The sequence below is a fragment of the Levilactobacillus tujiorum genome, from assembly GCF_012641185.1.
Lineage (GTDB): Bacteria > Bacillota > Bacilli > Lactobacillales > Lactobacillaceae > Levilactobacillus > Levilactobacillus tujiorum.
On the sequence record NZ_JAAXLK010000012.1, the window covers coordinates 1 to 86463 of the forward strand.

The 86463-nt window shown below is 47.6% G+C and carries 89 protein-coding genes; 22 read left to right on the forward strand and 67 right to left on the reverse strand.

Annotated elements, in window-relative coordinates:
* From HF569_RS12335 to HF569_RS06995, 5 genes are all read right to left on the reverse strand, one after another.
* On the reverse strand, positions 1-361 hold a 361-nt coding region (locus HF569_RS12335), incomplete at its 3' end, for a hypothetical protein (protein ID WP_211089668.1).
* A gap of 667 nt (positions 362-1028) precedes the next feature.
* A complete protein-coding gene (gene glyS / locus HF569_RS06980; RefSeq protein ID WP_168901864.1) occupies positions 1029-3104 on the reverse strand; it encodes a glycine--tRNA ligase subunit beta in 2076 nt (691 codons plus the stop codon).
* Positions 3104-4033, reverse strand: coding sequence for a glycine--tRNA ligase subunit alpha (gene glyQ / locus HF569_RS06985; protein WP_168901865.1), 930 nt, complete (start codon positions 4031-4033; stop codon positions 3104-3106). The genes glyS and glyQ overlap by 1 nt, the downstream gene beginning before the upstream one ends.
* Positions 4034-4471: 438 nt before the next feature.
* Positions 4472-5629 (reverse strand): MFS transporter, encoded by a 1158-nt coding sequence (locus HF569_RS06990; protein WP_168901866.1) that lies wholly within the window; start codon positions 5627-5629, stop codon positions 4472-4474.
* 6 nt (positions 5630-5635) lie between these two features.
* On the reverse strand, positions 5636-6061 hold the full coding sequence (locus tag HF569_RS06995; RefSeq protein WP_168901867.1) for a MarR family winged helix-turn-helix transcriptional regulator: 426 nt from the start codon (positions 6059-6061) through the stop codon (positions 5636-5638).
* A 185-nt stretch (positions 6062-6246) separates the two neighbouring features.
* Here HF569_RS06995 and HF569_RS07000 point away from each other — a divergent pair, with 185 nt between their 5' ends.
* On the forward strand, positions 6247-6828 hold the full coding sequence (locus tag HF569_RS07000; RefSeq protein WP_168901868.1) for a helix-turn-helix transcriptional regulator: 582 nt from the start codon (positions 6247-6249) through the stop codon (positions 6826-6828).
* A 76-nt stretch (positions 6829-6904) separates the two neighbouring features.
* On the opposite strand, the gene recO is transcribed toward HF569_RS07000, so the two are convergent.
* The 8 genes from recO to HF569_RS07040 all read right to left on the reverse strand — a co-directional run bounded on the left by recO (position 6905) and on the right by HF569_RS07040 (position 12121).
* A complete protein-coding gene (gene recO, locus HF569_RS07005; RefSeq protein ID WP_168901869.1) occupies positions 6905-7720 on the reverse strand; it encodes a DNA repair protein RecO in 816 nt (271 codons plus the stop codon).
* 20 nt (positions 7721-7740) lie between these two features.
* Positions 7741-8646 carry a GTPase Era gene (gene era, locus HF569_RS07010; protein ID WP_168901870.1) on the reverse strand — a complete coding sequence of 302 codons (906 nt, stop codon included), beginning with the start codon at positions 8644-8646 and terminating at the stop codon, positions 7741-7743.
* 12 nt (positions 8647-8658) lie between these two features.
* Entirely contained in the window at positions 8659-9051 is a 393-nt protein-coding gene (locus tag HF569_RS07015) for a diacylglycerol kinase family protein (RefSeq protein ID WP_168901871.1), read from the reverse strand.
* The gene (gene ybeY / locus HF569_RS07020) at positions 9035-9523 is read right to left on the reverse strand and encodes an rRNA maturation RNase YbeY (protein WP_168849862.1); all 489 of its coding nucleotides are present in this window, start codon (positions 9521-9523) and stop codon (positions 9035-9037) included. The genes HF569_RS07015 and ybeY overlap by 17 nt, the downstream gene beginning before the upstream one ends.
* Positions 9523-10509, reverse strand: a complete 987-nt coding sequence (locus tag HF569_RS07025) for a PhoH family protein (protein ID WP_168849861.1) — start codon at positions 10507-10509, stop codon at positions 9523-9525. The genes ybeY and HF569_RS07025 overlap by 1 nt, the downstream gene beginning before the upstream one ends.
* A gap of 161 nt (positions 10510-10670) precedes the next feature.
* Positions 10671-11144: a GNAT family N-acetyltransferase gene (locus HF569_RS07030; RefSeq protein ID WP_168901872.1), complete on the reverse strand. Its 474-nt coding sequence runs from the start codon at positions 11142-11144 to the stop codon at positions 10671-10673.
* A gap of 122 nt (positions 11145-11266) precedes the next feature.
* On the reverse strand, positions 11267-11713 hold the full coding sequence (locus HF569_RS07035; RefSeq protein WP_168849859.1) for a GatB/YqeY domain-containing protein: 447 nt from the start codon (positions 11711-11713) through the stop codon (positions 11267-11269).
* Positions 11714-11755: 42 nt separating this feature from the next.
* Positions 11756-12121 carry a winged helix-turn-helix transcriptional regulator gene (locus tag HF569_RS07040; RefSeq protein ID WP_168901873.1) on the reverse strand — a complete coding sequence of 122 codons (366 nt, stop codon included), beginning with the start codon at positions 12119-12121 and terminating at the stop codon, positions 11756-11758.
* Between the two features lie 219 nt (positions 12122-12340).
* Here HF569_RS07040 and HF569_RS07045 point away from each other — a divergent pair, with 219 nt between their 5' ends.
* Positions 12341-13372, forward strand: a complete 1032-nt coding sequence (locus HF569_RS07045; RefSeq protein ID WP_232842593.1) for a zinc-binding alcohol dehydrogenase family protein — start codon at positions 12341-12343, stop codon at positions 13370-13372.
* A 138-nt stretch (positions 13373-13510) separates the two neighbouring features.
* On the opposite strand, the gene HF569_RS07050 is transcribed toward HF569_RS07045, so the two are convergent.
* Positions 13511-14605: an NAD(P)-dependent alcohol dehydrogenase gene (locus tag HF569_RS07050; RefSeq protein WP_168901874.1), complete on the reverse strand. Its 1095-nt coding sequence runs from the start codon at positions 14603-14605 to the stop codon at positions 13511-13513.
* 250 nt (positions 14606-14855) lie between these two features.
* On the reverse strand, positions 14856-15044 hold the full coding sequence (gene rpsU, locus HF569_RS07055; protein WP_011667518.1) for a 30S ribosomal protein S21: 189 nt from the start codon (positions 15042-15044) through the stop codon (positions 14856-14858).
* A 194-nt stretch (positions 15045-15238) separates the two neighbouring features.
* On the opposite strand from rpsU, the gene HF569_RS07060 reads away from it, so the two are divergent.
* Positions 15239-16066, forward strand: a complete 828-nt coding sequence (locus tag HF569_RS07060; RefSeq protein ID WP_168901875.1) for a pyruvate, water dikinase regulatory protein — start codon at positions 15239-15241, stop codon at positions 16064-16066.
* 89 nt (positions 16067-16155) lie between these two features.
* On the opposite strand, the gene HF569_RS07065 is transcribed toward HF569_RS07060, so the two are convergent.
* From HF569_RS07065 to hisS, 8 genes are all read right to left on the reverse strand, one after another.
* Entirely contained in the window at positions 16156-17085 is a 930-nt protein-coding gene (locus tag HF569_RS07065; RefSeq protein WP_168901876.1) for a deoxyribonuclease IV, read from the reverse strand.
* A gap of 2 nt (positions 17086-17087) precedes the next feature.
* Positions 17088-18308: a CDP-glycerol glycerophosphotransferase family protein gene (locus HF569_RS07070; RefSeq protein ID WP_168901877.1), complete on the reverse strand. Its 1221-nt coding sequence runs from the start codon at positions 18306-18308 to the stop codon at positions 17088-17090.
* Positions 18309-18327: 19 nt separating this feature from the next.
* Positions 18328-19137, reverse strand: coding sequence for an ABC transporter permease (locus HF569_RS07075; RefSeq protein ID WP_168849853.1), 810 nt, complete (start codon positions 19135-19137; stop codon positions 18328-18330).
* Between the two features lie 36 nt (positions 19138-19173).
* Positions 19174-20283, reverse strand: a complete 1110-nt coding sequence (locus HF569_RS07080) for a CDP-glycerol glycerophosphotransferase family protein (RefSeq protein ID WP_168901878.1) — start codon at positions 20281-20283, stop codon at positions 19174-19176.
* A 614-nt stretch (positions 20284-20897) separates the two neighbouring features.
* Entirely contained in the window at positions 20898-21773 is an 876-nt protein-coding gene (locus HF569_RS07085; RefSeq protein ID WP_168849851.1) for a YitT family protein, read from the reverse strand.
* 113 nt (positions 21774-21886) lie between these two features.
* Entirely contained in the window at positions 21887-22417 is a 531-nt protein-coding gene (gene msrA / locus HF569_RS07090; protein WP_168901879.1) for a peptide-methionine (S)-S-oxide reductase MsrA, read from the reverse strand.
* 159 nt (positions 22418-22576) lie between these two features.
* Entirely contained in the window at positions 22577-24367 is a 1791-nt protein-coding gene (gene aspS / locus HF569_RS07095; RefSeq protein ID WP_168901920.1) for an aspartate--tRNA ligase, read from the reverse strand.
* A 24-nt stretch (positions 24368-24391) separates the two neighbouring features.
* Positions 24392-25687 (reverse strand): histidine--tRNA ligase, encoded by a 1296-nt coding sequence (gene hisS / locus HF569_RS07100; RefSeq protein ID WP_168849060.1) that lies wholly within the window; start codon positions 25685-25687, stop codon positions 24392-24394.
* Positions 25688-26089: 402 nt separating this feature from the next.
* Here hisS and HF569_RS07105 point away from each other — a divergent pair, with 402 nt between their 5' ends.
* Positions 26090-26941 carry an N-acetylmuramoyl-L-alanine amidase gene (locus HF569_RS07105; RefSeq protein WP_168901880.1) on the forward strand — a complete coding sequence of 284 codons (852 nt, stop codon included), beginning with the start codon at positions 26090-26092 and terminating at the stop codon, positions 26939-26941.
* Positions 26942-26968: 27 nt separating this feature from the next.
* Positions 26969-27811 (forward strand): fructosamine kinase family protein, encoded by an 843-nt coding sequence (locus HF569_RS07110; RefSeq protein ID WP_168901881.1) that lies wholly within the window; start codon positions 26969-26971, stop codon positions 27809-27811.
* 86 nt (positions 27812-27897) lie between these two features.
* On the opposite strand, the gene HF569_RS07115 is transcribed toward HF569_RS07110, so the two are convergent.
* The 9 genes from HF569_RS07115 to HF569_RS07155 all read right to left on the reverse strand — a co-directional run bounded on the left by HF569_RS07115 (position 27898) and on the right by HF569_RS07155 (position 35742).
* On the reverse strand, positions 27898-28791 hold the full coding sequence (locus HF569_RS07115) for an IS3 family transposase (RefSeq protein ID WP_112234114.1): 894 nt from the start codon (positions 28789-28791) through the stop codon (positions 27898-27900).
* Positions 28788-29462, reverse strand: a complete 675-nt coding sequence (locus HF569_RS07120; protein ID WP_125547621.1) for a helix-turn-helix domain-containing protein — start codon at positions 29460-29462, stop codon at positions 28788-28790. The genes HF569_RS07115 and HF569_RS07120 overlap by 4 nt, the downstream gene beginning before the upstream one ends.
* A 306-nt stretch (positions 29463-29768) precedes the next feature.
* Positions 29769-30413: an HAD-IA family hydrolase gene (locus tag HF569_RS07125; protein WP_168901882.1), complete on the reverse strand. Its 645-nt coding sequence runs from the start codon at positions 30411-30413 to the stop codon at positions 29769-29771.
* A gap of 22 nt (positions 30414-30435) precedes the next feature.
* Positions 30436-30882 carry a D-aminoacyl-tRNA deacylase gene (dtd, locus tag HF569_RS07130; protein WP_168901883.1) on the reverse strand — a complete coding sequence of 149 codons (447 nt, stop codon included), beginning with the start codon at positions 30880-30882 and terminating at the stop codon, positions 30436-30438.
* 73 nt (positions 30883-30955) lie between these two features.
* A complete protein-coding gene (locus HF569_RS07135; RefSeq protein WP_168901884.1) occupies positions 30956-33187 on the reverse strand; it encodes a RelA/SpoT family protein in 2232 nt (743 codons plus the stop codon).
* 28 nt (positions 33188-33215) lie between these two features.
* Positions 33216-33551 carry a hypothetical protein gene (locus HF569_RS07140; RefSeq protein ID WP_168849054.1) on the reverse strand — a complete coding sequence of 112 codons (336 nt, stop codon included), beginning with the start codon at positions 33549-33551 and terminating at the stop codon, positions 33216-33218.
* Between the two features lie 67 nt (positions 33552-33618).
* The gene (locus tag HF569_RS07145; RefSeq protein ID WP_168901885.1) at positions 33619-34371 is read right to left on the reverse strand and encodes a 16S rRNA (uracil(1498)-N(3))-methyltransferase; all 753 of its coding nucleotides are present in this window, start codon (positions 34369-34371) and stop codon (positions 33619-33621) included.
* 3 nt (positions 34372-34374) lie between these two features.
* A complete protein-coding gene (gene prmA, locus HF569_RS07150; RefSeq protein WP_168901886.1) occupies positions 34375-35325 on the reverse strand; it encodes a 50S ribosomal protein L11 methyltransferase in 951 nt (316 codons plus the stop codon).
* A gap of 99 nt (positions 35326-35424) precedes the next feature.
* Positions 35425-35742, reverse strand: a complete 318-nt coding sequence (locus tag HF569_RS07155; RefSeq protein ID WP_211089669.1) for a hypothetical protein — start codon at positions 35740-35742, stop codon at positions 35425-35427.
* A 481-nt stretch (positions 35743-36223) separates the two neighbouring features.
* Between HF569_RS07155 and mscL the strand changes: the two genes are divergently transcribed.
* The 5 genes from mscL (at position 36224) to HF569_RS07180 (ending at position 39043) form a co-directional block, all read left to right on the forward strand.
* Positions 36224-36601, forward strand: a complete 378-nt coding sequence (gene mscL / locus HF569_RS07160) for a large-conductance mechanosensitive channel protein MscL (RefSeq protein WP_168901888.1) — start codon at positions 36224-36226, stop codon at positions 36599-36601.
* A 262-nt stretch (positions 36602-36863) separates the two neighbouring features.
* On the forward strand, positions 36864-37439 hold the full coding sequence (locus HF569_RS07165) for a sunset domain-containing protein (protein ID WP_168901863.1): 576 nt from the start codon (positions 36864-36866) through the stop codon (positions 37437-37439).
* Positions 37439-38296, forward strand: coding sequence for a DNA/RNA non-specific endonuclease (locus tag HF569_RS07170; protein ID WP_168901889.1), 858 nt, complete (start codon positions 37439-37441; stop codon positions 38294-38296). Before HF569_RS07165 ends, HF569_RS07170 begins: the two co-directional genes overlap by 1 nt.
* A gap of 148 nt (positions 38297-38444) precedes the next feature.
* On the forward strand, positions 38445-38807 hold the full coding sequence (locus HF569_RS07175; RefSeq protein WP_168849046.1) for a hypothetical protein: 363 nt from the start codon (positions 38445-38447) through the stop codon (positions 38805-38807).
* A gap of 23 nt (positions 38808-38830) precedes the next feature.
* Positions 38831-39043 (forward strand): hypothetical protein, encoded by a 213-nt coding sequence (locus HF569_RS07180; protein WP_168901890.1) that lies wholly within the window; start codon positions 38831-38833, stop codon positions 39041-39043.
* 43 nt (positions 39044-39086) lie between these two features.
* Here the strand turns inward: HF569_RS07180 and HF569_RS07185 are convergent, their stop codons facing one another.
* A complete protein-coding gene (locus HF569_RS07185) occupies positions 39087-39329 on the reverse strand; it encodes a hypothetical protein (protein WP_168901891.1) in 243 nt (80 codons plus the stop codon).
* A 350-nt stretch (positions 39330-39679) separates the two neighbouring features.
* Between HF569_RS07185 and HF569_RS07190 the strand changes: the two genes are divergently transcribed.
* The 3 genes from HF569_RS07190 to HF569_RS07200 all read left to right on the forward strand — a co-directional run bounded on the left by HF569_RS07190 (position 39680) and on the right by HF569_RS07200 (position 42394).
* The gene (locus HF569_RS07190) at positions 39680-40960 is read left to right on the forward strand and encodes a DUF805 domain-containing protein (protein WP_168901892.1); all 1281 of its coding nucleotides are present in this window, start codon (positions 39680-39682) and stop codon (positions 40958-40960) included.
* 119 nt (positions 40961-41079) lie between these two features.
* Positions 41080-41472 (forward strand): transporter, encoded by a 393-nt coding sequence (locus tag HF569_RS07195; RefSeq protein ID WP_168901893.1) that lies wholly within the window; start codon positions 41080-41082, stop codon positions 41470-41472.
* Between the two features lie 523 nt (positions 41473-41995).
* Positions 41996-42394, forward strand: a complete 399-nt coding sequence (locus tag HF569_RS07200; protein ID WP_168901894.1) for a zinc-ribbon domain-containing protein — start codon at positions 41996-41998, stop codon at positions 42392-42394.
* 674 nt (positions 42395-43068) lie between these two features.
* Here the strand turns inward: HF569_RS07200 and HF569_RS07205 are convergent.
* Positions 43069-43215: a hypothetical protein gene (locus HF569_RS07205; protein ID WP_168901895.1), complete on the reverse strand. Its 147-nt coding sequence runs from the start codon at positions 43213-43215 to the stop codon at positions 43069-43071.
* Between the two features lie 141 nt (positions 43216-43356).
* Between HF569_RS07205 and HF569_RS07210 the strand changes: the two genes are divergently transcribed.
* Complete coding sequence (locus HF569_RS07210; RefSeq protein WP_168901896.1) at positions 43357-44064, forward strand: hypothetical protein; 708 nt, start codon at positions 43357-43359, stop codon at positions 44062-44064.
* A gap of 14 nt (positions 44065-44078) precedes the next feature.
* Here the strand turns inward: HF569_RS07210 and HF569_RS07215 are convergent, their stop codons facing one another.
* Positions 44079-44324 carry a helix-turn-helix transcriptional regulator gene (locus tag HF569_RS07215; protein ID WP_168901897.1) on the reverse strand — a complete coding sequence of 82 codons (246 nt, stop codon included), beginning with the start codon at positions 44322-44324 and terminating at the stop codon, positions 44079-44081.
* A 174-nt stretch (positions 44325-44498) separates the two neighbouring features.
* Here HF569_RS07215 and HF569_RS07220 point away from each other — a divergent pair, with 174 nt between their 5' ends.
* The 6 genes from HF569_RS07220 to HF569_RS07245 all read left to right on the forward strand — a co-directional run bounded on the left by HF569_RS07220 (position 44499) and on the right by HF569_RS07245 (position 49074).
* Positions 44499-44867, forward strand: a complete 369-nt coding sequence (locus tag HF569_RS07220; RefSeq protein WP_168901898.1) for a helix-turn-helix domain-containing protein — start codon at positions 44499-44501, stop codon at positions 44865-44867.
* 10 nt (positions 44868-44877) lie between these two features.
* Positions 44878-45294 carry an ImmA/IrrE family metallo-endopeptidase gene (locus tag HF569_RS07225; protein WP_168901899.1) on the forward strand — a complete coding sequence of 139 codons (417 nt, stop codon included), beginning with the start codon at positions 44878-44880 and terminating at the stop codon, positions 45292-45294.
* Between the two features lie 31 nt (positions 45295-45325).
* Positions 45326-46558, forward strand: coding sequence for an SHOCT domain-containing protein (locus HF569_RS12690; RefSeq protein WP_408610791.1), 1233 nt, complete (start codon positions 45326-45328; stop codon positions 46556-46558).
* 23 nt (positions 46559-46581) lie between these two features.
* Entirely contained in the window at positions 46582-47151 is a 570-nt protein-coding gene (locus HF569_RS07235) for a hypothetical protein (protein WP_168901900.1), read from the forward strand.
* Between the two features lie 14 nt (positions 47152-47165).
* The gene (locus HF569_RS07240) at positions 47166-47846 is read left to right on the forward strand and encodes a hypothetical protein (protein WP_168901901.1); all 681 of its coding nucleotides are present in this window, start codon (positions 47166-47168) and stop codon (positions 47844-47846) included.
* A 91-nt stretch (positions 47847-47937) separates the two neighbouring features.
* Positions 47938-49074, forward strand: coding sequence for a tyrosine-type recombinase/integrase (locus tag HF569_RS07245; RefSeq protein ID WP_168901902.1), 1137 nt, complete (start codon positions 47938-47940; stop codon positions 49072-49074).
* 113 nt (positions 49075-49187) lie between these two features.
* On the opposite strand, the gene lepA is transcribed toward HF569_RS07245, so the two are convergent.
* From lepA to rpsB, 29 genes are all read right to left on the reverse strand, one after another.
* Entirely contained in the window at positions 49188-51020 is a 1833-nt protein-coding gene (lepA, locus tag HF569_RS07250) for a translation elongation factor 4 (RefSeq protein ID WP_168849038.1), read from the reverse strand.
* 141 nt (positions 51021-51161) lie between these two features.
* Positions 51162-52451: a D-alanyl-lipoteichoic acid biosynthesis protein DltD gene (gene dltD, locus HF569_RS07255; RefSeq protein ID WP_168901903.1), complete on the reverse strand. Its 1290-nt coding sequence runs from the start codon at positions 52449-52451 to the stop codon at positions 51162-51164.
* 3 nt (positions 52452-52454) lie between these two features.
* The gene (dltC, locus tag HF569_RS07260) at positions 52455-52688 is read right to left on the reverse strand and encodes a D-alanine--poly(phosphoribitol) ligase subunit DltC (RefSeq protein ID WP_168849036.1); all 234 of its coding nucleotides are present in this window, start codon (positions 52686-52688) and stop codon (positions 52455-52457) included.
* 37 nt (positions 52689-52725) lie between these two features.
* Positions 52726-53934, reverse strand: a complete 1209-nt coding sequence (dltB, locus tag HF569_RS07265) for a D-alanyl-lipoteichoic acid biosynthesis protein DltB (protein ID WP_168901904.1) — start codon at positions 53932-53934, stop codon at positions 52726-52728.
* Positions 53934-55463 (reverse strand): D-alanine--poly(phosphoribitol) ligase subunit DltA, encoded by a 1530-nt coding sequence (gene dltA / locus HF569_RS07270; protein WP_168849034.1) that lies wholly within the window; start codon positions 55461-55463, stop codon positions 53934-53936. Before dltA ends, dltB begins: the two co-directional genes overlap by 1 nt.
* A gap of 51 nt (positions 55464-55514) precedes the next feature.
* The gene (locus HF569_RS07275; protein WP_168849033.1) at positions 55515-55664 is read right to left on the reverse strand and encodes a teichoic acid D-Ala incorporation-associated protein DltX; all 150 of its coding nucleotides are present in this window, start codon (positions 55662-55664) and stop codon (positions 55515-55517) included.
* A 300-nt stretch (positions 55665-55964) separates the two neighbouring features.
* The gene (dnaJ, locus tag HF569_RS07280; RefSeq protein WP_168849032.1) at positions 55965-57113 is read right to left on the reverse strand and encodes a molecular chaperone DnaJ; all 1149 of its coding nucleotides are present in this window, start codon (positions 57111-57113) and stop codon (positions 55965-55967) included.
* Positions 57114-57239: 126 nt separating this feature from the next.
* Positions 57240-59114 carry a molecular chaperone DnaK gene (dnaK, locus tag HF569_RS07285; RefSeq protein WP_168849031.1) on the reverse strand — a complete coding sequence of 625 codons (1875 nt, stop codon included), beginning with the start codon at positions 59112-59114 and terminating at the stop codon, positions 57240-57242.
* A gap of 34 nt (positions 59115-59148) precedes the next feature.
* Positions 59149-59736 (reverse strand): nucleotide exchange factor GrpE, encoded by a 588-nt coding sequence (gene grpE / locus HF569_RS07290; protein WP_168849030.1) that lies wholly within the window; start codon positions 59734-59736, stop codon positions 59149-59151.
* Between the two features lie 20 nt (positions 59737-59756).
* Positions 59757-60794 carry a heat-inducible transcriptional repressor HrcA gene (gene hrcA / locus HF569_RS07295; protein WP_168901905.1) on the reverse strand — a complete coding sequence of 346 codons (1038 nt, stop codon included), beginning with the start codon at positions 60792-60794 and terminating at the stop codon, positions 59757-59759.
* Positions 60795-61037: 243 nt separating this feature from the next.
* Positions 61038-61988: a riboflavin biosynthesis protein RibF gene (ribF, locus tag HF569_RS07300; protein ID WP_168901906.1), complete on the reverse strand. Its 951-nt coding sequence runs from the start codon at positions 61986-61988 to the stop codon at positions 61038-61040.
* Positions 61989-62012: 24 nt separating this feature from the next.
* Positions 62013-62921 (reverse strand): tRNA pseudouridine(55) synthase TruB, encoded by a 909-nt coding sequence (gene truB, locus HF569_RS07305; protein ID WP_168901907.1) that lies wholly within the window; start codon positions 62919-62921, stop codon positions 62013-62015.
* 133 nt (positions 62922-63054) lie between these two features.
* A complete protein-coding gene (gene rbfA, locus HF569_RS07310) occupies positions 63055-63405 on the reverse strand; it encodes a 30S ribosome-binding factor RbfA (protein WP_168849026.1) in 351 nt (116 codons plus the stop codon).
* A gap of 18 nt (positions 63406-63423) precedes the next feature.
* Entirely contained in the window at positions 63424-65838 is a 2415-nt protein-coding gene (gene infB / locus HF569_RS07315) for a translation initiation factor IF-2 (protein ID WP_168901908.1), read from the reverse strand.
* A gap of 47 nt (positions 65839-65885) precedes the next feature.
* Positions 65886-66191 (reverse strand): L7Ae/L30e/S12e/Gadd45 family ribosomal protein, encoded by a 306-nt coding sequence (locus tag HF569_RS07320; protein ID WP_168901909.1) that lies wholly within the window; start codon positions 66189-66191, stop codon positions 65886-65888.
* Positions 66184-66480 (reverse strand): RNase P modulator RnpM, encoded by a 297-nt coding sequence (gene rnpM / locus HF569_RS07325; RefSeq protein ID WP_168901910.1) that lies wholly within the window; start codon positions 66478-66480, stop codon positions 66184-66186. Before rnpM ends, HF569_RS07320 begins: the two co-directional genes overlap by 8 nt.
* 27 nt (positions 66481-66507) lie before the next feature.
* On the reverse strand, positions 66508-67758 hold the full coding sequence (gene nusA, locus HF569_RS07330; RefSeq protein ID WP_168901911.1) for a transcription termination factor NusA: 1251 nt from the start codon (positions 67756-67758) through the stop codon (positions 66508-66510).
* Positions 67759-67781: 23 nt separating this feature from the next.
* Entirely contained in the window at positions 67782-68255 is a 474-nt protein-coding gene (gene rimP / locus HF569_RS07335; RefSeq protein WP_168849021.1) for a ribosome maturation factor RimP, read from the reverse strand.
* A gap of 127 nt (positions 68256-68382) precedes the next feature.
* The gene (locus HF569_RS07340) at positions 68383-68658 is read right to left on the reverse strand and encodes a hypothetical protein (RefSeq protein ID WP_168849020.1); all 276 of its coding nucleotides are present in this window, start codon (positions 68656-68658) and stop codon (positions 68383-68385) included.
* A 337-nt stretch (positions 68659-68995) separates the two neighbouring features.
* Entirely contained in the window at positions 68996-73339 is a 4344-nt protein-coding gene (locus HF569_RS07345) for a PolC-type DNA polymerase III (protein WP_168901912.1), read from the reverse strand.
* Positions 73340-73414: 75 nt separating this feature from the next.
* A complete protein-coding gene (locus tag HF569_RS07350) occupies positions 73415-75127 on the reverse strand; it encodes a proline--tRNA ligase (RefSeq protein WP_168849018.1) in 1713 nt (570 codons plus the stop codon).
* A gap of 36 nt (positions 75128-75163) precedes the next feature.
* On the reverse strand, positions 75164-76441 hold the full coding sequence (rseP, locus tag HF569_RS07355) for an RIP metalloprotease RseP (protein WP_168901913.1): 1278 nt from the start codon (positions 76439-76441) through the stop codon (positions 75164-75166).
* 99 nt (positions 76442-76540) lie between these two features.
* The gene (locus HF569_RS07360) at positions 76541-77329 is read right to left on the reverse strand and encodes a phosphatidate cytidylyltransferase (protein WP_168901914.1); all 789 of its coding nucleotides are present in this window, start codon (positions 77327-77329) and stop codon (positions 76541-76543) included.
* Positions 77330-77350: 21 nt separating this feature from the next.
* Complete coding sequence (locus HF569_RS07365; RefSeq protein WP_168901915.1) at positions 77351-78142, reverse strand: isoprenyl transferase; 792 nt, start codon at positions 78140-78142, stop codon at positions 77351-77353.
* Between the two features lie 186 nt (positions 78143-78328).
* A complete protein-coding gene (locus HF569_RS07370; protein WP_168849014.1) occupies positions 78329-78751 on the reverse strand; it encodes a hypothetical protein in 423 nt (140 codons plus the stop codon).
* A gap of 26 nt (positions 78752-78777) precedes the next feature.
* A complete protein-coding gene (gene frr / locus HF569_RS07375; protein ID WP_168849013.1) occupies positions 78778-79335 on the reverse strand; it encodes a ribosome recycling factor in 558 nt (185 codons plus the stop codon).
* Positions 79336-79337: 2 nt separating this feature from the next.
* On the reverse strand, positions 79338-80060 hold the full coding sequence (pyrH, locus tag HF569_RS07380; protein WP_168849012.1) for a UMP kinase: 723 nt from the start codon (positions 80058-80060) through the stop codon (positions 79338-79340).
* A 145-nt stretch (positions 80061-80205) separates the two neighbouring features.
* Positions 80206-81090: a translation elongation factor Ts gene (gene tsf / locus HF569_RS07385; RefSeq protein WP_168849011.1), complete on the reverse strand. Its 885-nt coding sequence runs from the start codon at positions 81088-81090 to the stop codon at positions 80206-80208.
* Between the two features lie 144 nt (positions 81091-81234).
* The gene (gene rpsB / locus HF569_RS07390) at positions 81235-82038 is read right to left on the reverse strand and encodes a 30S ribosomal protein S2 (protein ID WP_168849010.1); all 804 of its coding nucleotides are present in this window, start codon (positions 82036-82038) and stop codon (positions 81235-81237) included.
* Positions 82039-82380: 342 nt separating this feature from the next.
* Here rpsB and HF569_RS07395 point away from each other — a divergent pair, with 342 nt between their 5' ends.
* On the forward strand, positions 82381-83103 hold the full coding sequence (locus tag HF569_RS07395; protein WP_168849009.1) for an HAD family hydrolase: 723 nt from the start codon (positions 82381-82383) through the stop codon (positions 83101-83103).
* Between the two features lie 60 nt (positions 83104-83163).
* On the opposite strand, the gene HF569_RS07400 is transcribed toward HF569_RS07395, so the two are convergent.
* From HF569_RS07400 to HF569_RS07410, 3 genes are all read right to left on the reverse strand, one after another.
* The gene (locus HF569_RS07400) at positions 83164-84159 is read right to left on the reverse strand and encodes a D-2-hydroxyacid dehydrogenase (protein ID WP_168901916.1); all 996 of its coding nucleotides are present in this window, start codon (positions 84157-84159) and stop codon (positions 83164-83166) included.
* Positions 84160-84249: 90 nt separating this feature from the next.
* The gene (locus HF569_RS07405; protein WP_168901917.1) at positions 84250-84525 is read right to left on the reverse strand and encodes a GIY-YIG nuclease family protein; all 276 of its coding nucleotides are present in this window, start codon (positions 84523-84525) and stop codon (positions 84250-84252) included.
* Entirely contained in the window at positions 84512-85267 is a 756-nt protein-coding gene (locus HF569_RS07410; RefSeq protein WP_168901918.1) for a tRNA1(Val) (adenine(37)-N6)-methyltransferase, read from the reverse strand. The genes HF569_RS07405 and HF569_RS07410 overlap by 14 nt, the downstream gene beginning before the upstream one ends.
* Before the next feature lie 101 nt (positions 85268-85368).
* Here HF569_RS07410 and HF569_RS07415 point away from each other — a divergent pair, with 101 nt between their 5' ends.
* Positions 85369-86007: a lysophospholipid acyltransferase family protein gene (locus HF569_RS07415; protein WP_168849005.1), complete on the forward strand. Its 639-nt coding sequence runs from the start codon at positions 85369-85371 to the stop codon at positions 86005-86007.
* The last annotated feature ends 456 nt before the right edge of the window (positions 86008-86463 follow it).

The following is an 86463-nucleotide window of genomic DNA, read 5'->3' on the forward strand; positions in this document are numbered from 1 at the left end:
GAGCTGAGGCTCTTTTTCTGCACTTAAAAGGTGAAAACGTAAAATTCCCATCAAGCACTTGAATCATGTGTTTGATGGGGATTTTGGAGTTTCTGGTGAATAATTCAGGTAGAAAGATAAAGTTTAAATCACGCATAAAGGCCGCTGTCCCCGACCAACTGATAGTCTTAAAAAGACTGGTTCCCACCGTCAGCATCACTGCCAATCCCGTAAAAATAACCAGTTCTTCGAGTGACCGCACCGGCTGGATCGTCCACCATGTGATCGACTCCAGCTGACACCACCAACTTATTCCCAAGAAGACCCAGCTCACCAACCGGTAACTGGCTAACGTGGATCCCGCAAAATTTGGCAATAACATCCACACCACCCACCTTCACCGCTATGATGGCAGGTGAACCAACGTTACGCTACCGTTTTGCTCCGGTATACGCAAACCTACTATCGAACTCAGTATTCTCCGTACTCATCGTCCGTTTGCCCATAACTGAAGGTCGAAAGTTCTAAAATACTGGTTATCCCCAATCTAACAGCGACCAGAAAATTAGGCAACAAGGCAGTCTCTTCGCCTTACCGGTCAGCAGATATGGGCTGGATCGGTGCGAACACAACTTGAAGCCTCGAAAGTGCCGAGTCTACAAGCTTGGTTTTCTACTAAGCCAGTGAGCAGTTCACTCACCGACTAAGTAGAACGACGCGCCTGAGCCCATATCTGCTGACCTCACGGCTTACATAACACCCTTGGGCGACTAAGATAACGACTGTCACATCCGCTATCAACTGAAGTGAAAAAATTATCAAGTCATCATGTTTCCCAACTGCTTTCCTGATAAAACACAACCGAGCCGGATAGCCGCTTCTCAGGCCACAGGCGTTCCACAGCAGGCGGAATCTCTGGCAGTCGGAGCGCGACCAACTTAACGGCGCAAACTTTTACCAATACAGAAATAAGATAGGTACTCTATCTTTCAACCTTCAGCCCATAAAAAAACCAGCCCCAATCCGGAGCTGGTTCTCATTACCCTAATTTATTTAACAATTAATTGATCCAAATCGCCTAAGCCTAAGGCCAAGTTGGCTAACTTGCTCAGCTCGGTCAACCGATTATTCCGGACAGCATCGTCTTTTGCCATAACCATCGTTGCCTCAAAGTAAGCAGCGATCGTCGGTTGGATATCAGCCAACGCCGCGTAAAGGTCATTCAAGCCCTTGTCAGCGGCCGCAGCGACTTCGGTAACCCCTTGTTCTAAGGCACCTTCACTGTCGTTTTCGAACAATTTAGCATCAACCGTGGCATCCGCCAATTCAGCTGGCGCCTTTTGAGCTAATCGAATCACCCGCGTCAAGGATTCAATCACTGCCTTGAAGTTGGCATCATCTGCATGGCTAGCCAAAATGTCAGCAGCCGTGAAGATCCGCAAGACATCACTGCTACTCCCGTTCGTCACGGCGTCAATGATATCGTGACGTTGCTTAGCGGAACGCAAGATCTTCCGAATCCGGTCCTTAACGAAGTCCACTACGGCTTGAATCTGACTCGCTTGGTCCAGATCAGGTGCCACTTCAGCAGCCGTTTCAGCAGCGATAAAATCTTGTGCCAATTCAGCGACCGGTAAGGCCCAGTTCTGATCCTTCGCAATCCGTACAATCCCCGTTGCTTGACGTCGCAGAGCGTAAGGGTCATTGGACCCACTTGGAATCATCCCAGCAGCAAAGAAGGTCAAAATGCTATCGAACTTGTCAGCTAAGGCCAAGACAGCCCCAGGAACGGACTCTGGCAGTGCGCCATCCGCTGAGATTGGTTCGTAGTGTTCGCGAATCGCTTGGGCAACGGCAGGATCTTCGCCAGCTAACAGGGCGTATTTCTCACCCATGACCCCTTGGAGTTCGGCAAATTCACCGACCATGCCAGTAACGAGATCGAACTTGTAAATTTCACTAGCCCGCAACGTAGCCTTAGTTTGGGCATCATTTAAGTTCAGATGCTTAGCCAAGACGGACACAATGGCCTTAACCCGGTCCATCTTTTCAGCCATGGTACTAATCTTGTCGTGGAAACTAACCGTCTTCAAACGATCAACGTAATCGGCAATCGTCTTCTTCTGGTCTTCCGTGTAGAAGAACATCGCATCTTCTAGCCGTGCCGCCAGCACTTTTTCGTTACCAGCAACCACGTTTTGTAAGTCATGGTCCGTTCCGTTTCGTACGGAGATGAAGACTGGCAACAACTTACCGGCAGCGTCACGCGCGTAGAAGAACCGTTGGTGATCACGCATTGACGTGATGAGCACTTCATCTGGAATCGTCAGGTATTTCTCGTCAAAGCTACCGGCAAAGGCAGTTGGCCATTCAACCAAGTTATTGACTTCTTCCAGCAAGCCGGCATCAATATCGACCGTCCAGTCGTTGTCCGTAGCCAATTTATTGATTTGCTTCTTAATCAGCGCCTTACGCTTGTCAGCGTCAGCGATGACGAATTGGCTGGTCAAGCTTTCTTCATAGTCCGCAGCCGTTGCCAGGTCAATTTCTTTTCCTAAGAAACGGTGACCACGGGTGCTCCGCCCTGTCGTCACGTCGAGAATGGTGAATGGAATGACTTGGTCATCCAGCAAAGCCACCATCCAGCGAATTGGCCGAATATATTGGAAATGGTGGGTGCTCCACTTCATCATGGTTGGGAACGTCATGGCCATGACAATGTCACGCAACCCTGCCAAGACAGTAGCGACCGGTTCACCGGCAATGAACTTGTCCACGTAGACGTATTCAGTCCCCTTAATTTCCTTAAACGTAATGTCATCTGGCGTTAAGCCTTGGCCCCGGGTAAAGCCGATAGCGGCCTTCGTCCAGTTACCATCAGCGTCCTGGGCGATCTTCTTAGCGGGTCCCTTAACGGATTCACTGATATCGTCTTGCTTGTCGGCCAAGCCCGTGATTTGTACCGCTAACCGCCGCGGCGTTGAGAATGGCTTAATGTCGTCGTAAGCCACACGTTGTTCCTTTAAATAATCAGCTGTCCGCTTGACCAACTGCTTAATGGCTGGTGTCACAACGTGAGCGGGCATTTCTTCTAGTCCAATTTCCAGTAAAAATGTGTGTGCCATTATTTTTTGGCCTCCTCATCGTCTGCTAGTAATTTTGCACGTAGGTCTTCATCCTTAATCAATGGGAAACCACGTTTCTTCCGTTCAGCAACGAAGGCCCGTGCCACGGCGCGTGCCATGTTCCGAATCCGTGAAAGATAACCGGCCCGTTCCGTAACGGAAACTGCGCCACGAGCATCTAACAGGTTGAAGGTGTGGCTACACTTCAAAATGTAGTCGTAGGCTGGGTGAACCAAGCCATTAGCAATCTGTTTCTTAGCTTCAGCTTCGTATTCATCGAAGTGCCGCAGTAACATGTCTTGATCGCTTTCTTCAAAACTGTACTTGGAGTGTTCGTATTCTGGTTCTTTGAAGATGTCACCATACTTCACACCATCAGCCCATTCCAGGTCAAAGACGGAGTTCACGTCTTGAACGTAAGAAGCTAACCGTTCCAAACCGTACGTTACTTCGGAGGTCACGGGATCAACTTCCATCCCCCCAACGACTTGGAAGTAAGTGAATTGGGTGATTTCCATCCCGTCCAACCAGACTTCCCAACCCACACCGGCACAACCCATGGATGGGTTCTCCCAGTTATCTTCAACGAAGCGGATATCGTGTTCCAAAGGATCGATACCCAACTCACGCAAACTGTTCAAGTAAAGCTCTTGAATGTTATCGGGTGAAGGCTTCATGATGACTTGGAATTGGTGATGTTGGTATAACCGGTTAGGGTTTTCCCCGTAACGACCATCGGCTGGTCGCCGGGAAGGTTCAACATAAGCGGCGTTCCAAGGTTCTGGACCAATTGCCCGTAAGAACGTGTAGGGACTCATGGTACCGGCCCCTTTTTCAGTATCGTAAGCTTGCATCAGCATGCAACCTTGTGCAGACCAATACTGTTGTAACTTTAAAATGATTGCTTGCATGGACAGTTTTTCTGTCATGGGTGCAGTTCCTCCTTGTGTGGTTGCCAGTCGACAAACTTCAGCTGGTTGACCGATTAAACAAATAAGCGCGCAAAAAATCCCTACGAGAATTCACCGAGGCAAATTCACGTAGGGACGAATTTTAATTTCGCGGTTCCACCCTACTTCTAGTCAATGACTAGCAGCTTACTTGGAAACGACTCCGAATGTGCCAACTCACACCGCCTTGGATTCGGCTTCCACTATCCCGAACTCGCTAAACCAACGCCGGTATGACTCTCATTCATCATAATCGACTTATTTAACTGTGTTTTATCATAGCCGTCTGGAGCGGGGATGTCAATGTGTTTCGCAGAAATGAGCAGCGAAGTCTCCGCCTAATACGTTCGGCCGACTGCGATTGCTCCAAACTGCCGACTGGATTACTCACGTGTATCCCATAAATCACACTTAACCCTAGGCTAGCTCTCGTCGACTCAGCCAGTACACAACCACCAGTAGCGGCAATGTCACTGCCATCACTGGATAGAGCCAGGCCCACGGCAGATAGGTCGTAATAGCCCCTGCTAGTATAGGGCCAAGCGCCATCCCCAGATCAATTCCAATGTAAAATGTACTGTTAGCCAGGCCTCGGTCGGACTCGGCCACTAACGTGAGAGACTTGGCCTGGCAAATGGAAAACATCAGCCCATAGCCCGCAGCGAATCCCACTGCGCCCACTGCCAGCATCAGCCAGTTCGTCATTTCCGTTAAGCCAATAATCCCAATCAGATTACATCCCAGGCAGATCCAAAAGAATTTTTTAAAGGGTGTCCGATCAAACGCATCCCGTAGCAGGATGCGCATAGCCAGCAAAACCAGCGCATAGACCGGAAAGAAAGCACCCACCGGAATATCAAAGCCCCGGTGTTTCACATAGCTTACAATATAGGTCTGCGTCGCAAAATACGGTAGCGAAAAGAGCAAGAGAATAACGGCAACTGGGACTACCTTAGGCTGGATCAGCCGTAGTTTAGGCTGTTGCACCTTATTCTGCCGATAATCCGCCTGAGGAACACCACGATTGCCTACAAATTGGATAATTACCAGTAACAGTAGTACACAGAACGTCGCAACCCAGAAGACACTACGGTAGCCGAAATGGTGAAAAAGATAGACACTCACCGCGGGTCCTATCGCCATCCCCAAGGCATTCGCTGTCCCGTAAATCCCCATACCGGTACCAATCCGATTTGCTGGTAAGAGACTGACCATCCAAGTTGACATGCAGACCGTGCACAACGTATAGCCGACCCCATTCACGATTCGCCACAGCATAATCAAGGGTACTGACGTCGTCACGCCGTAGCCAACGCAGGCGATCAGAATTAAGATCCCCCCGGCAAAACTTAACCGATATTTGGAAATACGATCTGTTAGATTTCCGGCCAACGGTCGCAGGACCATTGACGTCAGGTTCATCATCCCAGCGACGCCCCCGGCCACAACGCTACTTGCACCAATATTACTCGAGAATCCGGCAATAATCGGATTGACCAACATAGGACTCATGAGGAAGAAAAAACCTGCTGCTAAAATTAATTTCACATCTTTCGTATACAATTGAACCTTCACACAACTTCAATCCCTTTCTAGATTTTTATCAACTCGTTTGAGCATGGCAAGCAATTGCTGCTGCTCTGCCATTGTAAATCCCCCAAACAGAACCTGCCCGGTCGTTTTTAAGTGGGCATCCATCTGCTGACGCTTCGCAACACCAGCTGCGGTAAAGCACACTAGCTTGGCACGACCATCATTGGGATTGGCATCCAACCGCAATAACTTTCGCTCAACCAATCGCTTAACAATGAGCCGCGCCGTTTGATGGGTAATCTGCTGATGGCTTTTAAAGTCCGTAATCGTGCTGTGCGGATAATCAGCAAAGAAACGCAACGCATCTGCTTGTTCGCTAGTCAATCCGATCTGACCGACGAATAAGTTTCGCTTGTGCCGGATTTGTCGGCCTAAAATCACAAGTTTACGAGACAGCAATTGATTGTCGTTCATGAAATCACCTCTGCATTAACTATACAGCTAGCTGTATAATTTGGGAAGAGCCGGCTTAATCTTTTTTAGATCAGTCAGCATTTTCCCCACTTAAATCTCTTCATTACCACTATGCCAAAGACTTTTGACAGACAAAGTGCCAGAACAATGAGACAATTAAGTCATCACAGAAAGGAAACTTTCCAATGGCATCCCTAAACTTGCAGCACACCCTGGTTGCCTATCGTCAGCAGCAACATCTAACTCAGACTGACTTGGCCGAAGCGCTCTATACGTCCCGGCAAACCATTTCCAATTGGGAAACGGGCAAGACTTACCCAGACATTCAGAGCTTGGTCCGCTTGGCCAATCTGTATCACGTATCCGTCAACGACCTGGTCCAAGCCGATTTATCTGCCGTACAAAATCAAACCGCTCAATACCATCTCAAGCCGCTCACCTTAGCCGCGATTGGCTGTTTGGTTGCCGTTTACGGACTCTTCGTCAGTCTCCGCTGGTTACCTATGGTTCCGATCGCCATGGCCATTGCCGCGCTCACCACTATTGGTCTAGCCTTGATGGGCTATCTCATCCATCTCAGCCAAAAGCTTCAACTGAAGACGTTTCACCAAATCAAAGCCTACTTGCACCATCAGCCCGCACCAACTAGCCCGCAGTCGCACATGCGTCAAACCTTAACCCTCGTACTAAGCGGCCTCGTTGGGTTGCTCATCGGCGGTGGCATAACCTGGTGGATTGCAAAAGCGGTGTTACACTGGTCACTCTAAATTAGTCCACCGTATGTTAAAACGACACGCCCACAAGAATCACGGGTGTGTCGTTTTAAGCATTGTATGGGCTGTTTTAATTTTTGTCCGACGAGTCATTCGGTGCATTACTCGATGGCATCGTCATCCGCGCCGACCAGGACTGCATCTGATCCAAGAACCGCTTGCTCTTAGGATGCACCCCAATCTGACTATCATAGATTTCATCCATCAACTGCCGCAGCGCATGTTCCGTCTGGGGCTTCACATTAATCGTATGAAGCTTATCCAGATCGAGCACTGAGAACTGCCGCAGATAATAAATGGTGCGCTGACCCAAGTGTAAGCGCCGCGGGTCCATCTGCCAATGCTGCTGGCACAGGAGCCCCCCGTAGCTTTCCGAGTAGTCAAACGGTAAGTCATTTCTACCACAGACGGCACAGCCCTGGAGTTGGGGCGCTACCCCGAAGGCTGGCATCAACTGAATTTCCATGATGTTGGTCACGATTGACGCATTGACCCCATCGTCAATCAAGGTTAGCGCCCGTTGCACTCGATGATACCAATCCGGTAACGGTTGGCTGTCTGGAAACGCCGAATCCACCAGACTCATGATATACGTGGCATAGGCGTTCTTGAAAATGTCTGCGCTAATATTCTGAAATTGGCTGGTTTCACGCGCCGTTCGAATATACGATAGGCCGTCGTCGGCGATATCGCCCACGTAGCTTCCCACCGTAAATGGTAAAATATCGGCAACCATCCTGAAGCCTTTTTTCTTAGCCCCCCGGACCAGAAACATCTTTTTTCCGAACTCTTGCGTCAAAAATTTGATTAAGAAGTCCCGTTCCGCGTAATCGTGGCGAAATAACAGGATGCCGTGAAAGTCCGTCACATTACGTGCCACAGTCATCCCTACTTTCTTGATTCAGTCTAAAGATCGTCCTTCCGATAGCCGTAGCTCTTCAACAGCGTTGACTTGTCCCGCCAATTTGGCTGAACCTTGACCCATAATTGCAAATAAACCTTACTGCCTAGCAAGTGTTCAATATCGCGCCGAGCCATGGTCCCGATCTTCTTGAGCATGCTACCGCCCTTACCAATCATAATGCCCTTTTGAGTGGGCCGTTCGACGATGATCGTGGCCTCAATATGCACGTGGTCCTCGTCCTTTTGTTTCATACTCTCGATTTCAACCGCCACAGAATGCGGAACTTCTTCACGCGTTAACATGAAGATCTTTTCTCGAATTAATTCACTGACCACAAACCGTTCGGGGTGATCGGTTACCTGGTCTTCGGGATAGTACTGTGGCCCGTTAGGCATCTCGTCAACCAAGTCAGAGAGAAAATCGTCAACGTTATTTCCCTCTAACGCAGAGATTGGGTAGACGGCCTTCCAAGGCAACGCCGTCTTATACTGATCCATCACAGACAGTAGATCATCCGGGTGAATCTGATCAATCTTGTTGATTAACAGGTAGACCGGCGCCGTAATCCCCTTTAAGCGGTCAATAATAAAGTTATCACCGGCACCGCGCTTTTCAGCTGCGTTAATCATGAAGAGCACAGCATCGACCTCGTTAAGCGCCGACATCGCTGACTGTACCATGTAATCGCCCAGCTTACTCTTCGGCTTGTGGACCCCCGGAGTGTCGATAAAGACGATTTGTGCTTCATCCGTCGTATAGATCCCTTGAATCTTATTCCGCGTCGTTTGCGCGGTATCCGACATGATCGCAATCTTTTGGCCAATTACCCGGTTTAAAAATGTTGATTTTCCTACATTAGGACGGCCAACAATCGCCACAAAACCTGATTTATAATTTGGATTATCCATATTTTCCTCCACTTAGAACCACCGACTTAGGGCTGGCAACATGACTAAGGCGGCGACAATCACCGCAAAAGTTGCGGCCAGCAGCACGCCACCGGCAGCCACATCCTTAGCTCGTTTAGCTAAATCATGATAGGTCGTGCCCACCACCAGGTCAACCACGGCCTCCACGATGGTATTCAGTGTCTCCGCAATCAGCACCAAGAAGATGGCTAAGACTAGCCAGAGCCATTCGTTGAGGCTTAAGCGCAGAATGATCCCCATAATCACTGCCAGCGTGCCTAAAGCCAGGTGTTTTCTAAAATTTCGTTCGTAGTGAAACAAAGCGCGCAGGCCATCCCACGCATGACCCAACGACTGTATAAACGCCCGGTTTTTACCGGTCTGTTTTTTACCGTTTGAGGCCATAAGCGTCTAAAATATCCGCCTGCAGCTTGAACATGACTTTCTCATCCTCAGGCTTCATGTGATCATAGCCGTTCAAGTGAAGGAACCCGTGGACCACGAGAAAACCTAATTCCCGTTCGTAGGAATGGCCCAAGTATTCCGCCTGTTCTTCGACCTTATCCATGGATACAAAAATATCGCCAATGTTTTCCGGAATCTCTGCGGCCATTTCGTCATCCATTACCAACGGAAAATCGTCATCAGCGTCCTCATCATCTTCAATCGCAAAACTGATGACATCGGTTGCCCGGTCAACCCCACGATATTGTTTATTAATTTGATGGATATCTTCATTATTCATCAACGTGACGGACATTTCCGTGTTCTCAGCGAGTTTTAAATACTTGCCCGCATACTCCAGAACGTCCTTAATCATATCCACGTGCTTAGCTGGCACACCGTCTTTGGTTTTGTCGTAAATCTCTAGATCCATTATTTATTAGCTCCATTTGGTTTAGTATCGTTGGCTTCATAGGCATTAATGATGCTGGCCACGACTGGGTGCCGGACCACATCATCGGCATTAAAGGTCACAAAATTAATGTGACTCACGTTTTGCAAGATGTGTTGGGCTTGAATCAGCCCTGATTTGGCATTGTGCGGTAAGTCAATTTGCGAAATGTCTCCGTTCACAATCATCTTAGAACCAAAGCCCAGTCGCGTTAGGAACATCTTCATTTGCATATTGGTCGTATTTTGCGCTTCATCCAAGATAACAAAGGCAGATTCAAGGGTCCGACCACGCATGTAAGCCAGTGGCGCAATCTCAATGACCCCACGATCCATCAAGCGAGTCGTGTGCTCTGCGCCTAAGATGGCATACAGCGCATCATAGATCGGCCGCAGGTATGGATCAACCTTTTCCTTCAGATCCCCTGGCAGAAAGCCCAGACTTTCGCCGGCTTCCACGGCAGGACGCGTAATGATCAGTTTTTCCACGTCGCCACGCTTCAACGCTGCCACGGCCATGACCACGGCTAGAAAAGTCTTCCCGGTACCGGCTGGACCGATACCAAAGGTAATATCATTGTGTTTGATTGCATCAATATATTGGCGCTGGCCAAAATTCTTGACCCGAATGGCCCGGCCCTTGGCATCCTTGATCAGCGTTTCATTGTAGAAATCCTTAAAGTACGTTAGGGTTCCCTTCCCGGCCATCTTCATAGCGCTAATCACGTCAGCACTGTTGAGCTTAATGCCCTTAGCCAACAAGTCACTCAAGTTTCTTAAGATAGCCAGCGTTTGGTCAACCGCATCCGCGGCACCGGAGACTTTGATTGAATTGCCAAAGGGCTTGATGGTCACCTGCAAGCCCTCTTCAAGGATGGTGACAAACTGATCTTGGGCCCCCAGTAGTGCGACCTCATCTTCGGGTCGTGCCAAGATATATTCTTTTTCAATCGTTGTGTTTTCAGTCAAATACGGTGGCTCCTTTATTTTTAATTAGTGTCTGATAGTCAAATTTTAGCATATTGCCGGGGATTGTAAAAGGATTCGACGCGAAAAGCCCATAGGAGCTAATGACAAGTGAAATAACAGAGAATTTATAGTCTCAAGCTTTCCAAATTTTCAATACTGCCTCAATACTTTGGAATTTCAACTTTACGTTCCAACACGAGTCGATCACGCAGCCTCAAACCATTTTCAAAGATCTCCTCTGAATAAGCCTGCGTAAAGTAGTCCGGTTCCACCGCCACGATTCGATACCCACACTGCTGATAAAGGCGCAATTGAATCAGGCTGGTCGACCCAGTTGCCACGCGCAGCGTCCGATAACCGTGTTCCATCGCCCATTGTCGAGCAAACTCTAACAGCACCTTAGCAAACCCCTGGCGCTGGCGACTGGCCGTTACCGCCAAATTCGCAATTTCCAACGTTTGCTGAGCTCGCGGGAGAAGGACCAAGACGCCTACCAGCCCTTGTTCATCCTGTGCGGCAAACGCCGTCGACAATGGCAAGTAATGATCAATTAGTCGCTGACTGGGATCGGCCGTTAGCAACAAGGCATTCTGCTCGGGCGTTGGTTGACTTATTTTTTGATAGACAAGCGTCATTCCAATTCCCTCCATTCGTTAAAAAATTGGTGCGTATCAACTGCCCACTAGTATCCGTTTCAACTAGTCACACTCAGCGATGAAAAAGAGTCTGAGACTTCTATCTCAGACTCTTCCTTAGATTACTTATTTAATTGGGCCTTAACGGTCTTGTTGACGATGGCACCATCGGCCTTGCCCTTAACTTGAGGCATGACAACGCCCATGACCTTACCAAAGTCACCCATACCACTAGCAGACACCTTAGCGATGCTGTCAGCGACGATCTTGGCAATTTCATCTTCGCTCATTTGCTTAGGCGCATACTTTTCAACGATAGCGATCTCAGCTTTTACGCCTTCGACCAAGTCGTCCCGGTTACCCTTAGCAAATTCTTCCATGGATTCTTTCCGCTGCTTTAATTCGCGGGAAACTACCGTTAATTCTTCATCCGGCGTTAAATCATGGCCTTGCTTGACCTTTTCATTCGTCAATGAAGCCTTCATCATCCGAATCACATTCAAGGATAATTTGTCGTGCGCCTTCATAGCCGTCTTTAAATCAGTGTTGAGTTGGGTTTCTAAACTCATTCTTTCTCCTCCTAAAAATCATAATTACTTATTAGTTTACACCTATTTAGGGAGAACGTCAGTCGAAGTTGCTTTAACTTGTCCTAAATTGTACCGTTGTCCCCACTGTTCCATGGCCGAAATGACTGGCCACAGGGAGCGGCCGAATGCCGTCAGTCGGTATTCAGTCTTCGGCGGAACCTGTGCGTAAATTTTCTTTTCCAACAGGCCATCTGCCACCAACTCTCGCAACTGGCGGGCCAACATTCTGGCAGAGATAGTGGGCATCCAACGCTCAAAGTCACTGTAACGGCCCACCTGTTCCTGAAATAATCGGTACAAAATCACACTCTTCCACTTGCCTGCTACGAATTGTAACGTACTTTCTACTGGGCACCCCGCGGCACAATCGTAAGCCTGTCGTTCCATTGTCTCCATCCCCCTTACATCAACGGTCTCAGTCTACGCTGACCCGCACCAAAAATCGACTATCTTGATTTCTGATTTCTATTTGCATCCACCAACTGCCACAATTTCTCAGCTCGCTCACAAAAGTGTTAGTAACTCCCTAAAAGTTCAGGATTGTTTTTCTCGTGACGATAGATTAGGCTATCAGTAACCTCAGCATTTCAGAAGGGAAGTTTTATGATGTCAGATATGCGGGCTATTGGGTTCACCCAGCACTTACCCATTGAAAATGAAAAGAGTTTCTTTGAATTTTTGGAACCTAAACCGACACCCACCGGTCACGACATTCTAGTCAAGGTTCAGGCAACCTCCGTTAATCCAGTTGATACTGGCGTTCGTCGCCAAACTTCAGGCACATTGCCTTCACCCAAAGTCATTGGCTGGGACGCTTATGGCACCGTGACGGCCGTCGGCGATGCGGTAACCCTCTTCCAACCAGGTGATCGTGTCTTTTACGCCGGCTCTTTCAAGCGCCCCGGAACGGACAGCGAGTACCACCTCGTGGACGAACGCATCATGGGGCACGCGCCGACTCAGCTTAGTCCGGCCGAAATTGCTGCCATGCCGCTCACCTCGCTGACTGCGTGGGAAGCCCTCTTTGAACAACTAGCGATTGCCAGCAATGACCCTGCCAACAACTCAGGCAAAACGATCCTCATTATCAATGGCGCCGGTGGTGTAGGCTCAGTCGCTACCCAGCTGGCACATCTGGCTGGTTTAACCGTCATTGCCACCGCCTCTCGACCGGAGACCATCGCCTGGACTAAGGCGCACGGCGCAGATATGGTCGCTAACCACCGGAAGAACTTGATTGATGAAGTCCACGCACTGGGCTATGCAACAGTTGATTACATTTTAGAATTGAGCAACCTCAATCAACATTGGCAGGAAATTGTCGCACTCATCAAACCCAGCGGCCACATCGCGTCGATTACCGGCAGCGATCAACCACTAGACTTACGCGCCCTCAAGCAGAAACGGGCTACCTTCGCCTGGGAGTGGATGTACACTAAATCATTCTACGAAACGGCTGACATGATCAGTCAACATATTATTCTGGAACAAATTCGACAACTGTTAGACAATGGTCAACTTCAATCTACACTGACTCAGACGTTTACGCCCATTAACGCCGCCAACCTTCGCGCGGCCCACGCCTTGGTCGAATCCAATCGCATGATTGGCAAGGTCGTCTTAACCAACGAAGATTAACTACTAACTAACGCAATAGCCGCTCCCAACAATCTGCTTGCACTAGCAATAGGATCGTTGGAAACGGCTATTTTATTTCGCCAAACTGGTAAAAAACATACAAATATCTACTTGGTTTAAAAAGCAACTATCAAGTATTTAGTCAAAGACAATAATCGGCTTGATCACTTTACCACTTGCGGAATCGGCAAAAGCTTGATTGATGTCTTCAAACTTATAGAATCTAGTGAGCTTATCGAATGGGAACAACCCCTTTTGATAATACTTAACGATTTTAGGAATGAAGATTTGTGGAATTGCATCGCCTTCGATAACACCGGCAATGGTCTTACTTTCGGCCATAATATCGTCATTTACGTTAAATGTGACGTCACCAGCAATTCCGACCACTGCATCAATACCTCGTGGCTTAATAGCGTTGACTGACTGCTTAATACATTGTGCCGCGCCTGTCGTTTCCAACGCGAAGTCCGCTCCATTACCAGTAATACGTTTAATTTCAGCAACGACATCAACACCCGGTTTACTTTCAATTACATCAGTTGCGCCTAATTCACGAGCCATATCCAATCGGTATGGATTAGGCCGGTTCACAACAATGATGTGTTCCATATTCATTAACCTAGCCGCCATAACACCAGATAAGCCGACCGCTCCAGCACCAAAAATAACAATTGAATCGCCAAACTTAGGCTTGAAATACTGTAAGACAGTCCCCGCACCAGTTTGAACACCACAGCCTAGAGGTCCGAGCAGCTTAAGGTCAGCGCCCTCGTCAACTTTAACAACACCACGCTCAGAAACCACTGAATAAGTGCTGAATGAAGATTGACCGAAGAAGTTTGATACTTCCTCGCCATCTTGCGTGATAGCGGCGGAACCATCTTTTCGACGCCCACCAAAATTAATTTGATTCAACTTATCACATTCTGCTGGATGCCCAGACAGGCAGCTTTCGCATACACCACATGAGTTAAACGACAAAACCACATGGTCTCCAGGCTCAACGGTTGATACGGACGATCCCACTTCTTGTACAATCCCAGAACCTTCGTGTCCAAGTACCACCGGATATCCTGCCATACCTGCATCGCGACCAACGGCATCAGTGTGGCAAACACCACTAGCTACCATCTTTACAAGAACCTCATCACTTTCTAAATCCGCTAGTTGTGCTTTTTCAATTGTCAATGGTTCACCTGATTTACGTGCCATTGCTACCGTAATATCCATTAAATGTCCCTCCATAGTTTGATCATTATGTAACAAATAGACTCATTCTATACTAGAATCTACAAATTTCAAAGACAATCAATAGAAATTCAAACAATATTCACAAATAGCTGACCGATAAAAGTACCCTCTTTACCTTCCTGTCGCCAAATTGAATACCAATAGTACGATTACTTATTTTCTAAATTTGCCATACAAAAAACCGCCAACCATAAGGTCAGCGGTTTTTTAGTTAAATTGCAAAAAGAGCTTAGAAACGCTTCTTCTTAGCTTTACGCTTACGCGCAGCTTCTGATTTTAACTTTTTCTTCACACTTGGTTTTTCGTAAAATTCACGCTTACGGTATTCTTGTAAAGTACCGCTACGGGAAACCGTACGTTTGAAGCGCCGAAGAGCGTCGTCAAAAGACTCGTTTTTGCGAACGACTGTCTTTGCCATATAAAATTCCCTCCCTCCGAGCACAAGTAATAACGCCGGTTAGCTTTTTACCACCGGCGTAACGGTTCTTAACTATTATACATAATCATCTAAACCGCGTCAATAACGCAAGTAAATAAAATTTGAACCGTTTTATCGTCGGGGGTAAACTAGGAGTAATCATTAAGAAAAATACGTCCGAGGAGTTGTCCGCTATGCCGCAAATTACCATCTTTATTATTTCCGATTCTTCCGGAGAAACGGCGCTAACCGTGGCTCAAACGGCTGTGTCACAATTTCCCACCGTGCAAGCTAGCTATCAACGGTTCCCGTTTATTCAAACCGATTCCATTCTCGATGGCATTCTCAATTTGGCCAAAAAGCAACGAGCGATGATCTTCCACACCCTGGTGAACGCCAAACTCAGTCAAAAAGTCCGGGAGTTTGCCACGGCCAATCAACTTCAGCAGTTCGATTGTATTCAACCGGCTATGCGCGTCATGCAAGATGCCACTGGCCTCACGCCAGAGGGAGTGCCTGGCCTCGTGCACAACTTGAATGATACCTATTTCGATCGGATTGCCGCCATGGAGTTCGCCGTCACCTATGATGATGGTAAGGACCCCACTGGTCTTCTCAAGGCTGACATCGTCATTCTAGGGGTCTCACGGACCTCAAAAACACCGCTGTCGCTCTTCTTGGCCAATCGTAACCTACGCGTAGCCAACCTGCCGCTAGGGCCGACGACGCAGCTACCAGACGAGTTATGGCAAGTTGATCCTAAACGCATCTTTGGTCTCACCAACAAGCCTGAAGCGTTGCGCAAAATCCGCCAAGAGCGAATGATTTCCTATGGCCTACCTGCTGACAGCGCCTATTCTGACACCAAAAAGATCAGCGAGGAACTCGACTACGCCCAGAAAATCTACAAGAAGATTGGCTGCCTCGTCATCGACGTTTCCAACAAGTCCATCGAAGAAACGGCCACCTTAATCATGGAAAGTGTGGATTACGACTTGATTCCCCACACGCTAACGGATTAAATACCACCGTTTTTCATTGACCGACTTAAAAATCCCAATTTCTGGTGAATAACTCACTAGAAATTGGGATTTTTGATTACCTACTACCACTATCGTTTCAGGTAGGCATCGACTGGATTACCCGCTAAAACATCAGCCTCTAAGTCTGGATTGAACTGTTGTGCCTTTAACATGACGACTTCATAGCCATGCGGATTGACGCCATGCTTACGATCGGGACCAATCACGGGGGTCTCCATGATCTTCGGCACGGCCGTCAATTGAGGATGATGGGCCACGCCATTCAACACGTCAAAGCCCAACGTCCCCAGGCCAATATTGGTGTGGCGATCTTTGTGGCTCCCCTGAGGATTCTTAGAATCATTCAAGTGAATAACCTTAAGCTTATCCACCCCGATGACGTGATCAAACTCATTGAGTACCCCGTCAAAATCCGTCGCGATGGCATAACCGGCATCGCTGGTATGGCAAGTATCAAAACAGACCGACAGCCGATCGTTTGCTGCCGTCGCGTCCATAATCGCTGCGAGTTCTTCAAAAGTTCGACCAACTTCGGTGCCCTTCCCCGCCATCGTCTCTAGCGCAATCTGGACCGGTTCATCAGCCGCCGCCAAGATTTCATCCAGTCCTTTGGCAATCTGGGCAATGGCGGCATCTGCACCGGCACCCACGTGCGCGCCGGGATGCAAAACAATCTGAGTTGCCCCAAGCGCCGCCGCTCGTTTAACCTCATTAGTCAAGAATTCCACCGCAAAGGCGTAATTCTGCGGCTTAGTGGTATTCCCTAAATTAACCACGTATGGCGCATGAATGACCACGGCTCGTTGATCGTGATCCGCCATGAATTGCCGGCCGGCTGGAATATTCAATTCGTCGATCGGCTTGCGGCGCGTGTTCTGCGGTGCGCCGGTATAGATCATGAAGACATTCTCACCGTACTGTGCGGCCTCTCTCGCTGACCCCAGCAGCATATCCTTTCCCTTCATACTGACATGCGATCCGATTAAAAACTCAGCCATCATCACTCATCCTTTCCACTGATTATAAGCTTAGCCACTTTTTGACTAGCCGTTCCGTCTTCCCAAGCACAGAATTTCTGATAGAACGCAGCCTGTTGCTTCTGATAAGCTGGAAAACTGCCCTGGCGTTGCCATTCGTCCAGCTGCTGATAAAAGGCCATCGCCGTGGTGACCAGGGGCCCCGGAATTTCTTTTTGATAATCGAAATAGAAGCCGCGCAGTTGGTCGCGGTAGTGGGCCAGATCATAGGCAAAGAACAACTGAGGGCGTTTCAAATTCGCAAAATCAAACATCACGGAGGAATAATCCGTGATCAACAAATCCGTAATAAGATACAGCGCCGCAATGTCAGTATCAGCGAGCACCGTGACACGGTCTTCATAACCGCGGATATCCACGGCATCCTTGACCAAGTAGTGCGGCCGGATAATCAAATGCGTCCCCGCCGGAACGTGCTGGAAGAACTCACCCAAGTCAAAGGGCAAGTCGAACCGATACACACCAGGTCGTACCGCCATATCATCCCGCCAAGTCGGCGCATAGGTTACAACGGGGCCCGTCACCTTCCCCAAGAACTTCTGGCGGAGCGCAGCCACCTGGTCCGGTTGGTTATCCGTGTAGAGCACGTCATTCCTGGGATAGCCGATCGTTAAGAAATGGCCTCGGTAGCCAAACGCCCGCTTGAAAATGTCGCGAGAATATTGATTCGGCGCGATTAGGTAGTCCCAACGCGCCGACGCTGTTACAAACTGCTGGTGATAATCCGCCGTGCTGGTCCCGGGAATCGCGACGTGTTGGATATCCGCTCCCAATTTTTTCAAGGGCGTCCCGTGCCACGTCTGAATAGTCCGCGTCCGTCGATTGGCACGCCACCAGTTTGGCAATCGCGAATTCAACACCCAATACTGCGCGCGGGCCATTAACCACACCCACTTCGGCGTAAATCGCTTAATTAATCGGATCTCCGGATATTGGCTTTTCAAGGTCGCGTATTCTCGTGGCTTAACACTGAAGTAAGCCGTCTCACGATAACGTGGATCAGCTGCCACCAACGCTCGGTAAATCGCTGCCGGGTTATCATTAACATCCTTGCCATTAAAACTTTCAAACATCACTAGTCGCTTCTTAATAGGTAAACAAATAAGCCCATCGTTCAATACGATGAGCCCATAGCGAGCAACTAGCTTCAATGACTGCGTGATTTTTCGTAAACCGTTCGCCATCTGAAGTTGCTCCTTTCAATTAAATTAAATCAACAAAACGTGAGCGGAACTTGTAGTGTAAGTGTGATCCCACGAGTAGTAAGAAGAACACAAACAACCAGAATTCCAGCGTCAGTAGTGGCTTATCCCAGAACCAGCCGGTCCCCAAGAAGGATTCTCGGAAGCCCGCCACAATGTAGTAGTACGGGTTGAGTTCCAGTAAATGAATGAATGGTGTTGGGAACGACGGGGTCACAAAGTTGAACAGGACACCGGATACGTAGAATAACATCCGCATCACGGACTGTAACAAGATGTGGTAGTCCCGTACCAGCACACTGATACAAGAGTTAAAGATTCCCAGCGCCACCAATAAACAGATCATGGCAAAGAAGTAGTAGATCCATTGGAACCAGGCCACCTTAGGATAAACCCCATTCAGCAGACCAATAAAAATGGTAAAGACCATCATCGTCCAAAAAGAGCTTAAGTTGCTGACAATCTTAATCGTAGGTAACGCTGATACCGGGAATTTCATCTTGGCAACCATGTTGACCCGTTGGTAGATACTCTTCGACCCATCCAAGGTTGCCCGGTTCATAAAGAACCATGGGGAGATCCCGATAACCATCCAAGGCAGATAACCGACGCCGCTAATGGGTTGACCGTGTTTTAACCCCACACCGAAGACTAACCAGTAAATCCCAATTTGAATTAAGGGATATAAGTACTCCCACATTAAACCTAAGTAATGACTTTGATAACTTGCTTGATCCTCGTAGCGTGAAATCCGAAAAATGATTCCAATACTCGAGACCTGTTCTTTGAATAAGGTCATGACCTCTTTCAAGGCACTGCACTCCTTTAAATTGTAATCGCTGGTGCTCTAAAGCAACGCAGCATAACGGTCAACGACCCGCTGTGTGGCCGCACCATCATTGGCGGTATTCCACCGTTGGTTAAACTGAGTTAAATCAGTTGGCGCATCAGCCTTAATGGCCGCTGCTAATTGATCGGTCGACTGAATAATCGGTCCCGGCAACCAGTCTGTTAAATCCGGTTGAACGCCCGGATCACGCTGATATTCTTCCCAATCAAACAGGAAGAACAGTAGGCTGTGCGCATTCGGCACCAGACTGTAATCAAACGCTACCGATGAATAGTCTGTAACCACCGTTTCCGCTACATTCAACAAATCCGTCGTGCTAAGGTTCTCAACCACCACGACTTGTCGCCCCAAACGCGCTTGTAACTTCCGCGCACTGGCAGCCAAGGCTGGATGCACCTTAACAACGACCTTAGCATCGGGATCGGCAGTCAGTGCGGCAGCTAGTCCAGCCGGTGGCGTAAACGTCACGCCCTCACGATAAGTTGGCGCATACAGGATCACCCGATGACCGACGAGTTCTGGCGCTGCCTCAGCTACCGCCGCACGTGACACTCGCTGCCATTTGGGATCAGCATAACGATCTGAACGGGGATAGCCTAAGACCTGCATACGCGCCATCGGTACCCGATAACTGCGCGCAAACACCCGGCCCATAGCAACCGATCCAACCACGAATTCATCAAAGTGTTCATATACCGCCTGAAACCGTCGCTGGTCACTGGCCGAACGTTTCGCAGTTGTCGGATCATCCCAGCCGAAGCGTTTAATCGCCCCAGCCGCATGCCACACTTGAACAATCCGCATATGTTGGGGATGATACAATCCGCCCAGAAAGGCATAATAATTATCACAGAAGAGTACGCGGGCGCGCATAATCTGCGGAATTCCCTTAAACACAAATTGAAGATTATCCCGAAACGGTCGCACATCAATCCCGGACCGCGCCAAACGCTGCGCCGCCCTTTCTTGTTGTGGTCGGTAAAACACGACTAACGGTCGATCACCCGGTGATGCCTGAGCTAACGCCTGAATGAACGCTAAGTTATCGCCAAAGCTCATCAGGTAAATAAACTGTCGCTGTCGACGCCCACCAAACATGCGAGACATTAGTCGAATTAACCATAAATAAATATCTTTCACGCTATCACCAATATCGCTTATTTTCGCTGTCCATAACACCGAGAATTATACCACATCTCCGCAGAGAACCTAGGGAAATTTATAAAGCTTTAAGAAACCCGGTACATTTTCGGGTCAATGCTGAAAACGAAAGCGTTTTATTAATTCCGATTGTTTATATCAAGATGAAGTACCCTGGCCCAATATTAAGAAGTCACATCGTTAAATTGGCATACCTCAACGCTGAGTGTCTCACTGCAACTAAAGTTAGAAAGCATGATACTTAGGCGGCTCAACCTAAGTGATAACCAGCCATGACAGTCATTGTCTCTGTCGCCTAAGAACACTGTGTTAGCCGTGAGTGAGTCAAATTTGAGCTCAGTGGCATTTACCAAGTGATTTTCTTGGTAAATGGCGACTTTAAGACGCGTTCTTTCGGCTTAAAGCGAGGCTAGAGACCGCCCTTTGGCTCTAGCCGTCCTTCCCATAACGTTCCAGCTCAAAGTTTGACGACCGGTAAGGAAAAAAGAACCATCACGTTGCCTAACGATGATTTATCACAATAAAATACAGCGACGAGGCCAACCCCATCGCTGCATTTCTTACCATTTTGGCTCATAGAAGTGTCCCAACACTTTGATCGTATCTGAGATGCTCACAAAAGCATGGGGATCGGACTCCTCCATCGCAACTTCTAATTCGTCCATTTCATATCGGGTAATCACCGTAAATAAGATGGTCTTCTCATCGTGGCGGTAAGCCCCCTCTGCGCCGTGGACAATCGTGATACCACGCCGCATATGATTCTGAATACTGTCAATCACCGTCTTAGGCCGATCCGTAATCACCATCACCTGCATCCTCTGTTGACGGGTAAAGGTCATATCAATCACCTTAGCATTGACAAACAACCCTAACGCAGAGTACAGCGCGTATGGCCAGCCGTAAACAAACCCGGCACTCAACACAATCAGACTATTAAACGCGATATTAATGGTTCCCATGCTGCGACCCGTCTTCCGCCGTAACACAATTCCGATGATATCCAAACCACCCGTTGAGATCCCATTTTTAAGTGCAAAACCGGTCCCAAAACCGTTGACCGCACCACCAAAGATGGCACAAATGATAGGGTCACTGGTCAAATGGACGGGTTGAATCACCCGAATCATGACTGACGCGAACAGAACACAGATAAACGTAAAAACGGTAAATGACTTGCCAATTTGTTTCCAGGCCAAGATAAACATTGGAATGTTAATCAAGAATAAACCCAAGGCCGTCGAAATGTGAAAGGTTCCTAGTCCCGCCGTCAAACTATTGACTAACTGAGCTAACCCCGTCACACCAGAAGAATAAATATGCCCCGGTGTCCAGAAAAAGTTCACCGCAATCGACACTAACACGCCGTAGAAGAATGCCACGGAGAATTTTGCCGTATAGGTATGCCGTTTTAACAACTGCTGCACATCATCCATGATTTAAATACCAACCTCGCTTACTTTCTTTTGCCGTACTTCATACTATGCTCGGCTTAGTATAGCATTTATCCCCGGTTACGACCACGGCAACGCGTATCTTTTAGCGACTTCTAATGATTCTGCCAATGCTGCGCAACGAAGGCCGCTCGACCGCCCGCTTCCTCTTGGGCAAAACGTTCGGCATGTTTCTGATAGAACTGTTGGTGCCGGTCTTCAGCAACAAAGAAAGGCTGAACCAGTTGGATCTGCGTCACAATGGGCTTGTCAAACTGTTCACGCGCCTGTAACGCTGCCTTGGAGGCCTGAGCGACAGCCGCTTGTTCCGCACTATTAACGAAAATAACCGGTCGATAGTTCGACCCACGATCCTGAAACTGACCGCTAGCATCCGTTGGATCGGTTTGTTGCCAGTATAACGTAACTAACTGATCATACGAGACAACGCTGGGATCATACCAAATTTTGACAGCCTCCGTATGCCCCGTTGTCTGGCTCTTAACCTGTTCGTAGGTGGGATTGGTCACTGTGCCACCCGTGTAACCTGACAGAACCTTGACGATGCCAGGAAATGTATCAAATGGCCGGACCATACACCAAAAACAACCGCCAGCAAAAGTGGCTGTCTCAATCTTTTTACTCATTATAATCACTCCATTTTCTAATGATTCCATTAAACGGCTTTTCTAGGACGACGTCAAGGGTTACTTACTTTTAGTTAATATGTACTCTTGGGGCTACCATCCAGTGAGTATGCAGAAAAGGCCTGAGACGCTTGTCCCAGACCTCTTCTTTAGATCAGACTAGTTCTGATCCGTTTCTTCTTTTTTCGCAATCAACAGGTCCAAATCAAGCAATTGCTTGTCCGCAACCGTCGATGGTGCTTCGGTCATTGGTTCCGTGGCCTTCGAGTTCTTAGGGAAGGCAATCACGTCACGAATGTTGTCGCGTTTAGCCAGCAACCGGGCGAAACGATCCAACCCGATAGCCAGACCACCATGAGGCGGGAACCCGTAATCTAAGGCTTTCAGTAGGAAGCCAAATTGCTTTTCGGCCCGTTCTGGTGTGAAGCCGAGCGCTTTCAACATCTTCATTTGTAACTCGCGGGTGTGAATCCGGATAGATCCCCCACCAAGTTCCAAACCGTTTAAGATGATATCGTAGCTTTGCGCGTAAGCCTTGTGTGGGTCTTCGCCGTCGTTCAGATAGTGAGCATCCCCTTCAGCAGGCATCGTGAATGGGTGGTGCGCTGGTACCCAGCGTTCGAGGTCGACATCATAGTCAAACAGTGGCCAGTTCACAATCCATAAGAAGGCCCACTTGTTTTCGTCGATCATGTCTTGTTCCTTGGCAATCGCAACCCGCAGGTAACCTAACGTTTGGGCAACGACCCGCTTAGAGTCGGCAGCAAATAACAATAGGTCGCCACTCTTAGCACCGGTCTTCTCGGTAATTTGAGCGAACCAGTCGCCTTCCTTAAAGAACTTCGCAATTGGACCGCTGAAGCCATCATCGGTGACCTTCATCCACGCCAAGCCCTTGGCACCGAAGCGTTCGATGTATTGGCCGTACTTGTCAATATCCTTACGGCTGTACTTGTCAGCACCACCAGGCACGGCAATCGCCTTAACCTGACCGCCGTTAGCCACTGCACCGGAGAATACCTTGAAATCAGTGTTGGCCATGATATCAGATAAGTCCTTCAATTCCATCCCGAAACGAACGTCCGGTTGGTCGGTCCCAAAGCGGGCCATGGAGTCATCCCAGTCCATCCGTTCGAATGGTAGCTTAACGTCAACATTTAAGGTATCCTTCATGACCTTAGCAATTAAGCCTTCGGTCAAATCTTGGATTTCTTCAGCCGTTAAGAAGGACGTTTCCAAGTCAATCTGGGTAAATTCAGGTTGACGGTCCCCACGCAAGTCTTCGTCACGGAAACAACGGGCGATTTGGTAGTACCGGTCAAAGCCTGATCCCATCAACAATTGCTTAAACAATTGTGGAGATTGTGGCAGCGCGTAGAAGTGACCAGGGTAGATCCGTGATGGCACCAGGTAGTCCCGGGCCCCTTCTGGTGTTGACTTAGTCAAATCTGGCGTTTCAATATCAATAAAGCCATTCTTGTCAAAGTAACTGTGAACGGATTGGACGATCCGGTTACGCAACAGCAGTGACTTCTGCATTTCTGGCCGGCGTAAGTCTAAGTAACGGTATTGCAGCCGTAAATCATCGGAAGCGTTAACGCCGTCCTTGATTTCGAATGGTAATTCCTTAGACTTGTTCAGCAAGTTGATCCCAGTTACTCGGACTTCAACTTTACCCGTCCGCATATCAGGGTTCACTTCTTTAGGTGCCCGAGCGACAACCTTTCCTTGAACCTCAATGACGTATTCACTCCGCAATTGATCGGCAACGGCCAAGGCATCTTCACCATATTCTTCACTGAAGACCAATTGAACGATGCCTTCACGGTCACGCAGATCGATAAAGATCAAACTACCGAGGTCCCGGCGCTTTTGCACCCAACCTTTTAAGACAACGGTCTGGTCGAGGTATTGTTCATCGACTAAGCCGGCATATGTGGTCCGTTTCAAATTCTTTTCCATGCTTATCCCCTCTTATTTTGCTGCGAACTTAGTGTTCACAACGTTTTGGAAATCTTGGTAAACGTCAGCCAATGGTACGCTGACTTCTTCACCAGTTTCCATGGATTTTAAGTTAGCCGTTTGATTAGCCAACTCTTGGTCACCAATAGTTAATGTGTACTTCGCTGCCAACCGGTTAGCCGTCTTAAATTGGGCTTTGGGCTTTCGAGCCAAGTAATCACGATCAGCGGTCAAGCCAGCCTGACGAATGGCTTGAACCAACTTGAGTGTTTCTACTGACGTATCATCGCCAATCCCCACGACGTAAACGTCCAAGGGATGGTCATTAGGAATGGCCACTTTTTCTGCTTGCATCAGCAAGATCAAGCGTTCAACCCCCAGGCCAAAGCCAACTCCTGGCATTTCTGGGCCACCCAGTTCTTCGACCAGGCCGTTGTACCGGCCACCGGCTAGGACAGTAGTGTACCCTTCACCCAAGGCTGGCGAGTCCGCCATAATTTCAAAGATAGTGTGGTTGTAGTAATCCAATCCCCGCACCATGGTTGAATCAACGTCATAAGCAATGCCTAAAGCGTCTAAGCTCGCCTTAACCTTATCGAAGTGAGCTGTCGCAGCTGGTGTCAGGAAGTCCAGAATTGAAGGTGCATCAGCCACGATCTCTTGATCATGCTTATCCTTGCTATCCAGTACCCGCAGTGGATTCTTGTGCAATCGCACCTTAGAGTCATCACTCAATTCGTCAAAGTGCGGCTCCAAGAAATCAATCAGTGCTTGCCGGTAAGCATCCCGGCTTTCCTTGTCACCCAAGGTGTTCAAGGCTAGCCGTAAGTGTTTTAAGCCGAGCTTACTCAGCAAGTTCATCCCTAAGGCAATGACTTCAACATCTAATTCTGGTGCGTCACTCCCAAAAGCTTCCACCCCGATTTGGTGGAATTGCCGTTGCCGGCCGGATTGGGGACGTTCATACCGGAACATTGGCCCCATGTAATAGACCTTGTAAGGTTTGGTCGTCTCTGGACCATAAAGCTTATTTTCAACAAAGGCCCGAACAACCCCGGCCGTCCCTTCAGGGCGCAGGGATAAGTGACGATCCCCCTTATCCTTGAAGTCGTACATTTCCTTCGTCACGATATCGGAGGTATCTCCGGAAGTTCGTGAGAAGACTTCGAAGTTTTCAAACATTGGCGTCCGAATTTCTTCAAAGCGATAATTAGCAAACAACTGGCGCGCGGTGGCTTCGACAAATTGCCAAGTCTGTGAATCGCCTGGTAAAATATCCGCCGTTCCCTTTGGTCGTTGATAACGCATGAGCATTCTCCCTTTCTACGCCTGCAATGAACGACAAACTCAGGTCGTCTAACCTGAAAAGTGCCGCAGAGCATAAAAAACGCCCCTGTCAATTGACAAGGGCGCAGGTATGCACGGTACCACCTTTTTAAAGTTCTCTGCAGGATAACGTTGCAAACGAATGACGCCAAGCGCCATTAGCCTCAAAAGTGTCTTCAGGGTCACACCGTTAACCGCTCCCAGCAACACGGTCTCTCTTAAAACGGGCTTTCCCATACTATTCTCTCTCATTGGCAATCTATTTTATTCTTCCTAAGCTTACTGAAACTGCTATGAAAAGTCAAGGCAGCACTGACGAAATTTAAAGGTACTGAAAACCATTCGTGGTATAATTGAACCTAATTTGACGAAGGAGAACTCAGCATGCATTTTAAACCACGTAACTGGCCGGGAATAGTGACCGCGCTAGTGATCCTCTTGGTTGCCGGGGGGCTACTCTTTAGTTTCACCCGCAACAATTCCGTGATCGCCACCGTTAGCAATCTCAATCTACGTGACGGTCCTGGTTTAACCTACAAGGTAACGCACAAAGTTAAACAGAATAGTCGCTTAACCATTCTCAGCGAAAAGGATAACTGGTACCACGTCCGCGACAGTCAGAATCATTTTGGCTGGGTCGCAAGCTGGTTGGTTGATCATCCGGGGCATCTGAAAAAAGTGACCAATCTGTCTGAAGCCACTATTGTCCTTGACCCAGGCCACGGTGGCAGTGATTCCGGTGCCCTATCTATCGACCAGAATCACGATGAAAAGACCTATACGCTGGCCCTAGCCAATCAAGTTGCTAAGCAATTACGAGCCCGTGGCGCTCACGTGATCATGACCCGCGACCGCGACAAGACGGTAAGCTTAGCCGATCGACCGGCCCTAGCCAACACCAATCAAGCTAGCGCATTCATCAGTTTTCACTTTGACTCTTCTCCCACTAATAACCTCGCCTCGGGGACCACGACTTATTATTACCACCGGGAAACGTCTTACAAGCTGGCCGAGGCGATCAACGCTGAAACCAACGACTTGCCGCTCACCAATCGTGGCATCAAGTATGGCAACTTCGAGGTTATCCGGGATAACAGTCGACCAGCATTACTGTTAGAAATGGGTTATATTAATACTAAACGGGACTTCAAATACATCAGTAGTTCCCAGTACCAAAAGCAAGTTGCCGCTAGAGTGGTTAAAGGATTAAGCACTTACTTTAGTACCCAATCGTAATTAGTTCTACAGAAAGAAGATCTTGATATGCAACTCACATCGGCATGGTTAAACCAATTGCCGTTACCAGCAATTACCGCCGTCCAACCCGTTTCGGGTGGCGACATCAACGAAGCGTTTCGCTTGGAAACCGCAGAGGGCCCGTATTTTCTCCTCGTGCAACCCGGCCAACCCGCTAGTTTTTACACCCATGAGGTCGCCGGCTTACGCGCATTAGGACAAGCCGTTAACGTCCCTAATGTTATTGCTACTGGCGAGATTGAACACGACGCCTATCTGGTGCTCGAATTCTTAGAAATTGGTCACGGCAGTCAATACGAATTGGGACAAGCCGTTGCCCGGGTTCATCACGTGACCGCCAAACAATTTGGCTTTGATCAAAGTAATCTCGTTGCTAAGCTTCCCAAGAATAATACTTGGCAGACCGACTGGACGACTTTCTATCTCCAGCAACGACTCGATCCGCTAGTCGAACGGGCGCAACAGCACGGCCTTTGGAATACTCATCGGCAAACCGACTATACGCGGGTCCGCCAAGCAATCGTGACGGAAAATCAGGGCCGTCAGATTCAGCCGTCCTTGCTTCACGGTGATCTCTGGGCTGGCAACTACTTGTTCACTCAGGATGGGACGCCAACCCTAATTGATCCAGATGTCCTGTACGGCGATCGTGAATTTGATCTGGCTATGACCACCATTTTCGGTGGTTTCTCCGCCGACTTCTATCGTGGCTATCAAGATGCTTATCCGTTAGAGCAAGGGTACACCAACCGGTTGCCCCACTATCAACTCTATTATCTACTGGCGCACCTCAACCTCTTTGGCGAAACCTATGGCGAAGCGGTGGACCAAACATTAGCCCGCGGGTAAACCTACATCATCTACGAAAAAAGGAGTAAGTCTTGCACTAGGCCCTGTCAAGTTGACAAATGAAATAATATAAAGTTTTTGGTCACTTAGATGGCTTCATTCCAGTATTCATCCGGGGTGAGGCCATTTCTTTGTGCTGAGCGATTGTCATGATTAAAATATTCGATTCCTGATTCAACGAGCGTTATTAACTCTTGATAGGTCTTTGCTCGCGGATGACGCGCCATCCAGCGAAGTTTAAATTCATTCCACCAGCGCTCCATCGGGGCGTTATCATATGGTGTTCCTGGACGCGACATACTGCGGGTGATCTCAAATTGATTGATGAAATGATTGAACGCTCTTGAGGTATACGCCGAACCACGATCGGTGTGAATAAGTGATGGGACCTTACCAACTGCAGTAAAGGCACGCTGAAAAACCTGGATCTCAGCGGCACTCGTTTCTGTGGCGCTGAGATTGTATGCCAAGAGTCGGCGACCATATAAATCCAAGACACCACTTAAGCGGACTTTGTACTCACCACTAAGCCCATAAGTTAGTTCAGTTGAATCAGATAACCAAACTTTATTGGGCGCTGTCACTTGAAAGTTTTGCTTTAAAACATTGTCGAGTAAATATTGTTCAGCTTGTTTGGCCCGTTTATGCTTCTTTGGCCGTACTTGACAGCGAATATCAAGTTCACGCATGACCCGGCGAACTTGCTTCAAAGTTACCGGAAAATCAATTAGTTTATCCGCTTGTAAGTTAGTCAGAAGATTTCCAGCACCGATACCTTGGTGGTGAAAATCAAACCAATATTGGGTGCGTGTTTTGAGTTGTTTATTGTGCTTTTCCCATGTTGTTTCCTGTCGTCTAAGCCCTTTATGATAAGCTTGTCGGCTGACGCCGATAACGGTTAAAAGTTTCGTTACGGCACCATGATTACCTTGGCTGACTACCTTGATAGCGTGGTAAGCCAGCCGATGTGGTTTGTTCACCCCCTGCGCTGAAGTTCCTGAAATTTTTTTATGAAGGCCTCGTAGAGTTCCTTATCTGCCAGTTGTGCTTTTAGTTCTCGGATCTGGAGATTAGCCTTATCTAGTTCGGTTAATTCATGATTGGCTTTTCGATGCCCACGGTTATCTACGAGCGCTTCATAGCCGCCACTTTTAGTCTTGATCACCCAAGTACGGACCTGTTGGTAGGAGACTTGAAAGTGATCCGCGGCTTCGGTATACGAGTGTTTAGCTTTAGTCACATATTCAACGATCCTGATGCGTTCTTCAAAAGTTGTTTGCCGACTCATGGTAGGGACCCGCTTTCTAGACGGTCTGGCCGTCAAGGTTTTATCCCTATTATACCTGGAAACCCAGTTGTCGAGTTGTGTTGATGAACGTAAACCAAATTTTGTGGCTAAATCCAGCAGTGACCCTTCACCGGCCAAAAAAGCCTGAACAGCTTTAAGTTTCAATTCGTTGGAATAATGATTATTTGTGTGCGCTTCCGTGAGCCCTGCCAACCCATCACGTTCAAGGCGCGACTGCCAACGCATGAGCGTTTCTCGATGGATACCATGTTGTCTGGTAAAAGTCCCAATTGATAAACCTGATTGCTTGAATTTAGCTAACAGCGCCAACTTTTCCTGAAGCGTGTGTCTAGCTCTAGGCATACAAAAATCCCCCTATGATTAGTCAGATGAATTATAGTATTTCATCTGACAACCATAAAGGGATTATCGCATCTGATGATTATTGTCAGACTTACTCCTTTTTTGACGTCATGCATTTAGTTGTGTTATACATAAAGGGCTATTTCAGGTTATTGCTACACACAATATCGGTATTTCATGACACAATCTATTTCATTTTAAACTTTAGTTTTTCTGTCATATCCTACTACTAAACGGCTCAAAAGCAAAGAAATCGGCCACTATTACTTGTGTCATACAAACACCACAGCATCAGGCGTTAAGACGCTAATCCTCCCACAACCAGTCTTGCAAATCCGCTAACTGAGTCACCCGAATTTCCGGTTGGCTTTCATCGACAATCAAATGCTCGGGATCAAACAACGCTCCCGCCATCCCGGCACGATGACCTGCCGCGACATCTAGGTTTCGATCGCCAATCATGATCGCCGTCGACTTATCAACGTTATAACGCTGACACAGTGACAACAAGCTAGTCGGATCAGGCTTGCGCGGAAAATCATCATCCTTCGTCACGTAGCCAGCGAAGAAGTTGTCCAATTGCAGTGCCTGCAAGCGCTCCAGGGCCCGATGATCCCGATGGGTTAATAAAAAGTTACGTCCCCCCGCTGCCGTTACGGCTGACAGGAGCTCCGCCGCACCAGCAAAAGCGACTGTTTTCTCTAATAGTGGCGCTGCTAACTGGTTATATATTTTAGACAATCGATCCCGATCAATTTGATACTCAGCTGTATAGCGTTGGTAGGCTCGTCCTAAGCTGTGTTGTCGCATGGTCCGGTAAATATCTTCACTGTCAATTTCAAAGTCATTGACGCCGCAAGCGACGAGTGCCTCGCCGAACGCCTTAACCATCCCCGGATAAGTATTGACCAAGGTTCCGTCAAAGTCCCAAAAGAGTTGCTGATAACGCATGGTTACCCTCCTAATCACTCACTTATTTATGATCTGTATCAAACCAGATTGTCACTGGCCCATCGTTGACTAAGGCCACCTGCATGTCTGCCCCAAAAATCCCCGTTGCCACGGAAATACCCGCGGCCGCCAATTTGGTATTGAATTCTTCGTACAATTGCTTAGCGTGGGTCGGTTCCCCCGCAGCCGTAAAACTCGGGCGGTTGCCCTTTTTGGTACTTGCATATAATGTGAACTGTGAGACGGATAGGATACTTCCCTGGACATCTGCTAGACTCAAATTCATTTTTCCTGCATCATCTTCAAACACGCGTAATTTACTAATCTTATGGACCAGGTAATCCACTTCTTCACTAGTATCACTGTCTTGGGCCCCCACCAGTAAGCAGAATCCCTGCTTGATTGCGCCGTGAACTTGCCCGTCAATGGTGACAGATGCTTCGCTAACTTTCTGTAATAATACCCGCACGAACGGTCATCCCTTTCTTTTTATCACTTTTGTCACACAAAAAGGGCAGCTATGATGACTGCCCCTGTGGTTGTTAATGAAACGCACGCTTGACAACGTAAACATCCGGAATATTTTTAATGCTATCAATAATCCGTTGCAACTCCACTTGATTGCGCGTCCCCAGGCTCACCGAAATAATCGCCATCCGGTTATGATCAACCTTGCCATTAATCGAGGTCAAAAACTTCGTATTGTTGTTGATGGTCCGCAAAACATCGTTTAGCATCCCATTACGATTGTAGCCTTGCACCTCAATATCCGCATTGTAATTGGTCTTGTCACCGGCCATGTTCCCCCAACGAACGGCAACAATCCGCTCACCGTTCTCCTCGGCATGCTTAACGTTAGGACAATCTCGACGATGAACGGACACACCACGACCCTTGGTGATATAACCAACGATATCGTCGCCAGGGACCGGTGAACAACAGTGGCTCAACCGAATCAACAGGTTGTCAACGCCTTCGATGACCACGCCATCAGATTCTTTACCCTTCCGATCGCGCTTGTCACCGTCATTATCGTTCTTGATCGTTTGATGTTCTTCGAGAAGTTCGCGTTCCTCTTGCCGCTGACGCTCATCTTCTTCTGCCTTCCGCACGCCTTCAGTCAGACGGTTAGCAACACCACGCGGCTGGATATCACCAAACCCAATGGCTGCCAGAAGGTCATCCGCGTGTTGATAATGCATCTTCGCTGTCACGCGTTCCAGGTTTTCCTTATTCATCAACGCCTTAGGGTCATACCCGAGCTCACGAATTGAGCGCTCCACGGTGTCTTGTCCCGCCACAATATTTTGTTCGCGATCCGTTTGCCGGAAGAACTGCTTAATTTTATTACGCGCACGCCGGGTAGAGACTAATTTCAACCAATCACGACTCGGACCAGCTGAACTGGACGAGGTCCGAATATCAACAATATCTCCGTTCTTAATCTCATAGTTCAACGGTACGATCTTGCCATTAATGGTCGCCCCGGTCGTGTGGTGACCAACCTCAGTATGAATGGCGTAGGCCATATCCAACGGGCCAGCTCCCTTAGGCAACTCTAGGACATCCCCCTTGGGCGTGAATGCATAGACGTGATCGCCGAAAAGCTCACCCTTGACGCTATCCATAAAGTCGGAAGCATCGTCGGTATCTTCTTGCAACTCGATAATGTGCTTGAAGATGTTGAGCTTATCGCCGGTATTGGTCTCTTGAACCTTATCCTTGACCCCTTCTTTGTAAGCCCAGTGCGCTGCCACCCCATATTCAGCGACCGCGTGCATTTCCTTGGTCCGAATCTGGACTTCTAGGGGACGCCCCTCAGGCCCGATAACCGTGGTGTGCAGGGACTGGTACATATTTGCCTTAGGCATCGCGATGTAGTCCTTGAACCGCCCGGGCATCGGCTTCCATTGTGAGTGAATTGCCCCCAGTACGGCATAGCAATCCTTAATCGTATCGACGATCACTCGAATGGCCAGCAAATCGTAAATTTGGCTAAATTGCTTATGCTGATCCTTCATCTTCCGGTAAACAGAATAAATGTGCTTCGGCCGTCCGTAAATTTCCGGATCAAGCTTCAAATCCTTGATGGATGCCTGAATGACTTTAATGGCACCCGCAATGTACTGTTCCCGTTGATCGCGTCGTGAGTTCATGAGGTGAACAATTCGGTAGTACTGTTGAGGATTCAAGTAACGCAGCGAGATATCTTCTAGCTCCCATTTAATGGTGCTAATCCCTAAGCGATCAGCTAATGGCGCATAGATTTCCAGCGTTTCATTGGCAATCCGCCGCTGTTTATCCGGCCGCAAATGCTGTAACGTCCGCATATTGTGCAACCGATCGGCCAGCTTCACAATCATGACCCGGATGTCCTTAGACATGGCGAGCAGCAACTTCCGGTGATTTTCCGCCAACTGTTCTCGATTAGACTTATACTTAATCTTCCCCAGCTTGGTGACGCCATCTACGATCAACGCCACATCGTCGCCAAAGAGCTCGCGCACGTCACTTAGAGAAACGCCAGTATCTTCCACAATATCATGTAGAAATCCAGCAGACACCGTTTCTGGATCCATGTTTAGATCCGCCAGAATTCCCGCCACTTGGATGGGATGCATGATGTAGGGTTCGCCAGACTGACGATGCTGGTCCTTGTGGGCAACCGTTGCAAAATGGCAGGCTTTGATCACCATTTCAACGTGTTGCGCATTCATATATTTACCGACTCTGGCAATTACCTCTTCAGCCGTCCAGACACGTTCTTTGGTCATATTGGACGCCACCACCCTTAAATATAGATTATGATTCGCTTATCTTTTTGGTTTGTGTGAGACCATACCCCAGATAGGCCAGACACAGATAAACCACAGCAAAGTACCACGTATACTGGGGCAAAAACAGGTAGGCACCTACGAGATAGCACAGTGGCCAAATGACCAGCCACCATCCCGGTTGTGTCCGTTGATAAATCATCCGGCCGGTAGCCACCGCTATCCCGCCATTAATTAAAACTAGGAAAAGACCGAAGCGCCAGACCGGCCCGATGCTGATCCAGGCAAGCACTGCCGGAACGATCAGCCCCATCACCAGACCTAGTCCCCAATATCGCCAACCCATTCTTTCCAAAAATGCCATTCAATGTTCACCTAACTCTCATATAATTGGAACTATTTTAGCATGTTTTCACGGAGATTTCATCAAATCATCTCGGTTGCTGGAGCTCCAGCACCATTGAAATGGCTGACAGCAGGTATAACGGGGCCGTTTCGGTCCGTAAAATCCGGGGACCCAATCCCACTAACGTCGTCGCTTGTGTCTGCGCCAATGCCACTTCATCCGGACTAATGCCGCCTTCTGGACCGAAGATGGTCAGGAGACTCTGGCCTGCCGTCAAAGCCTGTAATTGTTGATTTAAGGCACTCTGTTCGCCTTGCTTGGCCGATTCCTCATAAGCCATTAGACGCACGTCAACCGGCTCTTTAAGGACTGCTGCTAAGTTGGGCGCGTACTGGACAACCGGCCGCCGTAATCGGTGTGATTGTTCAGCTGCCCCGTCAGCAATTTTGGTTAGGCGTTTCAGCTTCTTATCCACTTTATTTCCTTGCCATTTAGCCACGGACCAATCACCACTGAAGAAGATAATGCGATCAACCCCCAACTCAGTGGCCTTTTGCGTGATCCATTCTGCCTTTTCTTGCTTAGGCAGTCCGCAGGCAATCGTGACGTGCACTGGCAATTCAACCTTCGGCGTCGGCACAGCAGCTAACGTGACGGTTGCTTGCTCAGCCGTTAGCCGCTCCAAGGTACCGTGAAAGAGGTGTGCCTGTTGATCAACAAACTCCGCGGTCGCCCCCACTTCAGCCCGTAAGACCGTCACCCAATGATGATAGATTGTCGCTGAAAGTTCCACCTGGTCTCCACTTTGATGGGCCTCATCTAGAAAATAGCGTTGCATGGCTTACTCATCCTCCGTCGGTTTGTGCGCAATGACACCGCGCCAATCCTTCATCTGTAGAATGTTATCAATGATGAAGCCTTGCTTTTCTTGCGCAGCAACGACTTCATCCAATTTGTCCGCAATGATGCCTGACGTGAGGAAGTAGCCTCCCGCCGTCAGATTCTCCCAAGCCTGAGGAACCAGTGGCAGAATAATCTCGGCCAAAATATTGGCAACCACGAGGTTAACGGGGTGATGAATTCCCTTGAGCAAATCGTTGGGCTTGGCGATCACGTCTTCAGCCACCGGATTGAGATCCAAATTAGTCTTGGCGGAACGAACCGCCACGTCGTCTAGATCGAAAGCCGTGATGTCCTTGACTCCCATGTATTTAGCCGCAATGCTCAACACGCCTGAACCAGTACCGACGTCGTACATGGATTCGCCGCCACGGACGACCATTTCCAGTGCGGTCATGGACAATCGCGTGGTAGGATGCGTCCCCGTACCAAAAGCCATTCCGGGATCTAAGCGAATGACGTTTTCACCCGGTTGGACCGGTTGATAGTTCTCCCAGCTCGGCGTCACGGTCAAGTAACGCGTCACCCGTACTGGATGGTAATACTTCTGCCAAGCAGTTGCCCAGTTCTTATCGTCGACCGCTTTAGTCGTCACCGTCCCCGGTGTTGGATCGAGGCCAAACCGACTGAGCTCAGCAACGCGCTGCTTGATCGTTGGCAAGATTTCGGGAACAAAGACGGTTTCCGGGTAATAGGCGGTGATCAGCGCACCGCTCGTCCGGTGAGGGATCGTGTCCAAGTCCACAATTTCACCGAACTTACCCGCCTTTAAATTCGCATAGTCTGCAGCGTCGTCGATCTTGACGCCACTCGCACCTGCTTCTTGTAAAATGTTGCTGACCGCTTCAACGGCTTCATTCGTGGTTAAGATGCTCACTTCGGTCCATTCCATAACTCGTTTCCTCCTTTGATTATGTAAAAAAGAGCTGGAGACAACAATCTTGTCACCAGCTCACCGCTAAACATTTAAGAAATTGACGAAGACGGCCGCCTAGACCTTCTCGGTTTTGGACGGGTGGTCAGCGTTTTTTTGCTTTCGCTGGGCAAGACGTGTTTCGAGATAATCCAACATGTCCGCCTCATTTTGGAATACGCGGGGATGCTTCTGTTTATGCAGGCGCAAATCAATCTCGTTAATTCGCTGACGCCCGGTCCACGTATGCCCATAACGAATGATTACCCGGTTATTGAGCGAATCTTTCCCGAATTTAAAGACGTAGACGCTCTCTGGCGCCATCAACGGCCGAATGTACGACTTTTCATAACGATAGTTGTGCTGCCGTAAAAACTCCTTGGTTCGACTCAGCATGGTAATCACCTCCTATACAATGACAATCTACTCGGTTCTCAAACATTTTAAGGCCACTTCGGTTGTCTAACCCCCATTAAAATGTATCAATAATTGATAATAGTTGATTTTACACCCGATTGCAAGTAAAAAGTCTATGGCCCACAACTTTTGTGATCCTTGACTTCCAACTTGTCATCACGACTTTGTAAACACTTTCATTATACTGGATTTAGCCGCAATTTAAAAGGATAAATGCTCTTAAAACCAATGAAATGGGCATTTTGCTTTTGAGTCGTTGAAATTTAGCCGGTTAAACGGTGCTAACTGTCCATTCTCTCCAGCACTTACAACCGTAAAGCGACGCTATGGGTAACACAATGACTGAATCCGTTTCCAATAAAAAGCCGTCCAGCCTGCGTTTTGGTTGCATTTTAGAAATAAATCATTAAGAATAGAAACATAAACGAAACGGCTAAGTGCCGTGAGGGAGGAATTTATCGTGATTAAGGAATTTAAGGCATTTATCGCCCGTGGCAATGTGATGGACTTGGCCGTTGGGGTCATTGTTGGGGCTGCTTTTACCGCCATCGTTAATTCATTGGTGGAAAATCTGATCAACCCGCTACTGGGAATTTTTATCGGCAGCATTGACTTTTCCGATCTGGTGCTAACCGTTGGCAGTGCTCATTTCCGGTATGGCGCCTTTATTAATTCTGTCATCAACTTTCTAATCATCGCGTTCGTGGTCTTCCTGCTCATCAAGCTACTCAACAAGCTTGTTCCCAAGCCCGTCGAAGAAAAGACCGAGCCGAAACCCACCGCTGAAGAGAAATACTTACAGGAAATCGTAGAGATTCTAAAGAAAGACGACAAGTAACGAGCTTGCCAACCTGATTGGGACCGGAGGAAAATTCTTCTGGTCTCTTTTTTTCGCCATCAAGGCATTCACTTGCCATAATTGGTTGACGAGAGTACTCGTAATTTCGGCGAAAGCTGCGTCAATTTTAACCAAATCCTATATTTATTCTTGAAATCCCCCCACCAGCTCCATAAAATTAAAGAACACAGGGATCACGCTGACTAGTGATAGCTAAAGCAGCAATCTCCTACGTTCAAATAGATAAAGGAGCGACTATTTTATGATATTATTTATTTGGCTACTAGCCTGTGCCGGCGGTGGCTACTGGGCCTATACCCATCACCGCAAATGGTTGGTTGGGTTGAGTGCCCTCCTCTTTGTTTTCGGTGGAATTGGTGCACTCGGCAGCCAGCAACCTGCTAGTAAGACCAAAACGGTCAAAGTCGGCACGCAACGGTTGGCGAAAGCACAGAGTGAGTCTCGCCAATTGGCAGCATCTTCTAGCAGACAGGATAAAGCATTCGCCGCAGTGACGAGTCAGATCGACGAATCAACCTCCGCCAGCGAATCTAGGGCTGACAGTGCCAGTACGGCCGCGGCCAGCTCACAAGCGGCAGCTAAATCAGCCGCCAAAGCTACTTCCCGGCAAGCGTCTTCTGCGACTCGAACCAGCCGTGCCAGTCACAAGCAAGGCAACCTGGATACCGATAAAGCCCAACAAATCATTGGAAATCGTAACTCCAAGATTTATCACGTTCCCGGTCAAGCTGGCTACCATATGAATAGCAGCAATGCCGTGTATTTTCAGACTGAAGCCCAGGCGAAAGCCGCGGGTTATAGAAAGGCGCTCCGCTGATGAAAAAACTACTAACACTGACGATTAGTTTACTAGCAATCTTAGGCATTGGTCTAAGTGGCTGCGGTCACCAAAAGTCCGCTGCCCAATCAGAAAAGACGTCAATCGTCTACGATCACACACCGCAGAAACAAGCTAGTCGATTAGAGAAGAAAAACGCGTCCGAAAAAGTCCGGCTAGACCGCCGTCAGGCTAAGTTGAATCGCCAACAGACCAGCTTTAAAGCTGCTCAAAAAAAATCATCGGCGGCGCAGCCCTCATCTTCCACCGCGGCATCGACTGTCAATTTAGCCAATCTAACTTATAGCGGGCAACCAGAAATCACCGTTAATCAAAACAAGCCGGGATTCAGCCAGGCACAGTTGTCGACTAAACGTGGTGCTTGGGCAACCTACGATGACCTCGACCAGTTAAATCGGGTCACTGGCGCCTCTGCTCTACTGAACCAATCGCTCATGCCCACTGCTCAGCGGGAACCCCTCACGGTTGATCCGACAGGCTGGCATAACAAGCGGACCCACCACGGTTGGCTGTACAACCGTAGCCACCTCATTGGTTACCAATTCACCGGTCAGAATAACAATACGAAGAATCTCATGACTGGGACACGTACGCTAAATAGTCCCAACATGCTCCATCACGAAATGGATGTCGCTACATATCTAAAAGCCAGCAAATCCCACTACGTCCGGTACGCCGTCACCCCTATTTTTAAGGGCAATGAATTGGTGGCTCGGGGCGTTCAGATGCGCGCCCAATCAATTGGCTCTAACGCGGTGCGTTTCAATGTCTACATTTTTAATGTTGAACCCGGCTATACCATTGATTACAGCACCGGGTACAGTCACGCAAGTTAACACCAATTCTACCGGACTTTATTCGCAAGTTTGCTTACCTTTCGCAGATAAAATGCTATACTATTTGAGAGATACGATATCGTAAAGAAAACGGTTGATCGCCGACAATCGTTACCTAAAATTTAGGAATCGTTAAGAGGATGAGCATATGAGAAATGAGAAGTTGGAATTTACCAAAACTGATTGGCAACGCGCGCAAACTGCTGTTTTCAATGAGTACGACCGGTTTGTTAAGCAATTACACATCGAAGGCGTTGACTACACAATTCTGCAAGCTCGGCGCATCGTCATCTATCAGGATCTGATTGAAGAATGGAAACACAACTTGCCAACCCTAATGACGGATTTAGAAGATAATTCACAAGCCCTCACCATTTTCGCAGACTTGGCGCAAGATGGGCAGAGCCACTTGCTCGCCCGCTGCGCTAAGAAGATGGAGGCTTGGCCCGACTACATCCCGTCACAGCTTACCATCTGGCTCGAATTGGCCGAGGATGCCGAACGAGAATAGGGTTGAAAAGGAGAGTCTCAGAAATGGACAGATTAATTAACACGATCTTAGCTAAAGTTGCTCAGCTCCCCGCCAAGCGAACGCTAATGTACGACGTGGAAGGCTTTACCGAAGATGAAGTCACTGACTTACAGGAAAAATTGGCGCAAGATGACACCTTGCACGTTGAAGTCACCGGGACAAAGCACCACCCAGTATTGGAGATTCATCCCCAATCATCTTCTCTACCTAAATAAGATTAAACATAAAATGACAATGCCCACTCGGCATTGTCATTTTTTATACCCGTTGACCAAAGTCTAAGAGCCCCAACCGGTTGTACTTAGTCAAACGTTGTTCAACTTCCGTCACTGACAGTTGAATACCGCCCGTAGGAATCACACAGTCATTGGTCCAAGACCATTGGGTAATCTGATCGAGTAAGCGAATATCGGCGTCATCTAAGTCATCAATAACCACAGCTAGGCGATCAATAAAGGCGGTTGCTCCCCCGTGAAACGTAAATGCCAATCCCTTTGCCATCAAAAACACCCCTTTCGTGCGCTGTCGTTACCCGTAGAATACCATTATTAGCGTTAATCATGTCCACATTTGATTGGTCAGGATACGTTAGTTTAGGAACAAATCCTTCTGCTTTCTGATAACTATTCATTCACTGTCAAAACAAATGCCCCGACTAGTGGATAATGCTCACAATATTCTGGTTATTTATGCAACTTCCCCTTTTAATTATTAAACCATCGTAGTATTCTTATTATTGTCGTGTTTTTGACTGACATTAGCCCTTGTTTTGCCGTTTTACATACATATGATGCTACTCGTCCAAATTCTGAAGACGTCAAAAAGCTGACTACATATCTGGAGGATTTTATATGACTGACAAGCCTCAAAACATGTACTGTATTCATTGTGGAAAGGAGATTCCCGCCAATGTTCAGTTCTGCCCTTACTGCGGTGCGAATCAAGCTGGCGTTCAGGCAGATGATCCTACCACCCCGGCCTCAACTACGGTCACCCCTGAGCAACAGCCACAACCTGAACGACCACAAAAGGTTAATATGTTAACTGCCTTTCAGCAAGGACTAGTTGACATGTTCACGATTGGCAAACGAACTAGTCGTGCTGGCTTCTGGTGGCTGTACCTGGACATTTTTCTGATTGGACTCGTCCTCGAGTTCTTACTCTCACCATTACTGAAGCAACTGGCTTTCAGCGGTGACTTTGTCTGGGTTTTCCTCTTGTTCCTGCTGTCAATCCCATACGCCATGACTACGGTTGGGTTATTTACCGCAGAAATCCGCCGGCTACATGATACGAATCGTTCTGGCCATTTTCTCTGGCTGCTATTGATCCCGCTCGTTGGTCCTATTATCGTCATTGTTCTGTTAGCCCAGAAAGCCAACCCGGCTGGTCAACGTTTCGACAAAGTCAGCCAACCTAAGTCCTGGATCAAACAATGGTGGACTTGGGCCATCCTTGCGCTGGTTGCGGTGGCAACAACCGCCCTCTTTAATTTCTCAGCACCGTTTATGGATCCTAATACTTTAGCTCAGTATGGAACGAACGACACTACCACTCAGACTAAAGATGACAGCAATGCACAGGCCGAAGATACAGATACGACGGACGACGATGATACCGATGACGACACTGCTGATGAGAGCTCAGATACAGACACCATTGATCTGGGCGATGACTCCATTGACATTGCTGACAAGCAGAATTACACCACGACTTTCTCAGAAACGTGGTCGGAATCAACGTTTGCCATCAACAAAGTGACGGTTTACAAAACGGATGGTGAGTATACTCAAGGTAGCGGCCATAATGAGTCCTCATTTAACGGTATCGTTAAAGTTCACATGAACATTGATGCTGGTCGAGACATCAACGCCTACCCAACGCAAGCGACCTTGAGTACTAACGACGGTCAACAGGTCGATGCCGATCTGTCTGACAGTGATGATTTTGACGGTGAATTGGACTCCGGCACTCAATCCGATGGTAATATCTATTTCCTACTACCCAAGCTAAAAGATGTTAGCGATCTGTCCAGCATCCGTCTCAAATGGTCAGCGGATTACGATACCGACGACTATGACGATGATGATGCTTATAAAGACTTTGATGTGACGGTGCAATTGAACCAGTAACTGCATCCTTAGTTTTCGTCTGGTGACTCTCCGCGGTTCGATTCCGCGGGGAAACATTGATAATCGTCCACTACCCGATGACGTAAAAAGCTGAGTACATATTTGAGGAGGAGTTTGAAATGACTCGATTAAAAATTAACACCTGGACCGGCATCTTGGATATCGTCAATTGCGTTTTATTCGCGCTCTCTTGGTTTGTCATCTTCGGTGCAGCATTCAGTGACGCCAGCAATGGTGGTAGCTCAACCGATTCAGCAGCAACGTTCTTCTACGCAATGGCTTGGATTGGCGTCGTCCTAAATATTATTGCGCTAGTTCAATCTCGCAAACACAACATCTCACTGGTGGGTTCAGTATTAGGCATCATCGGAAGTGCCCTCTTTGGCTTTACTGCGGCATTAGCTTTCCCAGCAATGGTTGTGCTTATCGTTGCAGCAGTCTTCATCATGTTACAACACCCAAGTAAGAATTACGCTCCACAAAACGATGATTCACAGTCACGAACGAACTAATATTAGGATTAGCATAAATGGTATCCTCACGATGCAAATTGTAAGGATACCATTTTATTTTGCTGGAAAACGACGTGATGAATGGCCAACCCGCTCTATTCCCGAAAACATCTCAATCAATATTTTTCAATTTCCAGTCTCATCACTCTTTTCAATAATTTTTTCAATTTGTCAGCTTGCATTGAAATCCACGCCGCTCATACTTATACTAAATACTGAGGCCTATGTATCCCTAACTGATTGACACAAAGTGACTACGTATCTGGGACGTAGAAAGTGTGAACCATTACATTCCCGTTAGTGTCACGTCATTAGCCGGTCTATCTACTGCTCCAGTCTAATAACCTATCAAATATATTAACCCATATGGGATAATTATTTCTTACTACAACTATCATAAAGTAACGCGTAATTCCTTCCGGTATAGCTACTATCATTATTTTTAGTGTGATTTTTAACCAAATTTTTCGTCCACGCCCGATGACGGTAAAAGCTGAGTACATATTTATGGGGAGAATTGATTATGGAAAATGGAAACGACAGTCACACAAAGTTTTGTCAAAAATGTGGTAAGAAAATCCTTGCGGACGCTACCTTCTGTCCATACTGTGGTGCAGCCCAGGGAACAGTGAACAATCAAGCTACCGCATCTACTACCACTGAACAGGCTCAGCCACAGAGCCAGGCTCCAGTTCAACCGCAAGCCCAGAAACGCTCGGTTGGCGCATTCGTAACCTGGGGCTGGATCACCACCGTTATCGGCCTATTTATTCCAATTGTTGCCATTGCTGGTATCGTGTTGGGTAGCTTGACCGTTACCAGAAAACATACCGGTGCTGGTGTCACGCTCATCGTCTTTGCCTGCATTGCGCTTTATCTTGGTTTGACTGGATTCGGTCAAGGATTTTTCAGCGCTCTATAGAATATAAACATAAACTGCTTAATGTTCTAATGAAAGTTGCTCTAGAATAACAATTATTTAGCACAAGAATAGTGTGCCATACCAGGAATCATCCCCTGATATGGCGCACTATTCTTTCTACAGCTTGTCATAGAAAAAGGTCTCATTCGAATAATCGAACTTAACTTTCGTTTATTTGCTCAAATTAGATTTAGTACCACGCAATCGTGTACTGTTCAGGAAATTTATCAGCTTTTCCCATGTTAAGTAGCGTTCTTCTAACGTGTTGCCGAAAACCTTTGGGATAGTCATTATTTGGACTTACCCCCTAACTTATCGCGTTTGTTGCTATTACGAATGGTCTGAAGTGTATCTTGATGGGACACCTCCTCAAGCTGTCCAATAAATAGCAATATCATACTTGCAAATCTCACCATCGAATCGGTGTAATCTTCGGCCGTCTTCTTCTGATCACGATTCCACTTTTCATAGGGAACATCCCTCATGAAGTGCTTAGCCTTGTGACGTAAATCGATAACAATCTCTCATTAACGTCTGATTGCTGAATCAAGCTCACACCTGATATTCCTTGAAGTCTTCGTTGAATCCATCTTGTAGCCCCCTTCTGTTTTGGATCATGAATCACATGTCGCCCTGTTTCATAATGAAGCTGAGGTTCCGATAAACGCTGTGGACTAAGCCTCACCGATAGTAATTCGGGTAAAGGCATCGTCAGCTAACTGTTCCAATAGCCAATCATTGCCCGCAACGAGTGCTTCGATGAAACTAACCGTGTGGCGCGATGTTCCAGCCACCATTTCGATCTTTTGTTCACGTGTCATAAGCTCACCTCCCTATCTAAAGAATCCTGCTGCTAATCATGCTAGAAATAAGAAACTAACTAGGCCAAACATCAGATCGCCTCCTCATATGTTTTGTCTTATGCGATAATTAGACTAATCATCAACAAGGGAGCGTTCATCATGAACACATTTATTTCTCAAAACCTAATTTCTCTAATTTCTTTGTCCGTTGCAATAATCGCCTTCATCACTACTATCTGGCTTAACCATATTGCGATTCATCCCACATTTCGTTGGATAAAATCCGAGAATGACGACTCAGTAAAGCTGATCATTTCAATTACTAATCTTTCGCCCCGAACAACCCTTATTACAAATGTCGTCTTGAGATCTGGTAAAAGCGTCATTTCCGATAACGGATACGACTTTGATCAAGCCGAAACAGCTAAAAATAAGCGAGAAGCAAAAGAAAGGCGTCAAAATCATTTAAATAGACTCAAGGAACTAGAAAGCAGGCATCAGAATCATCGTAAAAGTTCAAAAATCCAAGTACCAGACCTGCTTAACCTTACTGAAGATAATGATATCTGGGCAGAAAATACTCGTTATCAAGAGGAACAAATGTCTCATTTCTTAGCTCCAAAAAAGCTTATGCAAATTCACAACGAACACAGCTCCGATAACTTCGACGTCCCAACCGCACTGTTTGGCAACAGTACTGTTAGTTTTTCTTATTGGCTATCTCCATCAGAAATACCAGATAAAGTATCAATTACCTTCAGCCGAGCCCTGCCGCTGATGCACAAGACTAAATCATTTCAACCCCCTCGTGTACCGAACAAGCAAGATCAACGTAACGACATTAAGAAACAAGGCAACGATTTGTAATGCTGTGGCAACCATCAGCTCACCTCCTCAGGTGTACTCGTAATGTGTACCTTGTCGTCAAAAAAATAAGTCCACTTAACGCGTCCATTTTTGTCCAGAGTGTTCATTCTCCTGGACATTTCCTTGGCACGCATAACGCTTGGCGTGCGATGTCCTTGCTCATAAGATGCTATTGTAGTTTCTGGAATATCAATTCTTTCGGCCATTTGCTGCTGAGTCAAGTTGTTTAATATCCGCCATTCTTTCATCCAAGTTCGCATCGTCTCACCTCCAATTCAAGTAGTACAATTCGCGTACTAACTACAGTTACTAATATAATACAAATCGCGTACCTAGCCAATACAAATAAACTCTTTTTGCGTATTTTTTCTTTTTTTATTTAAAATACACATTCCGCGTAGTAACCTTATACATATATATAGGAGGATTTGCTAATGTTTCCAGAACGTCTCAAAGAATTGAGAAAACAAGAACCTGGACTAACTCAAGAAAAACTGGCTAGCCAGCTTGGCATGGCCAAAACGACACTTGCTTCTTACGAACAGGGAAAACGCCAACCCGATCTTAAAACATTAACCAAAATTGCTGATCGTTTCTCTGTAACTGCAGATTACCTATTAGGTAAGGACCAAACTCCTGCTTGGGTAACTAAAGAAGATACGAAAGATTTAAAAGAGTTTCTCGAGTCCAACGAGGGTTCAATGACATTTGGCGGTGTCGACTTGACGCCTGAGCAAGACGCTCAGGTACGGGTAGCGATGGCGACTATCTTCTGGAACGAAAAGAAAAAGGAAAAGAAGTAGGTGTTGTTGAATGAAAATAAGTAATGTCGTGAAGACAGTGACTAATCGCTACAAAACCGCCAATCCCTTCGTCATCGCTGAGAAGTTGAATATACAAGTTGAATGGTGTTATTTCGACAAGCTACCACTTGGAAAAACAATTTATTTCGGAAAACGTCCCATTATCATGCTCAATGAAGACATCAAACATAAGCCCTATCAGTATTTTGTGATGGGCCATGAACTAGGACATGTGATTCTGCAAGAAGGTCTTGTTGGGTACTACGTAAGCAGTGCTCATGGACACTCACAACTTGAGACGCAGGCTGATGAGTTCTCAGTAGCACTAATGGGAGCGCTTTATATCGAAGATAACGACTGTTTGCCGGATTCATATGAGGACTTGGCTAAACGGTATGGTCTCCCCTACGACAACGTAAAATACTAATGAAGTTTAATATGGAAGAAGTGACATCTTTATGGGTTCTGACTCACTTAAGCTAATTGGCGCGTCAATTTTCGCACTAATCGGCTTCAATTTACCAGACAAATACGCACTTTGGACACTTGGAATTGGAGCTATCTTGGTTATATGGTTTGCGTTCGGTAAATACTCCGCAAGTGGTCAACCAAACGCTGAAAAAGACAATATCGACACGGCTGACAGCAATAACGCTGAGGATCTTGAAAAATTAAAAAAAGTCGATTTGAATTCATGGGCTGTACAGCCTTCCGGATATTTACCTAAGAATAATGAGTTTGAGTTTTCTAGGACTGACAATATTCAATGGATTGAACCGGTGACTCGCACTAAAAACGTCTTATATGGTGGCGTGACAAGTCGAGTTCGCTTGATGAAAGGCGTATATTGGCGAATGGGGTCAGTTAAACCACTACGTCAAACTACTACTGAATTAAAAGTTAAGCATATTGGAACCTTAATATTCACCAATAAGCGAATGCTGCTCCTTCAAGATAGCGGAAGTGTCTCTCAAGTAATGTATGGTTCAATCGCAAATATAGTCCCCTATACAGATGGTATCGGTGTGATGAAATCTAGAGGTAAGGATGTATATCTTACCAGCGATACTTTTGAAGGAGAAAAGGCTGCAATTGTTCTTACAAGACTTATAACTGGCGACTTAGACTCTCCAACACTTACCAACAATAGTCATTACCAAAGCGATAAAATGCCTCTCAAAGAGCTCCTTCAAAAAATGGGAAAAGATCCTCAGATGTCAACACGACTGGATACCGTCAACAATTTTTTCGACTTACATCCCCACAGCGAATATGGTGATCTAAGCTTAGAGACTCTTTGGAAATCCTATCAAGACAATCCTGGCAAGACGCGAGTTGATGCCGGTGAATTTTTAAATAATATTGTTTCCGTAGCACAAACAGTTGAAGAATCTACTTACGATGAGGGATACTCCATTCGCGGATTCATCGGTACAAACGACTTTGAAACTTTATTTGCGCAAATACGACATGGTGTCGTTGAGTACTATCTTCTAGATGATCCTAAATTTTTAGAATCGTTCAACCTCGACGAATCTCCAGAGTATGACACTAAGGAGGAACGTGATACCACAGCTTCAGGTAGCACATCCGTTACTGATGAAATTCGAAAATTCAAAGGTCTTCTTGATGATGGGATCATCACTCAAGAAGAGTTTGACGCTAAAAAGAAACAGTTGCTTGGAATATAGCATAAATACATAAGGAGATAATCATGAAAAGGCTTGTAACTTTAACATTGACTTTACTTGCGACCGTATCACTAGCAGCATGCTCAAGCTCTGCATCCAGTAGTGGAAATTCTACTAGCTCTTCTGAATCATCATCAGCTTCGTCAAGCTCAAAAGAAGCTGATCAAGGAACGCAGACTCCATCTGAGAAAGCTATTGATTCCGCATTGGATAAAGCAAAAAGTATTAGTAAATCTGACATGATTGAACAAGTAGAAAACGATGCAAACGTACGATTTTCAGATATTACTGAATCTTCTAATCGTGATAAATATACTGGTAAAGCTAAAACATTTTCCGGAAAAGTATTTGACTCAGATGAAACAACTGATTCAAGTACACATGTTTACTACGTCGAAGATAACGCCAATTCCGACCACGTTTTCGTAGTAGAAACCAACAAGTCAGGTATTCGTAAGGATGATATGCTCATGGTGGATGGTATTGTTGCCGGTAAATTCACTTATAGTACAAATGATAACTCAAGAATAGATGCTGTCATGATCATCTCTGAAAAACAATTTGTTCAAAATAGTGGTGACGCCGAAGAATAGGAGGTTGAAATTCTATGCCACAGAAACGTTCTTCAGGCCCAGATAAAAATTGGTACCGCCGATTCTATTGGATGATGGGAATTGGATTTGCCGTCTTTATTGTGGGATTGATAGGTGCTATGTTGGTTTACAATGGAATTCAAAAATCAGCACATGAAAATAATCATACAAAAGCCGTACTTATATCGTCTTCTAGCGATTCAAATTCGAGTGAAAATTCAAGCTCTGCGAATTCCGACGATGACACTTCATCCCATATTCAAGAAATTAAGAAATTATCTTCAGTTGATAGGGTAACTGATAGAAAAAGTATGATAGTTGTAACTATGAGTTCTGGATCGGGAGACAATAACTTCATCCCTCAGGCGATGAAAGTCATCAAGCAATACAATCGAATGAGTTTGCAGAAAAAGGATCTTGTTCTCTACGCAAAAGATGACTACGTTAACTCAGATGGAGATATTGATAATGAGACCTCTCGTTTAGTCGTTTTTAATAGATCTGAAAAGACCGACCAAGTAAGTGGAGATCCTAATTCCTTTTATAATTCAGCTAAAGAGTATTTCATAAATCCTTCTGACTATGCAAGATTTGCAAAGCATGACAAGTCATTCAAGCAAAACGTGAAAAATTGGAGATACCCATCAGACGGAATACTAGTAAGCCATTTTTCAAAACAAATGGCTAATATTTAGGCCCTCAACTGGGCTTTTATTTAGCAAGTCAAAAGAACATACGTTCATATATGAATCAAGTGCTAGCAACACATTTTAAGGAGGAATTTTTATGGCAGATGGATCATTGAGAAAACGTGGAGATAAGTGGTACTACTCTTTCGAAGCTGGGCATGTAGATGGCAAAAGACGGCGTATCGAACGTTGCGGTGGCGACACAAAAGCAGAAGCTGCAGCCGCCATGCGCGAATTCAAAAATGGTGGTGTCAAGGTTAACCTCAACAGCATGAGTGTCCATGATTACTTTATGTATTGGTACCAAAACTATGTTCAAAAAAACCTTAAGTTGAACACCCAAAGAAATTATTTAAATGTCATCAATAAATATATTGATCCCGTTCTGGGAAGGTATTTGCTAAAAACTATTGGCCCAGCGGCACTTCAAAAAATGATGAATGATTTGGGAGAATCAGAACTGTCAAAGCATAGTGTTGAAATTATTATGACTGTCGTTCGTAAGGGATTCAAAATGGCTGTTTTCCCCTATCAGCTCATCAAAGAGAACCCCGCCAGCTATATCGAAATGCCAAAGTACGACCAGCAGGTTGAAAAAACACGCGAAGATCTGAAAATAACTACTATGGATCAATATCAACAAATCTTGGATATGACACCCTTTTCTAACCCATTCAATGTCCCCTTGCAAATTGCATTTGGCACTGGCATGCGACGTGGTGAGGTTTGTGGCCTCGAATGGAACGCAGTCGACCTTGAGGCACATACCATAGATATTCATCAGACTATGTTGCAACTTGATAAGAAGTGGATCATATCAACTCCCAAGACCCAAGCAAGCTATCGAAATATTTTAATTGGGCAGTCACTAGTGGACTTGCTTAAGCGGAAACGAAAAGACCAGATGGAGCAAAAAATGCGATATGGAAAATACTACTACGATTCAAATTTTGTATGTACAAAAGAAAATGGTCAACCGGTCACCCCGTACTCTATTAAATACCACGCTGACAAAGTTCAAAAGGATCTCGGCTTCCTATTTAATTTCCACTCTTTACGCCACACTCACGCTACCATGCTGCTAGAAAACGGAGCTAATATCAAAGAAATACAAGCCCGTCTTGGACACTCACGAATTGCAACCACTATGGACACGTACTCACACGTTACTCGAAAAATGAAGACTGAAACAGTCGATATATTCGAAAAAATGATGCACAATCAGAATGACTGATAGTGCATCATTTGCAAGATTTTTATAGTTTTGTCGACACGCGGGAAATTCCGTCGGCAAATGGTAGGCAAATGGGCGTCAACCGCAAAGGCAGTTGCTACAAACCCGCGCCATTACTTCGTTTCATCCTCATCAGTCTTCAAAACGGCCATGAACGCTTCCTGCGGGATATCCACTTTCCCAACAGCCTTCATCCGTTTCTTACCGACTTTTTGTTTCTCCAGTAACTTCATCCGTCGAGTTCGGTCACCACCGTAGAGCTTAGCAGTCACATCTTTCCGGTAAGCCTTGATCGTCGTTCTCGCGATAATCTTGGCGCCAATCGCTGCTTGCACGGGAATTTCGAAGTTTTGACGAGGGATTATTCCCTTCAGGCGTGACGCAATCTCCCGGCCCCGTTGTGCGGCAAACGTTCGGTGCGCAATGAAGCTCAGTGCATCGACCTTATCACCGTTCAGCAGAATATCAATCTTAACCAAATCAGCTTCCTGATAGCCGCTCCGCTCATAATCCAATGAGGCATATCCCCGCGTACTGGACTTCAACTTATCGAAGAAGTCGAAGATAATTTCAGACAATGGCATGTTATAGATAATATTAACGCGATAATCATCCAAGTATTCCATCGTCAGAAATTGCCCCCGCCGATGCTGGCACAGGTCCATGACGGCCCCCACGTAATCGTTAGGCGCCATAATCGTCGCCTTGACGATTGGTTCTTCGATGCGTTTGATTGCTGACGCTTCCGGCATTTCCGCCGGGTTCTCCACCGTCTTCATCGTACCATCCGTCAAATACGCATGGTAGGTAACCGATGGTGCCGTCGTAATCAAATCCAAATTGAATTCACGTTCCAGCCGCTCCTGGATGACGTCCATGTGGAGCATCCCCAAGAACCCACACCGGAACCCAAAGCCCAACGCCTGTGAAGCTTCAGGTTCAAACTCCAACGCAGCATCGTTTAGTTTCAGCTTTTCCAAGGCTTCGCGCAAATCGTTTAACTTGGCATTGTCCGTTGGGTACAGCCCAGCGTAGACCATCGGGTTCATTTCCCGGTACCCTGGCAGCGCCTCTTCAGCCGGCATGTCAGCGTTCGTGACCGTATCACCGACTCGCGTGTCCGCGATATCCTTGATGCTGGCCGTAATGTAGCCAACGTCACCCGCAATCAGGTAGTCCCGTGAAATCGGCTTAGGTGAGTTCACACCCACTTCGGTGACCTCATACTCACTTCCACTGTTCATCAGCAGAATCTTATCTCCGGGTTGAACGGTTCCCTCGAATAGCCGCACACTCATCACGACCCCGCGATAATCATCGTAAACGGAATCAAAGACCAATGCCTTGAGGGGCGCATCCAACTTACCGGTTGGTGCCGGTACCTTGTGTACGATTTGTTCCAGAAGTTCCGGAATACCGACGCCTTGCTTGGCACTGGCTAGCACCGCATCAGAGGCATCCAAGCCAATCACATCTTCGATTTCGCCCTTAACCTTCTCTGGATCGGCAGCGGGCAAATCAATCTTATTGACGACTGGAACGATCTCCAAGTCATCGTCCAAGGCCAAGTAAACGTTCGCCAAGGTCTGTGCTTCAACCCCTTGCGCCGCATCGACGACCAAGACCGCACCCTCACACGCCGCCAGACTCCGTGAGACCTCATAGGAGAAGTCCACGTGCCCCGGCGTATCAATCAGGTGGAACTCATAGTCATGACCGTCTTGGGCGTGATACGTCAACTCAACGGCATTCAATTTAATCGTAATTCCGCGTTCGCGTTCAAGATCCATGCTATCCAACACCTGATCTTGCATATCACGCTTGGAGATGGTATCCGTCAGCTCCAAGATACGGTCCGCAATCGTTGATTTTCCGTGGTCAATATGTGCCACAATGGAAAAGTTGCGAATATATTTTTGATGATTCTTTAATTTCTCAAGATCCATGTTGATTTCCTACTTTCTTAAACACCATGTCCAGACAATTATACCAACCATCTGCGGTAAGCACAAACCAAAAGGAAGCTAGCCGGGCGAAATCGCCATTAACCACAAAAGGCCCGGGCAAACTGCCCAGACCTTAACTGATTACTTCGTTTCGTTTTCGTACTGCGTGAGTTGCGCTGGCCCCAATTGCTGCCATTGCTTATCGTAGAACTTGTCATTGATCTTGTAGTGCGGTTGGGCCTGCTTCTTAGTTAAGAATGGGTCTACCCGCTGATCAATGGCTAACCAACCACGCCAGCCGGGATGAATCGTATCCGTCATAAAGTACGGAACGTTCCCCTTATCCGACAGGTCAATAATGTTATTGAACCCTTGTGACTGTAGCTGATAGTGGATCTTTTGATCGAACTGCTTCAGCATCGTTTCGGATAAGCCGGTATATCGTTGCCAACGTTGATTGATAGGTGGAATGATAAAGATAACATTCGTATTCAACCGAGCAAATTGATCCAGAACCAGCTGGAAGTCACTGTATTCAGGTGACTTCAGGTAAGACAAGTTCTTCTGGAACCCTTTCAGGCTACCAGTCTTAATCTCCTGCTTCAGTCCCTGATTGTAGAACTTATCGCTGATATGGAATCGATTATTGCCCGTTGCTTGCTTCCCTAACTGACCACCGAGTTGATCCAGCGCCGAATAGGAGTAATGAGTGGGTAACTTCTTGGCTTGCCGGTTCACTCGACTCAAGTTTTGCGATGGTAAGTTAATGCCGGAGAAGAATTGATCTTCTTGCGTCAACATGTTTTTCCGCGTTTGCAGATAGAACCGTTGATACCCCGTCAGTGACTTACCAGCCGCCACCCGCTGTAATGCAGCGTAGATAAAATGGTCGGATTGTGCGGCAGGCATTTGCAGAAGCCGCTTGGCTGCATACTGATCAATCGCATCATGACGGTAATGAGTCAACCATTCCGCCGTCTGTAATTGTGAATAGTAGAAGCCAAAGGCATCCTTACGCGTTCCGTTCTTCACGAACCATTGCGGAGAAATGAAGAAGACCGCTTTTTTGTTACGCAATTCACCTTGAATATTTTGCATCACGAAGAATTGCGTTAACGATTGGGTCCCCCGGGCACCTAAGAGAAACGGCCGGTAGTCACGGTGATACTTTTGTGCCAATACAGATGGATGCATTGGATCAATCCGTGACCACTCTGACGAGCCAAAGAATGGTACGTACCCATCACTGAGCGCCGCTTCCTTAATATGCTTACCGCGTAAAACATTGGGTGACAGCGATACTGCCGCCTGCCGCTCCCGGGTGGCACTAATGTGCTTAAACCCGAAGGTGACCGGCGAAGCGAGCACCGCAAAAACCAGAATAGCTGCGAGAATTAACGGACCAAAAATCCGTAGTAATCGCTTTGCCATTGGCTAAGCCAGACTTTCAACTTTCGCAATAATCTTGTTGGGCGTGTCCCACTCTGACCGCTCAAATTCGGAAACTGGTACGTTAACCCCTAATTCACTTTGCAGTGAAAGCAATAATTGTACAGAAGCCATGGAATCCATGATGCCGCTGTCGAACAAGTTGTCGTCCATTGCCCCACTAACGTCACTACCAGTTAAATCGTTTAAAATGTCTAATACAGTTGCTTTGATATCCATTTTTATTTCCCCCTCGATGAAATAAATCCTCTAAATTTTATTGAAACCAAACTTTATCCAAAATCCCTGAGAAGATTAAGAAACTAAAGCAAACCAAGTTAGCGGTTAAGAAAATCGCAAAGATTTGCGTAAAGTGATTGTGTGGCACACTCTGACGGTGCTTCTTCTTGTACCGCAACCACATGTCATTCACCATCAATGCGACCCCATGGAATAGCCCGTAGGTAATATAATACCACGTTACCCCGTGCCAGAAACCCATGACCAGCATATTAATGATATAAGTGACATTCGCGGTCGTTGTTGGCTTCTTAAAGATCTTATGCTTCATGAACCAGAATACCAAGCGCATGTAGATGAAATCTCTAAACCAGAACGACAACGTAATGTGCCAACGATTCCAGAAGTCCTTGATGTTCGGTGACCGCCAAGGCTGCTTGAAGTTCATCGGTGTTTCAATCCCCATGATATATGAGGTCCCCACCGCGAACAAACTGTAACCGGCAAAGTCAAAGAACAGATCAGCACTGTAAGCGTACATATAGCCAATCAATGGCCAAGACAGATCCAAGAACCCGCCCCTAGAGTGCATCGCCATCAATTGTAACTTGGGCATGAGAATCGTCCCAAAGTAGTACGCGAGAATGAACTTGTACAGGAACCCGACAAACAAGTAGCGAATTCCCTTTTGCAACATCCCCAGATACTTTTCCCGATCCGGTACCGACCGATAATCTGCTTCAAACCGCCGATAACGATCAATTGGCCCGGAAGAGATGGTTGGGAAGAACAACATGAACTGCAAGAACGTCATGAGGTTGTAGTTCTTTAATGTGCCATCCCGTGTTTCCATAATCGTCTGAACGGCTCTAAAGGTCAAATAACTAATCCCTAAGAAACCGATCAGTGACGCCTGACCATTTTCAACCGCGGGTGTCACCTTAACGATTGTCAATGGCGCAATGGCGAGAATCACCATCAGGTAAAAGAACGGTCCCGAATTATGATTCTTCCGATAAACGGCATACCCCCAGGTCAAGACTACCTCGTACAAAATGTAAATTATCAAGGCCACCCCTTGAGTCCACTTGGACCCACCAAAGGTTAAGACCAGAAAGAAGATTGAAATTAACGTTTCGTAGAGCCGTGACCGTTTGCCGTACAGAAGACCAATCATCAGTGGCAATAACGCCACTCCCAACAAGGCGAAATACGTTGGGTTGCCGTACGGTTCAAATGTCAACATTATTGATTGACCTCAGCAATGATTGATTTGATATCGACCTTGCCGTTGGGGGTCATCGGTAGGCTGTCCTTGTACACGAAGCGCTGTGGAATCATGTATTCCATCATATCGCCACCTTGTAAATTATCCTTGATCGCCTTCGTAAGGTCTAATTCACTGGCAAAGTCATGTTCACTCGGTACTACCCAAGCGATCAGTTGGCTCACCTTGTGGTTACGGTCATACCGTGGTACGGCCACGCCAACTTGAATGTGGTCTTCTTGTGACAGGTAATGATTGACTTCTTCCAATTCAATCCGGTACCCGTGGAGCTTAATTTGAAAATCAGTGCGACCACGGTACATGATCAAGCCGTTTGCTAATTGCACACCCAAGTCCCCAGAGCGGTAAACCGTCTGACCATCAACCGTGATGAACGCCTTAGCCGTCTTATCAGGGTTGTTCAGGTAGCCCTTCGACATCGACGGACCACTGATGAGGATTTCTCCTTCAGTTCCCGCAGGTACTGGGTTTAATTGATCATCCACTACGCTAATCGCTGTATCCGCCTTAACGTAGCCGATGGGTAGCCGTGGGTAATCGGCTAAAATTTCTGTCGTAATTTCAACTTGCGTCACCGCAACCGTGGTCTCAGTTGGCCCATACGTGTTGAATATCCGCGCAGCTGGGAACCGATCGTGCAAGGCTTGTGCCGTGGCGTGCGTCAACTCTTCACCACAGAACAAGAACCGACTGAGTCGTGGATAGTGGGCCGCATCAAAAGTGGGCTCCAACAAGCAAATGTCCATAAAGGATGGGGTTGAGACCCATACGTCCAGATCCATATCCGGTAAAGTCTCAAAGAGTTGCTTGAAATTATCCGTGACCGTTTTAGGCAAGGCCACCAGGGTCCCACCACTTGCTAAGGTTGGTGCCCAGTCCATCACGGACAGGTCAAACGAGTATGGTGCCTGTGATAATGCCCGTGGCTGAGCAGGTAGCGCAAAGTCGTCGCTCAGCATCCAATTGACATAGCTCAATAGATTCTTGTGTGAAATTTGAACGCCCTTAGGTTTCCCCGTGGTTCCGGACGTAAAGATAATATAGTAATTGTCATCACCGCTGACGGCATGGTCAACTTGGTAGTCAACTGCCGGACCATCAAAGATCGTCCGTAAATTTTCTGCCGTCAAGACTGGTGTCTCTGCTAACGTGGTTGGCAGCGCACTAACCGCAATTGCTGCGGCCGGCTGTGCGATTTCATTAATTGTGGTAATCCGTTCAAGTGGCGAATGCGTGTCGATTGGCACATAAGCGTGGCCGCTCTTCACAACGCCCAGAAAGGTCGCCATCATATCAAAGGTCTGACCGCCGTAAACTAAAATGGGCGCATGTGCTGGTAATTGCATCGCATCCAAGTGGGCGGCCAAAGCGTCAGAGCGTTGTTTTAATTCACCATACGTATTCGTACGTCCAAGATCATCGTACGCGATGCGGTCAGGCTCACTCGTCGCAAACTGATCAATCGCAGTGATCATATTTTCTATCATTCCATATCCCCCCCAGAAGAATTTCTGGTTATTAGCTAGTTGTCCCCAGACCTAAAACTCGTTGTAAATAAACGTCGAGTTATTCAAACCGCTATAACCATACAAATAAACCAAAACCATCAAAATTACAAAGTAAAATGCCGTCCAACCGACAAATGCCACTACTGGTTGATGCCAGAGTGCCAACCACTTTGCTCTCATGAATTTCACCCCCAAGTTTTGCTGGTTGATTCGTCCCCCAAAACCAGCTTCCGATCGCAGCCACTAAGCGTGTTATATTTTCGACGAATCCACGCTTAGTGGTGAGGAGTTCCGCAGTCAAACTGCGCTCCCTGTAAGTTGAGAGTATCATTGCTAAAACCGGATTGCAATCAACCTTACTCAACCTTAACGTTTTCTTTTTCTTTCATAATGTCTATTATAGATTTTTTCATAAAACAAGGCTGCTGAAACCTTCAGCAGCCTTGATAGATTAGCTATTTGAGGACTTCGCCCCACAAGCTAATTTTCATTGAATTTATCACGCATTTTGTTAAATAAGTTACCTTTGCCAGAACCCGTAACAGTCTCACCACTGGCTTTAGCAAAGTCACGTAAGGCATCCCGTTGGCCCTTATTCAAGCTCTTCGGCGTCAACACTTTAACCGTGACGTGTTCGTCACCGTTGCCGTTGCCCCGGAGCCGTGGCGCACCTTTGCCCCGTAAGCGGAACGTGGTACCACCCTGCGTTCCAGCCGGTACCTTCAGCTTGACATCTCCGTGGACCGTCTTAACCGTCACATCATCGCCCAATGCTGCTTGAACGAAGGAGATGGGTTGATCAAAGTAGATTTCCGTACCATCACGTCGGAAGTCCTTGCTAGGGGTAACTTGGAAAATAATGAAGAGATCCCCGTAGCCGCCGCCATTACGGCCGGCTTCACCTTGACCCTGTAACCGCATCTGTTGACCGTCATCGACCCCAGCAGGAATCTTGACTTCAACTTCATGTTGTTCTTCTTCATGACCAGAACCACCACAGGTTGGGCACTTTTCCTTAATCTCTTGCCCAGTCCCATGACATACTGGACACGGTTGTTGACTCCGCATCCGGCCCAGCGGCGTGTTGGTCTCGGTTGTAACGTAGCCTGACCCACCACATTGATGACAAGTAACTGGTGAAGTACCTGGCTTAGCACCGTTTCCACCACAGGTATGACACTGTGCTTCACGCGTGTACTTAATCTTGGTCTTCTTACCAAAGATCGCTTCTTCAAATTTCAACGTCATTTGATACTGAAGATCACGGCCAGGTCGAGGGGCGTTAGGATTACGTTGTGCGCCACCGCCGCCAAAGAATTGGTTGAAGATGTCGTCGAAACCGCCGCCACCGCCAAAACCACCGAAGCCGCCACCGGCGTTTCCGCCGCCAAAGCCACCAAAGCCTTGTGGACCATCGGCTGATCCGTACTGGTCGTAGTTTGACCGTTTATCCGGATCGCCTAAGACATCGTAGGCATCCTGAACTTCCTTAAACTTGTCTGCCGCGTCGGGCGCCTTGTTTAAGTCCGGATGATACTTCTTAGACAGTTTCCGGTAGGCCTTCTTAATTTCTTCTTGGCTGGCATCCTTTGAGACACCTAATACACCATATAAGTCCGATTGCGCCATCGTTTTCCTCCCAATCCGTTCCGAAATTTTTCGCTACTAGTAAGAATAGCATACTCGAAACAAAAAGCCAAAGCCCCACGGACTCTGACTTTTTGCCCTTACTACTTACGACGAGACATGAGACGCTTACTTCTTGTCCTTGTCGTCATCGTCATGGACTTCATGGAAGTCACCGTCAACGGTGTCGCCGTCCTTGCCATCAGTCTTGGCACCATCAGCACCCGCTGCGCCGGCTGCACCATCAGCGCCGCCTTGAGCTTGTTGTGCTTGTTGGTACAACTTGACAGACAAGTCTTGGATAATCTTCGTCAAATCATCCTTCTTGGTCTTCATGTCATCCAAATTGTTGGCTTCTTGAGCCTTCTTTAAGGCGTCACGAGCATCTTCAGCCTTCTTGATTTCATCGTCAGAAACCTTACCCTTAACGTCTTTCAACGTCTTATCGGTCTGGAAGAGTAATTGGTCGACTTCGTTCTTCGTGTCAACTTCTTCCTTACGCTTCTTGTCGGCAGCTTCGTTTTCCTTAGCTTCCTTCATCATCTTGTCGATTTCTTCATCGGACAAGCCACCGGAACTCTTGATGGTAATCTTTTGTTCCTTGTTCGTTCCCATATCCTTAGCAGAAACGTTAACAATCCCGTTCTTGTCGATATCGAAAGTAACTTGAATTTGAGGAACCCCACGAGGTGCGGCAGGAATGTCAGCAAGTTGGAAGTTACCCAACGTCTTGTTGTCAGCAGCCATTGGCCGTTCACCTTGTAAGACGTGGATATCAACTGCTGGTTGGTTATCAGCGGCCGTTGAGAAGACTTGTGACTTGCTGGTAGGAATCGTCGTGTTCCGGTCGATTAACTTCGTGAAGACACCACCCATGGTTTCGATACCCAAGGATAATGGCGTAACATCAAGTAAAACAACGTCCTTCACATCACCGGTGATAACCCCACCTTGGACAGCGGCACCTAAAGCAACGGCTTCATCAGGGTTGATGGAGTGGTTAGATTCCTTACCCGTCCACTTTTCAACGGCTTCTTGAACGGCTGGAATCCGCGTTGACCCACCGTTTAAGATGACAACATCAATGTCGCCAGCCTTCAAGTCAGCATCCTTCAAAGCATTTTCAACTGGGATCCGCGTCTTTTCAACTAAGTCCGCCGTTAATTCATTGAACTTAGCACGACTCAATGACTTTTCCAAGTGCAATGGGCCGTTTTCACCAGCGGAAATAAATGGCAAGCTAATTTGAGCTTCCGTCACACCGGAGAGATCCTTCTTGGCCTTTTCAGCAGCATCCTTCAACCGTTGCAATGCCATCTTGTCCTTGGACAAGTCCACACCGTTTTCTTGCTTGAAGTCGGCGATTAACCAGTCCATGATCTTCTTATCAAAGTCATCCCCACCTAAGTGAGTATCACCATTAGTTGATAAGACATCAAAGACACCGTCACCTAAGTCTAAGACGGAAACATCAAAGGTCCCACCACCAAGGTCGTAAACCATGATCTTTTCATCTTTGTCTTGCTTGTCCAAACCATAAGCTAAGGCAGCCGCCGTTGGTTCGTTGATGATCCGTTCAACGTTTAAACCGGCAATCTTACCAGCATCTTTAGTGGCTTGCCGCTGGGCATCGTTGAAGTAAGCAGGTACCGTGATAACCGCCTTTTCAACCGTATCACCAATATAATCTTCAGCGAATGACTTCAAGTGTTGTAAGATCATTGCGGAGATTTGTTGTGGCGTGTAGTCCTTGCCATCAACCGTCACCTTGTAGCCCGCTTCACCCATGTGACTCTTGATAGATGAAATGGTGTTAGGGTTGGTAATGGCTTGCCGCTTGGCAACTTCACCAACTTGAGTTTCGCCATCTTTAAACGCAACAACTGATGGCGTCGTCCGAGCGCCTTCTTTGTTCGCGATAATCTTCGGGGTACTACCTTCAAGAACGGCAACGGCTGAGTTGGTCGTCCCTAAGTCAATTCCGATAATTTTGTTACTTGCCATCAAAAATTCCCTCTTTATTAGTTTTTTGTTTGTTTTATTGTGCAACGACAACCATTGCTGGTCGTAAGACCCGGTCCTTCAATTGGTACCCTTTTTGTAGAACCTTGACCACCGTTTCAGCGGCTTGGTCCTTTTCTGCAGGTACGGATTGAACAGCCTGATGCAACGTCGGATCGAAAGTCTTCCCAATCGCTTCGATCTCAGTCACGTGGTTACGCTTCAAAGCGTCTTCCAAATGATCATAGGTCATTTGAACACCCTTCTTCAGCTGTTTCCCCGTTTCGTCCGTTGCTTCTACCGCTAGCGCACGCTCCAAGTTATCAATGACAGGGAGCACATCCTTGGCCAGTTGCTGACCGTCGTACTTAATCAAAGTTGCCTGTTCCTTTTGGAAACGCGCCTGCATGTTTTGAACCTCGGCTTCAGCCCGCAGGTACTTGTCTTCAAAGTCGCTGGCCTTATGCTTAAGTTCATCGACCTCAGCAGCCGTCGCAACCTTTTTCGCAAATTTCGGTTTCTTGGGTGCTGCTTCTTTCGCCGATTCAGCCTTGGAATCTGGCTTAGTAGTGGCGGCCTTTGCCGCAGTTTGGTCATCGGTGGATGCTTGTTGCTTGTCAGCCACGATAAAAAACCTCCCTTTCTTTACTCGTCATAAAACCGATAATAATCTAATAGTTTTTTCGCGAGCTCTTCACGAAACGCCCCAACGATTCCCAACATTCGAGAATATGGCATTCGCGTGGGTCCTAGAATGGCGATCATCCCTTGACCGTGTTGGTCAACGTCATAGGTCGCCGTAATTAAACTGAAATTCCGCAAGGCGTCATTGGTCATTTCATTACCAATTCGGACTGAAATCTTATCACTCGGTTGCCCTAAAACACTGGCAATATCATCGGTCTTATCGATCAATGAATATAGTGACTTTAATGAATCGACGTCACTATCCTGCGAAAAGTTCAGTAGGTTGAGTCGCCCACCAACGTAGAACCGCTCCTGAGCGGCCCGCGTCAACACGTCACCAAAGATATCCAAGAATCCTTGGGGACTCTGAAGATAGTTGGCAATTTGAACAGGAATATCAGCTTGTAATTTCTTCAAGACTTCCGGTAAAGTCAATCCCACCAGTTGATCATTGATCAAGCGGACAACCGCTTCAAGTTGCTCACCATCAACGTCACCGGCAACATCAAACGTCTGATTCTCAACGTCGCCACTGTCCGTCACGAGAATGGCCATAATTTGACGCTTGCCCAAGGGAACCAAGCGGAACCCACTGAGCCGGCTATCCTTTAATTCTGGCTTTAACGTGAACGCTGTGTAGCTCGTCAAGTTAGACAAGATCGTCGCCGATTGTGAGATGATCTCATCAATCTTATGAAAATCACCGCCCAAGGAGGATTGAATCACATCAATATCGTTGGGCCGCAATGGATCTGGCTTGACCAAATGATCAACATAATACCGGTAGCCCTCGACCGAAGGAATTCGGCCAGAAGAGGAATGCGTCTTTTTAATCAACCCTTGTTCCTCCAGAGCTGCCATCTCGTTGCGAATTGTCGCTGAGCTTACGTGGATGGGTAACTGCTTGGCTAATGCCTTAGACCCCACCGGAACACCGGTGTTGGTGAAGTCACGGACAACGGCTCGCAGAATCATCATTTGTCTTTCTGAAAGCATCACAATCACCCCTTTTTTAGCACTCAAACTAATCAAGTGCTAAGACACATATATAATGTAGCAAAACCGGGTTTTGAAGTCAAGAAATCTGGTAGAAAAATTAGCAATCTCCACAATTAAGTGCTAATTTTGGCAATTTAGCCCTATGCCATGGCTATTCGCTAAATAAGACCACTAAAAAAGTCGAGGTCTAGGCCTCGACTCTTCTTCCGCTTAGGGTAGCTGACATCATTCGTCAACGATTTAATCGGCAGCCACTTGTGAGAAGTAGTCCCGCGTCGCCACCTCGTCTTTTTGCAGCTGCGTGATTAAGTCCTCTGCGGAGGTAAACTTAACTTGTCCTCGCAAGCGATGATGCCACTCAACCTCAACGTTTTCACCATACAGGTTGCCTTGATAGTCCAAGAGGTTCATCTCAACCGTGATCGGTCGGTTATCGCCGAACGTATCGTTACGTCCGACTGAAATCATCCCCGGATACCAGATCGCGCCGACCTTGAGCCGGGCCGTGTAGACACCGATTCCTGGAATCCATTCATTTTCTGGCGTTAACACATTCGCCGTGGGAAACCCAATCGTCCGTCCCCGGGCTTCCCCGTGGACAACGACACCCGTCGACCGATAGAGGTAACCCAATAGATTGTTCGCGTCATCAATCGCGCCATCTCTCATGGCTTGACGAATCCGGGTCGAGCTAATCTTCTCACGATCACTGGCCTCTTTAGCTACTGTCTCAACCTCAAAACGTCCCTGCGCATAGGCGGGCAAGCGGGTCATCGTCGCCACGTCTTTTTTGCCATAGGTGTGATCAAATCCAGCCACGGCCACCACTGTGTGAAATGCCACTAAGTAATGGTCCACGAACTCCTGTGGCGTTTGCGCCGAAAAGTCGCCTGTATAGCTGACCAAGAAAACTCGGTCCACACCTAAGCGATCCAGCTGTTGAAGCTTACGTTCGGGCGTACTCAGATACTTCCGATCGTCACCCGTGAGTGGACGATAGACCAATGCTGGACGATGATCGTAGGTCAACACCGCCAGTTTCACGTGCTTGGCCGTCGCGATAGCCTTGGCCCGTTTAATCACTGCTTGATGCCCGCGATGAACCCCGTCAAAGAATCCCATCGCCAATACGACTGGATCATCGGGAATCTGGCGCGGATCAAGGGGGTGATGTATTCGAATAACTTCCATGACAAGCCGCCTCTTTCTTAAATCTTAATTTACCGCAAACATTTTCAGCGGCTTATACTGTTTTTCCTCAGGTAGGTACTGGTACAAACACTTAGTCTGCCCCTGATAGGTCAACGCCACCGTGGGCGCGGTACTTCCTACCTGGTCTTCATCTAGAAAGACCCCGTTTTTGACTAATCCCCAGAGACGATCCGACAAGGCAACGTGGGGATAGTCCTGCAGTGCATAGTCAATCGGCCGTAAAATCGCTGACAGGTCATCAGCGGCCATCGCTGCTTCCACCTGGGCGAGGGTCACCGCTTGGTCTAACTCAAAGCCACCACTCTTCAGCCGTGTCAACGATGCCATGACCGCGGGAACCCCCAGCTGACGTCCCAGATCCACCGCGAGCGTCCGGACGTAAGTGCCCTTAGAACAGGCAATCTCAAACGCAATGGTCTGCGTCCCCTGTTTCTCGTCAAAGTGGCCGGCCTCAACCAAATTAAACGCCGTCACTGTAATTGTCCGGGTAGGTCGTGTCACCGTTTCTCCCGCACGGGCATACTCATAGAGCTTGCGGCCGTTCACCTTTACGGCTGAATACATGGGGGGCGTTTGTTGAATTGTCCCCGTTAAAGTGGCCGCCGCGGCGACCAATTGTTCCCGGGTAAACGGTGTTGCCAGGGGCTGCCGTGTGATCACGTCGCCGTCCAAGTCCTCCGTAGTCGTCGCTAGCCCTAGTGTGACCGTGCCCTTATAAACCTTACCTGAGGCCATGAGGTAAGGAACCACCTTCGTCGCACTCCCCACACAGATCGGCAACACACCATCCACACTGGGATCGAGTGTCCCGCTATGACCAATCTTTTTGGTATGCAGAATGTGGCGTAACTTGGCAACGCAGTCAAAACTCGTCAGACCACGTTCCTTATAAAGCGGAATAATCCCATCCATCTCGCATCCTCCGTTCTTGTATACCGAAACTTTAATCTTCATTTAACGCGCTAGACCACGATGACGCGTGCTCAGCACATAAAAAGGCGTTGATCCACTTGGACCAACGCCTCTATCTCAAGCACCGCGAGCCTTACTCTTGGTGGTGGAGATCATTTAGCAGTTCATCGATCCGGCTACCATAGCGAACAGATTGATCTTGTTCAAAGGTCAGCTCTGGCGTCTTATAGATGCTCAAGCGTGATCCTAATTCAGATCGAATCAGTCCCGTAGCTTTCTTCAGGCCTTGCTGTGTCTTCTCCACAGATGAGGCCTTATCCGATAAAATACTATAGTAAATCGTTGCCTGCTGCAAGTCACCTGTGACTTCCACGCCGGTAACGGTGACGCCCTCGACCCGCGGATCGCGGACACGTTTTAGGAGAATATCCGTAACTTCCCGTTGGATTTCTTGCTCCAACCGGCCAACTCGATATTGTGCCATGACGTTTGCCTCCGATTTTTATTTAACGGGAACTTCCTTCATCACGTAGGCTTCAATTACATCGTCTACCTTGATGTCGTTATAGTTCTCGATAGTTAATCCTAATTCATAACCCATCTTAACTTGCTTGACGTCGTCCTTGAAACGCTTCAGACTACCCAGCTTACCTTCGTAAATGACCACGCCATCACGAATTAACCGGACGTCAGCATCAGCCGTAATGTAGCCTTCAGTGACCATCCCACCAACAATCGTGCCGACCTTGGAAGCATGGAAGATATCCTTAACTTCAACTTGACCCGTCACTTGTTCTTCGTAGGTTGGTTCCAGCATCCCCTTCATCGCCGTCTCGATTTCATCGATGGCGTTGTAGATGACGTTGTGCAAACGAATATCAACCTTGTCGCTATCCGCTTGAGCCCGTGCTTGTGGCGTAGGCCGAACGTTGAACCCAATGATGATGGCATCGGAAGCTTCCGCTAAGGTGACATCACTTTCATTGATGGCCCCCACAGCAGAGTGAATGATGTTGACCCGAACGCCGGAGACATCAATCTTCTTCAAGCTACCCGCTAAGGCTTCAACAGACCCTTGAACATCGGCCTTGATAATGACGTCAACTTCCTTCATTTCGCCTTCCTTAAGCGAATCGAAGAGGTTATCCAACGTCACGTGACTCGTGTTCTTCCGTTCTTGAACTAAGGCTTCCTTTGCCCGTTCTTCACCGGCAGCCCGCGCCGTCTTTTCATCATCAAAGACCACGAACCGATCCCCAGCTTCTGGAACATCGTTTAACCCAGTGATTTCAACTGGCGTAGATGGCTTAGCATCCTTGATCCGACGCCCACGTTCGTTGGTCATCGTCCGGACCTTACCAAAGGTATTGCCGACAACGATGGGATCACCCACGTGCAAGGTTCCTTGTTGAACCAGCAGCGTTGCCACGGAACCGCGACCTTGATCCAGCCGAGCTTCGATAACAGAACCGACCCCATTTTGTTCTGGGTTGGCCTTCAATTCCAGCACTTCTGCTTGTAACAAGATCATGTCGAGCAATTCATCGATGTTCTTGCCAAACTTCGCTGAGATTTCAACGAAGATGGTGTCGCCACCCCAGTCTTCAGGAATCAATTCGTATTCCGTCAATTGTTCCATCACGTGGTTCGGGTTAGCCCCTGGCTTATCAATCTTGTTAACCGCCACGATGATTGGCGTGCCGGCAGCCTTAGCATGGTGAATGGCTTCAATGGTCTGTGGCATCACACCATCATCCGCAGCGACCACTAAGACCGTAATGTCGGTGATTTCAGCCCCACGTGCCCGCATTTCAGTAAAGGCAGCGTGCCCTGGCGTATCCAAGAAAGTAATGGACTTGTCGTTGTAGTGAACTTGGTAGGCACCGATAGCCTGCGTAATTCCCCCGGCTTCACCCTCAGTAATGTGTGAGTGACGCAGGTGGTCCAACAACGTCGTCTTTCCGTGGTCAACGTGACCCATGATGGTAACCACTGGTGCCCGGGTTTCCAAATGGTCCTTGTTTTCCATTTCAGCGTCGAAGAACTTGTCCAAGTCAGTTACATCGACTTGCACCTTTTCTTGTGCTTGAATGCCATAGTCATCCGCTAAGATTTCAATGGTATCTTTGTCCAAGGATTGGTTTTGGTTAACCATCACACCGAGCATAAAGAGTTTCTTCACGATTTCAGCTGAAGAACGGTGTAAGATCTTAGCTAAATCTTGGGCATTCATGCCATCCGTATAGACTAAGACTTCAGGTAAAGCCTTGTTCTTCCGTTCTGGCGCGCCCTTGTGTTGATTAGTGTCTTTAATCCGTTGATTCTTCTTGTAACGATTATTATTGTTATTACGGCGGCGATTGTTGCGGTTGTTCCGGTTATTCCGGCCCCCACGACTGTTGCCATTGCTACCACGCCGGCCGTTACTATTATTTGTATTATTATTCAAGCTTCCACCAAATCTGCCGGTTCCGGAATGATGTTGCTCAGTGTGCTGCTTCCCGGACTGGCCATTATTATTTTTATTGTTGGTACTGGTACTACGCTGTTGACTACGGCTACCACTATGATTAGCGTGGTTGGCCGCCTGCTGGTTGCCATTCTGACCACTTTGTCCATGATTAGCTGGCCGACTACTATTTCCCTGAGAACTAGGCTTGTGACTAGTCTTAGGGTGATCGTTCTTTTGACCTGCCGGCCGCGCCGCTTCTACGGCTGGTCGCTTGGCGGGTTGACTCTTGTTTGGTTTCCCCGCTGGTCGCTTGCTAAATGCTTCGCGGAGCTGACGTTCTTCGTTCTCGCCGAGCGTTGACATGTGGTTTTTCACCGGAAAGCCCTTTTCTTCGGCTTTCGCAATGATCTGTTTACTGGAGACATTAATTTCTTTGGCGAGTTCATAAATTCGCTTTTTCCCCATATCTTCACACTCCTTTGTATTCTGCCGATCACGAGAACGTCAGGTGGCTACTTAGCAAGTAATTGTTGTAACTTCCGGACAAATCCCGGATCGGTAATTGCGATGACCGTGCGCGCCGACCCAATGGCCGTGCTCAACTGGTCCTTCGTAAAATCTTCATTTAACTGAACGTTATAGCTCGTCGTCTTGTCGCGAAATTGTTTCTGACTGGTCTGTCCCGCATCACATGCAAGAAAAACCATCTTGGCAGAACCATCTCTAACCGCCGCCATAACGAAGGATTCGCCGGTAACCAGTTTGCCTGCTCGCCGGACTAATCCCAAAAGTTGTAAAACACGCGCCGAATTAGTCATTGTTGAATAATTCCCGTCGTGCTTGTTGATGATCTACATACGCAATGAGATCATCATAGAAGGCATCTTCAATCTTAACGCCAAAGACGTGATCAAAGGTCCGTTCCTTCTTGGCCCGCTTGGCGATGTCCACATCCAAAGAGATGTAGGCACCACGTCCCGATTTCTTACCGGTTGGGTCAACACTAACTTCTTGGTCCTGGTTACGAACAACCCGAACCAATTGCTTCTTAGGTGCCATTTCCCCAGTCACAATATCCTTGCGCATGGGGATCTTCCGTTGTTTCATGGGACCAATCCCTCCTTTAGATGTGGCCTATTCAGCCGTTGAATCGTCAGCCGTCGTGTCCGCTGCTGAATCAGTATCTGCTACTTCAGCCGTCGTTGATTCGTCATCAGCTGGTACATCATTAGTTGATGCATCGTCAGCGGGTGTGTCATCACTAACTGCTGATGCATCGACATCATCAGTAGGCGCATCGTCAGCAGACGTTGGTTGGTCAGCGGCAGCCTGATCAGCTTCCATTATAGCAGATGCTTCGGATTCTGATTTAATATCAATCTTATAACCCGTCAACTTAGCGGCTAAACGGGCATTTTGGCCCCGTTTACCAATGGCTAAGGATAACTGATAGTCGGGGACGATGACTTGGCAAGCCCGTTCGTTGTTTGGATCAAAGATGACGTCCAATACTTCTGCAGGATTCAAAGCATTCGCGATGAACTTAGCTTCGTCATCCGTCCATTCGACGATATCCATGTTTTCACCGCCGAGTTCATTCACAATCGTTTGTACCCGTTGACCACGTGGCCCAACACTGGTCCCAACTGGATCAATGTCTGGGTTGTTTGAACGAACCGCAACCTTAGCCCGATCGCCGGCCTCACGAGCAATGGCCATGATTTCGACTGTACCATCGAAAATTTCTGGCACTTCTTGTTCAAACAGGCGTTTCAGCAGGTCAGCATGAGTCCGGCTAACGAACACTTGGGGACCCTTCGTCGCATTTTCAACGCGCGTCACGTAAACCTTAATTTTATCATGAATCCGGTAAGTTTCGTTAGGCATTTGATCTTGACGGCCCATGACCGCTTCAACCTTGCCTAGACTAACGTAAACGAAGCGTGAGTCTTGGCGTTCAACCTCACCCGTGATGATTTCATTTTCATACTGGCTGTATTGATCGTAAATGATGTTGCGTTCTGCTTCACGGACCCGTTGCAAAATGACTTGCTTAGCCGTCTGTGCCGCAATCCGCCCAAAGTTCTTAGGGGTAACTTCAAACTTGATATCGTCCCCAATTTCATAACCCTTACTAATTGCCAGGGCATCATCCAGGCTAACTTCCAACCGTGAATCGTAGACTTGATCCACGACCTTCTTCACAGCAAAGACGTGAATGTCACCCTTCTTCTGATCAAACTGAACTTCAACGTTTTGTGCTTGATCATAATTTCGCTTGTAAGCAGAAACCAGCGCTGCTTCCAACGCCTCAATGACGATTGACTTCTTGATGCCCTTCTCCGTCTCCAGGACGTCAAGCGCACCTAATAATTCTTTACTCATGTTATGTTTCGCTCCTTATTTAGTTAGAACTTGATTGCTAACCGGGCCTGGGCAATCGCATCACGCGGAATCGTCAGCGTTTTAATGCGTCCCTTCAAATTAACCGTCAAGTCCAGAGAATCGTCACGTAACTCTTCTAACGTGCCCTCATAGACTTTGCTCTGACCAATCTTTTGGTACAAAGAGACGTGGATGTAATCGCCCACGGCTCGTTCAAAATCTTCGGGCTTCTTCAGTGGTCGCTCTGCACCCGGTGAAGAAACCTCAAGAAAGTAGGCTTGGGGAATGGGATCTGGATCAAGTGAATCGAGCTTTTCCGACAACTCATCACTCACCATCGCACATTCTTCAATATTGATGCCCCCGGGCTTATCAATGTAGACCCGTAGGTACCAGCTCTTACCCTCCTTGACAAATTCAACGTCAACTAATTCAAACTGATGATGCGCCACAATTGGCTGGGCCAGGGCCGTCACGTTCTCGACGACTGTACTCAAAGAATTCCGCCTCCTACATTTTTCCATTAAAAAGAGTGAGCAGAAACTGCTCACTCATTTAAAAAACGAGTTTAACTACAAGACTCACTTTACTACATTTCACGCGGGATTGCAACCATCGTGCCGCCTACTGCTCGCAAGTAAACAGTAGTAAAATAAATCCCGCAATCGTAATGAATTCAAAAACCAATAAGTTTAACCGATTCAGTGCCATTTCCTTCAAGCTAATTGCCTTAATCACGGTCAGGATGAACGCAATCAGGAAATAGCCAATGACGACTGCCAAGAATGGCACCGCCGCGACAGTTGATACCAAGCCAAACAACACATAACCTAAACCAATCAAGCAATAGCCTGCCAGAAACAACCAACCGTCTGGTAATCGTGCAAACCGCTGTAGCATGGTGAACACCCGCTTTCGTTGTCGTTTAGTCCGCTTAATAATGGTTCTTCGATTCCTCACCACTATTGTACCATAATTTCATCTTTTTGTAAGCGCTTTCTAGATGATTAATCCTGTAAAGAACGGGTTTCTTGCTTAACCGTGTTTCAGCCTTGACACCATCGTAAAAGGGACCACCGCAGCGAAGAGCTATCGCAACGGTGGTCCTTATTTATTACAAGTCATTAAATTGTTTCCGGGCTTCCAATCGAGCAGGAGGACCGCTTCTCCGGCCGCAGACGTTCACCACATCCGACGGAATCCCCGACAGCTGGAGTGCAGCCAAATTAACTCACTGCTACATCATATCATCAAACAAACTCAGTTGATTTTCGTCCGGTAGCCCATCAAGGACACCGTTCTCAGTCATAAAGTCAATCAAGGTCTTCGAGACTTTCCCTCGCTTAGCCAGATCCTCTTTCGAGATGAATGGCCGGTCATTTCGGGCCGCCACAATCTGTTTGGCCACGTTCAACCCCAGTCCAGGAGCCGCTTTAAATGGCGCAATCAACGTATTGCCGTCGATAATCCATTCGGCTGCATCGGACTTCTCCAGGTCAATCATCTTAAATTCAAAGCCACGTTCCAGCATTTCATTGGCTAGTTCCAGCACCGTCAAGAGATTCTTTTCCTTGGTGGATGCATCCATCCCCTTGTCATTGATCTCTTTCATCGCTGCTTTAACCGCCGTCTTCCCCTGTGACATGGCAACGACATCAAAGTCATCTGCCCGTACTGAGAAGTAGGCTGCGTAGTAAATGATTGGGAAGTAAACCTTAAAGTAAGCCACCCGCAAAGCCATCAACACGTAGGCCGCGGCATGGGCCCGCGGGAACATGTACTTAATCTTCAAGCAAGAATCAATGTACCAATCTGGGCAATCAGTTGCCTTCATCTTTTCCTGCCACTCGTCAGGAATCCCCCGACCTTTCCGCACGTGTTCCATCACTTGGAAGGACGTTTCGGAGTCTAACCCAAAGTTAATCAAGTCGGTCATGATGTTATCCCGACAACCGATAACGTTGGCAATCGTCGCGGTTCCCGCTTTGATCAGCTCTTCGGCGTTCCCCAACCACACGTCGGTTCCGTGAGACAATCCAGAAATCTGAAGTAATTGCGAATAATTCTTCGGATGCGTTTCCTCTAACATTCCCCGCACAAACCGGGTCCCAAATTCAGGGACCCCCAGCGTCCCCGTTTTCGACTGAATCTGTTCCGGCGTGACGCCTAAGGAATCAGTTCCAGAGAACAAGGCCATCACACCCGGATCATCCATCGGAATCGTCTGGGGATCAACCCCCGACAAATCTTGTAGCGTCCGGATCATGGTCGGATCATCATGACCCAAAATATCAATTTTCAAAATATTATCGTGAATCGAATGGAAATCGAAGTGGGTCGTTTGCCAGGCGGCATTCTGGTCATCGGCCGGATACTGAATCGGCGTAAAGTCGTAAATATCCATGTAGTCCGGCACAACAATAATCCCGGCCGGATGTTGTCCAGTCGTCCGTTTAACCCCGGTGGCACCCTTAGCTAACCGGTCGATCTCCGCACCCCTAAACGTCTGCTCTGTGTCCCGCTCATAGGCCTTCACGTACCCGTAAGCCGTCTTGTCGGCCACGGTGCCAATCGTTCCGGCCCGGTAGACATTCTTCTCGCCGAACAAGACCTTCGTGTAGTTGTGGGCGATAGGCTGGTAGTCACCAGAGAAGTTCAAATCAATATCGGGCACCTTATTCCCCTTGAATCCCAAGAAGGTTTCGAACGGAATGTTATGCCCGTCACCGATCATTAACGTCCCACACTTCGGGCAATTCTTTTCTGGCAAATCATAGCCAGAACTATACTCCCCTTTAGTGTAGAAGTGAGAATACTGACAATTAGGGCAGCGATAATGCGGTGGCAATGGATTCACTTCAGTAATTCCGGTGAATGTCGCCACCACACTAGATCCAACCGATCCCCGTGACCCAACCAGGTACCCGTCCTTATTGGACTTGGCTACCAGTCGTTGCGCAATCAAATAAATCACGGAGAACCCGTTACCGATGATTGATTTCAACTCACGATCAACCCGGTGTTGCACTAACTCAGGTAGCGGATCACCGTACCACGCATGCGCCGTATCCATGGTTCGTTGCCGAATTTCATCTTCAGCGCCTTCCATCCGTGGCGTGTACAGCTTATCCTTCAGGGGATGAACTTCTTCAATTTCATCCGCAATCTTTTGCGTGTTGGTGACCACAATTTCCTTGGCGGTATCTTCACCCAGGTAAGCAAAGTCGGCGAGCATCTCATCTGTCGTCATGAAATGCGCATCCGGCAATTCTTGCCGATTCAATGGGTTGGCGCCACCTTGGGAATGGATCAAGATCTTGCGGTAGATATAGTCCTCTGGGTTCAAGTAATGTACATCCCCCGTAGCCACTACGGGTTTATTCAAGTCATGGCCCAATTGCACCATATTCCCCACGATTTCTTCCAAGTTAGACTCATCGGCAATCAGTCCCGAATCAATCAATGGCTGATAGGCCGCTTTAGGCTGAACTTCCAAATAATCGTAATACTTCGCTTTGGCAGCCGCCTCAACCTGACCCTTTTGCATCATCGCCGTGAAGACTTCACCCGATGAACAGGCTGATCCAACGATAATGCCTTCGCGGTAATGATCCAACACGCTGCGTGGCACCCGCGGCACCCGGTAGAAGTAATCCACGTTAGACGCCGACACGAGTTTGAACATATTTTTCAATCCTGCTTGCGTCTGGGCTAACAGAATGGCATGACTCGGCCGCGCGTGTTTGTAGGCATCATTATCCGTCATGTGATCATTGAGTTGATCGTGATACTGGATATCATAACGGTCTTCGGCGTCTTTCAGGAATAGATAATTCAAATGTCCCGTAGACTCCGCATCGTAAACCGCCCTGTGATGGTGCTCCAGGCTCACGTGGAACCGTTTAGCCAGGGTATTCAACCGATAGCTCTTCAGCGTTGGGTACAGGAAACGGGCCAACGTTAAGGTATCAATGATGGGATTGCTGATCTCTGACATCCCGTGGCGTTTGTACCCCGTATTCATGAAACCCACGTCGAAGGTGACGTTATGCCCAACGATAATGGCATCGCCGCAGAATTCGCGGAAAAGCTTAAAGACTTCTTCTTCCGACTTAGAGCCGGCCACCATATCGTCCGTAATACTCGTCAAGTTGGTGGTCTGTTCAGACAGTGGAAACCCAGGGTCGATAAACTCTTCAAACTGATCAATCACATTCTTGTGTTCCATCTTAACGGCCGAAAGTTCGATCACTTTGTCATAAATTGCCGACAGACCGGTGGTTTCCACGTCAAAGACTACATACGTGGCGCCATCTAACGGCACGTGCGCGCTGTTGTAGCCAATCGGGACCCCATCGTCCACCAGGTTGGCTTCAACCCCGTAAAGCATCTTGACGCCGGCCTTGGCCCCTGCATTGAAGGCCGCTGGGAACCCCTGCACGTCAGCGTGATCCGTAATCGCCAACGCGGGCATCCCCCATTTTTTAGCCTGACTGACGTAATCGCCAATTGGATTAGTCGCGTCCATCTGACTCATCGTCGTATGCAAGTGCAATTCGACCCGCTTTTCATCCGCGGGCGCCTTGTCTTGGCGACTCGCATGCTTCACTTCATTGATGTCGTAGGCATTCAGGGCCAGGTCCCGCATGAAGCTGTCTTCTTGGACACTCCCACGTACCTTCACCCAGCTACCTTCATCCACGCCGGCAAACTGTGCTTCGTCCTCAGCACCGCGGGAGAACTTCTTAACCACGATTGACGAGGTATAGTCCGTGATCTTTAAGGTCAATAACTGGCGACCCGAGCGGAGTTTTCGAACTTCCTTATCAAAGATATAGCCTTCGACAATGACGGATCGTTCCTCTTGAGTAATATCGACCATCCGCATCGCCGGTTGATCACCCTTGATGGTCTTACCAATCTGCGTAGGGCCACTGGCTGGTTGAACGTCACCGTTACTCTGGCTGGCGCGCTTTTGATTGGCCTTCTCAATTGCCGCAGCTGCCTGTTGGGCCAGTTGCGCATCCGTCTTCTCCTGCCGCGCCTTAAATTCATCGATCTTGGCCTGCGATTTGGATTCATCGACCATCACGTGAATGTTGAATTTCGGGAAACCGGCCTGACGGTAGCTGGCCTCAATCGGACCGAGTGCTTGATTTGCCAAGAAATTCTTCACGACTTCATTCTGCGCATACAACAGCACGCGACCGTCTGGATCTAACTGTGGCACCTGTGATTGGCAAAGTTCTTGCACCAGATTACTGGTCAACCCACTGTTCTTCACGATCCATTCCCAGTAATCGCCTAAAAGCCGATCCGTTAGTTCAGGCTGTTCCACCTCGATAGAAGCCCCGACCGTTGCAATCTCCCGAAAGGCAATTTGCAAATGATTGTGGAATTCAACAAACGCCGTAAACGGCAAGATGCTCGGTAATTTTAAATAGAAATGCCAACGCCGCGACTGTTCATGAACCGTCAAACGATCAATGGTGGCCGTTTGAAAATACGGTTGGTTCGCCGCACCGGACAAATCTAGTTGTTGTAATAGTTTTTCAAATAATGCATGGCGATCTTCGTCCACAAGCGAGCTCCTTTCAACTTGTAATCTTCAGTACCAGACTAAAAAGACCAGCCGCTAGCTGGTCTTTTCGGTAAGCTAGTCGATGTCTTTAAAGAGAATTTCCACAGTACTTGCGACTTCATCCTTAATAACTTCGACCGTTTCACCAGTCTTTCTGATCTTAATCTCAACGATGCCTTCGCCGGCCTTTTTACCAATCGTAATCCGGACAGGAATCCCCATCAAGTCAGAGTCAGCGAACTTAACGCCGGGACGTTCCTTACGGTCATCGGTTAAGACGCGATAGCCCTTCGCCGTCAATTGTTCTTCCAATTCATCGGTTAGGTTAGCTTGATCTTCCTTCTTTAGGTTGACGGGAACCAGGTGAATATCAAATGGTGCAATATTCCGTGGCCAAACGAGACCGTTCTCATCAGCCTGTTGTTCGGCAATGGCGGACAGTAACCGGCTCACACCGATCCCATAAGACCCCATCACAACTGGCTTCTGTCGACCGCCTTCATCCAGCACGGTTGCCCCTAAAGCATCGGAGTAACGCGTACCCAGCTTGAAGATGTGCCCAATTTCAATTCCCTTAGTAAACTTCAGCACACCAGCGCCATCGGGAGAAAGGTCACCCGGTTGGACTTCACGGAAGTCACCGTAGTCGTCAACCCGGAAGTCGCGACCCGCATTAGCATTAATATAGTGATGACCGTCTTCATCGGCACCAACGGCAACGTTAACCATATCGCCAACGTACTGGTCTGCCAAGATCTTGACATCTTCACCAACGCCTACGGGACCAAGGGAACCAAAGTTAGCCCCCAAGAATTCCTTGGCTTGGTCTGGGGTCGCTGGATCTAAGAAGTCTGCGTTCAAGTAATTCTTTAATTTGGTTTCATTAACTTCGTGGTCGCCACGAACCAATACCATGACGGGTTGATCCTTGTCCGCCACGTATAACATACTCTTAACCAAGGCTGACGGCTTAACATCCAAGAACTTGGCCAATTCATCAATGGTCTTCGCGCCTGGCGTTGCAATCTTCTTCAACTCTTCTGGTTGGGCATGTGACTTCTTGCTAATGAATAGGCTCCGAGCCATTTCCAAGTTAGCTGCATAGTCGGAAGAATCTGAATAAACAATCGTATCCTCACCGACTGGCGCAATGGCAGAGAATTCCTTGGAATCCTTACCGCCCATCGCACCACCATCACCGACAATGGCCCGGTAATTCAAGCCAACCCGGTCGAAGATGTTTTCGTAAGCCTGTTCCATTTGATCATAAATTCGATCCAAGTCTTCATCGTTGATGGTAAAGGAGTACCCATCTTCCATGATAAATTCTCGTCCCCGCAACAACCCATAGCGTGGCCGATCTTCATCCCGATACTTAGGTTGGATTTGATACATCACCAGTGGTAGCCGCTTATACGACTTGATCGCATCACGCACCAGCATCGTAAACGTTTCTTCGTGGGTTGGGCCCAAGATGAAATCACTATCATGCCGATTCTTCAGCTTAAACAGGTTCGGACCATAAGTTTCGTAACGGCCAGACTCCTGCCACAACGAAGCAGGTAGAATGGCTGGCATCAACGTCTCAACGGCATCGATTTTAGCCATTTCTTCCCGAATGATCTTTTCAATATTTTCTAAGACCCGGTAAGCCAGTGGTAAGTATGCGTACACCCCGGCTGTGACCTGGCGAATATAACCTGCCCGTAACATCATACGGTGGCTCAATGCCTCCGCATCATTAGGTACTTCCTTAAGCGTCGGAATGAGTAATTTCGATTGTTTCATAGTCAAATATTCCCTTCTCGTTACGTCCCTATTTTACTAGTGAATAAAGTAGCGTTCGATGTCGTTCCAAGTCACCAAGAGCATCAAGATCACTAAGAAACCAACACCAACCAGTGTAATCCCCGCCTCCACGTTTTCAGAAAGGGGCTTACGCCGAATCGCCTCAATAAAGTTCAATAATATTTTACCACCATCTAAGGCTGGAATTGGCAGTAAATTGACAATTGCCAAGTTAATCGAGAGAAATGCCAAGAAATTCAGCACACCGATTAGCCCAAATTGGGTAGCTTGCGAAGTCGTGGCAAAGATTGCCACTGGTCCTCCGAGATCGTTCAGGCTAAAGTGACCAGATACCATGGTCCACAACGCACCAAACAAGGCTTTCGTCATCGTCCAAGTCTGAGTAAAACCAGATAACAGGATCGGCCCTACACGCTTATCTTGTGCCTGCGTAATCCCAATCATGCCGACCGTCTTTCCATTCGACTTTTCACCCTTAGGCGTCAAGGTTAAAGTCTTCTTGACCCCGTCTCGTTGGATGACAACTTTGGTAGCCTTATTGGCTCGCGGCTGAATGGCCGTACTCAAAGCCGTCCAATCCTTTGTCTGACGGCCTTCAACGGAAAGAATCTTATCATTGGTCTGAATGCCCGCCTTCTTGGCAACTGACACCGGTGAGCTGGCCACTTGAACCTGATTGGTCCCCATGGCAACACCACCTTGTACAAATGACATCAGCATAAACGTCACAATGGCCAGAATAATGTTATTCATTGGCCCAGCGAAGTTCGTCATCAAGCGCCGCCCCAAAGAAGCTGATTGAAATTGGACATCTTTAGGGGCAATCTGCAGTTCCGTCCCATCGGTCTCAATCACCGTCGCATTGTGCGCAACGGGATAGCGTTTAACGGCTGATTCATCCCCGTTTTCATAGCCTTCAATCCAGAGTTCATTCTCTAAATCGGTGCCCGTGACTTCTACTGGAATCCCGTTAAACAAGGTTGATTTTTTGCTCGCATTAATGCGTTCAACCTGACCATTTTCACCCAAATACAGACTAACTGGGGTGCCCGGCTTCAATTCATCTTCATCATCTTCGGCACCGGCCATCCGCACGTAGCCACCGACTGGTAATAGCCGAACGGTATACGTCGTGCCGTCTTTCCCACGCCGATAAAACAACTTGGGACCCATGCCAATGGAAAATTCGCGAACCAAAATGCCCCCACGTTTGGCAAAATAAAAATGACCAAACTCGTGAACAATGACCAGAATCCCAAAGACGATGATAAAGGTAATAATCGTTGTAATCACAGCTGTCGTCCCTTCTACTGTTCGTATTAAGTCCTCGTTTTTTGACTGCTGTCTAGCATACCCTAACCACTATGGCCGGTGCAAGCGAACAGCAAAAAGTTAAATTAAGCCAAACAAATGAATGACTGGTAGAACTAATAGTAAACTATCGAACCGGTCTAAGATCCCGCCATGACCCGGGAGAATCTTACCAGAATCCTTCACGCCGTAGTAGCGTTTAAGGGCGGATTCAACCAGATCACCGAATTGACCCACGATCGAAAAGATCAGCGTGAGCACAATCATGACGACTAGACTGTAATGACCAATTGGGAAGAAATACCAGAAGACACTCCCGACGATCGTGGCAACTAACGACCCACCAATCGAGCCTTCCCACGTCTTATTCGGACTGATATGTGGTGCCAGCTTGTGCTTACCTAGCTTGCGCCCAATCATATATGCGCCTGAATCCGTCGTCCATACGATAAATAGCGCGTATAGCAGCGCCACGAGGCTGACGGCCCGCGCAGCAATAAAGAAGTGAAACCCAATCCCAATGTACAGCATGCTCAGGGTAATCACCCCAGCATCGTCAAAGGAGAAACGATTCTTGGAGACCACTGTCCGTAGTAATAAGAGCAAAATAAACAGGTAGACCACGTACCAAGGGTCTAAGAAATGTGGCAGATCGGCCCACCACCCGGCTGGTGCAATCACCAGCAAGATACCGATGCCAGAAATAATGGCTTCCGGACTAACCAATAACTTTTTGCGCATAATGAGGACTTCGGACAAGGCCACTAATCCCAAGGCAAAAGCTGCAATATCAACCCAAATGCCACCTGCAATAATAATAGGAATGAAAATAATTAAGGCGATAACCGCCGTAATAACGCGTTGCTTCATTTTACAAACTCCTCAGTTTCATTATTTTTGTTCAGCTGCAGGATTCAGGCCGCCGAAGCGTCGATGCCGCTGCTGATACGTATAAATTGCCTGTTCTAGCGTTGTCTGATCGAAATCAGGCCAGTGTTCTTGCATAAAGACAAATTCGCTATACGCCACCTGCCAGAGCATGAAATTCGACAGTCGTTCTTCGCCACTCGTTCGAATTAACAAATCCGGATCCGCCAACGTCGCCAAGTCACCAGTCATCAACTGTTGGCCAATCAACTCTTCCGTAATGTCAGAAGACGCTAGTTGTCCGGTCCGCACCTGCTCCGCTAACTGCTGTGTCGCCGTCACCAGCTCGGCGCGCCCACCGTAATTCAAGGCGAAGTTCAAGACCATCCCCGTACATTCAGCGGTGGCTGCAATGGCATCTTGCACCGCCTTTTGAGTGGCGGCGGGCAGTTGATCCGTGTAGCCCATGACTTTCACCCGAATATTATTTTTCACCAAATCCGGAACAAAGGTTCCAAAGAAGTCCACCGGCAGCTTCATCAAATAATTGACTTCTGTGGATGGTCGTTTCCAATTTTCTGTCGAAAAAGCATACAGTGTCAACACCTTAACGCCCAGATGACTGGCCGCCTTGGCTACCGTTTTAACTGTATTCATTCCCTGCTTATGCCCAGCAATCCGTGGCAAATGACGTTGTTGTGCCCAGCGACCATTACCATCCATGATAATTGCAACGTGCGCGGGAATGTTTTGTTCATCTAATTGGCGCTCCATGACTTCGCCTGTGGCTCGATCTTTACTTAAAAATGAAAACAATGCGCACCTCCGTTGATTCTTTGTCTACCTCTATCTACTTCATGCGGCTGGTCACCGTTCCGCACCGGCGCTTAGTTCTAACCAGCCCAGTCTTTTTAACTCTACAACCTCTCATCATAACAAAAAAAGGACCGGGAAACTATCCCGGCCCCCAAATTGAGCAAATTCTTTAGCTTTTGACCGGTATTACTCGATTAACCGCCATTCGCCGCGCTTTGCATCCACTAACGTCCCAAAGTAACTCAACAGGTTGTTAGCATCATCAGCACTGACTTGGCCTAAGAGGTTGAGGCCTTCGCCAGTTGGCAGTGGATCGGAAAGGTCGGTAATTTCGTTACCGTTCTCAATGGTTGCTTTGGAGAATGCCACGATCCAGTCGTCACCAATTAATTGCGTGACCACGAAGAATAAATTGAAATCATCACTGACGAAAGCAGGTTGCGCGTATACGCCATCTTGGATTTGTTCCAATTCAGCCCCATTGTAGTTTAAAACAGAGATGTTTTCTGCATTTACTGGGTTATTCAGACGAAAAACCATCTTCCCGAATTCTTCAGTACCCGGGGTGATTTCAATGTTATCTTGGTTGTTTTGGTTATCTTCTGCCATGTTTAAGCGCTCCTTACTCTTGTGGGTTAGTCCGTTAAGACTTCTTTTTCCTTGTCTGCCGCAATGGCATCTACACCTTTGATGGCCTTATCCGTGACCTTTTGAACTTGGTCTTCCAGATTGTGTAAGTCATCATCGGTGTAGTCACCGTTCTTGTGGCCCTTCTTAACGTTGTCCATCGCGTCACGACGAACGTTACGAATGGCCACCTTGCCTTGTTCAGCAGTGGCTTTAACCTGCTTGGCAATTTCCTTACGCCGTTCTTCAGTCAATTGTGGGATCACCAACCGAATGGCCGTCCCGTCATTAGCTGGCGTAATTCCAACATCAGATTCCAAGATGCCCTTTTCGATATCTTCGAGGGCTGACTTGTCATAAGGCGTTACCATCAATACCCGTGGTTCTGGAATGGTAATTGAAGCCACTTGGTTCAATGGCGTCTGGGCACCGTAATATTCTACCATCACACGATTTAAAATACTTGCATTGGCCCGGCCGGCACGAATTGTTCCCAATTCACGCTTCAAGGCGTCTTCGGCTTTTTTCATCCGACTCTGTGCATCCGTAATAATTTGATCTGCCATATCTATTTTCCCCTAACTGTGGTCCCGATATTCTCGCCTTCAACCACCTTACGAATGTTGCCACTCTTGTTGAGGTTGAATACGACAAACGGGATATCATTATCCATTGAAAGTGAACTAGCCGTAGTATCCATGACGTGTAGGCCTTTATTGATAATGTCCAACTGCGTCAGCTGATCGAACTTGACAGCGTCAGGATCCTTGTTAGGATCAGCGGAGTAAATTCCGTCGACCCCATTCTTAGCCATCAAGATCGCATCCGCATTGATTTCCGCCGCCCGTAAAGCAGCGGTTGTATCTGTAGAGAAGTACGGACTCCCCGTCCCCCCTGCAAAGATCACAACGCGTTCCTTTTCCAGGTGACGAATGGCTTTACGCCGAATATACGGCTCGGCAATCTGCCGCATCTCAATAGAAGTCTGGACCCGCGTTGGTACCCCAATCGACTCTAAATTATCTTGCAAGGCTAACGCGTTCATGATGGTGGCCAACATACCGATATAATCAGCCTGGGCGCGTTCCATACCCATCTGTTCACCAGATACGCCACGCCACATGTTACCGCCACCAACCACAATAGCGATTTGAATGCCCAAATTATAGACACTCTTAACCTCTTCCGCTACGGTTTTAATCACCGGCGGATTAATCCCAAAACCTTTGTCGCCGGCCAAAGCCTCGCCACTTAGCTTGAGCATAATCCGTTTATACTTTACGTCCGCCATTGTGTTTCCTCCTATTGTATTCTGACAATAATTCTATCATATTCCCGGGACTAGTGATAGTCAGGGGTTATGAATTCACACATTTCACTTAAAATCTCTAATAAAAAAGCGTAGCCTCCCACCGGAATCTACGCTTTTTACTGAATTAGCCGTTGATTTGGTCGTTAACTTCCTTAGCCAAGTCACTCTTAGGCTTTTCGATACCTTCACCAACTTCGTAACGAACAAAGTTAACTAACTTGCCACCCTTGCTAGCAACAAATTGACTGACAGTTTGGTCGCCATCCTTAACGAATGGTTGGTCAGCTAAGCTGATTTCGGATAAGAACTTGTGCAAACGGCCTTCGACCATCTTTTCAACGATCTTTTCAGGCTTGCCTTCGTTCAAGGCTTCTTGCTTCAGCACTTCACGTTCGTGAGCCAAACGGTCAGCTGGAATATCATCCTTAGAAACGAATTCTGGGTTGATAGCAGCAACGTGCATCGCAACATCCTTAGCCGTGTCTTCGTCAGCGCCATCTAAAACAACTACAGCGGCGATTTGGCCACCTTGGTGTAAGTAAGCACCAAATACTTGGCTGTCCGTCTTCTTAACAACGGCGAAACGACGTAATTGAACATTTTCACTCGTTACTTGCGTCGTCTTCACAATTGCATCGTTGATAGTTTCGCCATCAGCCGTCTTCAATGCCAAAGCAGCATCCAAGTCAGCTGGTTGTTGGGCAGCAATCGTATCAGCAACCGTGTCAACCAAAGCGTTGAACGTGTCGTTCGTTGCCACAAAGTCAGTTTCGGAGTTAACTTCGATGATGGCAGCAGTGTTACCACTAACCTTCACCCGAGCTAAACCGTTAGCAGCAACATTGCCACTCTTCTTCTTTGCCTTTGCAATTCCCTTTTCACGCAAGAAATCGATGGCCTTGTCCATGTCGCCTTCAGAAGCAACGAGGGCCTTCTTAGCATCCATCATCCCAACTTGGGTCTTGTCCCGTAATTCTTTAACTTGTGCCGCAGTGATCTTGCTTGCCATGCGTAATGGCCTCCTTTTATTAATACATCAATTTCACAAAAAAGACTGACTCAATCTCAGGCCATTATCGGTCCTAATTAAGCCAGCCTAAGGTGCTTTAAATCTTATATTTGGAAAGTGTCAATCGTGACACCTTGCATTTAATTACTTGTTGTCGCCTTCGACAGCGTTAACGATGTCTTCCATCGAGTTGTCAGAAGCTGGCTTGTCGTTCTTCTTGTCAGCAGGCTTCTTACCTTCGAAAGTCTTTTCGTCAACTTGGTCTTCACCTTGACGACCTTCAACAATGGCATCAGCCATCTTAGAAGTGATCAAACGAACGGCACGGATAGCGTCATCGTTAGATGGGATAACCACGTCAATTTCGTCTGGGTCAGTGTTCGTATCAACCATGGCAACGATCGGAATGTTCAACTTTTGTGCTTCGTGAACAGCGATTTGTTCCTTGCGAGGGTCAACGATGAACATCACGTCAGGTAACTTAGGCATATCTTCGATACCGCCTAAGAAACGTTCCAACTTGTCTTGAGACTTCTTAAGTAAGGAAACTTCCTTCTTAGGAAGAACATCAAACGTACCGTCGGTTGCCATCTTCTTCAGATCTTTAAGACGCTTGATCCGAGTTTGGATAGTTTCCCAGTTAGTCAAAGTCCCACCTAACCAACGGTGGTTAACGTAGAATTGACCAGCACGGGTAGCTTCTTCTTCGATAGAATCTTGTGCTTGCTTCTTAGTCCCAACAAACAGAACAACGGCGCCCTTAGCAGCTTCGTCCTTCATGTAGTTGTAAGCAGCGTCAATCAACTTCACCGTCTTTTGTAAGTCGATGATGTAGATACCGTTACGTTCCGTAAAGATGTATTGCTTCATCTTTGGGTTCCAACGACGGGTTTGGTGACCAAAGTGGACACCGGCTTCGAGCAGTTGTTTCATTGAAATAACAGCCATGATAAAATGCCTCCAAATAGTTTTTGATTTCCTCCCCCACGCTCAATTGATCAAAGAACTCGCAAGCGAGCACCCCTTCGACCATCACGCGAGGTGTGAATTGGCGCATACGCACCGAAAGTTATTATACAAAATTACGCGGCCTAACACAAGCTAAATTTGCATAAATCCGCTGATTTACGGCCGAATGACTAAAAATTTTCCTTTTCCCCACTAAAGACGCCCCGATTAGGACACTGCAACCCCGCAAGGATATCCTTAACCCACCTAATCATCAAAACGGCGTTGCTTTTATTTCCAGGTATGGTAAACTGCTTAGGCATAACTGAGGAGGAAACAATTATGATTAAAGCGGTCGTCTTTGACGTTGATGACACGCTCTACGATCAAAAAGCGCCCTTCGAGGCCGCACTTGCGCCGATTTTAAATCTGCCACAAGCTTTTGATCTTAATTTGACCTTCCAGACATACCGTCAACAGAGCGCCGAAGCCTACGCCCGGATTGCTAATGGACGGTGGTCGCACCAGGAAATGGCCGTTAAGCGGTTAAATACCGCATTATTAGCTCAACATCTGCCTGCCGTAGATACAGCAGCTGCACTGGATTTCCAGCGTGCTTACACGACTGGGCTCCGTCAGATCAAGCTGTTTCCCGGCCTAGAAACAGCGTTAGATCAGTTGAGCAAGCAGTACCAACTCGGAATTATTACGAATGGCCGTACGGATGCGCAACTTGCTAAAGTCATGCAGCTACAGATGCACCGCTGGATGACCAGAGAGGCAATCATCACATCCGAAGACGCCGGACTAGCTAAGCCGGATCCCCAGATTTTCACGTTGATGAACCGTAAACTTGATCTGCGGGCGAGTGAAGTCGCTTACGTCGGTGATAATTACAGCATGGATGTCAAGGCGGCCAAACAGGCCGGTTGGCATGCCTTCTGGTTCAACCATCGCAACTTGGAGATTCCTGATCATCAGTGGATTCCCGATCAAACGGTAACAGACTCATTTGAGCTGCAAGACTTGTTACTTGCGCTCACAACAGCCTGTTCAGAAGCTTAACTGGTCAACAACAAAAGCGCTGTGCAAATGCACAGCGCTTTTGTGTTACCACTAAATGGCTTAGAAAGCCACTTCGTTCTCGGCTTTCCCCGTCTCAATTAACTGTTTATTGTTATTTAAAGCGAACTGAACCATGTTCTTAACCGCCGTCCGTGTGTAGAAGGCGATGTGTGGACTAACTAAAACATTTTCCCGCTTCATCAGATTCTTCAACCGTTCGTCAGGAATCGCGTCAAAACTACCAAAGTCCGCATTGAAAATCCCCACTTCATCTTCGTAAACGTCCAACGCCGCACCGGCAACTTTGCCGCTATCAAGTGCCCGAATCAAGGCGTCGGTATCAATGAGGGCGCCACGTGCCGGGTTCAAGATCCAAACGCCGTCTTTCATTTTACCAAAGCTCTCATCATTTAACATGTTGTGATTTTCTTTGGTTGCTGGCGCATGAAGTGAAATCACATCAGCTTGGGCGTACAACTCATCCAATGTGTCCACGTAGATTCCTTGCTTTTCCAATTCTGGATTGTGGAAGACATCGTAGGCAATCACCTTCGCGCCGAAGCCTTGGTAGATCTTCATTGCCGCACGGCCAATCCGTCCGGTAGCCACAATTCCGACGGTCATCGTGTGGAGTTCATCCGCAATGTCCGGTGCCCAACGCAGGTCACCCTTGGCTTGCTTCCGATCAAACGTTGGTGTTCGCCGAAGTAACCGCATCAGTTGCGTCACCGTAAATTCTGCAATTGCTTCTGGTGAATACGCTGGCACGTTAGTTACTTTGAACCCATTTCGCTTAACCGCGTCGGCATCAACGTTATCAACCCCAACATTTCGTAAAGATAAGTTCGTCACACCATTAGCGGCTAAACGATCTAATACGTCTGCCGTATATGGCTTCTGTTGGTAAACTACTGCCCCGTCATAACCCTTGGCTAAATCCACCGTTGACTCATCCAACAGCTCACTCACGGCTTTAACTTCGATGCCTTGGTCCTGAGACCATTCTTCTAAGTAAGGTCGTTCATCGTCACGGATACCATAAGCAATAATTTTCACAGTAAGTTCCTCCTTCACTTGTCTAAAATCAAACAATCTACTATCCGCCACAAGTGTACCATAGTCCTCACCATTTCAGGGGGAAAACGCCTACTTTTCCAGCTGAATCCCCTGTAACTTTAAGAACTGCAATTTCTTTTGGCGTGACTGATGTTTGAACGCCCACTCCGCGTGTAACGCATCGTGTTTACTAGCAAATTCTTGACTAAATAAAACTTTCAAGGGCTTGTGGACCTTCGTATACTTAGCGCCCTTGCCCGCAACGTGGGTGGCAAAGCGCTTGGCAACATCCGTCGTAAAGCCCCCATATAACGAATTATCTGCACACAGTAATACATAGAAATAATACTGCTTAGTCTTTTCCATAAAGCAACGCCTTCACTTCTGGAGTATAAGTTCCCTGGTGATCATACACGGTTAGTGGGGCCAAGAACCGCAAGCCCCCGGGTTTTCCATCCTTGATGGCCTCGACCAAAACCATGTTGGCTTCCTTCTGGGGCTTGGGATGAACCAGTCGAATACGTTTGGGCGCCAAGCGGTGAGCCGCCATGAGATCTAATAATTGGAACAGCCGATCTGGCCGATGGACAAAATAAGCCTTACCATTCATCTTGAGTAGTCCACTAGTTGTGGCCACCACCGTTGCAAGATCCGTGGTAATCTCGTGCCGGGCAATCGCCAAGTACTGATTAGGATTCTTCTGACTGGCTGGTAAGTCGGCAAAATACGGTGGATTACAGGTCACCACGTCGGCAGAATCCTTGGGAATCCACTGATTGACTTGGGCGAGATCACCCTCGTACACCGTCAACTGATCCGTCAGCTGATTTAACTGGACGCTGCGGCGCGCCATATCAGCCAGCCGCGGTTGAATCTCTACCTCGGCGATCTTGCCCCGCGTCTTGTGACTCATGAAGAGTCCCACCGCACCATTGCCCGCACATAAATCCACGGTTTGGCTTGACTGGCGTGGCGGTAATTTGGCAAAATCAGCCAACAACACCGCGTCAAGCGAGAACGCGAATACCTCGGGGCTCTGAATGATTTGCACATCCTGACTATAAAGTTGATCAATTCGTTCGCCGGGTTTTAATTCTGGGGTAGCCATCATCCCCACCTTCTTTCACTTTTCATTAAGATTACTTGCAACCCCGCCCATTTTTTTGCATACTAGATGCAATGAGTTTCACTGCGAGAGGAGCACAATTCATGTTTTATTCGTTTTTGCGGAACGTCATCCGCGTTATTTTATTTATTGTAAACGGCAAGGCCAAATACCTTAACCGTGAAAAAATCCCTGAGGGCCCTTACATTTTAGTTGGGCCACACCGCACATGGTTTGATCCCGTTTACTTTGCGCTGGCCGCTAGTCCCCGTAAATTTAGTTTCATGGCTAAGGAAGAACTGTTCCAGAATTCCATTTTCCGATGGCTACTCCATCATGTCAATGGTTTTTCGGTAAATCGTGATCATCCTGGCCCTTCGGCGATCAAAACGCCGGTACGGATCTTGCGCAAGGGTGAGCTATCGCTAATCATGTTCCCTTCTGGTTCTCGGCACTCTCAAGAACTCAAGGGCGGGGCAGCGGTGATTGCTAAGATGGCCAAGGTTCCCCTGGTACCCGCCGTCTATCAAGGCCCTCTGACGTTCAAGCGGCTATTCTCCCGTAAGCGCGTCACCGTCGCTTTTGGTGATCCAATTACAATCGATCGCAAAATGAAATTAGATGAGGCGGGCCAAGCAGCCATCGAACAACAGATGCAGGCCGCCTTCAATGCCCTAGACAAACAGATTAACCCCAACTTCGAATACGTAGATGTTACGGCTAAGAAAGCCGAACCTAAATAGTTATCCAACCCCCGTTCTGACTGATCAGGACGGGGGTTTCGCTTCGCTAAAGGTTGAAAGGGGTAAGGGTTCAAGCCATTAAATATGATCAAACTGGGCGCACTGCGGCTGCCAAGAATCCTGCTCGCTCCGGTTGTGTTTTACCAAGACAACAGTCAGAAACTGTGGCTACTTATCATTTGTGACTCAATTGTTAGTGACCGTATCAGTCATTATCTCAAGTTGCCTCAGAATACAGTATCAGCCGTGAGGTCAGCAGATATGGGCTCAGGCGCGTCGTTCTACTTAGTCAGTAAGTGAACTGCTTACTGGCTTAGTAGAAAACCAAGCTTGGAGACTCGGATCTTGACCCGTACCCCAAAAGTTGGAACAAACTAGAGGGGTATAAATCATGGTTGTTTCAGTTGAAAATAAGATTAAAGCTGTCGAAGACTATCTTAGTGATCGTGGTGAATC

What these genes read in the sequence shown, in the direction of transcription:
- glyS (WP_168901864.1), bottom strand. Translation starts at nt 3,104, where the DNA reads ATGGCACACACATTTTTACTGGAAATTGGACTAGAAGAAATGCCCGCT.
- glyQ (WP_168901865.1), bottom strand. Translation starts at nt 4,033, where the DNA reads ATGACAGAAAAACTGTCCATGCAAGCAATCATTTTAAAGTTACAACAG.
- HF569_RS06995 (WP_168901867.1), bottom strand. Translation starts at nt 6,061, where the DNA reads ATGAACGACAATCAATTGCTGTCTCGTAAACTTGTGATTTTAGGCCGA.
- HF569_RS07000 (WP_168901868.1), top strand. Translation starts at nt 6,247, where the DNA reads ATGGCATCCCTAAACTTGCAGCACACCCTGGTTGCCTATCGTCAGCAG.
- recO (WP_168901869.1), bottom strand. Translation starts at nt 7,720, where the DNA reads ATGACTGTGGCACGTAATGTGACGGACTTTCACGGCATCCTGTTATTT.
- era (WP_168901870.1), bottom strand. Translation starts at nt 8,646, where the DNA reads ATGGATAATCCAAATTATAAATCAGGTTTTGTGGCGATTGTTGGCCGT.
- HF569_RS07015 (WP_168901871.1), bottom strand. Translation starts at nt 9,051, where the DNA reads ATGGCCTCAAACGGTAAAAAACAGACCGGTAAAAACCGGGCGTTTATA.
- ybeY (WP_168849862.1), bottom strand. Translation starts at nt 9,523, where the DNA reads ATGGATCTAGAGATTTACGACAAAACCAAAGACGGTGTGCCAGCTAAG.
- HF569_RS07030 (WP_168901872.1), bottom strand. Translation starts at nt 11,144, where the DNA reads ATGACGCTTGTCTATCAAAAAATAAGTCAACCAACGCCCGAGCAGAAT.
- HF569_RS07035 (WP_168849859.1), bottom strand. Translation starts at nt 11,713, where the DNA reads ATGAGTTTAGAAACCCAACTCAACACTGATTTAAAGACGGCTATGAAG.
- HF569_RS07040 (WP_168901873.1), bottom strand. Translation starts at nt 12,121, where the DNA reads ATGGAACGACAGGCTTACGATTGTGCCGCGGGGTGCCCAGTAGAAAGT.
- HF569_RS07045 (WP_232842593.1), top strand. Translation starts at nt 12,341, where the DNA reads ATGTCAGATATGCGGGCTATTGGGTTCACCCAGCACTTACCCATTGAA.
- HF569_RS07050 (WP_168901874.1), bottom strand. Translation starts at nt 14,605, where the DNA reads ATGGATATTACGGTAGCAATGGCACGTAAATCAGGTGAACCATTGACA.
- rpsU (WP_011667518.1), bottom strand. Translation starts at nt 15,044, where the DNA reads ATGGCAAAGACAGTCGTTCGCAAAAACGAGTCTTTTGACGACGCTCTT.
- HF569_RS07060 (WP_168901875.1), top strand. Translation starts at nt 15,239, where the DNA reads ATGCCGCAAATTACCATCTTTATTATTTCCGATTCTTCCGGAGAAACG.
- HF569_RS07065 (WP_168901876.1), bottom strand. Translation starts at nt 17,085, where the DNA reads ATGGCTGAGTTTTTAATCGGATCGCATGTCAGTATGAAGGGAAAGGAT.
- HF569_RS07070 (WP_168901877.1), bottom strand. Translation starts at nt 18,308, where the DNA reads ATGGCGAACGGTTTACGAAAAATCACGCAGTCATTGAAGCTAGTTGCT.
- HF569_RS07080 (WP_168901878.1), bottom strand. Translation starts at nt 20,283, where the DNA reads ATGTCTCGCATGTTTGGTGGGCGTCGACAGCGACAGTTTATTTACCTG.
- HF569_RS07085 (WP_168849851.1), bottom strand. Translation starts at nt 21,773, where the DNA reads ATGGATGATGTGCAGCAGTTGTTAAAACGGCATACCTATACGGCAAAA.
- msrA (WP_168901879.1), bottom strand. Translation starts at nt 22,417, where the DNA reads ATGAGTAAAAAGATTGAGACAGCCACTTTTGCTGGCGGTTGTTTTTGG.
- hisS (WP_168849060.1), bottom strand. Translation starts at nt 25,687, where the DNA reads ATGCGTTATCAACGACCAAAGGGAACGGCGGATATTTTACCAGGCGAT.
- HF569_RS07105 (WP_168901880.1), top strand. Translation starts at nt 26,090, where the DNA reads ATGCATTTTAAACCACGTAACTGGCCGGGAATAGTGACCGCGCTAGTG.
- HF569_RS07110 (WP_168901881.1), top strand. Translation starts at nt 26,969, where the DNA reads ATGCAACTCACATCGGCATGGTTAAACCAATTGCCGTTACCAGCAATT.
- HF569_RS07120 (WP_125547621.1), bottom strand. Translation starts at nt 29,462, where the DNA reads ATGCCTAGAGCTAGACACACGCTTCAGGAAAAGTTGGCGCTGTTAGCT.
- HF569_RS07125 (WP_168901882.1), bottom strand. Translation starts at nt 30,413, where the DNA reads ATGCGTTATCAGCAACTCTTTTGGGACTTTGACGGAACCTTGGTCAAT.
- HF569_RS07135 (WP_168901884.1), bottom strand. Translation starts at nt 33,187, where the DNA reads ATGACCAAAGAACGTGTCTGGACGGCTGAAGAGGTAATTGCCAGAGTC.
- HF569_RS07140 (WP_168849054.1), bottom strand. Translation starts at nt 33,551, where the DNA reads ATGGCATTTTTGGAAAGAATGGGTTGGCGATATTGGGGACTAGGTCTG.
- HF569_RS07145 (WP_168901885.1), bottom strand. Translation starts at nt 34,371, where the DNA reads ATGCAACGCTATTTTCTAGATGAGGCCCATCAAAGTGGAGACCAGGTG.
- prmA (WP_168901886.1), bottom strand. Translation starts at nt 35,325, where the DNA reads ATGGAATGGACCGAAGTGAGCATCTTAACCACGAATGAAGCCGTTGAA.
- HF569_RS07155 (WP_211089669.1), bottom strand. Translation starts at nt 35,742, where the DNA reads ATGCTGAGTCGAACCAAGGAGTTTTTACGGCAGCACAACTATCGTTAT.
- HF569_RS07165 (WP_168901863.1), top strand. Translation starts at nt 36,864, where the DNA reads ATGATATTATTTATTTGGCTACTAGCCTGTGCCGGCGGTGGCTACTGG.
- HF569_RS07170 (WP_168901889.1), top strand. Translation starts at nt 37,439, where the DNA reads ATGAAAAAACTACTAACACTGACGATTAGTTTACTAGCAATCTTAGGC.
- HF569_RS07175 (WP_168849046.1), top strand. Translation starts at nt 38,445, where the DNA reads ATGAGAAATGAGAAGTTGGAATTTACCAAAACTGATTGGCAACGCGCG.
- HF569_RS07180 (WP_168901890.1), top strand. Translation starts at nt 38,831, where the DNA reads ATGGACAGATTAATTAACACGATCTTAGCTAAAGTTGCTCAGCTCCCC.
- HF569_RS07185 (WP_168901891.1), bottom strand. Translation starts at nt 39,329, where the DNA reads ATGGCAAAGGGATTGGCATTTACGTTTCACGGGGGAGCAACCGCCTTT.
- HF569_RS07190 (WP_168901892.1), top strand. Translation starts at nt 39,680, where the DNA reads ATGACTGACAAGCCTCAAAACATGTACTGTATTCATTGTGGAAAGGAG.
- HF569_RS07195 (WP_168901893.1), top strand. Translation starts at nt 41,080, where the DNA reads ATGACTCGATTAAAAATTAACACCTGGACCGGCATCTTGGATATCGTC.
- HF569_RS07200 (WP_168901894.1), top strand. Translation starts at nt 41,996, where the DNA reads ATGGAAAATGGAAACGACAGTCACACAAAGTTTTGTCAAAAATGTGGT.
- HF569_RS07205 (WP_168901895.1), bottom strand. Translation starts at nt 43,215, where the DNA reads ATGACACGTGAACAAAAGATCGAAATGGTGGCTGGAACATCGCGCCAC.
- HF569_RS07210 (WP_168901896.1), top strand. Translation starts at nt 43,357, where the DNA reads ATGAACACATTTATTTCTCAAAACCTAATTTCTCTAATTTCTTTGTCC.
- HF569_RS07215 (WP_168901897.1), bottom strand. Translation starts at nt 44,324, where the DNA reads ATGCGAACTTGGATGAAAGAATGGCGGATATTAAACAACTTGACTCAG.
- HF569_RS07220 (WP_168901898.1), top strand. Translation starts at nt 44,499, where the DNA reads ATGTTTCCAGAACGTCTCAAAGAATTGAGAAAACAAGAACCTGGACTA.
- HF569_RS07225 (WP_168901899.1), top strand. Translation starts at nt 44,878, where the DNA reads ATGAAAATAAGTAATGTCGTGAAGACAGTGACTAATCGCTACAAAACC.
- HF569_RS12690 (WP_408610791.1), top strand. Translation starts at nt 45,326, where the DNA reads ATGGGTTCTGACTCACTTAAGCTAATTGGCGCGTCAATTTTCGCACTA.
- HF569_RS07235 (WP_168901900.1), top strand. Translation starts at nt 46,582, where the DNA reads ATGAAAAGGCTTGTAACTTTAACATTGACTTTACTTGCGACCGTATCA.
- HF569_RS07240 (WP_168901901.1), top strand. Translation starts at nt 47,166, where the DNA reads ATGCCACAGAAACGTTCTTCAGGCCCAGATAAAAATTGGTACCGCCGA.
- HF569_RS07245 (WP_168901902.1), top strand. Translation starts at nt 47,938, where the DNA reads ATGGCAGATGGATCATTGAGAAAACGTGGAGATAAGTGGTACTACTCT.
- lepA (WP_168849038.1), bottom strand. Translation starts at nt 51,020, where the DNA reads ATGGATCTTGAGAAATTAAAGAATCATCAAAAATATATTCGCAACTTT.
- dltD (WP_168901903.1), bottom strand. Translation starts at nt 52,451, where the DNA reads ATGGCAAAGCGATTACTACGGATTTTTGGTCCGTTAATTCTCGCAGCT.
- dltC (WP_168849036.1), bottom strand. Translation starts at nt 52,688, where the DNA reads ATGGATATCAAAGCAACTGTATTAGACATTTTAAACGATTTAACTGGT.
- dltB (WP_168901904.1), bottom strand. Translation starts at nt 53,934, where the DNA reads ATGTTGACATTTGAACCGTACGGCAACCCAACGTATTTCGCCTTGTTG.
- dltA (WP_168849034.1), bottom strand. Translation starts at nt 55,463, where the DNA reads ATGATAGAAAATATGATCACTGCGATTGATCAGTTTGCGACGAGTGAG.
- HF569_RS07275 (WP_168849033.1), bottom strand. Translation starts at nt 55,664, where the DNA reads ATGAGAGCAAAGTGGTTGGCACTCTGGCATCAACCAGTAGTGGCATTT.
- dnaJ (WP_168849032.1), bottom strand. Translation starts at nt 57,113, where the DNA reads ATGGCGCAATCGGACTTATATGGTGTATTAGGTGTCTCAAAGGATGCC.
- dnaK (WP_168849031.1), bottom strand. Translation starts at nt 59,114, where the DNA reads ATGGCAAGTAACAAAATTATCGGAATTGACTTAGGGACGACCAACTCA.
- hrcA (WP_168901905.1), bottom strand. Translation starts at nt 60,794, where the DNA reads ATGCTTTCAGAAAGACAAATGATGATTCTGCGAGCCGTTGTCCGTGAC.
- ribF (WP_168901906.1), bottom strand. Translation starts at nt 61,988, where the DNA reads ATGGAAGTTATTCGAATACATCACCCCCTTGATCCGCGCCAGATTCCC.
- truB (WP_168901907.1), bottom strand. Translation starts at nt 62,921, where the DNA reads ATGGATGGGATTATTCCGCTTTATAAGGAACGTGGTCTGACGAGTTTT.
- rbfA (WP_168849026.1), bottom strand. Translation starts at nt 63,405, where the DNA reads ATGGCACAATATCGAGTTGGCCGGTTGGAGCAAGAAATCCAACGGGAA.
- infB (WP_168901908.1), bottom strand. Translation starts at nt 65,838, where the DNA reads ATGGGGAAAAAGCGAATTTATGAACTCGCCAAAGAAATTAATGTCTCC.
- HF569_RS07320 (WP_168901909.1), bottom strand. Translation starts at nt 66,191, where the DNA reads ATGACTAATTCGGCGCGTGTTTTACAACTTTTGGGATTAGTCCGGCGA.
- rnpM (WP_168901910.1), bottom strand. Translation starts at nt 66,480, where the DNA reads ATGAAACAACGGAAGATCCCCATGCGCAAGGATATTGTGACTGGGGAA.
- nusA (WP_168901911.1), bottom strand. Translation starts at nt 67,758, where the DNA reads ATGAGTAAAGAATTATTAGGTGCGCTTGACGTCCTGGAGACGGAGAAG.
- HF569_RS07340 (WP_168849020.1), bottom strand. Translation starts at nt 68,658, where the DNA reads ATGCTACAGCGGTTTGCACGATTACCAGACGGTTGGTTGTTTCTGGCA.
- HF569_RS07350 (WP_168849018.1), bottom strand. Translation starts at nt 75,127, where the DNA reads ATGAAACAATCGAAATTACTCATTCCGACGCTTAAGGAAGTACCTAAT.
- HF569_RS07360 (WP_168901914.1), bottom strand. Translation starts at nt 77,329, where the DNA reads ATGAAGCAACGCGTTATTACGGCGGTTATCGCCTTAATTATTTTCATT.
- HF569_RS07370 (WP_168849014.1), bottom strand. Translation starts at nt 78,751, where the DNA reads ATGGCAGAAGATAACCAAAACAACCAAGATAACATTGAAATCACCCCG.
- frr (WP_168849013.1), bottom strand. Translation starts at nt 79,335, where the DNA reads ATGGCAGATCAAATTATTACGGATGCACAGAGTCGGATGAAAAAAGCC.
- pyrH (WP_168849012.1), bottom strand. Translation starts at nt 80,060, where the DNA reads ATGGCGGACGTAAAGTATAAACGGATTATGCTCAAGCTAAGTGGCGAG.
- tsf (WP_168849011.1), bottom strand. Translation starts at nt 81,090, where the DNA reads ATGGCAAGCAAGATCACTGCGGCACAAGTTAAAGAATTACGGGACAAG.
- rpsB (WP_168849010.1), bottom strand. Translation starts at nt 82,038, where the DNA reads ATGGCTGTTATTTCAATGAAACAACTGCTCGAAGCCGGTGTCCACTTT.
- HF569_RS07395 (WP_168849009.1), top strand. Translation starts at nt 82,381, where the DNA reads ATGATTAAAGCGGTCGTCTTTGACGTTGATGACACGCTCTACGATCAA.
- HF569_RS07405 (WP_168901917.1), bottom strand. Translation starts at nt 84,525, where the DNA reads ATGGAAAAGACTAAGCAGTATTATTTCTATGTATTACTGTGTGCAGAT.
- HF569_RS07410 (WP_168901918.1), bottom strand. Translation starts at nt 85,267, where the DNA reads ATGGCTACCCCAGAATTAAAACCCGGCGAACGAATTGATCAACTTTAT.
- HF569_RS07415 (WP_168849005.1), top strand. Translation starts at nt 85,369, where the DNA reads ATGTTTTATTCGTTTTTGCGGAACGTCATCCGCGTTATTTTATTTATT.